At 32.3% G+C, this 112,399-nt stretch carries 103 protein-coding genes (1 of these 103 running past the window's edge); 48 read left to right on the top strand and 55 right to left on the bottom strand.

All coding sequences use genetic code 11. The features are described 5' to 3' along the window. Positions 1 to 1,412: T9SS type A sorting domain-containing protein (locus ACJJV4_RS07510; RefSeq protein WP_405293026.1), on the top strand; the 1,412-nt coding region annotated here is incomplete at its 5' end. 96 nt (positions 1,413 to 1,508) lie between these two features. Here ACJJV4_RS07510 and ACJJV4_RS07505 read toward each other — a convergent pair. Continuing rightward, positions 1,509 to 3,941 (bottom strand): zinc-dependent metalloprotease, encoded by a 2,433-nt coding sequence (locus ACJJV4_RS07505; RefSeq protein ID WP_405293024.1) that lies wholly within the window; start codon positions 3,939 to 3,941, stop codon positions 1,509 to 1,511. A gap of 641 nt (positions 3,942 to 4,582) precedes the next feature. Here ACJJV4_RS07505 and ACJJV4_RS07500 point away from each other — a divergent pair. Together ACJJV4_RS07500 and ACJJV4_RS07495 are read left to right on the top strand one after the other, a co-directional pair. Further along, positions 4,583 to 5,236: a hypothetical protein gene (locus tag ACJJV4_RS07500; RefSeq protein ID WP_405293022.1), complete on the top strand. Its 654-nt coding sequence runs from the start codon at positions 4,583 to 4,585 to the stop codon at positions 5,234 to 5,236. Beyond that, positions 5,229 to 6,284 carry an alpha/beta fold hydrolase gene (locus tag ACJJV4_RS07495; protein ID WP_405293020.1) on the top strand — a complete coding sequence of 352 codons (1,056 nt, stop codon included), beginning with the start codon at positions 5,229 to 5,231 and terminating at the stop codon, positions 6,282 to 6,284. The genes ACJJV4_RS07500 and ACJJV4_RS07495 overlap by 8 nt, the downstream gene beginning before the upstream one ends. A gap of 76 nt (positions 6,285 to 6,360) precedes the next feature. On the opposite strand, the gene leuB is transcribed toward ACJJV4_RS07495, so the two are convergent. From leuB to ACJJV4_RS07465, 6 genes are all read right to left on the bottom strand, one after another. Next, entirely contained in the window at positions 6,361 to 7,419 is a 1,059-nt protein-coding gene (gene leuB / locus ACJJV4_RS07490) for a 3-isopropylmalate dehydrogenase (RefSeq protein WP_405293018.1), read from the bottom strand. 180 nt (positions 7,420 to 7,599) lie between these two features. Next, positions 7,600 to 9,117 carry an alpha-isopropylmalate synthase regulatory domain-containing protein gene (locus tag ACJJV4_RS07485; RefSeq protein WP_405293016.1) on the bottom strand — a complete coding sequence of 506 codons (1,518 nt, stop codon included), beginning with the start codon at positions 9,115 to 9,117 and terminating at the stop codon, positions 7,600 to 7,602. Positions 9,118 to 9,121: 4 nt separating this feature from the next. Next, positions 9,122 to 9,718 (bottom strand): 3-isopropylmalate dehydratase small subunit, encoded by a 597-nt coding sequence (gene leuD, locus ACJJV4_RS07480; protein ID WP_405293014.1) that lies wholly within the window; start codon positions 9,716 to 9,718, stop codon positions 9,122 to 9,124. Between the two features lie 118 nt (positions 9,719 to 9,836). Beyond that, positions 9,837 to 11,231, bottom strand: coding sequence for a 3-isopropylmalate dehydratase large subunit (gene leuC, locus ACJJV4_RS07475; protein WP_405293012.1), 1,395 nt, complete (start codon positions 11,229 to 11,231; stop codon positions 9,837 to 9,839). 201 nt (positions 11,232 to 11,432) lie between these two features. Continuing rightward, on the bottom strand, positions 11,433 to 11,816 hold the full coding sequence (locus ACJJV4_RS07470; RefSeq protein WP_405293010.1) for an acyl-CoA thioesterase: 384 nt from the start codon (positions 11,814 to 11,816) through the stop codon (positions 11,433 to 11,435). Positions 11,817 to 11,925: 109 nt separating this feature from the next. Continuing rightward, positions 11,926 to 12,813 (bottom strand): DUF72 domain-containing protein, encoded by an 888-nt coding sequence (locus ACJJV4_RS07465; protein ID WP_405293008.1) that lies wholly within the window; start codon positions 12,811 to 12,813, stop codon positions 11,926 to 11,928. A gap of 152 nt (positions 12,814 to 12,965) precedes the next feature. Here ACJJV4_RS07465 and ACJJV4_RS07460 point away from each other — a divergent pair, with 152 nt between their 5' ends. Beyond that, positions 12,966 to 13,382, top strand: coding sequence for a glyoxalase (locus ACJJV4_RS07460; RefSeq protein WP_405293006.1), 417 nt, complete (start codon positions 12,966 to 12,968; stop codon positions 13,380 to 13,382). A 115-nt stretch (positions 13,383 to 13,497) separates the two neighbouring features. Here ACJJV4_RS07460 and ACJJV4_RS07455 read toward each other — a convergent pair whose 3' ends face one another. From ACJJV4_RS07455 to ACJJV4_RS07390, 14 genes are all read right to left on the bottom strand, one after another. Beyond that, positions 13,498 to 14,181 carry a DUF2461 domain-containing protein gene (locus ACJJV4_RS07455; RefSeq protein WP_405293004.1) on the bottom strand — a complete coding sequence of 228 codons (684 nt, stop codon included), beginning with the start codon at positions 14,179 to 14,181 and terminating at the stop codon, positions 13,498 to 13,500. A gap of 89 nt (positions 14,182 to 14,270) precedes the next feature. Further along, on the bottom strand, positions 14,271 to 14,825 hold the full coding sequence (locus ACJJV4_RS07450; protein ID WP_405293002.1) for a hypothetical protein: 555 nt from the start codon (positions 14,823 to 14,825) through the stop codon (positions 14,271 to 14,273). A gap of 55 nt (positions 14,826 to 14,880) precedes the next feature. After that, the gene (locus ACJJV4_RS07445; RefSeq protein WP_405293000.1) at positions 14,881 to 15,789 is read right to left on the bottom strand and encodes a mechanosensitive ion channel family protein; all 909 of its coding nucleotides are present in this window, start codon (positions 15,787 to 15,789) and stop codon (positions 14,881 to 14,883) included. A gap of 55 nt (positions 15,790 to 15,844) precedes the next feature. After that, complete coding sequence (locus tag ACJJV4_RS07440) at positions 15,845 to 16,342, bottom strand: Dps family protein (protein ID WP_405292998.1); 498 nt, start codon at positions 16,340 to 16,342, stop codon at positions 15,845 to 15,847. Positions 16,343 to 16,493: 151 nt separating this feature from the next. After that, positions 16,494 to 17,273: a tRNA pseudouridine synthase A gene (locus ACJJV4_RS07435; protein ID WP_405292996.1), complete on the bottom strand. Its 780-nt coding sequence runs from the start codon at positions 17,271 to 17,273 to the stop codon at positions 16,494 to 16,496. 12 nt (positions 17,274 to 17,285) lie between these two features. Further along, on the bottom strand, positions 17,286 to 17,882 hold the full coding sequence (gene hisIE, locus ACJJV4_RS07430; protein WP_405293032.1) for a bifunctional phosphoribosyl-AMP cyclohydrolase/phosphoribosyl-ATP diphosphatase HisIE: 597 nt from the start codon (positions 17,880 to 17,882) through the stop codon (positions 17,286 to 17,288). 38 nt (positions 17,883 to 17,920) lie between these two features. After that, on the bottom strand, positions 17,921 to 18,676 hold the full coding sequence (hisF, locus tag ACJJV4_RS07425) for an imidazole glycerol phosphate synthase subunit HisF (protein WP_405292994.1): 756 nt from the start codon (positions 18,674 to 18,676) through the stop codon (positions 17,921 to 17,923). 10 nt (positions 18,677 to 18,686) lie between these two features. Then, positions 18,687 to 19,415 carry a 1-(5-phosphoribosyl)-5-[(5-phosphoribosylamino)methylideneamino]imidazole-4-carboxamide isomerase gene (hisA, locus tag ACJJV4_RS07420; RefSeq protein ID WP_405292992.1) on the bottom strand — a complete coding sequence of 243 codons (729 nt, stop codon included), beginning with the start codon at positions 19,413 to 19,415 and terminating at the stop codon, positions 18,687 to 18,689. Positions 19,416 to 19,454: 39 nt separating this feature from the next. After that, positions 19,455 to 20,036 carry an imidazole glycerol phosphate synthase subunit HisH gene (gene hisH, locus ACJJV4_RS07415; protein ID WP_405292990.1) on the bottom strand — a complete coding sequence of 194 codons (582 nt, stop codon included), beginning with the start codon at positions 20,034 to 20,036 and terminating at the stop codon, positions 19,455 to 19,457. A 70-nt stretch (positions 20,037 to 20,106) separates the two neighbouring features. Further along, positions 20,107 to 21,243 carry a bifunctional histidinol-phosphatase/imidazoleglycerol-phosphate dehydratase HisB gene (gene hisB / locus ACJJV4_RS07410; protein WP_405292988.1) on the bottom strand — a complete coding sequence of 379 codons (1,137 nt, stop codon included), beginning with the start codon at positions 21,241 to 21,243 and terminating at the stop codon, positions 20,107 to 20,109. Beyond that, positions 21,243 to 22,268, bottom strand: coding sequence for a histidinol-phosphate transaminase (hisC, locus tag ACJJV4_RS07405; RefSeq protein WP_405292986.1), 1,026 nt, complete (start codon positions 22,266 to 22,268; stop codon positions 21,243 to 21,245). The genes hisB and hisC overlap by 1 nt, the downstream gene beginning before the upstream one ends. Further along, positions 22,261 to 23,550, bottom strand: coding sequence for a histidinol dehydrogenase (gene hisD / locus ACJJV4_RS07400; protein ID WP_405292984.1), 1,290 nt, complete (start codon positions 23,548 to 23,550; stop codon positions 22,261 to 22,263). Before hisD ends, hisC begins: the two co-directional genes overlap by 8 nt. Positions 23,551 to 23,601: 51 nt before the next feature. Next, positions 23,602 to 24,459: an ATP phosphoribosyltransferase gene (hisG, locus tag ACJJV4_RS07395; RefSeq protein WP_405292982.1), complete on the bottom strand. Its 858-nt coding sequence runs from the start codon at positions 24,457 to 24,459 to the stop codon at positions 23,602 to 23,604. 337 nt (positions 24,460 to 24,796) lie between these two features. Continuing rightward, the gene (locus ACJJV4_RS07390) at positions 24,797 to 25,609 is read right to left on the bottom strand and encodes a prohibitin family protein (protein ID WP_405292980.1); all 813 of its coding nucleotides are present in this window, start codon (positions 25,607 to 25,609) and stop codon (positions 24,797 to 24,799) included. A 159-nt stretch (positions 25,610 to 25,768) separates the two neighbouring features. Here ACJJV4_RS07390 and ACJJV4_RS07385 point away from each other — a divergent pair, with 159 nt between their 5' ends. Further along, entirely contained in the window at positions 25,769 to 26,569 is an 801-nt protein-coding gene (locus tag ACJJV4_RS07385; protein WP_405292978.1) for a universal stress protein, read from the top strand. 69 nt (positions 26,570 to 26,638) lie between these two features. Here ACJJV4_RS07385 and ACJJV4_RS07380 read toward each other — a convergent pair whose 3' ends face one another. The 10 genes from ACJJV4_RS07380 to ACJJV4_RS07335 all read right to left on the bottom strand — a co-directional run bounded on the left by ACJJV4_RS07380 (position 26,639) and on the right by ACJJV4_RS07335 (position 39,821). Further along, positions 26,639 to 28,672 (bottom strand): VWA domain-containing protein, encoded by a 2,034-nt coding sequence (locus ACJJV4_RS07380; RefSeq protein ID WP_405292976.1) that lies wholly within the window; start codon positions 28,670 to 28,672, stop codon positions 26,639 to 26,641. 64 nt (positions 28,673 to 28,736) lie between these two features. Next, on the bottom strand, positions 28,737 to 29,483 hold the full coding sequence (gene fabG, locus ACJJV4_RS07375) for a 3-oxoacyl-[acyl-carrier-protein] reductase (protein WP_405292974.1): 747 nt from the start codon (positions 29,481 to 29,483) through the stop codon (positions 28,737 to 28,739). 174 nt (positions 29,484 to 29,657) lie between these two features. Beyond that, the gene (locus ACJJV4_RS07370; protein ID WP_405292972.1) at positions 29,658 to 32,627 is read right to left on the bottom strand and encodes a M16 family metallopeptidase; all 2,970 of its coding nucleotides are present in this window, start codon (positions 32,625 to 32,627) and stop codon (positions 29,658 to 29,660) included. Positions 32,628 to 32,727: 100 nt separating this feature from the next. Next, a complete protein-coding gene (gene sucD, locus ACJJV4_RS07365; protein ID WP_405292970.1) occupies positions 32,728 to 33,606 on the bottom strand; it encodes a succinate--CoA ligase subunit alpha in 879 nt (292 codons plus the stop codon). 87 nt (positions 33,607 to 33,693) lie between these two features. Then, positions 33,694 to 34,626: a UDP-3-O-(3-hydroxymyristoyl)glucosamine N-acyltransferase gene (locus ACJJV4_RS07360; RefSeq protein WP_405292968.1), complete on the bottom strand. Its 933-nt coding sequence runs from the start codon at positions 34,624 to 34,626 to the stop codon at positions 33,694 to 33,696. Positions 34,627 to 34,658: 32 nt separating this feature from the next. Beyond that, positions 34,659 to 35,225: an elongation factor P gene (efp, locus tag ACJJV4_RS07355; protein WP_405292966.1), complete on the bottom strand. Its 567-nt coding sequence runs from the start codon at positions 35,223 to 35,225 to the stop codon at positions 34,659 to 34,661. A gap of 60 nt (positions 35,226 to 35,285) precedes the next feature. Continuing rightward, on the bottom strand, positions 35,286 to 36,071 hold the full coding sequence (lpxA, locus tag ACJJV4_RS07350) for an acyl-ACP--UDP-N-acetylglucosamine O-acyltransferase (protein ID WP_405292964.1): 786 nt from the start codon (positions 36,069 to 36,071) through the stop codon (positions 35,286 to 35,288). 59 nt (positions 36,072 to 36,130) lie between these two features. Then, positions 36,131 to 37,537: a bifunctional UDP-3-O-[3-hydroxymyristoyl] N-acetylglucosamine deacetylase/3-hydroxyacyl-ACP dehydratase gene (locus ACJJV4_RS07345; protein ID WP_405292962.1), complete on the bottom strand. Its 1,407-nt coding sequence runs from the start codon at positions 37,535 to 37,537 to the stop codon at positions 36,131 to 36,133. Continuing rightward, a complete protein-coding gene (gene lpxD, locus ACJJV4_RS07340) occupies positions 37,524 to 38,549 on the bottom strand; it encodes a UDP-3-O-(3-hydroxymyristoyl)glucosamine N-acyltransferase (RefSeq protein WP_405292960.1) in 1,026 nt (341 codons plus the stop codon). Before lpxD ends, ACJJV4_RS07345 begins: the two co-directional genes overlap by 14 nt. 51 nt (positions 38,550 to 38,600) lie before the next feature. Further along, entirely contained in the window at positions 38,601 to 39,821 is a 1,221-nt protein-coding gene (locus tag ACJJV4_RS07335) for an HD domain-containing protein (RefSeq protein WP_405292958.1), read from the bottom strand. A 131-nt stretch (positions 39,822 to 39,952) separates the two neighbouring features. On the opposite strand from ACJJV4_RS07335, the gene ACJJV4_RS07330 reads away from it, so the two are divergent. From ACJJV4_RS07330 to ACJJV4_RS07310, 5 genes are all read left to right on the top strand, one after another. Next, a complete protein-coding gene (locus ACJJV4_RS07330; protein WP_405292956.1) occupies positions 39,953 to 41,506 on the top strand; it encodes a PglZ domain-containing protein in 1,554 nt (517 codons plus the stop codon). Positions 41,507 to 41,914: 408 nt separating this feature from the next. Then, positions 41,915 to 42,058 carry a hypothetical protein gene (locus ACJJV4_RS07325; RefSeq protein WP_405292954.1) on the top strand — a complete coding sequence of 48 codons (144 nt, stop codon included), beginning with the start codon at positions 41,915 to 41,917 and terminating at the stop codon, positions 42,056 to 42,058. A 338-nt stretch (positions 42,059 to 42,396) separates the two neighbouring features. Further along, positions 42,397 to 42,801: a tRNA (adenosine(37)-N6)-threonylcarbamoyltransferase complex ATPase subunit type 1 TsaE gene (gene tsaE / locus ACJJV4_RS07320; protein ID WP_405292952.1), complete on the top strand. Its 405-nt coding sequence runs from the start codon at positions 42,397 to 42,399 to the stop codon at positions 42,799 to 42,801. A gap of 193 nt (positions 42,802 to 42,994) precedes the next feature. Beyond that, positions 42,995 to 43,138, top strand: a complete 144-nt coding sequence (locus ACJJV4_RS07315) for a hypothetical protein (protein ID WP_405292950.1) — start codon at positions 42,995 to 42,997, stop codon at positions 43,136 to 43,138. Continuing rightward, entirely contained in the window at positions 43,110 to 43,622 is a 513-nt protein-coding gene (locus tag ACJJV4_RS07310; RefSeq protein ID WP_405292948.1) for a hypothetical protein, read from the top strand. The genes ACJJV4_RS07315 and ACJJV4_RS07310 overlap by 29 nt, the downstream gene beginning before the upstream one ends. Before the next feature lie 356 nt (positions 43,623 to 43,978). On the opposite strand, the gene ACJJV4_RS07305 is transcribed toward ACJJV4_RS07310, so the two are convergent. After that, positions 43,979 to 46,399 (bottom strand): outer membrane beta-barrel protein, encoded by a 2,421-nt coding sequence (locus ACJJV4_RS07305; RefSeq protein WP_405292946.1) that lies wholly within the window; start codon positions 46,397 to 46,399, stop codon positions 43,979 to 43,981. Positions 46,400 to 46,579: 180 nt separating this feature from the next. Here ACJJV4_RS07305 and ACJJV4_RS07300 point away from each other — a divergent pair, with 180 nt between their 5' ends. The 4 genes from ACJJV4_RS07300 (at position 46,580) to ACJJV4_RS07285 (ending at position 49,944) form a co-directional block, all read left to right on the top strand. Beyond that, a complete protein-coding gene (locus ACJJV4_RS07300; RefSeq protein ID WP_405292944.1) occupies positions 46,580 to 47,779 on the top strand; it encodes an alanine dehydrogenase in 1,200 nt (399 codons plus the stop codon). Positions 47,780 to 47,814: 35 nt separating this feature from the next. Then, positions 47,815 to 48,192, top strand: coding sequence for a hypothetical protein (locus ACJJV4_RS07295; RefSeq protein ID WP_405292942.1), 378 nt, complete (start codon positions 47,815 to 47,817; stop codon positions 48,190 to 48,192). Continuing rightward, on the top strand, positions 48,192 to 48,785 hold the full coding sequence (locus tag ACJJV4_RS07290) for a sugar transferase (protein ID WP_405292940.1): 594 nt from the start codon (positions 48,192 to 48,194) through the stop codon (positions 48,783 to 48,785). Before ACJJV4_RS07295 ends, ACJJV4_RS07290 begins: the two co-directional genes overlap by 1 nt. Before the next feature lie 85 nt (positions 48,786 to 48,870). Further along, a complete protein-coding gene (locus ACJJV4_RS07285; protein WP_405292938.1) occupies positions 48,871 to 49,944 on the top strand; it encodes a polysaccharide biosynthesis protein in 1,074 nt (357 codons plus the stop codon). On the opposite strand, the gene ACJJV4_RS07280 is transcribed toward ACJJV4_RS07285, so the two are convergent. Beyond that, positions 49,941 to 51,116, bottom strand: a complete 1,176-nt coding sequence (locus tag ACJJV4_RS07280; protein ID WP_405292936.1) for a proline dehydrogenase family protein — start codon at positions 51,114 to 51,116, stop codon at positions 49,941 to 49,943. The two genes, ACJJV4_RS07285 and ACJJV4_RS07280, sit on opposite strands and share 4 nt — an antisense overlap. A 92-nt stretch (positions 51,117 to 51,208) precedes the next feature. On the opposite strand from ACJJV4_RS07280, the gene aroB reads away from it, so the two are divergent. Further along, positions 51,209 to 52,276, top strand: a complete 1,068-nt coding sequence (aroB, locus tag ACJJV4_RS07275) for a 3-dehydroquinate synthase (RefSeq protein ID WP_405292934.1) — start codon at positions 51,209 to 51,211, stop codon at positions 52,274 to 52,276. A gap of 96 nt (positions 52,277 to 52,372) precedes the next feature. Here the strand turns inward: aroB and ACJJV4_RS07270 are convergent, their stop codons facing one another. From ACJJV4_RS07270 to ACJJV4_RS07255, 4 genes are all read right to left on the bottom strand, one after another. After that, positions 52,373 to 54,736, bottom strand: a complete 2,364-nt coding sequence (locus ACJJV4_RS07270) for a GumC family protein (protein WP_405292932.1) — start codon at positions 54,734 to 54,736, stop codon at positions 52,373 to 52,375. 15 nt (positions 54,737 to 54,751) lie between these two features. Continuing rightward, positions 54,752 to 55,492, bottom strand: a complete 741-nt coding sequence (locus tag ACJJV4_RS07265; protein WP_405292930.1) for a polysaccharide biosynthesis/export family protein — start codon at positions 55,490 to 55,492, stop codon at positions 54,752 to 54,754. Positions 55,493 to 55,571: 79 nt separating this feature from the next. After that, entirely contained in the window at positions 55,572 to 57,524 is a 1,953-nt protein-coding gene (locus ACJJV4_RS07260) for an SDR family NAD(P)-dependent oxidoreductase (RefSeq protein ID WP_405292928.1), read from the bottom strand. Beyond that, positions 57,521 to 58,651: an aminotransferase class I/II-fold pyridoxal phosphate-dependent enzyme gene (locus ACJJV4_RS07255; protein ID WP_405292926.1), complete on the bottom strand. Its 1,131-nt coding sequence runs from the start codon at positions 58,649 to 58,651 to the stop codon at positions 57,521 to 57,523. The genes ACJJV4_RS07260 and ACJJV4_RS07255 overlap by 4 nt, the downstream gene beginning before the upstream one ends. A gap of 647 nt (positions 58,652 to 59,298) precedes the next feature. Here ACJJV4_RS07255 and ACJJV4_RS07250 point away from each other — a divergent pair. The 12 genes from ACJJV4_RS07250 (at position 59,299) to ACJJV4_RS07195 (ending at position 72,910) form a co-directional block, all read left to right on the top strand. Then, the gene (locus tag ACJJV4_RS07250; protein ID WP_405292924.1) at positions 59,299 to 60,294 is read left to right on the top strand and encodes an SDR family oxidoreductase; all 996 of its coding nucleotides are present in this window, start codon (positions 59,299 to 59,301) and stop codon (positions 60,292 to 60,294) included. A gap of 4 nt (positions 60,295 to 60,298) precedes the next feature. Continuing rightward, positions 60,299 to 61,678: a nucleotide sugar dehydrogenase gene (locus ACJJV4_RS07245; protein ID WP_405292922.1), complete on the top strand. Its 1,380-nt coding sequence runs from the start codon at positions 60,299 to 60,301 to the stop codon at positions 61,676 to 61,678. A 6-nt stretch (positions 61,679 to 61,684) separates the two neighbouring features. Further along, positions 61,685 to 62,959 (top strand): nucleotide sugar dehydrogenase, encoded by a 1,275-nt coding sequence (locus ACJJV4_RS07240; RefSeq protein WP_405292920.1) that lies wholly within the window; start codon positions 61,685 to 61,687, stop codon positions 62,957 to 62,959. Beyond that, positions 62,959 to 64,479: a lipopolysaccharide biosynthesis protein gene (locus ACJJV4_RS07235; protein ID WP_405292918.1), complete on the top strand. Its 1,521-nt coding sequence runs from the start codon at positions 62,959 to 62,961 to the stop codon at positions 64,477 to 64,479. Before ACJJV4_RS07240 ends, ACJJV4_RS07235 begins: the two co-directional genes overlap by 1 nt. A gap of 12 nt (positions 64,480 to 64,491) precedes the next feature. Further along, a complete protein-coding gene (locus tag ACJJV4_RS07230; RefSeq protein WP_405292916.1) occupies positions 64,492 to 65,610 on the top strand; it encodes a glycosyltransferase in 1,119 nt (372 codons plus the stop codon). Positions 65,611 to 65,723: 113 nt separating this feature from the next. After that, complete coding sequence (locus ACJJV4_RS07225; RefSeq protein WP_405292914.1) at positions 65,724 to 66,800, top strand: glycoside hydrolase family 88 protein; 1,077 nt, start codon at positions 65,724 to 65,726, stop codon at positions 66,798 to 66,800. Then, positions 66,797 to 68,023, top strand: a complete 1,227-nt coding sequence (locus ACJJV4_RS07220) for a polysaccharide pyruvyl transferase family protein (protein WP_405292912.1) — start codon at positions 66,797 to 66,799, stop codon at positions 68,021 to 68,023. The genes ACJJV4_RS07225 and ACJJV4_RS07220 overlap by 4 nt, the downstream gene beginning before the upstream one ends. Next, entirely contained in the window at positions 68,024 to 69,004 is a 981-nt protein-coding gene (locus tag ACJJV4_RS07215) for a glycosyltransferase family 2 protein (RefSeq protein WP_405292910.1), read from the top strand. After that, on the top strand, positions 68,997 to 70,106 hold the full coding sequence (locus ACJJV4_RS07210; protein WP_405292908.1) for an EpsG family protein: 1,110 nt from the start codon (positions 68,997 to 68,999) through the stop codon (positions 70,104 to 70,106). The genes ACJJV4_RS07215 and ACJJV4_RS07210 overlap by 8 nt, the downstream gene beginning before the upstream one ends. After that, positions 70,106 to 71,140, top strand: coding sequence for a glycosyltransferase (locus ACJJV4_RS07205; protein WP_405292906.1), 1,035 nt, complete (start codon positions 70,106 to 70,108; stop codon positions 71,138 to 71,140). The genes ACJJV4_RS07210 and ACJJV4_RS07205 overlap by 1 nt, the downstream gene beginning before the upstream one ends. Further along, positions 71,137 to 71,997: a beta-1,6-N-acetylglucosaminyltransferase gene (locus ACJJV4_RS07200; protein WP_405292904.1), complete on the top strand. Its 861-nt coding sequence runs from the start codon at positions 71,137 to 71,139 to the stop codon at positions 71,995 to 71,997. The genes ACJJV4_RS07205 and ACJJV4_RS07200 overlap by 4 nt, the downstream gene beginning before the upstream one ends. Then, positions 71,990 to 72,910, top strand: a complete 921-nt coding sequence (locus ACJJV4_RS07195; protein ID WP_405292902.1) for a polysaccharide pyruvyl transferase family protein — start codon at positions 71,990 to 71,992, stop codon at positions 72,908 to 72,910. Before ACJJV4_RS07200 ends, ACJJV4_RS07195 begins: the two co-directional genes overlap by 8 nt. Before the next feature lie 167 nt (positions 72,911 to 73,077). Here ACJJV4_RS07195 and ACJJV4_RS07190 read toward each other — a convergent pair whose 3' ends face one another. Beyond that, positions 73,078 to 74,943 (bottom strand): NosD domain-containing protein, encoded by a 1,866-nt coding sequence (locus tag ACJJV4_RS07190; RefSeq protein ID WP_405292900.1) that lies wholly within the window; start codon positions 74,941 to 74,943, stop codon positions 73,078 to 73,080. 550 nt (positions 74,944 to 75,493) lie between these two features. On the opposite strand from ACJJV4_RS07190, the gene ACJJV4_RS07185 reads away from it, so the two are divergent. The 6 genes from ACJJV4_RS07185 (at position 75,494) to ACJJV4_RS07160 (ending at position 81,176) form a co-directional block, all read left to right on the top strand. Further along, a complete protein-coding gene (locus tag ACJJV4_RS07185) occupies positions 75,494 to 76,561 on the top strand; it encodes a glycosyltransferase family 4 protein (protein WP_405292898.1) in 1,068 nt (355 codons plus the stop codon). 5 nt (positions 76,562 to 76,566) lie between these two features. Next, complete coding sequence (locus ACJJV4_RS07180; RefSeq protein ID WP_405292896.1) at positions 76,567 to 77,610, top strand: sugar-transfer associated ATP-grasp domain-containing protein; 1,044 nt, start codon at positions 76,567 to 76,569, stop codon at positions 77,608 to 77,610. Next, the gene (locus tag ACJJV4_RS07175; RefSeq protein ID WP_405292894.1) at positions 77,607 to 78,923 is read left to right on the top strand and encodes a CoF synthetase; all 1,317 of its coding nucleotides are present in this window, start codon (positions 77,607 to 77,609) and stop codon (positions 78,921 to 78,923) included. The genes ACJJV4_RS07180 and ACJJV4_RS07175 overlap by 4 nt, the downstream gene beginning before the upstream one ends. A 44-nt stretch (positions 78,924 to 78,967) precedes the next feature. Next, positions 78,968 to 79,588 carry a sugar transferase gene (locus tag ACJJV4_RS07170; protein ID WP_405292892.1) on the top strand — a complete coding sequence of 207 codons (621 nt, stop codon included), beginning with the start codon at positions 78,968 to 78,970 and terminating at the stop codon, positions 79,586 to 79,588. Positions 79,589 to 79,734: 146 nt separating this feature from the next. Further along, on the top strand, positions 79,735 to 80,343 hold the full coding sequence (locus tag ACJJV4_RS07165) for a sugar transferase (protein WP_405292890.1): 609 nt from the start codon (positions 79,735 to 79,737) through the stop codon (positions 80,341 to 80,343). Positions 80,344 to 80,468: 125 nt separating this feature from the next. Beyond that, positions 80,469 to 81,176 (top strand): acetyltransferase, encoded by a 708-nt coding sequence (locus ACJJV4_RS07160; protein WP_405292888.1) that lies wholly within the window; start codon positions 80,469 to 80,471, stop codon positions 81,174 to 81,176. Positions 81,177 to 81,215: 39 nt separating this feature from the next. Here the strand turns inward: ACJJV4_RS07160 and ACJJV4_RS07155 are convergent, their stop codons facing one another. The 7 genes from ACJJV4_RS07155 to ACJJV4_RS07125 all read right to left on the bottom strand — a co-directional run bounded on the left by ACJJV4_RS07155 (position 81,216) and on the right by ACJJV4_RS07125 (position 88,568). Continuing rightward, positions 81,216 to 82,292 (bottom strand): GNAT family N-acetyltransferase, encoded by a 1,077-nt coding sequence (locus tag ACJJV4_RS07155; RefSeq protein WP_405292886.1) that lies wholly within the window; start codon positions 82,290 to 82,292, stop codon positions 81,216 to 81,218. Continuing rightward, positions 82,276 to 82,980: an HAD family hydrolase gene (locus ACJJV4_RS07150; protein ID WP_405292884.1), complete on the bottom strand. Its 705-nt coding sequence runs from the start codon at positions 82,978 to 82,980 to the stop codon at positions 82,276 to 82,278. Before ACJJV4_RS07150 ends, ACJJV4_RS07155 begins: the two co-directional genes overlap by 17 nt. Then, positions 82,964 to 83,935 carry an ATP-grasp domain-containing protein gene (locus ACJJV4_RS07145; protein ID WP_405292882.1) on the bottom strand — a complete coding sequence of 324 codons (972 nt, stop codon included), beginning with the start codon at positions 83,933 to 83,935 and terminating at the stop codon, positions 82,964 to 82,966. The genes ACJJV4_RS07150 and ACJJV4_RS07145 overlap by 17 nt, the downstream gene beginning before the upstream one ends. A 321-nt stretch (positions 83,936 to 84,256) precedes the next feature. Then, entirely contained in the window at positions 84,257 to 85,222 is a 966-nt protein-coding gene (locus ACJJV4_RS07140; protein ID WP_405292880.1) for a hypothetical protein, read from the bottom strand. Positions 85,223 to 85,227: 5 nt separating this feature from the next. Further along, positions 85,228 to 86,676: an MBOAT family O-acyltransferase gene (locus ACJJV4_RS07135; protein ID WP_405292878.1), complete on the bottom strand. Its 1,449-nt coding sequence runs from the start codon at positions 86,674 to 86,676 to the stop codon at positions 85,228 to 85,230. Between the two features lie 184 nt (positions 86,677 to 86,860). Then, positions 86,861 to 87,340, bottom strand: coding sequence for an Lrp/AsnC family transcriptional regulator (locus ACJJV4_RS07130; RefSeq protein ID WP_042494949.1), 480 nt, complete (start codon positions 87,338 to 87,340; stop codon positions 86,861 to 86,863). A gap of 70 nt (positions 87,341 to 87,410) precedes the next feature. Then, positions 87,411 to 88,568, bottom strand: coding sequence for a M14 family zinc carboxypeptidase (locus tag ACJJV4_RS07125; RefSeq protein WP_405292876.1), 1,158 nt, complete (start codon positions 88,566 to 88,568; stop codon positions 87,411 to 87,413). Between the two features lie 282 nt (positions 88,569 to 88,850). On the opposite strand from ACJJV4_RS07125, the gene ACJJV4_RS07120 reads away from it, so the two are divergent. Continuing rightward, on the top strand, positions 88,851 to 89,255 hold the full coding sequence (locus ACJJV4_RS07120; RefSeq protein WP_405292874.1) for a helix-turn-helix domain-containing protein: 405 nt from the start codon (positions 88,851 to 88,853) through the stop codon (positions 89,253 to 89,255). Between the two features lie 27 nt (positions 89,256 to 89,282). Next, on the top strand, positions 89,283 to 89,651 hold the full coding sequence (locus tag ACJJV4_RS07115; RefSeq protein WP_405292872.1) for a DNA topoisomerase IV: 369 nt from the start codon (positions 89,283 to 89,285) through the stop codon (positions 89,649 to 89,651). 1 nt (position 89,652) lies between these two features. On the opposite strand, the gene ACJJV4_RS07110 is transcribed toward ACJJV4_RS07115, so the two are convergent. Both ACJJV4_RS07110 and ACJJV4_RS07105 read right to left on the bottom strand, forming a co-directional pair. Next, positions 89,653 to 90,153 carry a hydrolase gene (locus ACJJV4_RS07110; protein WP_405292870.1) on the bottom strand — a complete coding sequence of 167 codons (501 nt, stop codon included), beginning with the start codon at positions 90,151 to 90,153 and terminating at the stop codon, positions 89,653 to 89,655. A gap of 9 nt (positions 90,154 to 90,162) precedes the next feature. Further along, the gene (locus ACJJV4_RS07105; RefSeq protein WP_405292868.1) at positions 90,163 to 90,924 is read right to left on the bottom strand and encodes an MBL fold metallo-hydrolase; all 762 of its coding nucleotides are present in this window, start codon (positions 90,922 to 90,924) and stop codon (positions 90,163 to 90,165) included. Positions 90,925 to 91,016: 92 nt separating this feature from the next. Between ACJJV4_RS07105 and ACJJV4_RS07100 the strand changes: the two genes are divergently transcribed. Next, positions 91,017 to 92,480: a TonB-dependent receptor gene (locus tag ACJJV4_RS07100; RefSeq protein WP_405292866.1), complete on the top strand. Its 1,464-nt coding sequence runs from the start codon at positions 91,017 to 91,019 to the stop codon at positions 92,478 to 92,480. A 72-nt stretch (positions 92,481 to 92,552) separates the two neighbouring features. On the opposite strand, the gene bcp is transcribed toward ACJJV4_RS07100, so the two are convergent. After that, a complete protein-coding gene (gene bcp / locus ACJJV4_RS07095; protein WP_405292864.1) occupies positions 92,553 to 93,005 on the bottom strand; it encodes a thioredoxin-dependent thiol peroxidase in 453 nt (150 codons plus the stop codon). Positions 93,006 to 93,042: 37 nt separating this feature from the next. Here bcp and nth point away from each other — a divergent pair, with 37 nt between their 5' ends. From nth to ACJJV4_RS07075, 4 genes are all read left to right on the top strand, one after another. Beyond that, positions 93,043 to 93,702, top strand: a complete 660-nt coding sequence (gene nth / locus ACJJV4_RS07090; protein ID WP_405292862.1) for an endonuclease III domain-containing protein — start codon at positions 93,043 to 93,045, stop codon at positions 93,700 to 93,702. 183 nt (positions 93,703 to 93,885) lie between these two features. Then, positions 93,886 to 94,704: a 3-methyl-2-oxobutanoate hydroxymethyltransferase gene (panB, locus tag ACJJV4_RS07085; protein WP_405292860.1), complete on the top strand. Its 819-nt coding sequence runs from the start codon at positions 93,886 to 93,888 to the stop codon at positions 94,702 to 94,704. Between the two features lie 59 nt (positions 94,705 to 94,763). Then, a complete protein-coding gene (locus ACJJV4_RS07080; RefSeq protein WP_405292858.1) occupies positions 94,764 to 95,465 on the top strand; it encodes an RluA family pseudouridine synthase in 702 nt (233 codons plus the stop codon). Between the two features lie 69 nt (positions 95,466 to 95,534). Continuing rightward, entirely contained in the window at positions 95,535 to 96,905 is a 1,371-nt protein-coding gene (locus tag ACJJV4_RS07075) for an aldehyde dehydrogenase (RefSeq protein ID WP_405293030.1), read from the top strand. A gap of 27 nt (positions 96,906 to 96,932) precedes the next feature. Here ACJJV4_RS07075 and ACJJV4_RS07070 read toward each other — a convergent pair whose 3' ends face one another. The 4 genes from ACJJV4_RS07070 to ACJJV4_RS07055 form a co-directional block, all read right to left on the bottom strand. Then, positions 96,933 to 97,733: a sensor histidine kinase gene (locus ACJJV4_RS07070; protein WP_405292856.1), complete on the bottom strand. Its 801-nt coding sequence runs from the start codon at positions 97,731 to 97,733 to the stop codon at positions 96,933 to 96,935. Continuing rightward, a complete protein-coding gene (locus tag ACJJV4_RS07065) occupies positions 97,709 to 98,413 on the bottom strand; it encodes a hypothetical protein (protein ID WP_405292854.1) in 705 nt (234 codons plus the stop codon). The genes ACJJV4_RS07070 and ACJJV4_RS07065 overlap by 25 nt, the downstream gene beginning before the upstream one ends. Positions 98,414 to 98,420: 7 nt before the next feature. Next, complete coding sequence (locus tag ACJJV4_RS07060) at positions 98,421 to 98,939, bottom strand: hypothetical protein (RefSeq protein WP_405292852.1); 519 nt, start codon at positions 98,937 to 98,939, stop codon at positions 98,421 to 98,423. Positions 98,940 to 99,082: 143 nt separating this feature from the next. Further along, positions 99,083 to 99,541: an Lrp/AsnC family transcriptional regulator gene (locus ACJJV4_RS07055; protein WP_405292850.1), complete on the bottom strand. Its 459-nt coding sequence runs from the start codon at positions 99,539 to 99,541 to the stop codon at positions 99,083 to 99,085. 159 nt (positions 99,542 to 99,700) lie between these two features. On the opposite strand from ACJJV4_RS07055, the gene ACJJV4_RS07050 reads away from it, so the two are divergent. After that, positions 99,701 to 100,900, top strand: coding sequence for an aminotransferase class I/II-fold pyridoxal phosphate-dependent enzyme (locus ACJJV4_RS07050; protein WP_405292848.1), 1,200 nt, complete (start codon positions 99,701 to 99,703; stop codon positions 100,898 to 100,900). Positions 100,901 to 101,002: 102 nt separating this feature from the next. On the opposite strand, the gene ACJJV4_RS07045 is transcribed toward ACJJV4_RS07050, so the two are convergent. After that, positions 101,003 to 101,644 carry a protein-L-isoaspartate(D-aspartate) O-methyltransferase gene (locus tag ACJJV4_RS07045; RefSeq protein WP_405292846.1) on the bottom strand — a complete coding sequence of 214 codons (642 nt, stop codon included), beginning with the start codon at positions 101,642 to 101,644 and terminating at the stop codon, positions 101,003 to 101,005. A gap of 158 nt (positions 101,645 to 101,802) precedes the next feature. On the opposite strand from ACJJV4_RS07045, the gene ACJJV4_RS07040 reads away from it, so the two are divergent. The 7 genes from ACJJV4_RS07040 (at position 101,803) to miaA (ending at position 109,881) form a co-directional block, all read left to right on the top strand. Continuing rightward, complete coding sequence (locus tag ACJJV4_RS07040) at positions 101,803 to 102,762, top strand: Gfo/Idh/MocA family protein (RefSeq protein ID WP_304404741.1); 960 nt, start codon at positions 101,803 to 101,805, stop codon at positions 102,760 to 102,762. 78 nt (positions 102,763 to 102,840) lie between these two features. After that, positions 102,841 to 103,728, top strand: coding sequence for a 3-hydroxyacyl-CoA dehydrogenase family protein (locus ACJJV4_RS07035; protein WP_405292843.1), 888 nt, complete (start codon positions 102,841 to 102,843; stop codon positions 103,726 to 103,728). A 42-nt stretch (positions 103,729 to 103,770) separates the two neighbouring features. Continuing rightward, on the top strand, positions 103,771 to 104,436 hold the full coding sequence (locus tag ACJJV4_RS07030; RefSeq protein ID WP_405292841.1) for a YggS family pyridoxal phosphate-dependent enzyme: 666 nt from the start codon (positions 103,771 to 103,773) through the stop codon (positions 104,434 to 104,436). A gap of 84 nt (positions 104,437 to 104,520) precedes the next feature. Then, positions 104,521 to 105,885 carry an exonuclease domain-containing protein gene (locus tag ACJJV4_RS07025; protein ID WP_405292839.1) on the top strand — a complete coding sequence of 455 codons (1,365 nt, stop codon included), beginning with the start codon at positions 104,521 to 104,523 and terminating at the stop codon, positions 105,883 to 105,885. Between the two features lie 3 nt (positions 105,886 to 105,888). Next, on the top strand, positions 105,889 to 107,856 hold the full coding sequence (locus ACJJV4_RS07020) for a DUF3857 domain-containing protein (protein ID WP_405292837.1): 1,968 nt from the start codon (positions 105,889 to 105,891) through the stop codon (positions 107,854 to 107,856). Positions 107,857 to 107,883: 27 nt separating this feature from the next. After that, the gene (locus ACJJV4_RS07015) at positions 107,884 to 108,732 is read left to right on the top strand and encodes an ion transporter (RefSeq protein ID WP_405292835.1); all 849 of its coding nucleotides are present in this window, start codon (positions 107,884 to 107,886) and stop codon (positions 108,730 to 108,732) included. 192 nt (positions 108,733 to 108,924) lie between these two features. Beyond that, the gene (gene miaA, locus ACJJV4_RS07010) at positions 108,925 to 109,881 is read left to right on the top strand and encodes a tRNA (adenosine(37)-N6)-dimethylallyltransferase MiaA (protein ID WP_405292833.1); all 957 of its coding nucleotides are present in this window, start codon (positions 108,925 to 108,927) and stop codon (positions 109,879 to 109,881) included. A 23-nt stretch (positions 109,882 to 109,904) separates the two neighbouring features. Here miaA and ACJJV4_RS07005 read toward each other — a convergent pair whose 3' ends face one another. Beyond that, positions 109,905 to 110,270 carry a DUF2200 domain-containing protein gene (locus tag ACJJV4_RS07005; RefSeq protein WP_405292831.1) on the bottom strand — a complete coding sequence of 122 codons (366 nt, stop codon included), beginning with the start codon at positions 110,268 to 110,270 and terminating at the stop codon, positions 109,905 to 109,907. Positions 110,271 to 110,341: 71 nt separating this feature from the next. After that, a protein-coding gene (locus tag ACJJV4_RS07000) for a DNA gyrase/topoisomerase IV subunit A (RefSeq protein WP_405292829.1) crosses the window boundary here: on the bottom strand, positions 110,342 to 112,399 show its 3' portion. Its footprint extends 573 nt past the window's final position; only the last 2,058 of its 2,631 coding nucleotides appear in the window; the start codon falls outside the window, past its right edge — the gene reads right to left on this strand; its stop codon occupies positions 110,342 to 110,344.

Genomic DNA, 112,399 nt, shown 5'->3' with positions numbered 1-112,399 from the left:
CTGCAGCTTATTGTGTGGATAGCACAGACCCTACGCCTACAATCACTGGTTTAGCTGGTGGAACATTTTCATCTACAGCAGGTCTTTCAGTTAATGCTTCTACAGGAACTATTGATAATTCAGCATCGACTGCAGGTAGTTATATCGTTACTTATACAACTTTTGGACCTTGTCCAAATAGTTGGGATGTTTTAATTACTATAAATACTTTACCAACAGTAACCTTTACAGCCCCTGAAGACTTATGTTTGGATGCTGGCGTTCAAGCTGGTTTAGGCGGTGGAACGGCTACCGGAGGTGTGTATTCTGGAACTGGTGTTACTGACGATGGTAATGGAATGACGTACTCTTTTGACCCAGCTGCCGCTGGTGTTGGAATTCATACTATAACATATACATTAACCAATGCTAATGGATGCACAAACGCGGTTAGCGATGATGTTGAAGTTACTAATACTGATGCCCCCAATGTTGATATTATTACTGTTGGTTTAACAGGGGATTGTGCTCTATTTAGTACAGGCTTTACTAAAATAGACAATCTAAATGGTAAAAACGTCTATTTATCTAATTTAGACGAATTTCCTCTTGGAGTTGGTTTTGACGGCACAAAATGGGTTTTATTCGCTATGGACATTGAAAATACAGGGTTTGAAAACACAAGTGTTCCTTCGGGGTTAACTCCGCCGCTAACAGGATGGGTTCCAACTCAATGTTTTAACGGTACAATGGATATCCATATAGGAGCATATGTTTGCTACGGAGGTACTATTGCAAACTTATCATCGCTTTTCTCTGAAGATAATATAAAAGTTTATGCTGATGATACTACAGAAACAGCTCTAGCAGAAACAGACTTAGTAATAGATGGGAATACGTATTACATTTCGAGCACTGAAAATAGTTGTGAAAGCGCACGTTCTATGATTGAAGTTAGCGTTGGCTCACAAATTGTTGATACTGTTACAGAAAATGCAGGTGTAATAACAGCAACTCAAACAGGTGCATCGTACCAATGGTATGCATGCGGTGATGATGGCGGATTAATTGAAAATGAAACAAGTCAAAGTTTTACGCCATCTACAACAGGAAGTTACAAGGTAATAATTAGTGTTATGGGTTGTTCGGTAGAATCTACTTGTGTTACTGTTGCTACTTTAGGCACAACAGATTTAGTAGATAATAAATCTAAAGAATTCTCAATGTATCCAAACCCAAGTTCTAGCCATGTTAAAATAAAATCTAGTTTAGGCGGACGTTTTTCAATTATGAACCAATTAGGGCAAAAGGTAAAAACCTTTAATGCAGAAGCAGCTATTGAAACTACTGTTTATGTCGGAAACTTAAGCGAAGGCATGTATTTTGTACAAGGAACCGATGGCATTTCTAAAAAATTAATGATAAAAAAATAGTATCCCTAGGTTAAAAATAAGCATAAAAAAAGAGCGTGAATTCTAAATTAGAGTTCACGCTCTTTTATTTTATCATATAGTTCTAAAGCATTGCTCCTACTTAGGATCTAAAATAGTATTAATCCGTTCTAAACAATCTTTATAGTGATACTTTGTAGTTGTGTATGTAGAACGATAAGACGCACTAATAACAATCTTTTTTAATACAGACAATTCACCTCTGGCCAAAGCTCTAACATCTGACGATTCAGTCATTAAAAAAGCCATACGCTCAATATACGCACGTTGTAAATTACGACGGTATATATCCACATTTTTAGTGGCATTAGCTTCTGCCCAAAGCCCTTTACGTACATCTTGTATTAACTCTAATGCAGAATAATTGTTTACATCTATAGTTTCATGATCAATTAAGCGCTCTAATATCTCATGGCTTAATAATTTATTTAAAAAACTACTTTGGTATTTACCTAAACGCGCTGTGTAACCTTCAAAATTTGTTTGACTTAGAAGTTGTTTTTCAACTAACCAACTCGGTGTTGTAAATGCATTTTCGTGCAACCATTGCACCGATGCCTTCTGGGTTGCCTTAGGCACAGCTTTAAACGGAATTCCGGACTGGTTCGGGTTAATTAAATGCTCATGTACACCACCAACATTGGTTAATACATGGCTAATATAACGTCGCCAAGCTCCAAACAATTCACTATACAACTCCTCTAAATCATCGTAATTATTTGTGATATCACTGGTCCATTCTGGTAAATGAATAGAAACATACTTTAAGTTTTTAAGCGCATACGTACTGGCTTTTATGGCATCGTTTCCAATATCTTCTGTTTGTGATGTAGGATCAAAACGACTTCCTTGCTTTCCAAAGATATATTTTGGATCACCAGCCTTTTCAAGAATCCAAGCATCTAAAGTTTTTAATTCTGCTTCAGGAGTGCGCGCTTCTGGTATTACACGATATCCCCAATTAATGGCATAATCATCATAAGGCCCTAATTGCCTTACAAACCTAATGTTTTGGTCTCCAGGTTGTGCAATATAATTATAACGTGCATAATCCATAATAGTAGAAGCAATACCATTCTTTTGTGTAAACTCGCCATTTCTATAGCTTTCAACATCATAGGCCTTACTCGCACTCATATTATGTGGTAACCCTAACGTGTGCCCTACTTCGTGAGCTATTACCATTTTCATCATTTCGCCAATGTCCTCTTTTGGTGTATTTAATGTTCTAGCCGCGGGATTAGCAGCACCCGTTTCAATGAGATATCGATTTCTATAAGAACGTAAGTGGTTATGGTACCAAATTATGTCACTTTCAATAATTTCTCCGGTTCTTGGGTCTGATACACTTGGTCCCATCGCATTTCTAGTCGTACTCGCCACATAACGAATTACAGAATAACGAATATCTTCAGGGCTAAAATCAGGATCTTCTTCTTTAGTAGGCGGATCTTTTGCAATTATAGCATTCTTAAAGCCGGCTTTCTCAAATGGACCTTGCCATAACTCTACTCCTTCCTTAATATATTTACGCAAGTTTTCTGGCGTAGCAGGATCTAAATAATATACAATTGGTTTTATAGGTTCTACCAATTCTCCACGAGCATAAGCTTCAGGATCTTTAGGCTCCATACGCCATTTTCGAATATAGGTTTTGGTATCAGATTTTAATGCTTCACTTCCGTAATCAATATAATCTAAAGTAAACCAACCAACACGCTCATCGGAAAAACGAGGTTGCATAGGCTGTTCTGGTAACAAAATCATAGATTGATTCATTTGTAAACTTATAGATTCAGCACTTCTAAAAGCAGGCGGTGCAGATGCATTATAAGTCATATCTTGCACAACCTCAATATTTTTAGGGAAACTCTTAATGCTATGTATAAAACTTCTAGAATCGTCTAAGTTTTTCACCTTATATTCATTACGCATTCTGGCCGGCAAACCGCTAATAGCTTTTACATCACTAGAGTAAAATTTAGTAACATCAATAACCACAGCTGTTGAGTCTTTACTAAAGGCATTGATATCAAAAGCATAGAGCGTAGGTTCGTAATGATTTGATTTAACGGATATACTGATTGGTAGTTCTTCATTCGCAACCGCGTTGTATGATTTCTCTTTAATCAATATTTTATCCTGAAAACGTTCCCAAGTTACTAAACGTGAATTGGTTTTAGTTCCGGCATTAACATAACCATCTCCCAAATTTTCTGGTAGTTTAGATATTCTACTTACCAAAAGCATATCTTTCCCTAAATACTGTATAGGTATTTCAAAAAAATAAGAAGCTCCAACGTGGTGTGTTTTAAATAAACCATCATTAGAAACAGCCTTTTTAGTTATTACCTCATTATACGGTTTAATTTTACCTTCTTTTTTCTTTTCAACAGTTTTAGATATCTCACTATTATCTTTTTTATTCTTTTTCCGTTTAGATTGAGCCTGGCTAGTTACAGAAGCCAATAAAAAAAATAGGGATGTTGTTAGAAGTATGACCTTTTTCATAAAAATTAAGTATATAATCTTTAAAAGTATAAAATTAATAGCGTTAGCTCCTTTTATTTCACAAAACTTTAATTTAAAGAAATTATGCTATTATGAATTTAAAGATTTTTGATCCTTTTAATTCTAATTTACTATTTAGTAAAGGTGAAAATAGCAAGAATAGCAATTCACAAAATAAGCATATCTTGATTATCATTTTAAATAGAACAGAATTTAAAATTGGTTAGAGAGTAATGCTTTTAGTAAAATCGTTTAACCTTATTCGCGGAATATGTTTTTATAGAAAAATTCAAAAAGCAAAAATAAGATACCTAAACAAGCACACTTAGCCTTCTATTGCATAAAAATCTAGGGGTTTATCAGTAATTTATATTCTAAAACCGATGCAGGTGTAATTACATATATATGTATAACAAGAAAACCTGTTAAGCCTAACACTTAACAGGTTTTATTATATACATTAAATTTTAGTAGTCTAGATATTATAAAAACGCAAACTTCCTTATTAATCTATAATTACAAATCTTCACTGCTGCTTAATTTTAAAACTAAAATTAGTATATATTTATGTTTTAATTGGCTCATTATTAACAGCATTCATTAAAAACATAGAATAGATTTGTTTTCAAAACACAATATCTATGAAAATAAAATTACACTTATTAATTCTTGTATCAGTATTTTTTTTAAAAGTTGGATTAGCTCAAGAATTGCAGAAAATTAAAAAACCAACCGATTTATCCTCCTCTTCCTTTTTAAATAGAATAGAATTTAAAGTGGGCTACCATGGTAGTATATTTTGGAATAATGGATTAAGTTTTGGAGCAGAATATCTTTGGAAAGAAAACACTAAAACGAAAAATAGAAAACGCGGACTGAGAACAAACACGCATCAGTTTCTTTTAAATGCTAATTTAGGGTTCGAAACTAATTTTTCATCAACGACCAATACAGGTGCTTTTCTTTATTCTGGTATTACTTGGCGACGCACAAATAAAAAAGGTAAACAATTTAGTATTGAAGTGAATCCGTTAGGCTATTACCGTTCTTTTTTACCCGAAACATACAAAGTTACCGGCGATAAAGTAGATAAAGTATTTCTACCCGGAAGAAGCTATTATGCACCATCTATTTCTGTTGGGATTGGAAAACAAAGACCAGGCAAAAAAATTGCAGGACGCTATTTCAATATAAATTTCATGCTAAGAACACCATACAATGCAGGAGCATTACCTGCTTTTAACTTTGAATATGGTTATCGGTTTAATTTTAAAAAGAAAATGAGAGATGAATAAAACATTACATAATTACTCAAAAATCGGACTGCTAGTTGTTGCATTATGTGCCGTTTTTTCATGTACTAGCGATGATAATTTAGCCCAATTAGATGCCACCATTTTTGTACGCCATAAAGATGCAGACATGCCTGCTTATATTCATGGTAACGCTACAGATAAAACATTTTTAATTATTTTACATGGTGGCCCAGGCGGTAATGGATTAAGTTATCGTGATAATGCTATAAAAACTGAAATAGAAAAAAACTGTGCTGTAGTATATTTTGATCAACGCGGATCTGGAATGTCTCAAGGTGGTTATAACGCAGAAGACTTAACTATTGATATAATGGTAGACGACGTTTTAGCATTGGTAAAAGTCATAAAACATAAATACGGTAGCGATTCTAAATTGTTCCTTATGGGACATAGTTGGGGCGGAACATTAGGCTCAGCAACATTAATAAAGGATGAAAGTGATTTCTCAGGATGGATTGAAGTTGATGGAGCCCATAATCCAAAAGGGCTTTACTTCGAATATATATCTAATTTTAAAAATATAGCTTTAGAACAAATGGAAGCTGGTAATAGTCTGAGTTTTTGGGAAGATGCACTAGATTTAGTTGCTAATGTAAATCCTGATTTTTATAATGAAACCGATTTTTTTAAATTGAATATAAAGGCACATAAAGCTGATGACACCTTTAGAAACGATAATATAATCAACAAACCACCAGAGACTATTAGCAATAATTTAGCTTTTAAATATAACATTTTAACCATGCTTTGGACAGGTGATAAAACACAATCTATATTAAGAGACAAAGGCTTGTGGGAAACTGTAGATTACACCAGCAACCTTTCAGAAATAACCATTCCTTCACTCGTTTTATGGGGTAAACATGATGCCGTTGTACCACCATATTTTGCTCAAGAAGCTTTCGACAATTTAGGCTCTAGCAAAAAAGAATTAGTGCTATTTGAAAAATCTGGGCATTCTCCTATGTTTAACGAACCTGACTTATTTGCAGAAAAAGTAATTCAGTTTATTAATGAAAACAAATAGTATTTAACATATTATAAAAACAAAAAACCTGTTAAGCATAACACTTAACAGGTTTTTTAATATATATATTAGTAGCCTAGATATTAGCTGCTAAATAATCTCCTACAGCATTTGTACCATAAGCTTTTCCGCCATCGGCTAAATCTTCAGTAACAATACCTTCAGCTAAAGCTTTATTTACAGCATCTCTAATTACTTTTCCTTCTTCAGGTAAATTAAAAGCAATTTCAAACATCATAGCTGCAGATAATACCATAGCCATTGGGTTAGCAATATCTAAACCTGTTGCTTGTGGGTAAGACCCGTGAATTGGCTCGAATAAAGCAATATCAGATCCCATAGATGCCGATGGCATTAATCCCATAGACCCAGAAATAACCGAAGCTTCATCGGTTAAAATATCACCAAATAAGTTTTCAGTAATTAAAACATCATAACTATTAGGCCATTGTACCAAACGCATAGCAACGGCATCAACAAGCTCGTAGCTTACCTCCACCTCAGGGTAATCCTTCTCCATAGCTTGTACAGTTTCTCTCCATAAGCGCGATGTTTCCATAACGTTAGCCTTATCAACACAACACAATCTTTTAGAACGCGTCATCGCTAATTCAAAACCTTTTTTAGCTAAACGTTGCACTTCCATACGTGTATATACACAATTATCGTAAGCCGTTTCGCCATCGTCTCTTCTACCCTTTTCACCAAAGTAAATACCACCAGTAAGTTCGCGTAAAAACACTAAATCTGTACCTTCAATACGTTCCTGCTTTAAAGGCGATTTATCTAATAACGACGGAAACGTAAATGTTGGACGCAAATTAGCAAATAAACCAAGTTGCTTACGCATTTGAAGTAAACCATTTTCTGGACGAACTTTTGCTGACGGATCGTTATCAAAACGAGGTAAACCAATAGCTCCAAATAAAACAGCATCCGAAGCTAAACAAACTTGGTGCGTACTATCTGGGTAAGGTTCTCCAACAGCATCAATGGCAGCTGCACCAGTTAAGGCCGGTTTCCAAGTTATCTCATGTCCAAATTTTTTCGCAACCGCTTCACTAACTTTTTGTGCTTGCTCCATTACTTCAGGTCCAATCCCGTCACCTGCTAAAACTGCAATATTAAATTTCATCTTTATTTATTTTAAACTTTAAATTCTATTTATTTTTTGGGCGTTCCCCGAGGGTCGGGCTTTCACTACTCGCTTCCTCCTAAAGTCGGCGAGCTCAAACATGCCGTTCAATCCCTAACGCGGGCAAGTTTGCTATCTTATAACATACAGCTAGATAATCTCAGTTTACAATAAACTAATTCAGCTAACCACAATATTAAGCATCTTTTCAGTTGCTTTTATAGCAGAAACCGTTTGATCGGAATCTAAACCACGTGTTTTAAATTCCCTTTCAGTACTTTTCCATGTAATAATGGTTTCACAAAGCGCATCAGAGTTACTTCCCGGCGGAATTCGTACTGCATAATCCACTAATTTAGGTAACTTTAATTGTTTCTGTTTAAAAACACTTTTAATAGCATTCATGAATGCATCAAACTGGCCATCTCCATGAGCGCTTTCTTCAAAAACTTCTTCATTTATAGTAAGCGAAACTGTAGTAGTTGGTTTTAAACCCATAGCATGCGTAAGCACATATGCGTTTACTTTTACCTTTTCCTCATAACTTCTGTCTAAAACATCCGAAATAATATACGGCAAATCCTCCTTGGTAACAACCTGCTTTTTATCGCCCAACTCAATAATACGCTGGGTTACTTTTTTAAGATCTTCATCATCAAGCTGAAGTCCTAATTCTTGTAAATTCTTCTGAATATTAGCCTTTCCAGACGATTTACCCAAAGCATACTTTCGAGTTCTTCCAAAACGCTCAGGCATTAAATCACTGAAATACAAATTGTTTTTATTATCGCCATCGGCATGTATTCCCGCAGTTTGCGTAAACACATTGGCACCAACAACGGGCTTATTAGCAGGTATCATAAAACCAGAAAAGGTTTCTATAAGTTTACTAATCGTGTATAAAAACGTTTCGTTTACACCAATTTCAATCTCAGGCATAAAATCATTAATAACGGCAATTGTACTAGCCATTGGTGCATTTCCTGCACGTTCGCCCATACCATTTACTGTTAAATGCAAACCATCGGCACCGGCCTTTAAACCAGCCATTACATTGGCAACACCTAAATCATAATCATTATGTGCATGAAAATCGAAATGTAAACTTGGATATTTATCTTTTATTTCTTTTACAAAAGCAAAAGATTCCTCTGGTGTTAATACACCTAAAGTATCAGGAAGCATAATACGCTTTACGGGTTGCGTTGCTAAAAATTCTAGAAAGTCAAAAACATAAGTTTTAGAATTTCGCATACCATTACTCCAATCTTCTAAATAAATATTAGTTTCTATACCGTTCTCTACGGCCAAACTTATATTTTCTTTAATTTCTGTAAAGTGCTGATCTGGAGTTTTCTTAAGCTGATGTGTTAAATGATTCAGTGAACCTTTTGTTAACAGGTTTTGTACCTTTGCTCCTGCTTCTAGCATCCAATTTATAGAGATCCCTTTATCAACAAAAGTTAAAACTTCAACAGCATTTAAATAGTTGCTTTCTTTTGCCCAAGCTGTAACATCTTTAACCGCTTGAAGTTCTCCTTCCGACACACGTGCTGAAGCAATTTCAATACGATCTACTTTTAATTCTTCTAATAAAAGTTTAGCTATAGTGAGTTTTTCAGAAGCAGAAAACGACACGCTCGAGGTTTGTTCACCATCGCGCAATGTCGTATCCATTATTTCTATGTGTTTTGCCATTTTTTTAGAAAGGACGAGATTCTGTAAATGTTTCTATCTCGCTTTTCATACTTTGTAAATAATCGATATCATCAAAACCATTTAACATATTGTCTTTCTTATAACCATTAATATCAAAACTTTCTTTTGTTCCAGAAGAAAGTAACGTAATAGTTTGTGCTTTTAAATCAACTTCTACCTCTGTTTTTGGATCTGCATAAACAGCCTCAAAAATTTCGTTAGAAAATTCTGGGCTAATTTGTACTGGTAAAACACCAATATTTAAGCAGTTATTCTTAAAGATATCTGCAAAAAAGCTAGAAACTACACAACGAAAGCCATAATCGTAAACCGCCCAAGCAGCGTGCTCACGAGAAGATCCAGAACCAAAATTCTTTCCTCCTAATAAAATTTTCCCTGTGTAAATTGGGTTATTTAATATAAAATCTTCTTTTGGTGTATTGTCACCATTGTATCTCCAATCGCGGAATAAATTATCTCCAAAACCATCACGAGTTGTCGCTTTTAAAAAACGAGCTGGTATAATTTGATCTGTATCTACATTCTCTATTGGTAACGGTACTACGCTACTCTTTAATGTTGTAAATTTATCGTATGCCATAATTTTTAGTATTCAGTTGCCAGTGTTCAGTTGGCAGTCAAAAATTTATTTTAATATTTTATGCAGCACTCTTTTTCATTCTATAAAACTGAAAACGACTTACTGCACGCTACAAAACTTATAAAAGCTCTCTCGGGTCTGTTACAACACCTGTAACCGCTGCAGCTGCTGCAACTAACGGGCTAGCTAATAACGTTCTAGACCCTGGTCCTTGGCGACCTTCAAAGTTTCTATTAGATGTACTTACAGCATATTTACCTGCAGGTACTTTATCATCATTCATTGCTAAACAAGCTGAACATCCTGGCTCTCTTAGAACAAACCCGGCTGTTTCAAAAATATCTAATAAACCTTCTTCTTTAATTTTAGCTTCAACAATATGAGAACCTGGTACTAACCAAGCCGTAACATTATCTGCTTTTTTACGACCTTTTACAATCGACGCAAAAGCTCTAAAATCTTCAATACGCCCGTTGGTACAACTTCCAATAAAAACGTAATCGATTTTCTTACCAATCATGGATTCATTCTCAGCATACCCCATATAAGCCAAAGACTTATCATAAGTCGCTTTACCACCTTCTACAGATTCTGCAGACGGAATATTTTTAGAGATACCCATACCCATACCCGGATTTGTTCCGTAAGTAATCATTGGTTCTATATCTGCCGCGTTAAAGACTAAATCTTTATCAAAAGTAGCATCGTCATCGGTTTTTAAAGTTTCCCAATACGTCATCGCCTTGTCCCAATCTGCTCCTTTTGGAGTCATCGCTCTTCCTTTGATATACTCAAATGTTTTTTCATCAGGAGCAATCATTCCTCCACGTGCACCCATCTCTATAGATAAGTTACAAACCGTCATACGGCCTTCCATTGTCATATTTTCAAAAACATCACCTGCATACTCAACAAAATATCCAGTTGCACCAGAAGTTGTTAATTGAGAAATAATGTATAAACCAACATCTTTAGGTGTAACACCTTTACTTAAAGGCCCATTAATGCTAATACGCATTTTTTTAGGTTTTGGTTGCATAATACATTGTGTAGTAAGCACCATTTCAACCTCTGAAGTACCAATACCAAAGGCAATAGCTCCAAAAGCACCATGAGTAGATGTATGTGAATCTCCACAAACAATAGTTGCTCCCGGAAGTGTAATACCGTTTTCTGGTCCTACAACGTGAACAATACCATTATTTTGGTGACCTAATCCCCAGTGACTAATACCATATTGATTAGCATTATCTTCTAAAGTTTTTAACTGATTAGCAGATAAAGGATCTTCAACAGGTAAATGTTGATTAATAGTTGGTGTATTATGATCGGCAACAGCAAATGTACGGTCTGGGTACAAAACGCTTAAGCCTCTACTTTTTAAACCTACAAAAGCTACAGGGCTTGTAACTTCGTGAATTAAGTGACGGTCTATATAAAACACATCTGGTCCATCTGCAATGTTTCGCACAACATGCGAATCCCACACTTTGTCAAATAATGTACTACTCATAAAAAATTTAAATTTTTGTATTAAAATAGCTTTAAAGCTATAAGAGTAACAAATTTAGAGTTTATTACAGTATTTCAAAACTTTATAGTCCTTAGTTACTTTATTTTTATAAAATTACCAACGGAACTGATATTATTTGAATTTAATGCAATAAAACATTAGAATTGATTACAATTTTTAAAAGGTTTTACAGGCTTATTTTTATAACCTATCAGCCACGTATTCAATTTCGGTTTTACCATGTGGTAAGGGCTTGCCATTCGGTCCAATATTAACCATAACAATGTTTGAAATTGTGATAATAGTTTCTCTTGTCATTTTGTTTCGGACCTCTGAACTCAATATAAGCGAAGCTTTTCCGAATTTAACAACTTCAATACCAATTTCTACAATATCACCTTGCCGAGCAGACGATTTAAAATCAATTTCACTGATGTATTTAGTAACCACTCTTTGGTTTTCTAATTGAATAATAGCATAAATAGCAGCTTCTTCATCAATCCACTCTAATAGCTTTCCACCAAACAATGTTCCATTGGCATTTAAATCTTCTGGTTTAACCCATTTTCTAGTATGAAATCTCATATTTATATTTTTTTGTTTCTTAATTAAGATAAAGGTAAAGCATATACTTGTGTTAAAACTGTTATGTTAATTACTCTTACTTATTCGAGTATGTGTTTTTATTATTAACTTAAAATAAAGATTGCTGTTTATCCTCATTCGGAATAATTAAATCATATCCTAACCTTTCATTAACCTGTTTTATAAAATATGCTGAGAGCAATGGCGATTCTACTTCTATATTTTGATGGATGAAGAAATCTATTTCCTTAACACCTTGTTCTTTCCAAACTATTAAACGCTCAATCCAATCATCTAATCGCGTATAATCTGAAGGATGGTTGGCTCCAACATAGCGAACAAAGGCTGTAGAATTAGTTAATCGCATATGCATTAAATCGCGGCGCCCAGCAGTATCAACAATAACGTTGGAGATATTCTTTTCTTCTAAAAGTTGATATAAATCTTCAGAAATCACTTTATCATTATACCAATCGGTATGCCTAAATTCTATAGCCAAAGGAACGGTATTAGGCCATTTTTCCACAAAAGTGACAACTCTTTCAAAATCTTTAGGCGTAAAATTACTATGCATTTGTAAAAACATAGTGCCGAGTTTTTCTTTTAGATGCGATGCATTGTATAAATAATGATCTACTATGTTTTCAATGTCTTTTAAACGCTTAAAATGACTAATTTCTTGATTCAACTTTAGGAAAAACTTAAAACCTTTAGGAGTTTTATCGTGCCAAGTTTCAAACTGTCTGGCAGGAAAAACACTATAAAATGTCGCGTTTAATTCTATTGAATTGAATTGGGAAGCATAATATTTAAGTTCATCTTTTGTGCCACGAGGGTAAAAACCCTTCAAGTCTGCCCTATTCCATTTTGCACAACCTACATAAATATCTGGTACATTATCATCCTTTACTGCTTTTAATACACGCTTAGTATCTTTATGGTCTTGAGGTAAGGTAAAATCAATAGTTTCAGGGTTTGTAACACTGCCAAATTTCATGTAAAACGTTGTTTTAATGCGGTTTAAAAAGATATAATAGAATAAGATTATAAAGATAAAAAAATATAAATGTTAATAACCTCGTGAATAATTAAAAATCAGAAATACTAATAGAGCCTTATTAATTTCTACCTTGAGTAAAAATCAAAACTATGAATTCAAGAGACTTTAATTTGAAGAGTATTCGTCCAGAGATTTTAACAGCAACTATCAATGATGCTATGAGCAGTGAGGAACGTTTCCAAAACCTCGTGCTCCGTCCATGTATTAAAATGCAAAACGATTTACTTATTGCTGCTTTTAGAAATTACATTGTAAAGCATAAATCTGTTTTTCATAATTTAACGCTCGATAAACGCATGGATTATATCGAAAATGCTATTCAGAAAAACATGAAATTTCGAAATTCTTTAAAAGGAATGATAATTGGTGTTTTCACGGTTGAAGAATATTTAATCTATACTGAAAATTCTTCTGCATTAAACAAACGCATGATGAATATTGTAAAAGATAGACTACTTAGCCATATTCAACTTTTTGATAAGCCGGAATTGCGCGAAGCCGTGTAATTTAAAGTAACCCAATGAGTAAAGAGATTTTAAGATAAAACGGCTTAATTTACGAGTTAACCACAAGCTTAAAATCTCTTTTTTTTTGTTGGTTTTTTTATAATAGAATTAAAGATTAATCCTCAATCATTGAAACTCCATTTAAATCAGTAGTTAACACATCGCTCATATAATTAAAAAAAGGACGAATTACCTTAAAAGCAGAACTGACTTCATTTATAAAATTGGGATGTAAAACTTCGGCATCAGTATATTTCTTTATAAAAATGTACTGTTTCTTTTTAATTAAATCGATTGCCTTATCTTCTTTATTAAACCCGCGTGGTGCTGTTTTTACTTCATCTCCAACAAAACCGCCCCAAGTATTTTTAAATTCCTTTTCATTAATAATATCACGAATTTCCGAGTCGTCCATTTCAAACTCTTTGCGAATACGCATTAAATCGGCTGGAGCAGGATCCCAAAATCCAGTAGCAATAAAACTTTCGTTATTAGGCTTTATTTGTACATGATATCCACCACGTAATCTCGGCTTTACTCTATGAAAAGAACCACTAAAATGAGTTTTATATGGTAATTTATTTTTAGAAAATCTCACATCCCTGTAAATTCGAAAAATTTTAAGTTTATCGATTTCATCGTGAGTATTTAACGTCTCTAAAAGCGCATTGTAAAATACTTTTATATCCTTTTGAATAGATTGAAACTCAGCTTTGTTATCGTTAAACCATTCACGATCATTATTTTTTTCTAATTTTTTTAAATATATAAAAGCCGCTTTGGGCACAGAAAAACTCATATTATTATTATCCTTTTATTGAACATCTAAAATACAAAAAGTCCCGAACGAAACGGGACTTTTATTAATAACTTAACACGCTATCTGTATTAGAGCTTTTTAGGTTTATAGGAAACCTTCTCTATCTTTTTAGCATCTTTATTGTAATATTCTACGATAAACTCGCCGTTCTCATTTAAATACCCAATACCATTATAAGTTTTACCTTCTACAATGTAACTACCTGGATTTTTTGTACTCCATGCCTTTCCAACAACAACAAACTCTTTATCATTGTTATCGAAAACAATATTAAACCCACCATCAATAGGCGAAAATTTAAAACTTTTATTATCGCTAACAAAATGAGTTTCTTTGGATAATAAATCGAAATCAGGATCTAAATCGTCATCGACCATCACCATAGTTTCTACTTTTTTAGTTGTAGCAACACGGTCTTGATTTACTTTTTCTTTATCATCTGAGGCTAGTTCCACATTAGATGTTTCTCGTGATATAACTCTAAGTTTACTTTCTATTATTCCTTCACCATTATTATATTTAACGGTTTTCTCAAAGGTTTCTTGTTTAATTTCTTTTGGCTTTTCTTGCGCCATCGCCGTACCACAAATTAGCAGTACAAACATATATATATAATTTTTCATTGTATTTTTTTTTTTAAAATTTGATTAATAATTTATCTACAGAGATAATTAATGTCTAATTGTTAGAGAATTCGTTCTGGGGAGCTACTTTGCCTCCATCAACAGATAATTTATTGTTGAATTCTAAAGTTCTAATTGGGAAAGGAATATTAATTCCAGCTTTATCATATGCCTTTTTAATTTCAATAATAGCATCAGTTTTAGCTTTAAATTTTTCAAGCATACTATCGGCGTCTATCCAAAACCTACATAAGTAATTAATAGAACTATCTCCAAACTCTGTATAATAAAACTCTACATCTTCTGCGCTTTTAACCTGATCAAAAGTATTAGCAATTGTTTTTTGAGTAAGCGCTTTAACGTCTTCTAAATTCGACTCATACCCAACACCACATTCTAATGCTACACGCATTTTAGTAGTTAAAGAGTAATTTTTTAAAGGGTTTTCCAAAATCATTTTGTTTGGAAGAATTACAATATTGTTGTCAGCTTCCTTAATTACAAATTCTTTTAAATTAATATCCATAACTTCTCCAGAGTGGCCATTGGTTTCTACCCAATTTCCTATTTGTATTTTTTCTCTGAAAGAAAGTGATATACCAGCAACCGTATTACTTAGCGTATTTTGAAGTGCTAAACCAATTGCTAACCCAGCAACACCTGCTGTGGCTAGTAAAGAAGTAAGCGTTTTACTTAAATTCAATATCCCTAAAGAGATATACAAACCTAAAAGCACAACGACTACTGCAGCAATTCTAGACATCATTTTTGATACGGAGTCTTGCTTAACTCGTTTTGAAATAATTTTATAAGTGAAATTATTCACGTACTTAGCTATAAAATAAGCCGCTACTGAAACTAAAATTGCTAATGCTAAATTGGGTAAATATTCTATTATGGTTGAAAACCATCCTTCTAATTTTGTTACAAGACCATTAAAGGCCTCACTAAATGCTGTATCCATTTTTTAAGTTTTTTTTTAATTTATTAATTGTTTTTAACGAAAAAATTAACAAAACTTAAATAACTTCTGGATGTGCAACCTCAGAAGGCTTTTTTGTCCAAGCTTCAAGCATCCAACTTGTTTTCTCAAGTTCTCTAATATAGGCACCTATTAAATCGGCTGTTCCTTCATCGTTCGCCGTACTAACTTTGTCCATTACTTTTCCCATTTGCTCTAAAAGTAATTTATGATCATTTAAGGTTTCTAAAACCATAGCACGATCTGATTTAAGTGATGCTTTTTCTTTAATAGTTGAAGACTTAAGATAATCTTCCATTTGGCTCATAGGGTGATAACGCAACGTTAAGATTCGCTCTGCGATTTCGTCAATTTTAACACGAGCATCGTTGTACATAGATTCAAATTTCTCATGTAAATCGAAAAAATTTCTTCCAACAATATTCCAATGGTTGCTTCGTAATTTTTGATAATAAACGTGGTAGTCAGCTAATAAAATATTCATTTCTACCACCACGGGTAATAATTCTTCATCATTCATTTTTAAATAGCTCATAATTTATTGTTTGTGTTCCCACTCAATATAAGGGCTATATCAAAATTGTCAAGCCCTTTAACAGGCTTTAACGGTATTAAGATTTATTTAACTTAAATTATGTTAAATAAAATATAAAAAGTTAAAATAATTAAGAATAAAAGACTATTGATTAATCGATGAAATCGATGTTTTTCAATATTAAACCCGATGCTGGAGCGATATAATTCATTTTAATATTGCTATCAGGTTTTAAAGTATCATGAATATCTTGAAGTGTTAACTTGCCTTTTCCTAAATCTATAAGCGTCCCCATCATCAAACGAATTTGGTTTCGCATAAAACCTTGACCTTGTACGCGTAAAATATAGGTTTTTTTAGGGAAATAATTAGCAGTATATATGGTGTTCTCTACTAATTCACACAACATAATTTCTCTTGTGTAAATGCCATTATCAGTAGGTTTGTAGCAATAGGATTTTAAATAGTTTTCACCTTCGAAGAGTTTAGCACCTTGCTTCATAAGGTCTATATCTAAATCATCAAGAATGGTTGTCATTATTGGCGCACAAAACGGGTGGCATTTTTCACCAAAAGCGAATAGATATAAATATTCTTTAATTTTTGAATTCTGAATAATATTAAATTTGGCATCAACTTCCTTTATGTCTAATGCACGAATATCTTGAGGTAAATTACGATTAAAAAGATCTAAAAAATCAGATAAATTTTCAATGGGTTCAAATAAAAACAACTCTATAGCTGCGCATTCAGCAGAAACCATAGCATCTGTTCTTCCTGAACTTAAACTTTTAAAGCGTTTACCTTCTAATATAAAATTGAAGGTTCTATCTACCATTAAATGCAAGGTTTTTACGTCTGGCTGTTTTTGCCAACCATGAAAACGATAACCTAAATATTGAATAGTTATGAGATAAAAATATTTTTTCAAAAAAACACTGTTTTACTTATGTCTACCTATTAATTCTTTTTCAATATCTTTTAACGTGAAGCCTTTAGCTTGAAGTAACATCAGGTAGTGGAACATTAAATCTGCCGATTCATATAAAAATAACTCATCGTTATTATCCATAGCTTCAATAACCGTTTCCACAGCTTCCTCACCTACTTTTTGAGCTACTTTATTTATGCCTTTGGCAAATAAACTCGCTACATAAGATTTTTTTGTATCCTTGTTTGCCACACGCTCCGTAATTACATCTTCCAAAGTTGAAAAGAAACCGTAATTCGATTTATTTTCTTCTGCCCAACAGGTATCTGTACCTTTATGGCAAGTAGGCCCAACAGGATTTACTTGGATTAATAAAGAATCGTTATCACAATCATTTTTAATATCAACAAGGTTTAAAAAGTTACCACTTTCCTCACCCTTTGTCCATAAACGTTGCTTAGATCTGCTAAAAAATGTTACTTTTTTAGTTTCTAATGTTTTCTCATAAGATTCAGCATTCATGTAACCCAACATCAAAACATTTTTTGTTGTGGCATCTTGAATAATTGCAGGTACTAATCCGTTACTGTCGTATTTAATAGTCATGATATTTATTTTATGTTGCTGAATAAATTCAGCCTGCCGACTTAAAGTCGAACTTCTATATGATTTGCTTTTAATTCTTTCTTTAATTCAGGAATTGGAATTTCACCAAAATGAAAAACACTTGCAGCTAGAGCGGCATCCGATTTTCCAATTTCAAAGGTATCAATAAAATGTTGAACATTACCCGCACCTCCCGATGCTATTATTGGAATATTCAAGCTTTCTGATAATTTAGCTAAAGCTTCATTAGCAAAGCCATTTTTTGTACCATCGTGATTCATTGATGTGAATAAAATTTCACCTGCACCACGTGTTTCAACCTCTTTCGCCCATTCGAATAAATCAATATCTGTTGGGATACTTCCACCAGCTAAATGCACTTTCCATTGTCCATCAACTTGTTTCGCATCGATAGCCACAACTACACATTGACTTCCAAACTTGTTAGATAATTCATTTACTAATTCTGGGCGTTTAACAGCCGAAGAATTAATAGAAACTTTATCTGCTCCACAATGCAATAGCTCGTCAACATGTTCCACAGAGGAAATCCCTCCGCCAACTGTAAATGGGATGTTTACTTGTTCTGCAACGCGCAACACCATATCTAACGTGGTGCCCCGACCTTCTATAGTTGCCGATATATCTAGAAAAACAAGCTCGTCTGCTCCTACTTCTGCATATTGCTTCGCAAGTTCTACAGGATCACCAGCATCACGTAAATCAACAAAATTAACACCTTTTACTGTGCGTCCATTTTTGATATCTAAACACGGAATTATTCTTTTTGTAAGCATTTTAAACGTTTTATTGTTTATTCAATATAAAATTCTCCAATTGTTTTAAGCTGATTTTATTCTCATAAATAGCTTTTCCAATAATAGTACCTTCGCAACCTAATTCGGCTAATTTTGGTAACTCATCAAAGGTTGAAATACCACCACTCGCAATTAATTTTATATTTGGAAGTTGCGCTAACATTTTTTCATATAAATCGAAAGACGGCCCTTGTAACATACCATCTTTAGCGATATCGGTACAAATAACATATTGCACACCTTCTTTTTGATAGTTCTTTACGAAAGGAATTAAATCCTCATCCGATTCTTCTAACCAACCACTAATTGCTATTTTCTCGTTATTAGCATCGGCACCTAAAATAATTTTTTCTGCTCCAAATTTTGCTAACCAACTTTTAAAAACATCAGGTTGTTTTACAGCTATACTACCGCCAGTAATTTGCCCTGCACCAGATTCGAAGGCAATACGTAAATCTTCATCTGTCTTTAATCCACCACCAAAATCAATTTTTAAATTTGTTTTGGTCGCGATCTCCTCTAAAACTTTATGATTTACAATATGGCTTGCTTTAGCACCATCTAAATCTACTAAATGTAAAAACTCAATACCGTGGGCTTCATATTGCTTGGCGATTTCTAAAGGATGCTCGTTGTATATTTTTTTTGTGTTATAATCGCCTTTAGATAAGCGAACACATTTTCCATCTATAACGTCTATTGCTGGTATTATTCTCATTACTTTTTGGTTACTCGTTAACGGTTATTCGTTTTAATCTTAAAGGTTTAGGAAATTTTGCAAAATTTTTGCTCCTTCAGTGCCACTTTTTTCTGGGTGGAATTGTACCCCGTAGAAATTATTATGCTTTAAAGCCGATGCGTAATTTAAACCGTAATCGGTTTTTGCTATGGTTTCATTACAGTGTTCGGCATAATAACTATGTACTAAATACATGTATTCGTTTTCTTTTAAACCTTTAAATAAATCGGATTTTAAGTCTTTAATAACATTCCAACCCATGTGTGGTACTTTTACTGAATGATCAAAACGTTTAACATCGGTTTGAAATATACCAAGACCTTTGGTGTTGCCTTCTTCGGTAGTTTTACACATCAATTGCATGCCTAAACAAATTCCTAAAACGGGTTGTTTAAGCTTCGGAATTAAATCTGATAAACCACTCGCTTTTAGCATTTTCATAGCAGAACTTGCCTCGCCAACTCCAGGAAAAATAATTTTATCTGCTGCCAAAATTTCTTCTGGATTATTAGATAAAACAGCATCTACACCCAAGCGCTTAAAAGCAAATTGTATACTTTTAATATTTCCTGCTCCGTAATTTATTATAACTAATTTCATTCTTTTTTCCTGATAATTTATTGGTTTTTAGTTGTTTTAATAACCATTCACTGAAAACCAATAATCATTTTTATAACATCCCTTTTGTACTCGGCAAAAACATTTTATTAGAATCACGTTTAACCGCCATTTTCATTGCTTTAGCAAAGGCTTTAAAAATGCCTTCAATTTTATGGTGTTCGTTTACACCTTCAGCCTTAACATTTAAATTACATTTTGCTCCATCCGTAAAGGATTTAAATAAGTGAAAAAACATTTCTGTTGGCATATCACCAATTTTTTCGCGCTTAAATTCGGCATCCCATTCTAACCAGTTTCTACCACCAAAATCTACCGCCACTTGCGCTAAACAATCATCCATGGGTAAACAGAACCCGTAACGCTCAATGCCTAGTTTGTTACCTAAAGCTTTATTGAATAATTCACCTAAGGCAATCATAGTATCTTCAATAGTATGGTGTTCATCTACATTTAAATCGCCATCTACTTTCACTATTAAATCCATAGCGCCATGGCGCCCAATTTGATCTAACATGTGATCGAAAAATGACAATCCTGTATGTATATCGTTTTTACCAGAGCCATCTAAATTTAATTTGATATAAATTTTAGTTTCATTGGTGTTTCTTGTAATTTCTTCGGTACGATCTTCTAATTTTAAAAACTCATAAATAGCTTCCCAATCTGTACTTGTTAAGGCAATACAATCTAATATTTCTTGTTTTGAGGTTTCAATTTCATCTGCACCTAATTCAGGATCTTCAGATAAGAAAATACCTTTTGCGCCTAAATTTTTAGCCAATTCCATATCGGTAATTCTATCACCTAACACAAATGAGTTTTCTAAATCGTAATCTTCAGAAAAATACTTTGTTAATAAACCAGTTCTCGGTTTACGTGTTTCCGCATTCTCATGCGGAAATGTTTTATCTATATGCACATCGGCAAAAACAACACCTTCTTTAGCAAAAGCATCAATAACTTTATTTTGCGGTCCCCAAAACGTGTCTTCAGGAAAAGAATCTGTTCCTAAACCATCTTGATTTGTTACCATAACCAATTCGTAATCCAATTCACTAGCTATTTTAGCCATGTATTGAAAGACCTTAGGATAATATTCTAGTTTCTCTAAACTATCTAATTGATAATCTATTGGTGGCTCTAAAACCAAAGTTCCGTCTCTGTCAATAAAAAGTACTTTCTTCATTATAAAGAATTTAAAGTATCTATTAATATTTTGTTTTCTGCAGGTGTACCAACCGTAATACGAATACAGTTATCTACTTGCGTATTTCTATTTCTAACAATCACTTTTTTATCAATTAAATATTGATAAACCATATCGGCATTATCAACTTCAATCAATAAAAAATTCGCATCCGTAGGATATATTTTTTTCACTAAAGGCAGCTTAATTAAAGCAGCTTTTAATTTTGTACGCTCTAATAGAATAGCATCAATATTACGTTTTACTTCATCTAAATTATTTAATCTATCTAAAACGGCATCCTGATTTAATGTGCTTACATTATAAGGTGGTTTTACACGATTGTATAAATTAATAATAGCTTCGTTTGCATAAGCCACACCTACTCTCACACCAGCCAATCCCCATGCTTTACTAAAGGTTTGACTAACAATTAAATTGTTGTATTTATTAATGTTTTTAATGAAAGAATCTTGGGAACTAAAATCAATGTACGCCTCATCGACAATTACAATACCATTGAAATTTTCTAAAATATATTCAAGGTCTTTTGTATTTAATATGTTTCCTGTTGGGTTATTTGGCGAACAGATAAAGATGATTTTTACATCTTCAAAATCTAAATACGGCTGTAATTGATTTAGGTTAATCTGAAAATCATTAATTAAAGGTTGTTTTATAATTTCAACATTATTGATATTCGCAGAAACATCGTACATACCATAGGTTGGCGAAAAGGTTAAAACCTTATCTTTTCCTGGTTCACAGAAAATACGAAATGCTAATTCTATAACTTCATCACTTCCATTACCTATAAAAATTTGATTTGTTTCTACCTTTTTAAGAACAGATAATTTTTCTTTTATCGCCTTTTGGTGTGGATCTGGATATCGATTTAATATTCCATACGGATTCTCATTCGCATCTAAAAAAACATCTGCCGTCCCTTTAAATTCGTCTCTTGCAGAAGAATATGCTTTTAAATTCCAGATGTTATCTCTAACAATATCTTTTAAATTAATCATTTTTCAAATCATTTAAACGGATAGACACTGCGTTTTTGTGCGCTTGTAAACCTTCGGCCTCTGCCATTAACTCAATAGTTTCTCCAATATTCAGTAAACCTTCTTTCGTGATTTTTTGAAATGTCATTTGCTTTAAAAAGCTATCTAAATTAACACCAGAATAAGCTTTGCTAAATCCGTTGGTAGGCAATGTGTGGTTAGTTCCAGATGCATAATCTCCAGCACTTTCCGGCGTATAATCGCCAATAAAAACAGAACCAGCATTGCGGATACCATCTACATAAAAATCATTGTTTTCTGTACAAATAATAAAGTGTTCTGGGCCGTACTCATTAATCATTTCTAAAGCTAATTCATTATTTTCAACATAAATTAACTTAGAATTTGCAATCGCTTTTTCTGCAATCGCTTTACGCGGAAGTACGTTTAATTGTTTTTCTATTTCAGATGAAACACCTTCGATAATATCTTGAGATGTTGATACCAAAATAACTTGACTATCTGTACCGTGTTCAGCCTGACTCAATAAATCTGAAGCGATATAAGATGCATTCGCACTTTTATCGGCCACAACTAACAATTCGCTTGGTCCTGCTGGCATATCAATCGCAACACCATGCTTGGTTGCTAATTGTTTTGCAACCGTTACAAACTGATTTCCTGGTCCAAAGATTTTATAAACCTGCGGAATAGTTTCAGTACCAAATGTTAATCCGGCTACAGCCTGAATACCACCAACTTTAATAATTTTAGTAACACCACATAAATTAGCAGCGAATAAAATTTCTGGAGCTAATTCTCCTTTTTTGTTTGGAGGTGAACATAAAACAATTTCTTTACAACCTGCAATTTTTGCAGGAACAGCCAACATTAAAACCGTAGAAAATAACGGTGCCGTTCCACCAGGAATGTATAAACCTACTTTTTCAATAGGTCGTTTTTCTTGCCAGCACGACACACCATTTGCAGTCTCGACTTCTACTTTAGATGTTTGTTGTGCTTTATGAAAAAGCTCTATGTTTTGCTTGGCTTTTTTTATAGCATTTTTAAGCTTTTCAGGGACGATATTAATAGCCGCTTGAATTTCTTGAGTAGATACTATATTCGTATCTAACTCCACACCATCAAAACGAACTGTGTATGCTTTTATGGCAACATCACCGTTATCAACAACATCTTTAAAAACATTGGTTACAGTGCCTTCTATATCATTTACAGTTTGCGTAGGGCGCTTTAAAATAGCCTTCCACTCTGTCTTATTTGGATTGTTTATTATTTGCATGAGTTCTTTACTTTGAGATTTCCTTATTATAGGAAATAGAAAACAAATTAATTAAAGTACCATTTTTTCAATTGGACAAACCAAAATACCTTGGGCTCCATTTGCTTTCAAACCTTCGATAATATTCCAAAAATCATTCTTAGGGATTACCGAGTGCACAGAACTCCATCCTTCTTGCGCTAATGGTAATACAGTAGGGCTTTTCATTCCTGGTAATAAACCAATAATAGCTTCTAACTTATCATTTGGTGCATTTAACAAAACATACTTTGAATTTCTTCCTTTTAAAACCGATTGAATTCTAAACTGAATAGTATCTAAAATAGCTTGTTTATCTTCACTTAAAATTGGTGAAACTGCTAAAACTGCTTCCGATTTTAAAATCGTTTCAACTTCTTTTAAGTTATTTTTAAATAGTGTACTTCCACTAGAAACAATATCACAAATGGCATCGGCCAAACCTATATTTGGAGCTATCTCTACAGAACCATTAATAATGTGAAGGTTTGCTGTTATGCCATTTTCTTTTAAATATTGTTCTACCGTATTTGGGTAAGATGTAGCAATGCGCATACCATCTAAATCTTTAATAGATTTATATTCTGCATCTTTTGGCACAGCAATACACACACGACAGCTAGAAAAACCAAGTTTCTCAGCAATATTAATGCCTTCACCTTTTTCGATTAAAACATTTTCTCCAATGATAGCTGCATCTACAACACCATCTTTTAGATATTGAGGAATATCACCATTTCTTAAATAAAACACTTCTACAGGAAAATCTTTAGCCGAAGCTTTTAATTGATCTTTACCATTATCGATAGAAATACCGATAGCTTTTAAAAGAGACATAGAGTCTTCGTTTAAACGTCCTGATTTTTGTACTGCAATTCTTAATTTACTCATTTTATTGTTTTTATGAGTTTGAAACAATCTCACTGGTTTTAAAAAAATAAACCCGCTTGATTGGCTCAAACGGGTTTAAAAAATATGTCGATTTTATTCAATACATTTTCAGTTCGCTTGAGAGCAAATATGAAAATGATGATGTAATTGAATAAAAGTCATTTGTTTTGTTTTTATAACGATACAAATATGCAAAATATATGTTTAAAATGCCAAATTATTACGAATTAAATTTTCAATATTTATACTTTCCTTAGTTTTATTAAAAAAAGACTAATTAATCTTTAATATAAGGCTAAAAATACTGCTACTTTAATCCGCAATAGACAAAACTTTATTATTGGTTTCCTAAGATAATAGGCAAACCACTATCTCCAGAGCCAATAACAATAACTTTGCTATTTGAAGATTCCGACAGTTTAACTGTAGCCTCAATACCCTTATCTTGAAGAATTTTATCTGTTAAAGAAGCACTTAAAATTCGGTTTGATTCTGCTTTACCTTCTGCCTCAATAATTACTTTTTCAGCTTCTTTTCTTGCGCTTTCTAACCTGAACTCATATTCTAATGATTCTTGTTCTTGCTTTAATTTTCGCTCAATAGCGTCCTTAATTGTTGTAGGAAGCTTTACGTTTTCTACAAGTACACGTTTTACATTTACAAACTGCCCGTCTAACTCATTTCTAACTTCCTCTAAAATTTCCAATTCAATAATATCTCTTTTACTTGAGTACAATTGTTCTGGAGTATAGCGACCAACCACACTTTTTGCAGCAGCATTAATAGCAGGATTTAATAACTCACGAATATAATCAACTCCCTTTGTTTGAATCAATTTACCCAAGTTTTTAAACTCCGGCTCAAACCAAATTGTTCCGCTTACTGTAATATCCAAACCATTTACAGAGAGTACATTCATATTTTCTGAAATAGATTGCTGACGCACTTTCTGAACAATCATATTATTCCAAGGTGCTACAATATGAAATCCTTCTCCATAAGTTCGTTCTGTATTAATACCATTACCCAAAGGCTCAAATAACACACCACCTTCACCAGGACCAATGGTTACTAGAGATTTAGATACTACAATAATTAATACAACTATTCCAATAATAAAAGGGAATGCAATTTTTGGTAATTTTTCCATATTTAATTTTTATTTAGTTACCAAAGATACGGTATTTAAACAGTTTTCACCAATTTAAAACCGATTATAGCCATCACAAAACAAGTGTTAAATTTGTAGCTATTTACTGCATAAATGCATACATTTAATATAGATTTTCAACCATAAAAATTTATTAAAATGAAAACAATAATTGTATCATCCGACTTTTCTGAGGAAGCCAAAAACGCAACCCTATATGCCATACAAATTGCAAAAAAAGCAGGTTCTAAATTGGTTCTTTTTCATTTACACATCTTGTCAATTCATGCTGTACAAGCAAGATTACCATATAAAAATATATTACAATCTATAGATTACGCCAAAACAAAAACGGAGAACCGAGTTAAAAAACTATCAGAAACTTATGATGTAGAAATTATTGTCGATTTTGCAATGGGCGATTATTTTAAACAGTTGGAGCGCGTTATCCAAGAACACCACGCAGATCTCATTGTTATGGGTATGCATACCAAAACAATAGAAGGCGACTTATTAGGTAGTACAACTTCTGAAGCCATTAATAAAATAGAAATCCCTATTTTGGCTGTTCCGTTAAAAACGCAATATAAGAGTATTGATAGAATTCTTTTTGCTTGCGATTTAGAGAAAGGAATAGCACAGAATATTTTAAAAGAAATAAAGAAAACTACTAAGAAATTTAATGCTGAATTAAGAGTTTTTCATGTTGAGAATAAAATATCTGAATTAAAAAGTAACATTGAAATTTTAAAACCATTGGAAGAAGTATCTTATTACTATAAAAATGTGCAATCCGAAGCTGTAATAGACGAAATAAGAAATGAAATGTTAGAATATAAACCAGATGTATTAATCATGGTGCCTTATGAGCATGGTTTTTGGTCTTCATTAATTCATAAGAGTAAAACAAGAATTATGTCTTCAGGATTAGATATTCCCCTTTTATCAATTCACGGTTAGAATAAACATTAAAAGAAAGCATAACCTTTTTTAATTAGGTTATGTTTTTTTTTATAAAGTTTAGCGATATTATATCAATCCCTTATATTTTCTTAAAAACCACTCTATAGATAGCGCTAAAGCTATTATTGCAAGCAGATACTTCCAATCAATCAACGGACGGCTTGTATTGTGCCTTTTTTGAACAGATTGATATCTAGTATCGTTTATTAAATCGCTTACTAAGGCATCACAATTATCTATAAAATAACTAGAACCATCGCTACTTACTGCTAATTGATTTAATTTTTTAGAATCAGCATTTAAAAATTGCTGCTCCACATTATATTCCAAAATTTGAAAACTTCCCGATTTCGATAAATTGGTTTTTGTAGTTCTAACAGTAAAACCATATTCTGAAGGAGGCAAACTACTCAAATCTACCTGGTAGTTGTTATTTTTAAGAATAAGTGGTAGTGTTTTTTCTTCTTTTGAAACCTTATCTATGAGTTTTATTTGCAGACTTTCTCTTGAATCGAAAACAAAATTCTTGTCAAAAAACTCTGCCTTAATCACTATGTTTCCACTTCCGTTATAAAAAGATTCGTAATCGATGTTCAAGCGGTTTCGTTTTTTATTAGAAGCTAAATATTGTATTGTTTTTCCTAAAAAATCATCAAACGCATTAAAACCTTTGGTATTTAAAAAACTCTGTGAACGCCATTTCCAAATGTTCTCACCAAATAATACAGCTTCCCTTCTCCCTTCCGTTTCCAAAGTGACAAATAAGGGCTCTTTAGTTGAAATACCATTAACATTCTTGTACAAAATAGTTTCAAAAGGAACCGCAAACACTACCGATCCGTAATTTGACTTTAACGGTGGAAACGATTCAAAATTAATATCATCTAATAAAAAAGGAGAATAATTTAAATTTAACTCTGCCTGATAAGCCTCTGTTTGATCTGTTATTTCGTGATCGTAAGTTTTATTGTTTTCATTTAGAAAATCGAGATCCGTTTTACTACCTTCTATAATAAATCTATTCTTGTTTTCAGCGTTTAACCTAGTAATCAAGTTTTTAAACTTACTGTTTGGCTGATATAGTATAACTAATTGAAAATCATTTATTTTTGAAACAAATTCATTCGGCTCAAAAAATAAAACCTTACTGCGTTCATTACTCTCAATACTTTTCTTTAAGCTTCCTAAATCTGGATGTGAAAAGGTAGAAACTACAGCTATATTTGTTTTTTGATCTATAACTTCAACAGCAAAATTTTTGTAATTATTAACCGTGTTTTTTTCGTTTTCAATAGGAATTAAAAAAGCCTTATAACTACTAACGCCAACTCGTGAAGCGGGCAAAGTAAAATTGAGAAGTTTAGAATTATTGTTTTTCGAAAATGTAACATTTTCCGAAAATACTGTTGCATTACCTTGTTTAACAATAAACCTAGAGGTGACATTAGTGTTACCACTATAGACTACAATAGCCTCTACCGGAAACTTATTTTTTAAATAAGCATATTTATTGACGTTTAATTGCTGAATTTTTAAATCGACATAAGTAATAGTATCTCCCAAAATTATTGGGTAAATGGCCTGCTTGTAAGTATTGCTAGCAAACTCATAATCGTTACCCAGTGTTTGGTTTCCATCGGAAATTAAAACTGTTGGCGCATTACTTGTTTTATAAATTTGTGATAATTGAGTAAATGCTTCGTTAATATTAGATTGTTTTTCTAAGAAACTCAATGAATCTGAAGCTTTAAAAGTTTCTCCAAAGGTGTAAAAGACAAGATTAAACTTGTTGTTTAATTCTGAATTTTCCGAAATCGTTTTTACTAAAGTTTTAACTTTTTCGGTTTGATTGAGGTGTTTTATAGAATTCGAATTATCTACGGCAATAACCAAGTTTGGTTTTTCTGTTGTAAATGTAGTTTGATTAAATTTAGGGTTTATCAGTAAAATAAAAAGTGAAAATATGCTACTAAATCGTAAAAAAGTAAAAAGCATGTTCAATTTAGACATGCTTTTCCTTTTATTTATATACTGAAATAGAGCTAATGAAAGCGCTAATATTCCAGCGAGTATAATGTAAATTATTGTTTCTGTTTGCATTTAAGCTTTTAAGTCTATTTTAATGAGAACTCCGTTTTCACGGTATAAAAAAACAAAACTGAAACTATGTAAGCATTCCGCCGTCAACATTTAACGTTTGCCCTGTTACATATGCCGACATATCACTAGCTAAAAACACGCATACATTTGCAATATCTTCTGGAGTACCGCCACGTTTTAATGGAATTCCTGCACGCCACCCCTTTACAACCTCTTCATCTAATTTCGCTGTCATTTCAGTTTCAATAAAACCTGGAGCAACTACGTTACTTCTAATATTTCTTGAACCTAACTCTAAAGCCACCGATTTAGAAAAACCAATAATTCCAGCTTTTGATGCTGCATAATTGGTTTGTCCTGCGTTACCTTTTACCCCAACAACAGAACTCATGTTAATTATAGAACCTTTACGTTGTTTTAGCATAGTACGTTGTACTGCTTTAGTCATGTTAAAAACCGATTTTAAGTTCACCTCAATTACGGTGTCAAAATCTTCTTCACTAATACGCATTAGCAAATTATCTTTAGTAATCCCTGCGTTATTAACAAGAATATCGATACTTCCAAATTCGGCAACCACATCGGCCGCTAGTTTTTGAGCTTCTTCAAAACTTGCTGCATTACTCTGGTAACCTTTAGCTTTAACACCAAGCGCATTTAATTCTTTCTCTAATGCATTAGCTGCATCTACAGACGAACTGTATGTAAACGCGACATTTGCACCATGTTGTGCAAAAACTTCAGCTATACCTTTACCTATACCTCTACTTGCACCAGTAACTATAGCCGTTTTTCCTTCTAATAATTTCATCTATTTACTTATTATTTTTTATTCCTCATTTATAAATTACAGAATAAAATTTTAGTTTATTTATAACTTTGTTAACGATTATTGCTAATCTTTAACCAAAATCAAATATAAGAATTCCTATTATAACTGCACATAAAAAAAGCCGATAGGTAGAAAAACTTATCGGCTTTTTGTTTACATTTTTAATTTTTCGTTTTTTTCATAATTAAATAGATAATCTACATCCATTTCTTGAACTTTACCAAGCGCTTTTAAAGCTTTAAAATCAATATCTTTTTTATTTCCTATAACCATTACATTATACTTTTCTCCTTTTATATTGCTATTAAAAAAGTCACGTAAATCCTCAATAGTCATACCTTTTATAGTATTATACATTTCCTCTCGGTTATCATTCTCAATACCAAGTTTTTTCAAGCTTTCATAATTCCAGAAAATATTAGATTTAGTAATACGCTGTGCTGCTATTTTCTTAAGAGTAGCTTCTTTAGCGGCATTAAACTGTTTCTCAGCTTCAGGCATATCGGTCATTAAGTCCATCATAGCACTTACAGCCTGTGGCATTTTGTTAGCCTGTGTACCCATATATGCCATAACGTAATTCGCATTTTCTTTTTGATCAGCCATTTGGTAACTCGAAAAAGCAGAGTATGCTAAAGATTTAGATTCGCGTATTTCTTGAAACACTATGGACGATAATCCGCTACCAAAATAAGTATTGAATAACGTGGAAGCAGCAATATTTTCAGCTTTAAATGGCTCACCTTTTGCTAAGAATAACATTTCCGACTGTACCATATCAAAATCTACAAAGTAAACATTTCCACCTGTTTCTTGTTCTTCATAAACTAAAGCTTCAGGATATTTTTTCAAATCTTTCGGAATAGTATGACTTGTATTTAGAGCCGCTACAGCAGCAGCAATATCTTTTCCGTAATAGAAAACACGTTGTTTGTAGTTTTTCATATCCTTAACAATATCAACCAATTCTTTAGGATCGATAGCATTTAACTCATCGGTTTTGTAAATATTTCTTAAACGAGATTTTTCGCCATATTTACCATAACTCATTAAACCGTTCCAAAGAATACTTCCTTTTTGTCCTTTACTATCTTGACGTCCTTTAATAATAGATTCTATGTATTTTTTATATGCATCTTGATCTGGAACCGCGTTATTCCATAAGTGTTCTAAAAGCTCTAACCCTTTCGGTAAATTTTCTTTTAAACCGTTGAGTCCAACATAAGTTTTATCGTCTCCAGCAAAAACATAATAACTTACGCCAAGCTTGTAAAACTCCTTTTTTAGATCCTCGTTGCTATACTTAGCAGTTCCCAAGTAATCCATGTAATTAGCCGCTAGCTTTAATTTTTTATCGTTATCGCCACCCATATCGAAAATAATGTTTAAATCGAATAAATCATTTAATTCATTTTCAATATAAGATACCTCGATACCATTATTGGTTTCTGTAGTTTTAATAGCCGTTTTGTAATCAATAAACTTTGGTTTTAAATCTTCAGACTTCATATTATTGAAAGCCGTTAAAAACTCAGAACTTTTATCTCTATTTAAATGAACCGGAGTAATACCCGGGTTTTGCACCTTAACAATATTAGAATCTTCACCTTGACGTTTGTAGGTAACCACATAATTGTTTTGGTAAAATTTGTTAGCAAAATCTACCAATTCTTGTTTAGTTACTTTTTTTAAATCGTTTAAAAACTTCACTTTACTAGCCCAATCTTCATGATGAATAAAGGCATTATAATATGCCGAAGCTAAAGCCGTACTGTTTTCGTATTGTTCGGTTTGACTCAGTTTTAAGTCGTTTACCACAGCATCAATCATCCAATCATCAAACTCGCCTTTCTTTAATTTTTCAATTTGTTCTAATAAAAGAGCTTTAACATCATCTAAAGACTGCCCCTCCTTTGGCGTCCCTGTAAATTGGTGGTAACCATAATCATTTAAAAATGTTGGAGAACAGCTGGCATTTTGTACAACCTGCTTCTGGTTTAAATTTAAATCTATTAAACCTGCGTTTCCATTAGCTAAAATCATATCTGCCAAGGTTACAAATTTTTGATCTTCGCTACCAATGCCATTAGCTCTAAATGCTATAGATACATTTTCGGCTGTTGGGCCAAAAACTTCTTTAGTTATTGGGGATACAATGGGTTCTTCTTTAGGTAAAACTGGGTGAGTAACTTCTTTATTTTCAAATGCACCAAAAGCTTTATTAACTTTTGCTATGGTAGCATCAAAATCTAAATCTCCAACTAAAACCATTGCCATGTTATTAGGTACATAATACGTATTAAAGTAATTATGAATATCTACTAACGAAGGATTTTTTAAATGCTCTGCATTACCAATGGTGGTTTGTTGACCATAAGGGTGATTAGGAAATAAGCCTTTCAACATAGCATAATATCCTTTTCTGAAATCACTATCTTGAGTTCTATTAAATTCTTCAAAAACAGCTTCTAATTCTGTATGAAACAAACGTAAAACCAACATACTAAAACGCTCACTTTCTACAGTTAACCATTTATCCAATTCATTAGCAGGAATTTTATTTTTATAAACCGTTTCTTCAAACCAAGTATGTGCATTAGTTCCTGTCGCTCCCAAAGAACTAATCATTTTATCATATTCATTAGCAACACTATAGTTAGATGCTTCTAGAGAAACTTCATCTATCTTTCTGTATAACTCTTCCTTTTTATCAAGATCATTTTCTGCGCGATGCGCTTCATATAAATTTGAAATAGAATCTAAATATACTTTTTCCTTCTCCCAATCTAGGGTACCTATTTTGTCTGTGCCTTTAAAGACCATGTGTTCTAAATAATGAGCTAAACCAGTAGATTGTTTGGGATCGTAATTAGAGCCAGCACGAACAGCAATATAAGTCTGGATTTTAGGTTCATCGGTGTTTTTACTTAGATAAACTTTTAATCCATTTTCTAAGGTGTAAAGTCTTAAACCGGTTGGGTCGTTTTCGGTAATTTCATAAGAAAACCCATTAACATCGGTATGAGCTGTTGTAGCAGCAACAACTTCCGAGTTTTTATCTGTTTTACAATTAAAGCAAATAACTAAAATTGCTAACATAAGGCCTGTTTTAATTTGTTTCATAGATTAAAGTTTTAGATACATTTGCTTAAAATTAAGCATAAAAAAAACGCTAACTACATTTAGTTAACGTTTTTTAAAATGAATTCTATTAAAGTTTTCTCTATTTTTTAGCTAAAACCTCGGCAATTTTCTTTCCTATTTCAGCAGGAGAATCTACAACGTGAATTCCACATGCTCTCATGATTTTCTTTTTTGCTTGTGCAGTATCATCACTACCACCAACAATAGCTCCAGCATGTCCCATAGTACGACCTGCAGGTGCAGTTTCACCAGCGATAAAACCTACCACAGGTTTTTTACTACCACTCGCTTTGTACCAGTTAGCAGCATCTGCTTCTAATTGACCTCCAATTTCACCTATCATTACAACAGCTTCAGTTTCTGGATCATTGATTAATAATTCAACAGCTTCTTTAGTAGATGTTCCAATAATTGGATCTCCACCAATACCAATGGCCGTAGTAATACCTAAACCTTGTTTTACAACTTGGTCAGCAGCTTCGTAAGTTAAAGTTCCTGATTTAGAAACAATACCAACAGTCCCTTTTTTGAAAACGAAACCTGGCATAATACCAACTTTAGCTTCACCCGGAGTAATAACACCTGGACAGTTAGGGCCTATTAAACGACAATCTTTACCTTTTATGTAGCTAGATGCTGTAATCATATCAGCAACAGGAATACCTTCTGTAATTGTAATAATAACCTTTATTCCAGCATCGGCAGCTTCCATAATAGCATCGGCAGCAAAAGCTGGCGGTACGAAAATAATAGTAGTATCTGCTCCTACTTGTTCTACTGCCTCTAATACAGTATTGAAAACAGGTTTATCTAAATGTGTTTGACCACCTTTTCCTGGTGTAACACCACCAACAACGTTGGTTCCGTATTCAATCATTTGGCTGGCATGAAAAGTACCTTCACTACCTGTAAAACCTTGAACTATTATTTTTGAATCTTTGTTTACTAAAACGCTCATAGAAGATTTTTTATCGTTATTTTATTTACTTAACAAAAGTAATTTTTTGAATTCTATTTTTAAAGTAAAATCCCAATTACTTTTTCGTTATTTTTTTATTGAATTTAATATTTCTGGAATCTTTCTAATATAGGCTAATTCCTTAAATTTTGCTCTGGCTTCACCTGCTGGCGAACCAAAATATGCTTTATTTTCGTCTGTTGAATGCCCTAAGCCCGATTGCGCAAAGAGCTCCGTGCCTTTAGCGATAGTAATGCCACTTTTTACACCAGCTTGTCCCCAAATGACAACTTCATCTTCAACAACAACACAGCCAGCAATACCTGCTTGCGATGCAATAAGGCATTTTTTACCTAAAACAGTATCATGACCGATTTGAATTTGATTATCTAATTTAGATCCGTAACCAATACGTGTATCGGCTGTTACACCTCTATCTATGGTACATGCCGCTCCAATATCAACATGGTCTTCAATAACCACACGCCCACCAGATTTTAATCTATCAAACCCATCAGGACGTTTTTTATAATAGAATGCATTTGCACCCAGAACCGTTCCTGAATGAATAGTAACATGATTGCCAATTACTGTATCATCATAAATACTAACATTAGCATGAATAATGCAGTTTTCGCCTATTTCAACATTATGACCAATAAAGCAATTAGGTTGAATTACCGTATTTTGTCCTATTTTAGCTGATGCTGAAATAGCACTATTAGCCGATTGAAAGGGCTTAAAGTGATTGGTTAAAGTATTGAAATCTCTAAACGGATCGTCACTAACCAATAATGCTTTTCCTTCTGGACATTCAACCTTTTTATTAATTAAAATAATAGTTGCCGCAGAATTTAAAGCTTTATCGTAATATTTTGGATGATCTACAAAAACAATATCACCTGCTTCTACCACATGAATTTCATTCATGCCAAGAACAGGGAAGTTTATATCCCCAACAAACTCACAACCAATTAGGTCTGCAATTTGTTTTAATGTATGTTGCTTTGGAAATTTCATAGGTTTAGAAAACTATATTGCAAAGAATTGTTTTACTCTTTTACACGCTCTTTGTAAGTTCCTTTTGCTGTTTCAACTTTAATTTTATCACCTTCATTAATAAATAAAGGCACATTTACAGTTGCACCAGTTTCTACGGTTGCAGGTTTAGTCGCATTTGTTGCTGTATTGCCTTTAACACCTGGCTCGGTTGCTGTAATTTCTAAAACAACACTTGCTGGTAAATCTACAGAAAGAGGAGAGTTATCTTCAGTATTAATTAATACCGTTACTACTTCGCCTTCTTTCATTAAACCAGGGTTATCTAAAGCCGCTTCTAATAAACGGATTTGAGTATAATCTGCTTCGTTCATAAAATGGTAAAATTCACCATCGTTGTATAAATACTGAAATTTATGTGTTTCAACACGAACATCTTCTAATTTATGACCAGCAGAAAACGTATTATCTAAAACCTTTCCTGTTGTAACACTTTTCATTTTAGTTCTTACAAATGCTGGACCCTTTCCTGGTTTTACATGTAAAAATTCTACAATTTTATATATATCATTATTGTATCTAATACATAAACCATTTCTAATATCACTTGTAGTTACCATAATTTAATTTTGAAATTTAATATTTGTTTTAACCCTTTTTTGAAAGATTAACTAATTGTTTTAATTTGCTTTGAAGTATCCCTTCATAATCCCTCTATGAGAATTTTTGATAAACTGAAGAATCTCATCACGCTCTGGAGTGGCTTCCATTTCTGCCTCAATAATTTCAGCCGCTTGTGTGTTATTATAATTCTTCTGATATAAAATTCTATAGATATCTTGAATTTCTCTAATTTTCTCTGTCATATACCCTCTTCTTCTTAATCCTACAGAATTAATTCCTACATAAGAAAGTGGCTCTCTTGCTGCTTTTACAAAAGGAGGTACATCTTTTCTAACTAACGATCCGCCAGTTACAAAGGCATGATTACCAATAGATACAAATTGATGTACAGCCGTCATACCTGCTAAAACCACGTAATCACCAATAGTGATATGGCCGGCAAGCGTACTATTATTAGAAAAAATACAGTTGTTACCAACAATACAATCGTGAGCAACGTGGCAATATGCCATAATTAAACAGTTATTACCTATAACTGTTTTCATTCTATCTGTGGTTCCTCTGTTTATGGTAACACACTCACGAATAGTGACATTATCTCCAATTTCAACAGTGGTATCCTCATCGTTATATTTTAAATCTTGCGGAACTGCAGAAATTACAGAACCCGGGAAAATATTACAATTCTTGCCGATACGGGCACCTTCCATAATGGTTACATTACTACCTATCCATGTGCCTTCGCCAATTATAACGTTGTTATGTATGGTTGTAAAAGGCTCTATGACCACGTTTTTTGCAATTTTTGCACCTGGATGCACATATGCCAATGGTTGATTCATTTGTAAGTTTTTAGTTTAGTCTTAATAAGTTAAAGCAAGGTTTACCTGCTTAGACCTACTTATTTTACTTTTGATATTTGAGCCATTAATTCTGCTTCTGCACAAAGTTTACCGTTTGAGTAAGCGTAACCTTGCATATGGCAAATACCACGACGTATTGGTGTAATTAACGAACATTTAAATATTAACGTATCGCCAGGAACTACTTTTTGCTTAAACTTAACTTTATCCATTTTCATGAAAAATGTTAAATAATTTTCTGGATCTGGAACTGTATTCAAAACTAAAATACCGCCAGTTTGTGCCATAGCTTCAACAATTAAAACACCTGGCATAACTGGTGCGCCTGGAAAATGCCCTTTAAAGAACTCTTCGTTCATAGTTACATTCTTCTGAGCTATTACATGACTGTCAGACAATTCAAAAACCTTATCGATTAATAAAAACGGCTGACGGTGAGGTAACATATCCATAATTTGATTCACATCCATTAAAGGTGTTTGATTCAAATCTATTTTAGGCACGTTATTTCTACGTTCTATTTTAATAAGTTTTGATAATTTTTTAGCAAACTGCGTATTTATGTAATGCCCCGGTTTGTTAGCGATTACTTTTCCACGAATGCGTGTACCAACCAATGCTAAATCACCTAAAACATCTAAAAGTTTATGGCGAGCCGCTTCATTTGGGTGATGCAGTGTTAAATTATCTAAAATACCGTTTGGTTTAACGGCTATATTATCTTTTTTAAAGGCTACTCTTAACTTCTCCATAGTTTCTGGAGATAAGGCTTTATCTACATAAACAATAGCATTGTTTAAATCACCACCTTTTATTAACCCATGCTCTAAAAGCATTTCTATTTCATGAAGAAAACTAAATGTTCTAGAGTTTGAAATATCTTCTTTAAAATCTGAAATTTGATTTAAAGTAGCATTTTGAGTTCCTAAAACCTTAGTACCAAAATCTACCATAGTAGTAATTTGATATTCTTTGGCAGGCATTACTAAAATCTCACTACCAGACTCTTCGTCTATGTACGAAATAATATCGGTTACCTCATACTCTTCTCTAAAAGCGTCTAGCTCAACAATTTCAGCTTTCTCGATAGCTTCAACAAAGAACTTAGACGATCCGTCCATAATAGGCGGTTCCGCGGCATTTAATTCTATTAAAGCATTATCGACATCTAAACCAACAAAAGCGGCTAAAACATGTTCTGATGTTTGAATGGTTACTCCATTTTTCTCTAAACATGTACCACGTTGCGTGCTTGTTACGTAATTAGCATCGGCTTCAATTACAGGTGCACCTTCTAAATCTACACGTTTAAAACATAAGCCAGAGTTAGCAGCTGCAGGTTTAAAAGTTAAAGTTACATTTTTACCTGTGTGTAAACCAACTCCTGTTAAAGTAACTTCTTTTAGAATGGTTTTTTGTTTGATCTCAGTATTAACTATTCCCATTTATTTTTTCTAAATCATTTATATTTTTAACAATCTTAGGAAGATTTTTAAAGTGAACATACGACTTATTATAATCGCTAATAGCCAAAGCTGGTGAGCCTTGGAGAATTTCATTATCTTTTACATGTCTAGCAATACCAGACTGCGCTTGTATTTTTACATTATTACCAATAGTAATATGGCCTGCAATACCAACCTGACCTCCAATTTGACAATTTTCGCCTATATGTGTAGATCCTGCAATGCCTGTTTGCGCTGCAATTACTGTATTTTTACCAATTTCAACGTTATGCGCTATTTGAATTTGATTATCCAATTTAACACCTTCGCGCACAATAGTAGAACCTAATGTTGCTCTATCAATAGTTGTACCGGCGCCTACATCAACAAAATCCTCTAGAATTACATTTCCTATTTGAGGTATTTTGTTATAACCACCGTTTTCGTTTGGAGCAAATCCAAATCCGTCAGCACCAATAATAGCTCCAGAATTAACTACACAGTTTTTACCTATTTGTGTATCTGAATAAATTTTAGCTCCAGAAAATATAATGGTATTATCACCTAAAGTAACATTATCTCCAATATAACTATTCGGAAAAATTTTAACATTATTCCCTACAACTACATTATCCGCAATATAACTAAAAGCTCCTAAATACAAGTTTTCTCCATATTTCGCAGACTCTGATATAAAAGCTGGTTGCTCTATACCAACTTTGTTAAGCTTAACCGAATTGTAATACTCTAATATTTTAGAGAACGCCATATAGGCATCATCGACCTTAATAAGTGTTGTTTTTAAATCGGTATCTGGTTTAAACGTTTTATTAACAATAGTAATAGACGCTTGTGTTTTATAAATATGTGCGGTGTATTTAGGATTGGCTAAAAAGGTTAAAGAACCTTCGAAGCCCTCTTCTATTTTTGATAGCTTAGAGACTTCAGCTTCAGGATTCCCGACAACTTCTCCTTCTAAAATACCCGCTATTTGTTGTGCAGTAAACTTCACACTAAAGATTTATTGTTTTGTTTAATTTTTGGCAAAAATAGGAAAAATGTGTTAAACTTTAACCTTAGGGTAACATATATAATATTTGGTAACCGGTTTTGATAGTGCTTTTAAATTAAGTTGATCGGATGCTTTTACAATATCTTCAATTTTACCAGACTTATGCAGTATATTAATTCCTTGCTTTTTTAATTGATATGCTTGATTAGAAATACTTCCGGTAAACACAAAATACTCAGCCTCTTCCCTAGTGATATTATGTTTAGCAACAAAGGTTTTAATTTCTTTCTCTAAGGTTTGCTTTTTAATAGGCTTATTCTTGAGTTTTATTTTTAATAAATTACGGTTTATTATCATTTCGCAAATATGTCTCAGAACAAAATCGTCGTGAAATTGCCATGCCTTCATAGCCGAAATTATATCATAATCGTCTAATTGAGAAAACACATTTAATATGTCGTCATTAAAATCATTAATAGAAATTTCATTTTTAAGAAAATACTGTAATGGTTTACTAGCCTCAAGTTCTACACCTTTTAACGTTAATTCTTTAGCGCGTTTTAAAACACGTATTAAAAGTTGCTCGGCAACAATACCTGTTTTATGTAAGTACACTTGCCAATACATTAAACGGCGGGCAATTATAAACTTCTCTACGCTATAAATTCCTTTTTCTTCAACTACTAATTTATCGTCTACAGCATTTAACATGGTAATTAAACGCTCGCTATTAATGTTTCCCTCGGCGACACCTGTATAAAAGCTATCACGTTTTAAGTAATCGGCGCGATCCATATCAAACTGACCAGAAATAAGCTGATACATGAACTCGCGGTGGTAATTACCTTTAAATATTTCAATGGCCAGCGTTAAACTTCCGTTAAATTCTTCATTTAAACGCTCCATAAAAAGCATCGAAATTTCTTCATGAGATACATTATTTACAATACTATGCTCCATGGCATGCGAGAAAGGTCCGTGCCCAATATCATGCAATAAAATAGCTATGTAAAGTGCGTTTTCTTCATCGTCAGAAATGCTAACCCCTTTAAAACGCAGCACATTAACAGCTTGTTGCATTAAATGCACGCAACCAATGGCATGATGAAATCTGGTGTGGTGTGCGCCAGGATATACCATATATGATAAACCCATTTGCGTAATTCTACGTAAGCGTTGAAAGTATTTATGTTGAATTAAATCGAATATTAGCGAATTTGGAATAGTAATAAATCCGTAAATTGGGTCGTTTAATATCTTTAGTTTGTTCAAACTTTAAGTTTTTACAATTATTATTTACAAATATAGGTATATGATATGAGCCTAACTAAAATTTTAGTGCTCGTGAATATCAATGATATCTTAATATTTTACACTTTATAAACCTTTACAAAAACATACAAATGAATACAATAAAAATACTTTGGGTAGATGATGAAATTGATTTATTGAAACCACATATATTATTTCTAGAGAAGAAAGGCTACCAAGTTACAAAAAGCAATAGCGGCTCTGAAGCTATTGATATTTTGGATGATGAAAATTTCGATATTGTGTTTTTAGATGAAAACATGCCAGGACTTAGTGGCTTAGAAACTTTACATGAAATTAAAGAGAAACGAGACAACCTACCGGTCGTGATGATTACCAAAAGTGAGGAGGAATATATTATGGAGGAAGCTATTGGAAATAAAATAGCCGATTACCTTATAAAACCAGTGAACCCTAACCAAATTCTATTAAGTTTAAAGAAGAATCTGGATCACTCGAGATTAGTTTCAGAAAAAACAACATCTAACTATCAACAAGAATTTAGAAAAATAGCTATGGATTTATCTATGGTGAATAGTTTTGAGGAATGGGTTAGCCTTTATCAAAAACTAATTTATTGGGAAATTCAGCTAGAAGATATTGAAGATGTAGGTATGTTTGAAATTTTAGAATCTCAAAAGAACGAAGCCAATTCGCACTTTGGTAAATTTATAGATAAGAATTACGCCGATTGGTTTGAACCTAATACCGATGCGCCTATAATGTCGCATACGCTTTTTAAAGAAAAAATTGCACCAGAAATAAGTAAAGAGCAACCGACACTATTAGTTGTTATAGATAATTTGCGTTATGATCAGTGGAAGGTTTTTGAACCTATTATTAACAATTATTATAAAAAAGAAAAAGAAGAAGCCTTTTTTAGCATTCTACCAACAGCAACACAATATGCAAGAAATGCTATTTTTTCGGGCTTAATGCCAAGCGACATGGAGAAGCTTTTTCCTCAATATTGGAAAAATGATACAGATGAAGGTGGTAAAAATTTATTTGAAGCCGAGTTTTTAGAAACTCAATTAAAACGTTTAGGACTTAGCAATCTAGAGCATGAATATTACAAAATAACAAACTTAAAATCTGGAAAAAAATTAGTTGACAACTTCAATAGCTTAAAAAAGAACGATTTAACCGTTGTAGTTTATAATTTTGTAGATATGCTTTCTCATTCAAAAACCGAAATGGAAGTTGTAAAAGAATTAGCCTCTAACGATAAAGCATACCGCTCTCTAACACAAAGCTGGTTTAAAAATTCACCGTTGTTAGAAATGATACAACAAGCACAGCAACTTGGCTTTAAACTTATTTTAACCACCGACCACGGTACTATAAATGTAAAAAACCCATCGAAGGTTATTGGAGACCGCGATACAAGTTTGAATCTACGTTATAAAACGGGGCGAAGTTTAACCTATGAGAGTAAGGAAGTATTTGTTGCTAAAGACCCAAAAGAAATTCATTTACCCTCTATAAATATGAGCAGCTCGTTTATTTTTGCTAAAAACGATTTCTTTTTCGCTTATCCAAACAACTATAATCATTATGTTAGTTATTTCAGAAACACTTATCAACATGGAGGTGTATCATTAGAAGAAATGATTATTCCTTTCGTAGTATTTAATCCAAAATAAAACATCTCAAAAAAAATCCGGCATTTCATTTAGTTGAATAGCGAAAATTTTACTTCAATAAGTCTATACTAGTTTTAAATCATAAAACTACTATAGACTTATTTTTTTGCAATACCTCTGCTTAACCAAGCCAAATATGCCAATTCATCAATAAATAAAGTTTTAAAAGAAGTTAATTTAATGATAGAAATATTAATCTAAAAAAAACACTTGAGTCCCAAACCCCTTATAGAATCGCTAGCGCCAACTTATTTCGATATCAACATTATTAAAAACCACTGTTTTACGGGAAACCCGCACTCACTTTCAATAAAAAACAATGGTTTTAACATAATATTAACATTTTAACACACTTTACAACGACCTCTTTATTTAGATTTGGAATATAATTATTTAAATCCCTATAGAATGAAAACAAAAAATTACTTAATCGCAATGGCGATTTTCGGAGGAATGTTATTTACAGCTTATGCAGCTAACTCTATTGAACAAGATGAGCAGCAAACCGCTAAAATTCAAAGAAGTGCAATTAGAGTACCAACGCACGGTTAAAAATTTATAATTATAGTATTACTATAATTATTTAATTAATATTCTTTAAAAAGTGTTCTAGATGGTCAAACATCTGGAACACTTTTTTTATTTCTAAGATTAAATTAACAACTGGATATTATTTATGTTTTTATTTAAATTTAAAGAACAAATAAACCTGTAAGACATTTCATAAATTCATATCTATACACTACAGCAACACTGATTAAAATAAAAAACGCTCAAGTTTCTTAAATATCAGAAATTACGTCAACCATTATAAACACTAATCACAATGATCTTTTTTTTTGGGGTTTTTAAATTATATTCCTTAATATTGTTATGTTAAAATTTTCGAATTGAATATAAATTATACAATAGACGAGGTCGAACAAGTTGCGAAACAGCTTATTAATTCCACCACAACAAGAACCCTGTTATTTTACGGCGATATGGGTGTTGGTAAAACAACATTAATTAAAGCTATTGTGAAAGCATTAGGTAGTACTGACGATGTTAGCAGCCCGACGTTTTCCATTGTAAATGAATATGAACTGAATGAAGAAAAAATTTTTCATTTTGATTTATATAGAATTAACGATTTAGAAGAAGCCTATAATTTTGGTATTGAAGATTATTTGGATTCTGATAATTGGATAATAATTGAATGGCCCGATATTATAGAACCAATTTTATCAGGTAATGAAAATATTATAAAGTTATCTATTCAATCAGAAAATCAACGACAATTAATAGCCAAATAATTAAATTAACCCTAACAACAATAGCGAGTAGCAAGCTATAACAACCAAAAAGTTCCTAAAAAATAGTGTTTTACGGGAAACCCTCAATGAGAATTTTCAAAAACAATGTTTTTAACATAATTTTAACATTTTAGCAGGTTTTACAGCTCAGTCTTTAATTAGATTTGAATTATAATTAAAAACCCCCTATAGAATGAAAGCAAAAAATTACTTAATCGCAGTTGCGATTTTCGGAGGAATGTTGTTTACAGCTTATGCAGCTAACACAATTAATCAAAATGAACAACAAACTGCAAAAATTCAAAGAAGTGCAATCAGAGTTCCAACGCACGGATAAGCAAAGTTTGATAATAGGAAGTATAGTAGCAACTTTAATTGCGGCTACACCCTATTTATTTTACCTTTACGAAAGTGTCCCAAATACACCAACTTGGGATACTTTTTTGTTTAGATATGATAGTAAATATTACGGAAGTATGCTTACTGTTGCTTGGACCTTAATGGGAAAAGCAATGCCCCTATTTTTACTATTTATTTGGTTTTTTACTTGTCGCCATTGGTGGTACCACACGTTGCTAGTGCCAATTTCAATGTACATATACCAAATATTTACAACAATAAATGATGATTTAATGTATGTGGATTCAAATCAACTTGTGTATTTGATTCCAATTATGATTATAATTATTCCCTCCATTTACCTAATAAGAGCACAAATATTTAATAAGGTAAATAACGCAAACAAGTCCTTACAAGATTTAGAGGACGAATTTAAAGTTTCGCCAAAAAGTTTTTGGCATAAAATAAAAGAATATTTTTAATAGCAAGCAACTACTCTATTAGCAATAATATTTTTCTTATTTAAACTTTACGAGAGATTTCCTAGGTAAAACTTAAACGGTAGTATTTAAAACCGCTTTTAATAATTTTCTGGAAATAGTATTAAAAAATACGAGATAACCGCATAAAAAAATCCGCAAGCCAATTTAGCTTTGCGGATTTCTTCCTTTAAAACGTTTTGAATAGGTTTAAAACTTATTGAGTTAAATAACAATTAAAATCTAGTATCAAGGACTAGAATATAACCTTAACCGTTATCTACAGGCTTAATATAAAAAACAACTCTTCTCTATATTAATTTAAAAAGTTAAGCTTTAAAAAAGAGAACATAATAGAGTTATTGTTGCAATCTTTCTCGTTCTGTAGATTCTATATCTTTCTTATTAGTTTGTAATCTAAAATTACCAAACTTATAATTAAAACCAAGCGTAAACAATCTATTCTCCATTCTGGAATTCAATAAAATATCTTGATTTAAATATTTTGTGGTTTGCATAAAGTTTTGGCCATTAAAAATATCGGTAACTCCTATTGTTAAAGACGCTCTATTATCCCAAAATGTTTTCCGGATATTAATGTCTAGGCCTGCTCTAGTACTTGTTTCACTAGGCCCATCTACCAAAGGAGATATATAAGTTAACATAACATCTGCTGTTAATGTTTTATCCTTTAGAAAAGAAAAATAATTTACCATTTGTAAATACACCGACCACTTATCAGTAGTATACAATTGGTCGTTACTTTCTAAGGCTTCAAACCTATTTTCATAATAAAACAAAGAGGAATACACATAAAGATCCCAATTAGATATCACTGGTGTAAATGTTGTAAAATCTAATCCGTAAGATATACTCCTATCTATATTGGTATCAACATTCTTCAACAGTTTAGAATCATTATCTTGAAACACTATTTGTATAGAAGGGTTGCTCTCATTTCTATAATAAAGCTCAAAAGTATATTTTGCGTTAAGGGTGTAACCTAAAATAAAATTATCATCTATTTGGGGCTTTAAATTAGGGTCCCCGGTATTATATGAGTTATCACTCAAGAAGAACTTAAACGGATTTAATTGGCTATATCTAGGTCTATAAATACGCTTATTGTAATTGAAATAGATTTCGTTGTTTTCATTTAAAACGTTCATCACATGAAGCGTTGGAAAAAACTTCAAATAATCAGATTTATTAATTTCATTGTCAGACAGTGAATTTCCTTCAATATTTGTGTATTCCGCTCTTAGCCCTGTTTTTAAACTCCACTGATCCCAATCTTTACTATAACTACCATATACAGCAAGGTTAGTTTCATTGTATAAAAAGGTATCAGAATTATCTAAATCCTCTACTCTAGTTCCATTATCAACAAAAAAACGATCTAATACGTTCTCTGAATCTATAAATGAAGCTTTAACTCCTGCTTCTAAGAAATCAGTTTCATTTACTGGAAGCTCATAATCTAATTGCCCCGTGTAAAGCTTAATATCTTGATTAGAAATTGATTCAAATCTATTATTTCTAATTAAACTTTGATCGGGAAATAAATATTCTGTATTTACATCTTGGTCGCTATTAAAACTAAAATTTGTGTGATGTGCACTAAATGATAATTGCTCACCATTTTCACTTAATTGATGAAAATAATCTAAGGTAAAAGCAGCATTGGTTGTTTTATCTACAGCACTGTTCATGGTATTAAACGTAGAATCTAATACACCTGCTGCACCATAAACTTCAGTTAACGAATTAATATCTGTTTCTGTTCCCGATTTTGGTAGAAACATTAAATTAGCAGAAAAACTCAATGTATTCCTATCATCAATGGTATAATCGATATTACTATTTATATTCTGATTTGATGATTTTCGAGTTCTTTTGTAATCAGTTTCCCAACTAGAACGAACGCCATCGTTATTGATAAAATTAATAAACTCGTCATTATCTCTATAATCTTTTCTTGGACTTATATTATAGTTAATGTAGGCATCTATCTTTTCTCCTTTAAAAAAATGACTTGTTCCAACTGAGTATTTCGGAAATTTAAAACCTTGCTTAAAATTACCAAAAACGCTCCCGTTATAACCCGAAATTAAATTTTTACTGGTAATAAAATTTAGCACAGCACCTCCTTCTGCTTCATACTTAGCCGGTGGTGACGTTATTACTTCAATAGCCTTTATATTATTGGCAGGCATACTTTCCAAGAGCTGTAAAACTTCATTTGTAGATAAATGAACCTTTCTATCGTTAATATAAATTGTAGGATTTGAATGTTTTATAGAAATACCATCATTATTAACTAAAACACCCGGTGTATGCTTTAAAACATCTAACATATTATTATTAGATAATGTGGAGTTTTCAACATTAAAAACTAAGCGATCCACCATGCGTTTTACAGTTGGTTTTTTAGCTACCAAAAACACACCATCAAGTTCTTGCTGCTCATCTTTTAAGGTAATCACCCCAAGTAAAACACTCTTATCTAACTTAAGTTCAATAACTTCTGTTTTATATCCTAGAAAACTAATCTTTAATGTATAATCCTTAGCTTTTAAATTAGTAATCTCAAAATCACCAGTTTCATTAGATGTCGCTCCTTTAAAACCAGAACTACTTGTACCATCTAAAATTATTATGTTAGCAAAAGCTACAGGGTTATTTTCAATATCAACAACTTTACCCTTTATTTCCAAGCTTTGAGAGAGCCCTGTAATTGAAAATAAATATAAAAATATGGTAACAATTTTTCTTATCATACATACAAACTTAATGCAAACTTAAAATAAAAAAACGAATACATTTTGCGGTATGCCCGCACTAAAAACAATCAAAATTCTTACATTTCTACGAAGGTTTATATTTCATCGTTTTAATTCTATATTTTGATGAATTGAATTACAAAATTTATTTGTAATTTGTTTTTTTTTAATAAAAATATGAATAAAACACTTTCACCTTTTACGAAGCAACAACTTTTACCTCAAGAGGAAACTTTAGAAATATTTAAGAAAAAAGGAGAATTATTTATTGGTATCCCAAAAGAGACGGCTTACAAAGAAAAACGAGTTTGTTTAACACCAGACGCCGTTTATGCGTTAGTATGCAATGGTCACCGTGTTTTATTAGAATCTGGTGCGGGAGAAGGCGCCAATTTTAGTGATAAAGATTATAGCGAAGCTGGAGCTGAAATTACAAAAGACACCGAAAAAGTTTTTGCGTGTCCGATGATATTAAAAGTAGAACCGCCGAGTTTAGAACAAATTAAACTTATAAATCCACAAACTATAATTATTTCAGCGTTACAGCTAAAAACACAACATAAAAAGTATTTTGAAACCTTAGCTGCTAAACGTATTACAGCTTTAGCTTTCGAGTTTATTCGAGATTCTGATAACGCCTACCCTGCTGTAAAATCGCTAAGTGAAATTGCAGGAACGGCCTCGGTACTTATTGCCGCAGAGTTACTCTCCAATGCCAATACTGGCAACGGACTCATGTTTGGCAATATTAGTGGTGTACCGCCTTTAGAAGTTGTTATTCTAGGAGCAGGAACGGTGGGCGAATTTGCAAGCAGAAGCGCCATTGGTTTAGGAGCTAACGTTAAAGTTTTTGATAACTCGCTAACAAAATTACGTCGTATTCAAACACATTTGGGGCGTCCCATTTATACATCAACTATTCAACCAAAAAATTTAACCAAAGCTTTAAAACGTTGTGATGTTGTTATTGGTGCAGTACGAGGAACTAACAGAGCTCCCATTGTTGTTACAGAAAACATGGTGCAACACATGAAAAAAGGAGCAATAATTATTGATGTAAGTATTGATATGGGTGGTTGTTTTGAAACTAGCGAGGTTACATCACATAAGCATCCTACTTTTGTAAAGCATAATGTTGTTCATTATTGCGTGCCTAATATTCCCGCGAGATATTCTAGAACGGCATCGGTTTCCATTAGTAATATTTTTACGCCATATTTATTAAAAATTGCTGAAGATGGTGGCTTAGAAAATTCATTGCGTTTTGATCGCGGTTTAAAAAATGGGTTGTACTTTTACCACGGGATTTTAACAAGTAAATCTGTGGGAGAATGGTTTGGATTAGAATACAGTGATATTAACTTGCTTATATTTTAAACAACTTACCCTAAATTATTATCAAAATATTTTAAATGAAACTTATTCAGCGTATTGGCTATTATCTTGGCGGATTTTCTATTGGTTTAGTTATTTTAGCTTTCTTTTTAAACGGAAAAAAAACATCTTGCAGTTACGGACCAGACGCTAGAGTTTTAAAAAACATCAATTCTAAACAAATCGTTTTCAGTGCGTCAATATCTAGTTATATTTCTGAAAACGTTATCGATTCTACTGAAATTAGACATGTTTTGAAAAAAGGAGATATTAACTTTTCCGATAGTAATCCTAGAAAAGCCCCTTGTGGTATTTACATGGTGGAAGGTGAATTTAACGAGAAAGAAATTATTCTAACTGTTGAAAACTGTGACAGCATTGCAACTATTACCGATTTAAAATTCGAAAAGCCTTAATGATAAAACGTGTTTTTGATGTTGTTTTTGCTTTATTCGGTTTAATAGTTCTATTGCCAATTCTTCTTATTCTCGCAATTATAATTAAAATAGATTCTAAAGGCCCTATTTTTTTTATTCAGGGTCGTGTGGGTAAAAACAATTGTGATTTTAATATTTTCAAGTTTAGAACCATGAAAATACAATCGCAACAAAAAGGCCTACTTACTTTGGGAAACCATGATTTACGAGTTACTAAAGTTGGGTATTTTTTACGACGTTACAAAATAGACGAATTTCCCCAACTCATTAATATTTTAAAAGGCGATATGAGTTTTGTAGGCCCAAGGCCAGAACTGCGCTACTATGTTAATTTTTATTCTGAAGATGACATGCAAATTTTTCAAGTGCGACCGGGAATTACAGGTTTGGCTTCTTTAAAATATAGAAATGAAGTTGAATTACTAAAAGCCGCAGAAAACCCAGAAGAGTTGTTTATAAAAACGATAATTCCCGATAAATTAAAATTTAATAAAGAATACATTCGAAAACGTCATTTCTTTTTTGATTTAAAACTTATTGCTCTTACTGTTATAAAAGTAATAACAAAGTAACACTTACATCTCTATCACGCGCTAAACATTTCATTTTGTGCATAGAAATTATTATCAGTAATTTGCGATACGTAGATAAAAGTAAATGGATACAGCAACAGAAAACCAAATCGATAAATTACTAAAGGCATCAGGTTTATTTCCCGACATAGAAAAACCTGCCCAAAACATTTCGAATTTCGATTTTTCAAATGAAACTATTCTAATTACTGGAGCGGCGGGATCTATAGGTAGTGAGCTTTCTAAACAACTCACTCGGTGCAAGTTTAAAACACTTGTTTTAATTGATATTGCCGAATCACCTTTACACGATTTAATGAATGAATCTGAATTTGAAAACATACCAAACGTTAATTTCTTAATTTTAAATATTACTCAAAAAGACGCTTTAGAGCATTTATTTCAAACATTTAAACCAACTATTATTTTCCATACAGCAGCATATAAACATGTTCCTTTAATGGAATTAAATCCATTGGAATCTATAAAAGTTAATATTTTTGGAACCCAAATATTAGCAGATTTAGCTATTAAGCATAAAATTAAAAAATTTATTTTTATATCTACGGACAAGGCTGTGAACCCAATTAGCGTTATGGGTTTGTCTAAGCGTATATCAGAAGATTACTTATTTTCGCTTGATAAATCGAATTCAACATTATTTTTAACCACACGCTTTGGCAATATATTTGGTTCTAACGGCTCCGTAGTTCCTTTGTTTAAAAAACGTATTGAAACAGAACAATCTATAACTATTACGCATGAAGCTATTTCAAGATATTTTATTAATAAAGCAAAAGCTTGTCAACTTATATTACAAATTGCTAAAAACGATTCTGACGAAAATAAGCTGTTTACGTTTAATATGGGAAATTCTATAAAAATAACAGACTTGGTAGAACGACTAATTACCTTTTGTAACAAAAAACAAGTAGAAATAAAATTCTCAACTTTACGAGCAGGAGAAAAACTTCATGAAGATTTAGTTTCAGAAAATGAAATTTTATTACCTACAGCCAATAAAGATATTTTTATAGTGAAGAAAAGGAAGAATGACGTCTTCCCAAAAACCTATTTGAAAAACCTTTCTGAAATAACAGCGTCCATGCCTAATAAAGACGTAAAATCTATATTAAACAGCTATTTAGAACATATTTAAAGTAGTTTTCTACGTTTTTTTTCTTTAGATAATAAAGCCAGTTCGCGCCCTGTTTGCCCTGCAACAGACGTGTTTTCTTCAGCTCTACGTATAAGATAAGGCATCACATCTTTAACAGGTCCAAATGGCATGTATTTAGCCACGTTATACCCTTCATTTGCTAAATTAAAACTAATATGATCACTCATACCATATAGTTGGCCAAACCATACACGAGCATCATTATTTGCAATACCATTCTTTTCCATGAGCTCCATTAACAAATAGGAACTATCCTCGTTATGTGTGCCCGCAAAAACGGACATATCATCTAGATTTTCTAACATATAATTTAGAGCGGTATTGAAGTTCTGATCCGTTGCCGCTTTACTAACACAAATTGGAGATATGTAACCTTTATCCTCTGCTCTATCATTCTCTTTTTCCATGTAAGCACCACGAACTAATTTAAATCCTAGATAATAATTACCTGCCTTTGCTTTAGCATGCTCTGCCTCTAAAAATAACATTCTATCATGGCGATACATTTGTAGTGTATTGTAAACTATTGGCTTTTCTGTATTGTATCGCACCATCAATTGGGTTACTAAATTGTCTGCAGCATCTTGCATCCAACTTTCTTCAGCGTCAATTAAAACAGCAACATCATAAGCCTTAGCCTTAGCGCAAACAGTATCGAACCGAGTTACAACTCTAAGCCACTCTTCTTGCTCTTTTTCCGATAAAGCATCACCTTTTGATAATTTTTCATATAAATAAAAACGACCAAAAGCAGAAGGTTTAAAAACTGCAATAGGAATAGCATTTAAGTTTTTAGCAAATTCGATGATTTTTAAAAGCTTCTTCATCGCTGCATCAAATTCAATTTCACTCTCTTTACCTTCAACAGAATAATCTAAAACAGAACTAACGCCTTTTTCATACATATTATTGATAACCGTTAAGCAGTCATCTTCATTTACACCTCCACAAAAATGATCGAATACCGTAGAGCGTATCAAGCCCTCCACAGGTAAGTGCGCCTTTAAAGCAAAATTAGTAGCCACCGTTCCAATACGAACCAAAGGCTCGATTGAAATCATCTTAAACAAAAAATAAGCTCTTTCAAGTTGAGAGTCACTTTTCAAGGAAAAAGCGATTTCGGTGTTATTAAATATCAAATTCGTATTCATTTGCCATTTTTTTTGCAAATATAATTATTGCTAAGTTATCATTTTATATAAAATCTCCTTAATTTCACGTTTTTAAAAAGTTTAAATATTTTATGGATTCTATAAGCACAAAAAACTGTACAATACATTTTAACAACACTTGTTATTCTTCACTAAATAAACATCTTAAAGAAAATAATTTTTCAAAAATCTTCATACTTGTTGATGAAAATACGCACCAGCATTGCCTACCTCTTTTCTTAGAAAAAATGGAAACAACGGCTGTAATTGAAATTATGGAAATAGAATCTGGCGAGATAAACAAAACCGTGGAAACTTGTGTTGGTGTATGGAATACCTTATCAGAACTAGATGCCGACCGTAAAAGTTTACTAATAAATATTGGCGGGGGTGTTATTACCGATTTAGGTGGCTTTGTAGCTTGTACATTCAAACGTGGTATTGCTTACATAAATGTGCCAACGACTCTACTTTCTATGGTAGACGCTTCTGTTGGAGGCAAAACTGGGGTAGATTTAGGGCATTTAAAAAACCAAGTGGGTGTTATTAGTAATCCCAATTTAGTTTTGATAGACACTAATTATTTAAATACTTTGGAAGTAAACCAAATGCGTTCTGGATTAGCCGAAATGCTAAAACACGGATTAATTACTGGCGATACTTATTGGAGTAAATTTGAAGACTTATCTAAACTATCCCTCGATGATTTAGATGGATTAATTTATGAGTCGGTTATTATTAAAAAGAACGTTGTTGAAGAAGATCCTTTCGAAAATGGATTAAGAAAAACACTAAACTTTGGCCATACAATTGGTCACGCGATAGAGTCTTATTTTTTAAGTAACCCAAATAAAACAACTTTATTACACGGTGAAGCTATAATTGTTGGAATGATATTAGCTTGTTATATTTCTACAGAATTAACAAACTTCCCTAAAGAGAAAACTTTAAAAATTAAAGACTTATTCTTAAGCTATTATGGTAAAATTACTATTGAACAAAATGAGCTTCCTGCGATCATAGAACTACTTAAATATGATAAGAAAAACCACCATGGGAATATTAATTTTGTTTTACTTGAAGATATTGGTGTGACAAAAATTGACTGTTTAGTTGACGATAGTATCATATTAAATGCCTTTGAATTTTACGCAAGCTAAGTATTCAATTAAAAAACTATTAAATAAAAAAACGCGTTAAAGTATTTACTTTAACGCGTTTTTTTATTTAAACCAATGGATTAGTTCATTAGATATTTAAGCTTTTTTTCTACTAAACCAGCTTTTCTTCTCTGGCGCACCATAATAACCATATCTAGCACCATAACCAAAGTTAGACTGATCGACATCGTTTACAACAAGCATCATTCCGTTTAATTTATTATCGGCATGAATCTCTTTGGTAAAGTTTAAAATCTCTTTTTCAGTATAACCAGCTCTTGTTACATAAAAAGTATGTCCAGCATATTTACTAATTAACAACGTATCGGTTACAAGCATCGATGGTGCTGTATCTACCATAACATAATCGTAATCTGCAGAAACAGTATCAAACAACTCTTTAAAACGATCACTCATTAATAACTCTGCAGGATTTGGAGGGATTTTTCCTGAGAATAAAATATCAACTTTTATATCGTTAACAACATGCTCATTAATAACACTTTTTAAACTAATAGATTTATCGGCAACAAAATCAGTTAATCCTGCTTTTACTGATACCTTATCTTCAACAGTTCTAATGGCTGAGAAAATTTGTGGATTTCTAATATCTGCACCAATTAACAATACTTTTTTGTTTGTACTTGCTAAGGTTAAAGCCATATTCATACTAAAAAACGACTTTCCTTCTCCGTTAATAGTAGACGTTACAAAGATAACGTTGTTGTATTTTTCGATATTTCTTCCTCGACTAACAAAATCAAAGTTTGTTCTAATAATTCTGAAAGACTCTGATAGAATCGAGCGGTCATTTCGTTCCACTAAATGCTTATCGCTTTTAGATATTCTTGGCACTTCTCCAAGTATAGAAATATCATCAATTTCTTTATGTAAGTCTTCTCTATTATGGATTTTTGTATCTAATAAATCTTTAGCATAAATTACCCCAAAAGGAATTAAAAACCCTAAAAATAAAGCTCCCATATATAAAATAGATCCTTTAGGAGAAACTTGTCCATAAGAATATGCTGGATCAATCACTTTTACATTAGACGATGTAACCGTTTGAGATATAATCGCCTCTTCCTTTTTCTGTAACAGATATAAGTAAATGGACTCTTTAATCCCTTGACTACGTTCAATAGATTTTAACTTATTCTCTTGCCCAGGAACAGAACTAATTTTAGAATTTACTTTCTGATATTGATTTTGTAAACTATTTAACTGAATATTTAAAGTTCGCGTTGTCGCATTAATATTTTGAGTTAAATTATTTTTTACATTAGAAATAGATTGATCTAACTGTTGCACAATGGAGTTTTTCGCTCCTGCACTTTTAAGCTTGTTTGTTCTCTGGCTTAATAATTCGTTATACTGCCCAGATAAAGCACTTATTGTACCATCACCAAGATTTGAAGGTACAGATTGAAAAGAACCAGAACTACTCGATAATCGTTCTTTAGTATAATTTAAAAGCTTTATTTGTGTCCTAATATTTTCAATTTGCTGTTCATTTTCAAAACTCTGAGACATGTATTGCCCAGCTTGAGACCCTACATCAGTTACTTTATTTCCTATTTTAAATCGAGCAATACTAGCATCTACATTTTCTAAATCTGAAAATACACGAGAAATACGTTCGTCAATAAGTTTTGAAGTCCCTTCGGATTTTCTGTTTTTTATTTCAGATGTATGTGTGTCATATTCTTCAATTAATGTATTTAGAATATCCTTTGCCTTTTGTTCTATGGGGTCTACTAACGACAACGTTAAAATACGCGACCCTTCTTGTCCTCCTGAAACATAAATACGACTTCTTAAATCCTCAACAACATCTGTAACCAAGCTTATTTGTAAGCGAATATCGCGATTCAAATAAGTATCAGTACCATTTACACCGGGTAAAATAATAACGCTCCCAAAATAAGTTTCTATTGGAGATCCAAACTTTTCAGATGTAGCCTCTTCATCTTCACTCGTTCGATATTCAAAAGAAATTTCAGAAGTTATTTTCACAAAACAATTAAAATAAACATCCGTATTCAATGAATCTGAAAACACCAAATTAGCTTCAAAAGGAATTTCGTTATAACTTTCATTTTCCAAAACAACACCTTGCGTAAAATATTGCACATTTAAATCTAAGTCTTCAACAACATTTCTAAGTACTTTTCTAGATTTAAATACTAAAATTTCATCTTCCATAGAAGCATCTTCGGCTCCAGAAGACAAAGATAATTCGTTGAAAATTTCGCTAGTACTATCATCACTATCGTCAATAATCATGACTTCAGTAGAGGCTTGATATTCAGGAACCGTATATCTTAAAAATACATAAGTTAAAGAAACCAAAATTATTATACACAATACAAACCAGAACCAATGCTTGGTATAAAGTCCTATTGTTTTTTTTAAATTAAATTTTTGATCAGTTTTTGACGAAGAAAAGACATTATCCATATATCTGTAATAAAATTATCGGGTTATGAGAATTGCCGCGGTTGCAAGCACGGTAACCACAGAAGATATCAGTCCTATTCTTGAATCTCCTGAGGCACTACTTATGGCTGCCTTATTAGGTTGAACATAAACAATGTCATTCTGTGTCAAATAAAATACAGGAGAATTAAACACCTCTTTACTTGTTAAATCTATTTGCGTGTATGTTTTTGTGCCATTAAAATCACGAATCACTAAAACATCCGTACGTTTACCGTTAATATTTAAATCACCAGCCATGGCTATGGCTTCTAAAATAGATATGCGCTCACTTGAAATCGGATATACACCAGGTCTAGACACCCCTCCTAAAATAGAGATTCTGTAATTCTTAATTCTAATCATCACTACAGGATTTACTAACAAGTCGCCTTCCTCAAATTTTTTCTTAAGTAAGTTTTTAGCGTCCTCAATAGTTAATCCTACCAATTTAACTTTACCTAAAACAGGATAATCAATATTCCCATCAGAATCCACTAAATAATCGATAAGCTTTCCTGCTCGATCATCACTAGAAGCTTCAACTAAGTTATAAGGTTTTGTAACATCTAAATCAATTGTAGAAATATTAATACTTAATATATCGCCAATTTTTATTTTGGCCTTAAAAGTGTCTGTCTCAACAATAGTTTCAAAGTTTTTGGCATCTTGAAAATAAACAATATCTTTTTTTGTATAGCAAGACGACACTAAAAAACATAAAAATATGACTGCCAACCGCGTGACATTTGGTTTAAAAGAAAAATAATTCATTATTAGTTCTATAATTATTTGGGGGAGGTTATCGAAATTTAAATTAGATATTTACGTAGTTTTTATCAGTGTTAACAGTCACTATACCTTTATTCTTCTTATAAGTTTGAACACGTTTATCAAATCTTTCGTAATCAGAATTATTAGATTTATACTCAGGAATTAAACGTTTCATCTTAAGAACGATATTGTTATTCTGGAAACGATTCGTGATACATAACTCTTCTATTGAAGATTTGATTTTTTCATAATCTAGCTCACGGGTTTTACTAATTAAAATCTTCTTATGGTACGTAGATAATGTGTTTTCACCATTAGCTAGTAACTCTTCATATAATTTTTCACCTGGTCTTAAACCTGTGATTTTTATATCAATATCTTCTGGGTATCTTAACCCAGATAATTTAATCATGTTTTTAGCTAAATCAAATATCTTAACAGATTCGCCCATGTCAAATATAAAAATCTCACCACCCTTACCCATCGTTCCTGCTTCTAAAACAAGTTGAGAAGCTTCTGGAATAGTCATAAAATATCTGGTGATCTCAATATCGGTAACTGTCAAAGGACCACCTTGATCAATTTGTTTCTTAAAAAGAGGAATAACAGATCCATTAGAGCCTAATACGTTTCCAAATCTAGTTGTAATAAACTTGGTTTTACTTTCTTTTTGTAAACAACTGATATACATTTCAGCCATACGCTTGGTTGCTCCCATTACACTTGTTGGGTTAACCGCTTTATCCGTTGAAACAAAAACAAACTTCTTTACATTATATCTAGAAGACGTATCTGCTAGTAACTTAGTACCATTTACATTAATTTTAATGGCTTCATACGGTGTTTTCTCCATTAATGGCACATGCTTGTAAGCTGCCGCGTGAAAAACCATCGTTGGCTTATATTCTTGAAAAATACTATCAATTCTTAAACCATCACGAATATCAGCAACAATAGCTGTATAGCTTCTTTTTCCTGCACGTTTTAAATCTTGCTCAACATCGTATAACGGAGATTCAGCTTGATCTACTAAAATTAAATGCTTCACATTAAATTCAGCCAACTGTCTAACCAGCTCACTACCTATAGATCCAGCAGCACCAGTAACTAAAACCGTTTCACCGGTGAACTCATTTTCTAAACTAGGATTATTTATTTCAATTGGTGCACGACCTAATAAATCTTCAATTTGCACTTGCTTAATTTGAGTTGAACTTAACTCACCATTAATCCAATTCTCAATTGGTGGCACTTTTGTTATTTTAACATCAACATCAGATAAATTATCGACTAAAGCAATTAGCTTCGCTGGTCCAACCCCTGCAGAAGCAACAACTATCTCATCAATATTATTTGCTGCTGCAAACTCAGATTTTATACGGTCGAAAGCCATAATCGGCACACCATCAATATTTTTACCTTTCTTTTTAACATTATCATCAATAAAACCAACTACAACATAACTAGAAGATGTATTGTTCAACAAGGCGTTGTATGTTATAATTCCCTGATCTCCAGCTCCATATATCAAAATGCGTTTTGTTGATAATAACTTGCTCTTTAAGTGTTTAAAGGCCATTTTAAAAACCAATCGACTCGCACTTAAAAATAAGAAACTAATAATAGCGTGAAACACTATAATCGCTCTTGGTATCGTAAAACCAGAAACTAATTGCACCTTATTATTAAAAAGGACAAATACACCTGTAATAGCAGCAATTAATACTACCGACTTAAATAAGTTAACAACATCTGTAAAACCAGTATGGCGTATTACACTTTTAAATGAGCCTACTATAAAAAAGCTTATTAATGCAACCGTGAAAATAAATGGTAATTGTAATGTAAACTGTTCTACATTAAAATTTAATGAAAAATTAAATCTTATAAAATAGGCCATACAAAATGTTATCATAACTATCGTTAAATCGATAGCTAAAACAAGCCATTTTGAGGCGTATTTTTGAGAGTATAAGGCAAAATAATTTTTAATCATAAGTCTGGGGTGTTATTGATTATTTCTAAAATTCTATTTAAATCGTCGTTAGTTAAGTTAGATCCGCTTGGCAAGCAAAGTCCTTTTTCAAAAAGGTCTTCCGATGTACCATCAGTAAAATGCAAACAATCTTTAAAAATAGGTTGTGTATGCATTGGTTTCCATAATGGTCTCGACTCAATGTCGTCTTCTAAAAGTGTTAGTCTTATTTTTTCACGAGTTTCGAAAGAGTCTGTTTTTATACAAGTAATCCATCTATTAGAATAACTTCCTACAGGTTCATCTACAAATTCAATGGTATCAAAATGTGATAAATGCTTTTTATAAAACTCATAATTAGCACGTCTAGCTAGAACTCTATCATTCAATACTTCAATTTGTCCACGTCCTATTCCAGCTAAAACATTACTCATTCTATAATTGTAACCTACATGAGAGTGCTGATAATGTGGAGCATCATCTCTAGCTTGAGTTGATAAAAACACTGCTTTATCTTTTAATGCTTTCGTTTTAGTAATTAAAGCACCTCCACCTGAAGTTGTAATTATTTTATTTCCGTTAAAGGATAAGATTCCAAAATCTGAAAGTGTACCGCAAGCTTTATCGTGATACGTACTACCAAGAGCCTCTGCACTATCTTCCACAACAGGAATATCATATTTTTCAGCAATGGCATTAATCTCAGTAGCTTTGTATGGCATACCGTATAAATGAACCGCCACAATCGCTTTTGGTTTTTTATTTTTTTCTATTCTATCCTTTATAGCGATTTCAAGTAATTCAGGAGACATATTCCAAGTATCCGTTTCACTATCAATAAAAATAGGAGTTGCTCCTAAATACATAATAGGATTTGCCGAAGCAGAAAACGTAAAACTTTGACATAATACTTCATCTCCTTTCGATACGCCTATTAATTCTAAAGCTAGATGTATAGATGCCGTTCCAGAACTAAGAACCGCTACTTCGTTTTTAAAACCTAAATAAGATTTAATATCATCTTCAAAACCATTTACATTTGGTCCTAAAGGTGCTATCCAATTTGTCTCAAAAGCATCGTTTACGTACTTCTGCTCATTACCACCCATGTGAGGTGACGACAAATAAATTTTAGTTTTTGTTAGCATTTACATTTCATTTAATAACATTAATCATGCCAGCTACTATTACTCTAGTAGTATCTAAAAAAATATTTTGTTTAGGTTTTCCCTCTTATTATTAATATTAAACAAAACACGTAATCAAATATCGGCTTAATTCTTTTTAAAGACATTTTATAAAAACCACCTTACAATTCTAAAAATCAAAGTTTTAAAATCAAATAATCTTTGAGAGCACTAGGCTATTTTATAAAACATATTAAATCAACTTGCTATTAATCAATTTAAATTATGCACTTTCTGATGGTGTAAATTTACTAATTGTTTTCAACTAGAAATGCTACTTTAGTTTTAATTCGCTAAAACTATTATAAAAATCGGTTAAATACAGTTAGCTGTTTAGTTCATAGTGAATCTTTTGTAACTCGTCGATGTCGAAAAAAGCTACAGGGCTAATTTTTATCTTTAAAACCTAAGTAAATACATGTATATAAGCATGAGGTATTCAAAAGTGCTATTTATTTTAAATTCACTTTTTAAGGTATAGTTAATCGGCTTTTTTCACACATTCATGACTTTCATCGGAAAAAAGACAACCTTAGTATAGTTTACTAAAAGAGTTAAATATATTTTTCACATATTTGTTTCCGAATTAATTAAAATCCCATTTTTATATGAATGCTGGTTTAACAAAAACTTTAAAAGGACAACACGTATTAGTTACAGGTGGAGCTGGCTTTGTTGGCTCCAATTTAATTGAAGTTTTATTAGACCATAATATAAAGGTAACGTGTTTGGATGATTTTTCTACCGGAAAAAGAAAAAACATCGCTCCTTTTTTAACAAACTCAAATTTTAATCTCGTAGAAGGTGATATTAGAAATTTAGACGATTGCCATAAAGCCTGCAACAATGTAGATTTCGTTTTACACGAAGCGGCATTAGGCTCGGTTCCAAGATCTATTAACGACCCTATTACAACAAACGATGTTAATGTATCTGGTTTTTTAAATATGTTGGTTGCTGCCAGAGATGCTGGTGTATCTCGTTTTGTATATGCCGCAAGTTCATCTACTTATGGTGATCATGAAACTTTACCTAAGGTTGAGGAGACTATTGGTAAACCTTTATCGCCTTACGCTATTACTAAATATGTAAATGAGTTGTATGCAGATATTTTTCATACCACTTATAATTTAGATGTGGTAGGCCTCCGTTATTTTAATGTATTCGGAAAAAGGCAAGATCCTAACGGTGCTTATGCCGCTGTAATACCTAAATTTGTACAGCAGTTTGTTAGCCACGAATCTCCTATGATAAATGGTGATGGTAGCTACTCAAGAGATTTTACTTATATCGATAATGTGGTTCAAATGAATTTGCGTGCTTTAACAACAACTAATAGAGCTGCATTAAATACAGTTTACAATGTAGCTAATGGAGAACGTACAACATTAAAAGAATTGACGACGCTATTAAAAACATATTTATCTGAATTTGACGATAAAATAAAAAATGTAGAAATTAAATATAGAGATAATAGAGCTGGCGATATCCCCCACTCCTTAGCCTCTATCAATAAAGCAAAAACATTATTAGGCTACGCGCCTGGATTCGATATTAATGCTGGTTTAAAAGAAGCAGTATCTTGGTATTGGAAAAACTTATAACTTTATGAAAGTAGAAAGTATATGCTGCATAGGTGCAGGTTATGTTGGAGGGCCTACGATGGCCGTAATTGCAAAAAAAAATCCACATTTAAAAATTACTATCGTAGATATCAATCAACCCCGTATTGATGCTTGGAACGATACTGATCTATCCAACCTACCTATTTACGAGCCAGGTTTAGCCGATATTGTTAAAGAAACGCGTGGCAAAAATCTATTTTTCTCTACAAATATTGATCAAGCTATTGACGAGGCTGAAATGATTTTTATTTCTGTAAACACACCAACTAAAACCTATGGAAAAGGAAAAGGTATGGCTGCCGATTTAAAATACATTGAATTATGTGCTCGTAATATTGCGGATGTAGCTAAAACTGATAAAATAGTTGTAGAAAAATCGACTTTGCCAGTGCGAACAGCAGAGGCTATTAAAAGTATTTTACACAACACAGGTAATGCTATTAATTTTCATATTCTGTCTAACCCTGAGTTTTTAGCAGAAGGTACAGCTATTGAAGATTTATTAAATCCAGATCGTGTGTTAATTGGAGGCGAATCAGAGGAAGCCATTGAAGCCTTAGCCCATATTTATAGCAGTTGGATTTCAGACGAAAGAATATTACGCACCAATTTATGGTCGTCGGAGTTATCCAAACTTACTGCAAACGCTTTTTTAGCACAGCGCATATCGTCTATTAATTCTATTTCAGAATTGTGTGAGCTTACAGGTGCTAATGTTAACGAAGTAGCCAAAGCCATTGGTATGGATTCTAGAATTGGATCAAAATTCCTTAAAGCTTCTGTTGGTTTTGGTGGCTCATGCTTTCAAAAAGATATTTTAAATCTCGTTTATATCGCTCGAAGTTATGGTTTAACTGAAGTTGCCGATTATTGGGAGCAAGTAATTATCATGAACGATCACCAAAAAAGACGTTTTTCGGATCATTTAATAAAAACACTTTACAATACTGTTTCCGGAAAAAAAATAGCGCTCTTAGGTTGGGCCTTTAAAAAGGATACTAATGATACTCGCGAATCCGCGGCTATCTATGTGGCAGATCATTTATTAAATGAACAAGCCAATATTACGGTTTTCGATCCTAAAGTACCACATACTAAAGTCCAAACCGATTTAAATTATTTAAACACCCGTACTGACATAGAAAATGAAGCAGGTGTGGTTAGTGTCAATACGGCTTATGAAGCTACGCAAGATGCTCACGCTATTGCTATTATGACAGAATGGGATGAGTTTAAAACCTACGATTGGAAAACAATCTACACAAACATGAAAAAACCAGCTTTCATTTTTGATGGTAGAAATATTTTAGATAAAGCTGAAATGGAACATATAGGATTCGAGTATTATTCAATAGGTCAATAATTTGTTATGGAAAAAGACAAAATAGCCGTAATAGGCTTAGGATATGTAGGCTTACCTTTAGCAAGATTGTTTGCTACAAAATTCAATGTGGTTGGTTTCGATATTAATGAATCTAGAATAAACGAGCTATCTAAAGGTATAGATTCTACCTTAGAAGTTGAAGATGAGGTTTTAAAATCCGTTTTAAAAACATCTCAACACGATGAGAATGGCTTAATTTGTTCTTCTAATCTAGATGATATAAAAGACTGTAATTATTACATTGTTACAGTTCCTACACCCATCGATAAAAACAACAGACCCAATTTAACACCCTTGTATAAATCGAGTAAAACCGTTGCCAAGGTGCTCAAAAAAGGAGATGTCGTTATTTATGAATCTACGGTATACCCTGGAGCGACTGAAGATGAATGTGTACCTATTTTAAAAAAAGTAAGTGGTTTAAAATTTAACCAAGACTTTTTTGTAGGTTATTCCCCAGAACGTATTAATCCAGGCGATAAATTACACACCGTAGACAAGATTTTAAAAGTTACCTCAGGTTCTACACCTGAAATTGCTAAAAAAGTAGATGCCTTATACGCAAGTATCATTACAGCAGGTACACACCTCGCTCCTACCATCAAAGTAGCCGAGGCAGCTAAAGTTATCGAAAACTCGCAACGTGATATCAATATTGCTTTCGTAAACGAGTTATTAAAGATTTTTGATTTAATGTGCATTGATATCTATGACGTCCTAAAGGCGGCAGGAACTAAATGGAACTTTTTAGATTTTAAACCCGGTTTAGTTGGCGGGCATTGCATAGGAGTTGACCCTTATTATTTAGCTCAAAAAGCACAAGAAGTGGGTTACCATCCAGAAATTATACTTGCGGGGCGTAGAGTAAATGATAGTATGCCTAAATACTTCGCTTCTGAAATAATAAAAGTCATGATTCAAAATGACTTCCGAGTAAAAAACACTAAAATATTGATATTAGGAATTACATTTAAAGAAAACTGCCCTGATGTAAGAAACACGAAAGCGGTAGAAGTAATCAAAGAATTAGAATCTTATGGCTCTAAAGTAACGGTTTACGACCCTTGGGCAAACCCGAAAGAAGTTCTTAATTTATATAATTTAGTAACACAGAAAAACTTACCCATAAATAATATATTTGATGTCATTATATTAATGGTTAAACATAAAGAATTTATGAACCATAACTTCAATTCTATGTTGAATTCCGGAGGTTTTATATATGATTTAAAAGGTTTTTTTAAAAATAAAGAAGTTTAATGAAAATTAACCAACTCAAAGGAGGTGCCTTTTTATCATATATTAGCATTTTTTTAACCAATGTTATTGGACTCCTTTTAACACCGTTTATTATTAGATCTTTAGGTAGTGCTGAATATGGCTTGTACACAATGATTGGTGCATATATAGGCTACATGAGTGTTTTAGATTTTGGATTAAACAATACTATAATTAGGTTTGTTGCCAAATATAATGCAGAGAAAGATAAAGAAGGAGAAGAAAACTTCCTTGCTCATAGCTTCATCATGTATGTATGCATTTCAATATTAGTTACTATAGTAGGGCTAATATTTTACTACAACTTAAATACGATTTACGCTGACACATTAACATCAAGCCAACTAGAAAAAGCAGAGATAATGGTCCTTATATTAGTATTAAACTTGGCTATATCACTCCCTGGGGGAGCCTTTGCAGGTATTTGCTATGGTTATGAAATTTTTGTTTTACCAAAAATAATAAATATTATTAAGTATATTTTAAGAAGCATTCTTGTAGTTGCTATTCTTGTGTATGGCGGAGACTCTGTAGGCTTAGTCGTAATGGATACAGTTTTAAATTTAGCAATAATTATTATAAATAGTTTTATTGTTTTTAAAATTATAAAAGTTCGCATCACATTACATAAATATGATAAAAACATGTTTTTAAATATAATGAGTTTTTCAATATGGCTTTTTGTATTTGCTTTAGTTCACCAATTGAGATGGCAATTTGGTCAATTAATTATTGGTTTTTATTATTCAACCACCATAGTTGCAGTTTATGCTGTTGGAAGTACCTTAGGTAATTATTATGGAGCTTTTTCATCGGCAATTTCATCTGTTTTTCTACCTAAAGCAATGCAGGTAACAGTAAACAATATGCAGCAAAAAGAATTAACCGACCTTTTCATAAAAATATCAAGAATCATATTGTTTTTATTACTCTTTATTCTCGGGGGATTTATTATTGTTGGAAAAGATTTTGTTTTCTTTTGGGTAGGAAAAGAGTATGAAATGGCATACTACTACGCTCTAGCAATTATGTTTGGACTAACTCCTGTATTGAGCCAAGGATTTGCTAATAATATTCTTGAAGCAAAAAACCTTTTGGTCTTTAGAGGGAAACTTCTATTAACTGTTACCATTTTAGGGGTAATATGTGGTTTTTTTATTGTGAAGAAATTTGGCATAATGGAGATGATTTTAACAACAGTTTTTTTTATGATAGTAGAAAGAATTTTAATTATACCTTTTTACCAGAAAAAAGCGAATTTAGATATGAAAAGGTATTACAAAGAAATTAGCCCTCTTTTTATAAGTTTGTTCATAGCATTATTATTTTATTTAATTAACTTTTATTTCTTACCAAACAAGAACATTTATGTAGTTATATCAAATATAATTTTATTCAGCATTTCATATCTTATTTTTGGTGTATCTATTATGAGTCAATATGAAAAAAGCTTAATAAAGTTAGCTCTAAAAAAAATACCAATAATAAAAAGTTATTTTTAATAATCTTTGACAATGAAAAAAATTCTATTCTTACATCCTGATTTAAGAGGAGGTGGCGCTGAAAAGGTTCTAATCAACATGATAAATAAATTAGACTCTGCAAAATACAATATTACTTTGTATACAATTTTCGAAGAAGGAGTAAATAAAAAATTACTAACTCCTAATGTTGAGCACAAGTTCATTTTTAGAAAAGTGTTTAGAGCGTGGTCAATTATTCAAAAAATTTTTACACCTTCTTTTTTATTTAAACATATTGTAGGTCAAAATTATGATTTAGTTGTTGCATATTTAGAAGGTGTTCCTACGCGAATAGTTGGTGGTTGTAATAATAACTCGACCAGAATTATATCATGGATTCATGTTGATTTAGGCGGATTTTCTATTGAAAACACCTTTAGGTCCAAAAATGAGATGAAGAATATTTACTTAAAATATGATGCAATAGTAGGTGTTTCCAACACTGCTTTGGAATCACTAAAATTTAAAATACCTTCTTTACCTTCAAAGAAATTACATGTTTTGCATAATGTTCTAGATACAGACCTTATAATGACCAAAGGAAATGAATTAGTTAAAGATATAAATTTTTCTTCTAATACTATCAATTTATGTTCTGTTGGTAGACTGACCCATCAAAAAGGCTATATTAGATTATTAAAAATATTAGCTAAACTAGCAGCCGAAAAATATAATTTTCATCTATATTTAGTTGGAGATGGAGAGGATAGAGATCAATTAATTAAAATAATTCAAACTCAAAATTTGCAAAACCATATAACACTCTTAGGGTTTAAGGACAACCCCCATAAGTATGTTAAAAATTGTGATTTATTTATTTGCTCTTCCTATCAAGAAGGATTTAGCACTGCGGTAACTGAGTGTGTTTTACTTGGCACACCTGTGATTACAACAAATTGTGCTGGTATGGAAGAGATTTTAGTGAATGGTAAATATGGCAAAATAGTTAATAATACTGATGAAGATTTATATATTGGTTTAAAAGAATTTTTAAAAAATAAGGAATACTTAAGTAAATATAAAAATTTAACAATGCAAAGATCAAAAGAATTACAAAACAAGAATAACATATCAGAAATAGAGAAACTTTTTGATAAAATTTTAAATTAATTTTTATGCTTTTACTTTCCGTACTACTTACAACTTGCTTTCTTTTCATTATAATTTTTTATCTCATTGAAATAAAACCTTATGTAAATGAAAAGTTAAGGAGAAAATTCTATATGTTAAATAATAAAATCTCAATTATAGAATATAAGGATACAATTCTAGATTACGCTTTGAAAACTTCAAAGAATGAAATGCCAAAAATGTCCTTAGCCGACAATACTTATTTCCCAATAGTTTTGGTTAGAGAACTGTCTTTAATGTTTAAAAAAAATAATAGATTAAAAAACAGCTTTCCAAGAGGTTATTTACTTAACGGAATATTTGACTACGCCAAGGCTACCAATAATATAAAAACTCTGAACTATTTGGAGAAAACTATTGATAAATTTGTTAGTGAATTGAATAACAACCCTAAAACTTTACAATATATCGATCAAGTTACTATGGGCGTTGTTATTGCCAAATTATTCCAAGAAAACAAAAACCCAAGGTATCAAGAAGCTTGTGAAGTAATTATTAATTGGTTAAATACGAATATCGATAAAAAATATGGGATTATACTTTATCGTCCTAATTTAGATTTTCAATATGTAGATACTTTAGGTATGATATGTCCATTTTTAGTTATTTGTGCTGAAGTTTTTGATAAAAATGAATTAATTAAATTATCAAATACTCAACTAAAATTTTACATTGAACATGGTTTAAACAAAACCAATAAATTACCTTACCATGCAATAGAGTTACAAAACGGAAGTCCAATGGGTTCTAGCAATTGGGGACGTGGATTAGGTTGGTACCTTTTAGCATTATCAGCAACATTAAAATACACAAATAATAAAAACAATGACTTCTATGATTTCTTTAATAAAGAAATTGAAGTATTAAAGCCTCATTTGAATAATTTTAAACAGAAACATTATTGGGGACAATTTTTAAGTTCTTCAAAAAAGTGGCATATTGATACTTCGGTTTCTACTATGATTTTTTACTCTCTGTCCTTAATTGATAAAAGTGAAAATTTTAATGACTTCTACAACTTTTTAAAACCTTTAACCACTAAAAAAGGAGAAGTTGACCATACTTCAGGGGATACTGAAGATATTAATATATATTCGCGAGAATATGGCAAATCTGAATTAACCCAAGGCTTACTATTATCGATTTTTAAAAATGAAATAACTTTATGAAAAAAATATTAATAAAAAACTTTAAGAACTTAAATAATTACGGATCTGGTATGATGGGTCTAATTACATTAAGTGAAATATATAATCGTTTAGATGGCAATGTAAAGTTCTACTCCGACTTTGACGAATATGCTGATATGACGGAGATTTTAAAAGAATTAAACATAAAAAATGTAGATTTAAATATTTATACTCCTAAAAAAAATGTTTCCAGAAATAAAATTGCTTTCTTAAAATATTTTTACACTTTGAAAGCGATATTTTCAAATGAAGGAGCAAATGAGTTTGATTTAGTAGTTGTCTTAGGTGGAGATGATTTATCAGAATATTATGGGAAACATATATGGCCCGTCTTCTTAAACCTTAATTCATGGGCTTCAAAAACCAAAGTTGTGTTATTTGGTCAAAGTATAGGTCCTTTCAAACACTGGTATAACCGTTTTACTTTTAAAATACTAGCAGCTAAAACAAAAATTTTCACTAGAGACGAATACTGTTTTAATTACCTTAGCAAAAATCTTGGTATCAAAAAGAATATTACATTAAGTGGTGATATTGCATTCTTAAAACTGCCTTTAGAAGACGACAAAAAATATGAAGATGAAATTTTGGAACATTATAAGTTAGAAAAAGACAAATACGTATCAATAGTTATTTCCGGTTTATTTGGTAAATATTACACAAAAAACATTGATGATTATTTCAACACTTACGAACAGTTAATTTCAAGACTCAAGAATAACCCTAAATTAAAAGGATATAAAATATGTCTGTTAGCACATACATTCCCTCCTCATGGTAATGAAGCGGATTTACTTATACGATTCGAAGATTATCTAAAAAATAAAAAAGATGTTATTTTTATCAAAGACAAGGTACATCAAGCTGCTGCTCGTTTTATTTTAGGCAATGGTGCACTAACTATTACAGGAAGAATGCATGCTTCAGTTTCAACATTTGAAATGGGGAAGCCTTCTATATCCTTAGCATATAGTGTAAAATACTATGGAGTTATTGGAGATAACCTGGGCCGCAATGACTTAATCATAGATGCTAATGATTCTAATCTTTGGAAAAGCAATGTTATGGTAAATATGATTGATGATAAAGTAAACTATATTTTGGATGATTATGATAATATACTTGAAGATATATCAGAAAAAGTTGACGTACAAAAAAACTTGGTAAATAATGCTTTTCATTCATTGCTTAACGATTTATAAATGAAATTCTCCATAATCATTCCTGTTTATAATTTAGAGCTTTACATTAACAAATGTTTACACTCATTGTTAAACCAAAATTTTGAAAAGGATGATTATGAAGTAATCATTATTAACGATGGCTCGACAGATAAATCCGAAACGTTAATAAGTAAGGTCATAAAGAACGAAAATAATTTCACTTTATTTTCTATAAAAAATCAAGGAGTTAGTAACGCTCGAAACTTTGGATTAACTAAAGCATCGGGGGAATATGTTCAGTTTGTCGACGGAGATGATTGGTTAAACAATAATACTCTAAACATAGTTTATGATAAAATAGTAAAGACGCCCAATCTGGAGGTGCTTAAATTTGGATATACAAAACGTTTATCTAATGGTTCCGATGTTGAAATATCGATTGTAGAGGAAACAAATGTAATATCAGGACTAGATTTTATTTTAGAAACTAGTTCTGATAGCTTTTACCCATGGCAATATTTTATTTCTAGAAATTTATTAATTGAGCAGCGTATTACTTTTAATAAAAATTTATCATTTAGTGAGGATAAAGAATTTTTAATTCGTTTACTATCTGTCACTAAACGTTTCAGAAATTATAAAAATATCATCTATAATTATAATTTACAAAGAACTGACGCCGTAACTTCTAATATATCTGATAAAAGTATAAAAAGTTTAATTGACGCCAATTATTGTATATATAAGTATGTTGAGCAAAGCGCTTTTGATAAAAAATATAAAAACATTATCATTAATAACGTTTTGCAATCATTAAACCTATCCTACTATACTTTAACACAAGATAGCATTTGGTCTCGATTTTGGATATGGAAAAAAAATATATATCCTATATTAAATTCTCTAAAATCGAATAAAAAAAATCACTTAAACTTATTAAGACTTAGTCCGCTCTTATTTTATTTAAAAAATTATTTACCTAGAGCTATCGCCCATCAAATAAAAAAAAAATATGTTTGATTTTATTCCAATAGAAGATTATAGCTTGTATCATTATATATTCCTTCTTTTAGTATGCGTTATCACCTTGTTCCATACAATAGTTTTAAAAGGTGATGAACAAATTATTATGAAATATAATAAGTTTTTTGGAATTACCGTCTTGATGGTTCTTGTTCTTTATATAGGTCTTAGACCGATTCATGGAGAATTTGTTGATATGATGACCTATAATAAAGCTTTCTTACAATTTCAAACAGGAGTTAGAACAACTGCTCCTGAAGGAGATTTAGGTTTTGGGTATTTTTTAGTTTTATGTTCCAAAATAATGAGCGTTGAACTATTCTTTTTTATTTGTGCAATTATTTACATATTACCCCTGTATATCGCAAGTAAGAATTGGTTTCCGGAATATTATTTTTTTATTTTTTTATTACTAGTAGCTTCAATGTCATTTTGGACATACGGGGTTAATGGTATAAGAAATGGTATGGCCACATCTTTATTTATACTTGCCATCTCTTATGTTTATAAAAATAAAAAATTAGCTATACTGTTTTTCATTATCTCATTGAGTTTTCATAAAAGTATGTATTTGTTAATGATTTCATACATAATAACTTTTTATATAAAAGAACCTAAATTTTATTACTTTTTCTGGTTTTTAGCTATTGTACTTTCTATTTCAATGGGAGGTGTTTGGGAAATGGTTTTTGCTAATTTAGGGTTTGGAGATGACAAACTTACAAGTTATTTAACAACCGAAGTGGATTCTAAAAAATTTAGATCAACAGGCTTTCGTTATGACTTTTTAATATATAGTGCCGCACCTTTGATAATTTCTTATTTTTATGTATTTAAAAAAAAATTCCATGATTTGCAGTATAACAGAGTATTGCACACCTATATGATAGCTAATGGTTTTTGGATTATGATTATTAGAGCTAATTTTTCAAATAGGTTTGCTTACCTATCTTGGTTCTTAATGGCTATAGTTATAGGTTATCCATTATTTAAACAAGCATTTTTAACAAATCAATTCAGAAAAGTAGGCATCATAACTTCATTGTACTTTGCCTTTACTTTTTTTATGTACTTTTACTTTAATACACCTACAAAATAATGAATAAGGAAATAGATGAAAACGAACAAATAGATCAGTCTAACTTATTATTGAGTATAATAGTACCTGTATATAATGTCAAAGACTATTTAAATATTTGTTTACAAAGCCTAATAAATCAAGACTTAAGCCCCGATTTATATGAAATCATAACTATTAATGATGGTTCAACAGACAACAGCTTAAAAGTACTAGAGGATATTCAAAATAAAACAAATAGAATAAAAATAGTATCACAAGAAAATCAAGGGCTAAGTGGAGCTAGAAACACAGGTATTGATATAGCTCAAGGTAAATATATTCTATTTGTGGATTCGGATGACACATTGCTATCCCATTCCTTAAAGAACCTCATTAAAATAATGTCTTTAAATAATTTAGATATATTAGAATTCGGAGCTTCAGGTATTACAGAGACGGGGAAAATCACCTACACAGCATCTATTAATTCCAATAACAAAGTTTTGACTGGTGAAAATTATCTAGCAACTATTACTTATATGAATTCTGCATGTAACAAAGTTTATCGACGAGATTTCATTAATGCAAACTCGCTAAGATTTTTACCTAAGGTATACATTGAAGATATTGAATTTAATACTCGTGCCGTTTTTTTATGTAAAAAAATAATGGCTATTGATATCGTGTATGCCCACTTTTTGCAGCGGGAAGGTTCTATTACTCGAACAAAAAACTTTAATAAATCAAAAAAAATGATTTATGATATTTTAACAGTCCTAAACTCTATTAATGACATTGCTGAAAAGAGAGTAACTAAAAAATCCAAAGCATACAAACCATTGAAAGAGCGAGTGTCCTCTCTTGTTGCTACTATGCTGCTTCGCGTATTAAAAGAAACTAGAGACTATGATATTAAAAAAAATATAATATATAAATTAAAAGAGGCTGATTTGTATCCCACAAAATATAAAGCACAAACAGGTTCTAAAAGATTATTTTTAAAGTTTGCAAATAATTCTACGATGTTTTCTTTAGCATGCAAACTGATGACCTATATAAATAAAATTAAATGAAAAAAAAAATTGCTGTATTGATTTTAGCACACAGTAATAGCGAAGCTCTTACAAGAACGATTACCCTTCTTTCACAGAACTTCGATATATTTGTTCAAATAGATAAAAAATCAAAATTAAATATTGATGATTTACCTAAAATAACTAATTGCTTTTATTTCAAAGAAATAACCGTATTTTGGGGTGGTTATAGTCAAATTGAAAATATGTGTTTTATTCTGAGAGAAGCATTCAATCCTAAATATTCACACTATGTCTTTATCAGTGGTGAAGACATTCCTATTAAATCAAATAGTTATATCAGTTCGTTCTTTAATGAAAATATTAAAAATTCTTATATGTCAGCAAGAAAGTTCCCTGTTAGCTCATTAGGTTTTAATGGTGGGCTCGACCGTGTTCAGCGCTATTGGTTTATGAAAATTAATAATAGGTTAATTGCAAAAATAGTGGCTAGATTAACTTTGTTCGTTCAAAAGCTATTTCATATTAAGGTTAAGACATTCAAAATAGATTTCTATGGAGGATCGAATTGGATTAATATATCACATGAAGCATTACAGTACGTTTTCAATTTTTTAAATGAAAATCCTTCATATATGAAAAAATTAAAATATTCTAGGGCAACCGATGAAGTTTGGATTCAAAGCATCTTAATGAATTCTCCTTTAAGAGATAATATTATTTTAGATGATTTAAGATACACTGATTGGGAAAGCGGCCCTGAGTATCCGAAAACATTAACAATACAAGATTACCAAAAAATAATAGAAAGTAACGCTTTGTTCGCTCGAAAAGTGAAAAAAGAAAATGACAATGTACTTATAGAAAAAATATTTAAAAAAATAAAAAATGAGTAAAATAAATATGTTTTGGTATAAAGTGCCATATGGTAAGAAAAATTTTGGTGATGTATTGGGGCCTTATATTGTAAAAAAGCTTTCTGGAAAAAAAATCGCTTACATACCTATATTACATAGAGGACTAAAAAGAAGAACGTTTATAGCTTATCCCGCAGCAATATACACTAGGAAATTAAGTTTTAATGATATTATTGATAATATCAAATATCTTTTCGGAAAAGATAATGTATTGATAAGTATAGGAAGTATTATAGGCTGGCATAGTTCCCCTAAAGTTAATATTTGGGGAACAGGTATAATGTCTAGAGGTCAGCATATCGATAATGCAAATTTTTTTGCTGTTAGAGGTAAATATACACAAAAACGATTATTGGAATTAGGTTATCAATCTCCAAGCACGCTAGGTGACCCAGCTTTGCTTATGCCGTTACTATACAAATCAAATTCTCCTTTAAAATTCAAAATAGGTATTGTTCCCCATCATTTTCATTATGAAAATACCATTTCAAAAACTCAATCCAAGAACATCAAAGTAATAAATTTACTTGAAAATATTAATCAAGTTATCGATGAAGTGTGCTCATGTGAAATCCTTATATCTTCTTCTCTTCATGGAATAATAATCGCTCACGCATACAAAAAACCATGCTTATGGTATAATTTATCCAACCGTACCATTGGTGGTGATAACATTAAATTTGCTGATTATTTTTCTTCTATTGACATTGAAGAATATAAGGCTATAGATTTAAAGATTGACAAATTCGATGATGCTAGCATTAAACTTATTGAAGACTTAATTATAAACAGAAAAGATATAGCTGTTGCTGATGAAGATAAAATTAGAGAATTGCAAAAAGGATTAATAAAGTCAGCTCCTTTTCATATAAGAGATGAATTTCTATGTTAAAAAATAATAGAGCCATAATCAAATATCTTCTAATCCAGTAATCTATATTTCTAGATTTTAAATAAAAAGATAATGTATTATACAAGAAAAACGTCTAAATAAAATTATTTAGACGTTTTTTTTGTATAAATAGGCAACTGCTTATACTAATATTAGTTGATTCTTGGCTATAATAAATTTAAGTTGTTATCCAAAACAATGTTCAAAGAGCCAGAGGTAGTAATTTTATTATACCTTAAAAAATTATTCTTAATTGTAATATTTTGTGCGTTATAAAAATATAACTCTTTTGAGGAATCAAACTTACACCCTTCAAAGACAATGCTACCTTCTCCATTTTTATTAAAAGTAAAAAAGTTAACTGGCCTATGATTTACTTTTATATACTCATTAGATACAATAACATTATCGGCTATGCCACCAAATGATTGGTACCCATAACTAATTTTTCTATCAGTTTGAAAATCATTAAAACTAAGCTTACTATTTACTAAATTTCTTAAATAAACGCCTTGATCAAAATCCTTTACAGTATTCTTATATACTTCTATATTCTCACCTCCTGGCGAAATTCCAGTATCATACCCACTAATAGAGTTTCCACTAATATTAATATTTCTAACTTGATGCTCATTATTTCTAATAATAGCATTAAACCCAATCGCAACAGATGTCTTAACTCCTCCTTCGTTCTGTTTGAACGTATTATTTCTAATAGTCGTATTCCAAAACAACGTACCACCTACTGTATTATCAAAAAAATTATCTTCAATCAACACGTCATTGGCAGTATAAACTACTAAATCTCCTGCATAATTCCCTGTAAAGGTATTTCCTTTAATTGTAATGTGTTGTATTTTTTGATAATCAACATAAACACCATTTTCCAACTCTCTGTGAGCCTCTAAATCCATTCCAAATTGGGGAGCTACACCTGCTGAAGTATATTTAGAAATCTTACCACTACTATCTAAAATATTGTCTCCTCCACCAGCATTTGTAATATCGCAATTTTCAATAGTTACATATTCAGCATCTCCTAAAGTAACATTATTTCTTCTTGCATTATTTACAACGCAATTTCTCATTATTATATTTTCACAATATATCGCAGGATTATATAATCTATTCGTTCCTGAAGCAAAAACGATACCATCACCAGTTGAATTTTGCATGTTAACATTTTCAATTAAAACATTATTTCCTCCTGCAATAGTAAGCAGCATAGGCCATTCATGGCTATCTCTAGAAATCCCAAATTCATCATCAATTGGTGAATAATCGTGTTCATACCTGTCTCCAATTAAATTACCACCAGAAATAACAACATTCTCTGAAGCATATAGATTTAACAAACTTCCACGAGGCCATTTATTTGGCTGCACTCGTAAAAAAGTATCAGAGGACATACTCAAACTAAAATTTGAAGGTAATTGTATACCATATTTTAAAACATCTGTACCTAGACTATAATTACAACCTACAGCTACATAACAATCTAAACTTCCAATGTTCATAGAATTAATTCCATAAGAATCACAAAGCTCAATAACATTATTAATTATTTCTTTATTCTTCAAAGCCACTTCATCTGAAACAACACCTTCAACAATACCCCATCTTGAAGGATCGAAAGTAAAAGAAACATCTCTTAATGCTGGCTTAGTACCACCAACGGTAAGTGTACTACCTAATAAGTCACCATCTATAGAAGAACCTTCAGAGAAATTAAGTGTACCGTTTATAATATCACCGCCTTCATCTAATAAAGTGACGTTTTCCGGTAAATCTAATGCTTCTCCTTGTAAATCTAGAATACAATTAATAACTACCGTAGAATTAGGATCAAGATTTTCTAAACTAAAATCACATGGACTATTAACATCAGTAACGGCAACATCGGCATCTTCATTACTTCCATCCTCTACTACAGCAACAGGTTCTTCATACAACTCTTCGTTGTTGCACGACCATGTGCTTAGTACACTCATTCCGATTAATGTAATTAACATTAAGTTCTTTAATTTCTTCATAATTTAATTTTCAAAATATTCAACAGGACAATATTACTCGAATAATCGTTTAAAAACATATTTTTTCGACGAAATGCAGTTTTATGTCGGTAAATACTCGATAAAACGCAAATTACTACGATAAAATACAATCTTGTTGCTTTCTTTCAGTTATACTTTTAATTAATTACGAGGCTAAGAGAGATTTGGACTTTCTAAATTTACAAGTTGCGAAAATAACCATGTTATACTTAAAAATTATGAATTGTTAATAACTTTTCACAACTAAATTTGCTTACTTGTAGGAAATTAATTACCTAAAAATCAATAAGTTAGCATTTTTACGTACAACTTGAGCATTTTACTATCCACAGACTTGTTCACAATAATTAATTCCATAAAAAAAGTCCTTATTATTATAAAAACCAATACCGTAATATTAAGCCAACATTAAGTTTTATATATTTGTCGATATTTAAAACGCCCTATCGATAAAATGAAAAAGAAAATAATTAGAATTTCCACGGTCCCAATGTCTCTTAGCGGCCTTCTTACCGGGCAATTAAATTACATGTCAAACTACTTCGAAGTCGTTGGTGTTTCATCTAAAGACGGAGATAAATTAGAAAATGTTACCAAACAAGAAAAAATAAAAACCATTCCAGTAGAAATAAAGAGGCAAATTTCCCCTATCAATGATTTAATTACTGTTTGGCAGTTATACAAAGTCCTAAAAAAGGAAAAGCCTTTTATCGTACACTCAATAACACCTAAAGCAGGATTACTTGGCATGATTGCTTCTAAACTAGCTGGAGTCCCTCATAGATTGCACACATTCACAGGATTAATTTTCCCAACTAAGACGGGTTTTGTTAAACAATTATTAATAAATACAGACAAAATCCTATGCTATTGTGCAACAAAAATTTACCCAGAAGGTCAAGGCATTAAAAACGATTTAATTAACTACAAAATCACCTCTAAGCCTTTAAAGGTCATTGGTAACGGTAATGTTAACGGAATAAATATCGACCACTTCAATCCTAATAATTATGGGACTGAATTTAGTTCTAACTTAAAAAAAGAATTTGAAATTTCTGAAAATGATTACGTTTTTGTTTTTATTGGTAGACTAGTAAAAGATAAAGGAATAAACGAATTAATAAGTGCTTTTAATGAATTAAATTCAAAATTAGAAAATGCTAAACTTCTTTTAGTTGGTGATTATGAGCATCATTTAGATCCGTTAAAGGAAGACACTTTAGAAGTAATTAAAAACAACAAGAATATCATTTCTACGGGATGGGTTGATGATGTAAGACCATATTTTACAATATCTGATGTTTTAGTCTTTCCAAGTTACAGAGAAGGATTCCCAAACGTAGTTATGCAAGCTGGAGCTATGGGATTAGCAAGTATTGTAACTGATATAAATGGAGCTAACGAAATAATCATACCTAATAAAAATGGAGTTATAATACCTCCTATGAATAAAGATAAGCTAAAAGAAATGATGCTCAAATTTTATAATGATGAAATAATTATAGACTCTAAAACATGCAGAGATTTAATTGTTAATAGATATGAGCAAAGCATATTATGGAACGCTCAATTAAATGAATATCAGTCCTTAAAATAACACCTATGCTTTCGAGACTGAAACACCTTAAAGTATATATAAAGGATGCTAATAAAAAACCTTTGCCACAAGTAATTAAAGAATCTATTTTATACGGCATAGAAAAACAAATGCTTCCCACAGATTACTTTAGGAAATATCTTTACCGAAAAGGCATTGTAAATTATAAAAACTATTTAAGCTTAAAGGAATTTTACCAGATTGTTGGGTCTCAAAAAATGGTGTTTCCAGAAATTACAGCAATTTTAGCAAACAAATTAAGCTTTTATAACCATTGTATTAATTTAAACATTCCAACACCTAAGCTATTAAGTTATAATTTTAATAGTCGATGGTTCTACAATAATAAATATCAAATAATAAATAGTGAAAAATCTGTTCTACATTTTTTTGATTCTGTTTTTAAAGATTCGAATAATGACTATCTGTTTTTAAAACCGACATTGGGACAAGGTGGGCAAGGTTGTTTTTTACTTAAAAAAGAAAATTTAGAATCGCAAATTGATAACATATACCCTGATTTAATTTCTAATAGCTACGTACACCAAGATTATATTAAACAGCACGAAAGTATTAACAGTATATTCAGCAATTCAGTAAATACTATTAGAATAGACACCTATATAGATGCCAATAATGAAGCACACGTGCTCTCTGCGCTTATGCGCTTTGGTATAGGGAACACTTTTACAGATAATACACATACCGGAGGATTTTACATATCTTTAAATTTAGAAACCGGAAAATTACAAGGCGTTGGCCGACAAGATGTTGTAGAAGGAGGAAAAGAAGTTACACATCATCCCGATAGCCAAGTGGCTTTAGATGGTTTTCAAATTCCATTTTACAAAGAAGCCTTTGAACTGGCACTACAGGCCGTAAATGCTATGCCAAACCGTATTGTGGGTTGGGATGTAGCCATTACAAACCAAGGCCCATTACTGATTGAAGGTAATGAAGTACCGTCTTTACATGTTACCGATGTAGCTTGTGGCGGTTACTTAAACAACAAACACATAAAAGAAGCACTTATAGAGCTTAAAAAATGACTTTACAAAAACAGCCTATATTAGATACCCTGCGCAGTAAAAGCTTTTGGTGGCTAGACACTTTAAAAGGTAGCCCCATTAAAAAACACCTGCTTGATATAAGCGATAGTTTCCACAATTTTGAATCCACAAAAAATAAGCGTGAACAAAACCTAATAAAGCTTTTAAAACACAGTATAGAGACGACGCCTTTTTATAGAAACCTTAATCTTACCGAAACGGACTTTGAACATTTTCCTGTGATAAACAAAAACAAAATCACAGAAAATCAAGATCTATTTAAGTCAAGTATCTTTATTGATAAGAAAAACGTAACACGTTCTACTAGTGGCTCTACAGGCACACCATTTAAAGTGATTCATAATAAAAATAAAATCTATAGAAATAGCGCTGATACCATTTATTTCTCAGAATTAGCAGGTTTTAAAATTGGCTATCAATTATGGTATTTGAGGTATTGGGGATTGAATTTTAAAAATTCGAATTTTAAAAACTGGGCACAGAACTTAAAACCAATTGAAGTTATAGACCTCAATGCAGAACGTATTGAAAGCCTTATTTCACAGATTAAGAATACAACGAATCCAAAAGGCTGGCTAGGCTTCCCTTCTGCTTTCGAACAGGTTTGTAAGTTTCTTGATCGTGAAAACCGAGACCCAGTTCATGCTAATTTTCAATCTATTATTGGTATGGCGGAAGGTATTAACGACTACACCAAACAGCGCATGCAATATTATTTTAATTGCCCTATGGTGTCGCGCTATTCCAATATGGAAAATGGCATTTTAGCGCAACAAGCTCCAAACCAAAATGTATTTAATATAAATTGGGCCTCTTATCACATCGAAATATTAAATATGCATAACGATAACCAAGCACCAAAAGGAGATCTCGGTCGCATAGTGATAACCGATTTATTTAGTTATGCCATGCCGCTGATTCGTTATGATACTGGCGATATAGGCGCCATGGATTACACCGTAAATCCTCCAACTTTAAAAAAGATTGAAGGCCGAAAAACTGACACTATTTATAATACCAAAGGCGTTATTGTATCGTCTTTTATCATGATTAACAGTGTACGTTTTACCGGTATTAAACAAATTCAACTCATTCAAGAACATAAAACAGTATACACTATTAAACTAAATTGCTCCAAAGTTTTTAAGTTTGAAAATGAACTTATAGAAAAATTTAGAAGTTTCCTCGGTGATGATGCTTTGATAAATATTATAATGGTTGATGAAATACCTCTGTTGTCTTCAGGAAAGCGAAAAATGACATTGAACAAGATGAATACTCAAAGAAAATAACGATATTTGGGGCTAATTTTCATTATCAACAACATTTTAAAATCATGTTAAAATACTCTCTTTTAAAATCTTTTTTTGATTTTTTCATTGCATTAATAATGGTTACAATGTTATTTCCCATTATTTTAATCATCACGATATTCTTGTTTATTGTTAATCAAGGAAAACCCTTCTTCACTCAAGTAAGACCGGGTAAAAATGAAGCGTTATTTAAAATAATAAAATTCAAAACCATGAACGACAAGAAAGATGGTAATGGCAACCTCTTACCAGATCACGAACGATTAACATCAGTAGGGAATTTTATTAGAAAGACATCAATGGATGAGATACCTCAATTATTCAATGTTATTAAAGGAGATATGTCCTTTGTTGGTCCAAGACCTCTTTTACCTAGATATCTGCCTTATTATTCAACGGAAGAAAAAAGAAGGCATAACGTTAAACCCGGCATAACAGGCTACGCACAGGTAAATGGGAGAAGCTTATTAGACTGGGATACTAAATTAAAATATGATGTATTTTACGTAAATAACATTTCATTCAAATTAGACTTAAAAATACTAGTAAAAACAGCTTACAAAGTAGTAGCTTCTAAAGATATTTCTTTGGATCCAACAATTGTACAAGCTCCTTTAGATGAAATACGATCAAAGGATATTTAATTTTATTAAAACAAATAATAAACTTAGTAACAAGAAACTAAAACATAAACTTGTATTTATATGTATCCTTAAGAAAATACAATACTTCTTAATCCAATTGGAGTTTTTTAAAAAAAATTCAACTCTGTTAACTTTAACTTGATTTCATGTACTTTCTTTTTAAAAGATTATTAGATTTTATAATTGCTTTTACAGCCTTACTACTACTCTTTCCTGTTTTTTTAGTGGTATTTATGTGTTTACTTATCGCCAATGAAGGAAAAGCTTTTTTCTACCAACAGCGCCCAGGTAAAAATGAAAAGGTTTTTAAAATTATCAAGTTCAAAACCATGAATGATAAAAAGAACGCAAATGGCGAGTTTTTACCTTTTGATAAACGTGTGACTAAAATAGGATCGTTTATCAGGAAATATTCTTTAGATGAAATTCCTCAGCTCATTAATGTGCTTAAAGGTGATATGAGTTTAGTTGGTCCACGTCCGCTTTTAACAGATTATTTACCGTTATACAACGCGGAACAAAAAAAACGACACAATGTAAAACCAGGCATTACAGGTTGGGCTCAAGTAAAAGGTCGTAACTCCATTTCTTGGAATCAAAAGTTTAAATACGATGTTTGGTATGTTGAAAATATGTCGTTATTATTAGACATACAAATATTACTTTTAACTGCTAAACGTCTAGTTGTACCTCAAGGAATAAATAGTAGCGATGGTTTAAACATGACCACCTTTACAGGCGGTGCCGATGAATAATTGAGTATGTAAACCGTTTTAAGCATGAGGTTAAAATTATCCTTTATTTTATACCACCAAGTATATTATTTCGTGTATTTTAGTCTGATAGAATTTTGAAGCTCCAAACCTAAGCCTACTAGTAAATGCAATTAAAACCTACAGAAAAACCCAATATAGTTATTATAGGTGCCTCTGGGCATGCTAGCGTTATTATTGATATCATTGAAAGACAAAACGAATACACAATTTTTGGCTTAATAGACTCCTTTAAACCTATTGGATCTCAACTATTTAATTACAAAGTTTTAGGTACTGAAGCCTGTTTACCCGATTTAATAAAAACAAACCAAATTATAGGCGGTATTATTGCTATTGGTGATAATTTTGATCGCTATCAAATGCATTCAAAAATACAAGCATTGCAACTTAATTTTAAATACATTTCAGCAATACACCCTAATGCCATTATTGGGAAAAGTGTGATTATTGGTGAAGGCGCTTCTATAATGCCCGGCGCTATAGCCAATGCCAATGCCACCATTAATGCGTTTTGTATTATAAACACCTCGGCTTCTTTAGGTCATGATTGTATTATGGAATCTTTTTCGAGTTTAGCTCCTGGTGTTAATGTGGCTGGACATGTAACCATACAAACTTGTAGCTCTATTGGTATTGGGTCGTGTGTAATTGGAGGTGTAAATATTGGTGCACACACACACATTGGCGCAGGATCTACCGTTATTAAAGATATTAGCAGTTTGAAAATTGCTTATGGAAACCCCGCTATAGAAATAAGAGATAGACAGAAAAACGAAAGTTATTTAAATAAAAAAGAAGACCTCTCTTCTTAAAACTATCAATTTATTAATCTGATTTTGAAATTTCGCCTTTTAGGCTTGTCTATAAATAGGGAAATAGGTGTTACTAGATATTTTTGATTTTGGTGTCCCCTTTTCTTTTGGACCATTCACTATGGTATCTAACGCTTTATAAATTTTAGTATTCACAACCTTCCTACCAGTATAAAACAAGACATCACTATCATTAGGAAAAAATGTTTTTTTGTATTGATACAGGTTATCATCATCTTTTCTTCCACCTCCTAAAACATAGTACTCATGCCCTATTTTACGCGCCCAATTGATAACTTCTATCTTCAAAAAATCATTTGGTCTACAATTAAAATACTCTGCCAATGTTCCTCCTAGATAAGAATATAATGTAGTTCTCAATATAAGAATAAGTTCTACAGAAATAACCACATCATCCTTATACACAAAGGCTAATGCGAAATTATCTTTATTTCGTTTTACAATATTTTGAAAATAAGCTAAAGAATAAAAATACTCTTCTGCGGCACCAATACGCTTCATAGTCTCAATATAAACACTATAAAAACGTTTAACAGCATCTGTATTTTTACTGTCCTGAATAATTTCGAAACGCAAATTATTAGAGACTGCTTTTCTATAATTATTTCTAACTTTAGGTTTAAAAGCTGCCCATTGTGCTTTTTCGTCAGGCATAATATAGCCTTTAACATTAGTTAATGTTGGTACTAATTTACCTGAATAAAATTGATAATTATTATTTAGACTGAAACGAACAAATTCGCAAACCACGTTATGTTCCTGATACCAAAGATCTACTTGATTCCAAAAATCTAACAAATAAGCACGCGAGGTGTCTCTATTATATAAAGGCCCACTATACCCATAAGGTGAAATAACATCGAAATAAGTTTCTCCTTCAACTTTATAATCAATTTCACGGAATATAAAAGGCATTAAAATTAAAATGTTTCCATTTTCTTCAAGCGTAAAATAGCCAAGATGACTTTCTTTTAGATCGTGTATGTTTCCTGTTATAATTTTATAAAAAGGATATATTTCTTTAAATAAATTAACCTTCGTTAAATATTCGCTTAAGTCTTCCTCACTTTGTATTTTGCTATAAACTAAGTTCATTAAAATTATTCAATTTTTTTAAAATTTCTGGAATTTGTCTTAAGCTATTAATAACAAATAAGGGTTTTAATTTTTCTTCTAAATCGAATGTTTGTTTATGTATGTTCTCGCCATTATCTGTTAAACAGACACTTACCCATTTTAAGGCGTTGGGGGCAATAAAATCTTTTTTAGTATTATCGCCAATATAAATGTAGGTATAATTTTTGCCGTATTTATCTAAATAAAAGTTAAAATTTTTAACATTTGGCTTCTCCGATCCAAACTCCTCAGAAATTATTATTTCGTCAAAATATTCGGTTAAACCTAACGCTTTTAATTTATTTCTTTGTTGTACGCTTCTACCATCTGTAATTAAACCAATTTTATAAACATTTGCTTTTAAATAAGCCAAAACATCTTGGTTAGATTCAGATAAAGTAATATTAGGCTCGTGATTTCTATAGATATTTAACAGTGTAGAAATAGTAATATCTTGAGATTGTACAAAATCTAGAACACTTTGAAAAGGATTATCACCACTATAATAGGATGTAATCATTTTTTCGTAAACTATATCTTCTGCAAAACCACTATTTTGAGAGATATAACTTGATATTTCCTGATAAGCCGATTTTAAAAAATCGATTTCTTTGTAAAGTGTATCGTCTAAATCAAATACAAATACAATATTATTCTTTGTAGTCATGTACCAAAACCTCTTTATCGTAGCGCAGCATTAATAAATTTTCTTCCCAATCGGCTAAATAATCTATAGCTATATCTTCTTCTTGTAAATATTCTTGTATTAACCATTTCGGGTAATTGGCTCCAACAAAGTACGATAATGGATAGCCACCACCAAAGCGCGCGTTTATCTCTATACCAAAAATTTCATCGGTTTCTTTATGCTTAAAAAACTGAGCTGTTAAACATCCTATAGCACCATCGATAAAACTTAATCGTTCTTTTATATAATCTACCAATGCGCCTTTTTCAGCAACACACTTATTAACTTCACCGTCTCTTACTTCAATACGTTTTCTTGGAACAATACACTTTAAGCTATGGTTTTTGTCGTAGTACAAATCGCAAGTATATTCTTCGAATTCATTGTGATCTAAATACTTCAAAAACATTAAATCATCATTTTTAAAATGATATTTTGTTAACTGTTCATGTTTGGTAATAGTATATGTATCTATACTTCTACTTCCATTTTTAGGTTTAATAAAAATAGGCAACTTATAATCGTACTTCGAGTATTCGGTTGCGATTTGCACATTATGATTTTCAAAAAACACATGAATTTCGCGCTTATCTCGACACATTTGTACAAAATCCTCCGACGCCACAATCACTTTAATACCGTGAGATAAAAATTGACTTTTCTTTTTAGCTAATAAGAGTAATTCGGTATCAATAGTAGGAATTACCATCTTAATATCATTATCTAAGCATACCTTAAGCAAGCGATCAAAATACCCAGAATCACTAACTAGTGGTAATTGAAAAGATTGATCTGACACTTGACATGCAGCAGATAATTTAATATTAAAATCGGTGGTCATCACCTTGCCCTTTGGAAATAAAGTGGTTAATTCCTTTTTAAAGGCCTCCACTAAAGAAACTCGCCTTCCTGCTGATGTAATTAATATATTCATAATAAAAATATACCTGTGTATAGTATGTTTGTAATAAATTAAATTTTGCTCATTGAAAAACTAAAATAAGCTTTGCGCCTGCACAATGCACCCTAAGTATATACGAGGAAAAACAAAGTTTAGGTTTTATCATTTAACTATTTTTTAAATTTATCACCCACAATTTACAATGGTTTTAAGTACAGATATAGACCTTAATATTACCATTTTGTTATTTAATCTGTGGTAAATATAGGGCAATAATAAAACCCGCATCAAAATTATTCTTTAAAATACTTTTAACACGGTTAAGACGTTTAAAATGAAATTTTATACTACAATTTAATGGACATTAAAACTTTTAAAGGCCTTAACAACACAGTCGGCAATGAGATTTCGCCCATGATTATTCCAATGCTGATCAAAAATTAACGTTGGTGGTGTTTTTGAATTGTTTAACGATTCACCAAAATCGATATATTTAAAATTATGTGTTTCTAAATAAGTTAAGAAAACCTGAGGCGTTTCACTTGTATCTAAAAGCAAAACGTACTTCGATTTATCGTAACCATATGTTTCAACTAAAGATTCAAAGTTTTTAATATACTTTGCTTGCTTTGCCTCAATTTCCGGAATAGTTTCCTTTTTAACTTCCTTAGCTTCTTTTTTAGTGTTCATAAAAAATGATATCAGCTTTCCAGGAAACTTTTTAGCAGAATCTAAAATACCGATACCTTGCGCATAAACCAAAAGCTTTATTTTTCTAGCATTTTTGTACATCGCAGATTCTAAGCGCATACGGTCGTAAATAACCTCGTATTCCCCACGAAATAAATCGTCCCGAAAGCGAATACCTAAAACCACATAATCTATTTTACTAAACTCTTCTTTATATTGTTGCGTTAAATGAAGTTGATCAGCAAAATCGTAACCAGCATAACCGTATTCATAAACTTCAACATCATTCAACTGGTTTTCAATTTTTTTCCCTATTGAATTGTAATAATCCTGATGAAACCCTTGAATAAAAGAGTCGCCCACTAAAGCAATCTCAGTTTTATCCAAAGTAGGATTAAATTCTCGATAAGAATTATAACCTGAATTATTAATATGGTATTCTGCAAAATTCATTCTTCTATTTCCTGTTACCGAATACCCCTCTTGATTTGGCTCCCATTTTTCAACATTATACTCATCTATATAACGCGCAGGACTATCTTTCCCTAAATGTAATACACGAACAATTAATTCTAATGCAATTAAAATAAGTATGAAATAGAGTCCGGATTTAAATATTAGTTTTGTCATAAGTATTAAAATTGAAAATAAATAAATGAACGATCTATACCACTATCATAAAATAGCATCATCACAAAAACCATGATTGTATATACTAAAAAGCGTACATATTTGTTTTTAAAATTGAAAGGTGCACGCTCATCTTTTCTTATTATAAATTCATAACATAAAAATAGCACAACCAAAATATAGTAATCCATCATTCTATAACCATTTGGATGAAAATATGGTGCTATAGAAAAATCTGTTAATCCTCCAAGAAAACTAAACGCATCGGTTATTGACTCCGATCTAAAAAATATCCAAGAAATCGTTACAATAAAAAACACTCCAAAAATATTCAAAACTTCTTTTAGCGATGGTAAAACAGAGTGCTGAGCGACTATGGTATTTTTGTATTTGGTATTATTTCCTAAAAGTAAAACAGGAATAAAAATTAACGCATGTATTAATCCCCATAAAACAAAGGTCCAATTCGCACCATGCCAAATACCACTGACTAGAAAAATAATAAATACATTTCTTATGGTTTTCACCTTTCCTACTCTCGAACCACCTAAGGGCACATAAATATAAGCTTGAAACCACGAGGATAGAGAAATATGCCAACGTCGCCAAAACTCCGCTATATTTCTTGAGAAATAAGGGAATTTAAAATTAGACATCAGCTCAATACCAAATAATTTAGCTGTACCGATAGCAATATCGGAATACCCACTAAAATCGCCATAAATTTGAAAACCAAAAAATATAGCCCCAATTAATAAGGTAGAACTAGAATAAGATCCGTAATTAGAAAAAATATCGTCTACAATAGGCCCTAAGGCATCTGCAATAACAACTTTTTTAACCAAGCCCCAGAGAATTAACTTTAATCCAGACACCGATTGCGCATAACTAAAGTGTCGTTTATTTGAAATTTGCGATAATAAATTTGAGGCTCTTTCTATTGGGCCAGCTACCAACTGCAGAAAAAAGCTAACGAATGCCGCAAAAGACAAAAAGCTTTTTGTTGGTTTTAATTTTCTGTAGTAAATATCGAAAGAATAAGACATGGTTTGGAAGGTGTAAAACGAAATACCTACCGGAAGTATCACCTTTAATGTCCATGTACTTTTTATAGTGTAGCCGAGCGTAGACGCTAAGTCTACCCAAGAATCAATAAAAAAGTTGTAATATTTAAAGAAACCTAATAAACCAATATTAAAAACAACACTACCCCACAGCCATCTTTTCCTAACAAAATCTTCATCTGAAGCCTCAATTTTTTGCCCAATAATATAATCTACTATGGTGCTTAATAAAATTAATGATAAAAAACGCCAATCCCAGATACCATAGAAAAAATAACTCGCAACAAGCAAAAGTATGTTTTGAGCTTTTAAACTTTTCTTTAAAACAAACCAGTAAAGAAAATAGACAACAATTAGGAATACAAAAAATTCAAATGAATTAAATAACATGGGTTGGGTTTGGTTAGGTCACTCTTATTAATAATAGCTATGATAAATATCTTACATAAAATTTAAATACAAAAAATACTTCTATAAATAACCTATTAACAGCTACAAAGAACATTCAACACACAAAAAAACCCTTCCTATTTTAAAATAGAAAGGGTTAACATTTACATTTATAATGTGTTACCTACATATCACTGAAAATAGAATGCATTAGTCGCTTTTTATCATTAATACTTTCTTCTAATGATATCATTGTTTCAGTTCTATAAACTCCTTCAATATCATCTAGCATAAAAATAACCTCTTTGGCGTGCTCTGTACTTCTTGCTCTAATTTTACAGAAAATATTAAATTTCCCCGTAGTAATATGAGCTACAGTAACATAAGCAATCTCGTTTATACGCTCTAACACAAATTTAGTTTGTGAGGTGTTGTTTAAATAAACGCCAACATAAGCAATAAAAGAATATCCTAATTTTTTATAATCTAATGTTAATGATGAACCACGAATAATTCCTGCTTCCTCCATTTTCTTAACACGTACGTGAACAGTACCTGCAGATATTAATAATTTTTTTGCAATGTCTGTAAACGGAATTCTTGTGTTATCAATTAACATATCAAGAATTTGATGATCTATCTCGTCTAACTTTATTTTCCCCATAATTAACTATTCTTAAATAAAAAGCGAAAATAATACATTTTTGTTAATAATTACACACATTAACTGCGCTTTATTTCATTAATAATGATTTTTTTTGGTTATTAATTATTACGAAAACGTTTTCGCTACCTACTTGCAACTCAATTCCATCTTCATCGAGCACTTGTAAACCATTAGCATCAAATTCTTTATGACCAAAAAAGCCTTTTAAATTTTCAATTTTATCCACTTTTGGTAAAAATTCAATTCGATTATCAACTAATTTCTCTTGATATAAGATACCAATATCTGTATTTTTTTCTTCGGAAGCGTCTTTAGCTTTTACATTTCTTATAATAATATCATAAAAGCACTTGCCGTTCTCCGGAATATTAAAATAAGCCTCGTGCTTATCGCCAGTAACATCGTTTTTAGCGATATAATCTAAGGAAGCTATGTAAGAAGTGTAAATCAGCTCACGAGTCACTTCACGACCATAATCACCGTTATAATGCCCAGCTTCAAACAAAATAGTTGGTACGTTTTCACATTGAAACGTATCACCAACGCAGTTTAAGTTAAAAGCATCATCGTACACGCCTACTCCATTTGGTATTATAGCTTGTAAAGCCTTATCCATTACAGCAATAACCTCCATAGCACGTTTTCTATTAAGTGTTACCGTGCAAGCCTGATCTTGTGCAGGCGCTAAAAACGATACACTTGCCAGTTTATTAGTGTTTCCGGCACTAAAAATAGTACGCTGCCCGTGCAAATTATAGCAAAAATGTGGTTTAAACTTAGTAAACACATCTCGCAATACTTTACTTTCTGGTTGTGTAAGATTTTGTGCATCTCTATTTAAATCGACTTGATTGGCATTTATACGTGTATAGGCGTTAGCACCGTCGGGATTTAAAATCGGTATTATATATAAGGTACAGTGTTCTAAAATGTGGTTTAAGTTAGAATCCTTATCCAATAAACTATTTAATAAATCGAAAATAGCCTTGGTGGTTGTCGATTCGTTTCCGTGCATTTGCGACCACATTAAGATGCGTTTTTCACCATTACCAATTTTTAGTCCATAAATCGATTCATCCAAAACAGAGGTTCCAATCACTTCAATAGCGATCTCTTTTTCTAGGTTTTCTAAAAGTGGTTTAATATGATTGTTGGTGATATAGCGATGTGATAAACGCGATTCTTTGTGTTTTAAAAACAAGGATTTTATAACTTCTAATTTCATGTGTTTTATTTATGATACAAATGTAAACAATTACTAATTTACAATTGTAAACACCAAAAATCAATATGTTTGTTTACATAAGTATACAATTCCTCATCTAGATTATTGACAAAAAACAACCTACTCGTTAAAACAAACACAAAACACTATTTTTCAGTTAATTAAATACATCTTATTAAAGTTAAACTTATACATAATATATAGTTTTAACACATTTAATGTTACCAATTAACATATAATTATTACATTTGTAACACCAAGTATAAGAAACCCGAATTTACAATGATAAACAGCGAAGCTTTCATTAAAAGACTCCAAAAAGTGATGGAATATTACGGAGAATCCGCCTCTTCTTTCGCTGAAAAAATTAGTGTGCAACGCTCTAGTATTTCACATATATTATCTGGCAGAAATAAGCCAAGTTTAGAATTTGTTCTAAAAACCCTTACCGCTTTCCCGGAGGTAGAATTGTATTGGTTAATGAATGGCAAAGGTGAATTTCCTGCTCAACAAAAAACAACACAAGAAATCAGCTCACCAACTCCACCTCAAAATATCACCACTCCAAATCCTCCAAAAACCGAAAGCATTCAAAATAGTTTAAATCTTGAAGTCAATAATAACAAATCAATTGAGCGTATTGTTATTTTTTATTCTGACGGAAGCTTTAAAAACTATCAGAATTAAAGTAATTTTGCATTTTAAGATATACCTATGAGATTTCTATACCTTTTACCTGTGCTTTTTCTTTTTAATTGCTATGAATCTGCTCGCGAATGCAAAGATTTTAAAACGGGTGCATTTTACAGCGAAGTCACTATTAATGATGTAATGTATAAATCGAGGTTTAAACGCAGCGAAACACTACAAGTGGAAGTCTACGATAGAAAAACAGATTCGTCGCAATTACGATGGATTAACGACTGCGAAGTGATCTTTAAAACCATAAACCCAAAGAATATGGCTGAACAAAAAGATATTCACTTAAAGATACTTACAACCACCGATTCATCTTACACTTATGAATACTCGTACGTTGGAGAAACTAAAAAACAAAAAGGAATTGCCTACAGAGAAGAATAATCTACGGCAGTGGATATAAAAAAGACTCCACTAAATTAAATTTAAGCTCTTTTTCGTCAGTAACGCGATACGTTATAAAAAGCTCACCCCAAAATTCACCATCAGAGAAATCGGCAATAATCCATTTATGGTTTAGCATTTTCACTTTATTAATCAGCATGCGTCGCCCTTCGCTAGACGCATAAGGAATTAATGGATGCTCACCTTTCACTTCATTTAAAGCATAAAGCTCATCTTTTATAAACGGAATTAATTCTTCAACATCAAATCCATCACGCTCAAAATAACTTAAAGCGTCTTCATTGCGTTCTAAATTGAAATAAGACAAATTTGAAATTTCAGTATTCAATACCAAAACGGAATCTTTATACTTTTCAACTTGCACTTTTTGCTTGCCAAGTTTATTATTCATATCCTCAAAAACACGCTTTGCGTTAACGTATTGAAACAACACAAGCAACATAGCAAACACAAACAAATACATGAAAATCTTTTTCGTCATGGGGTAATTTTATAAATTTAATTCTAATTCATCATAAGCCAGAAACACATTTTCAGGAAGCGTTTTTTCAACGTCTTCATGAAAACCTAATAAATGACTAATATGTGTTAAATATGCTTTTTCAGGATTTACTTTTTTTATAAAAGCCAACGCTTCCTCTAAGTTAAAATGCGAGTGATGTGGCTCGATACGTAGCGTATTCACCACTAAAATCTTTACATTTTTAATTTTTTCAATTTCCACATCTTCAACACGCTTCATATCGGTGAGATAAGCAAAATCTTTAAACCTAAAACCAAAAACCTGCAAACCGCCATGCGTTCCATTTACCGGCATAACCTCCAAACCACCAAGATTAAAAGGTTTGTTTTCAATTTCGTTTACCGTAACAGCAGCTGCGCCTGGATATCTATCTTCTGTTTTAAACACATAATCGAAACGCTGTTTTAAAGAATCTAAAACGCGCTTGTGAGCATAAATAGGAATATCGCCTTGCCTAAAATAAAAAGGTCGAATATCATCAAACCCCATAACATGATCAGAATGCTCGTGCGTAAAAACAATAGCATCAATTTTTTCACAACCCGATCGCAGCATTTGATATCTAAAATCCGGTCCACAATCTACAACACAAGTAAACCCATCCCATTCTACTAAAACCGAAACACGTAAACGCTTGTCTTTTTTATTACTACTTAAACAAACCGGGTGCTTACTCCCTATTATTGGAATACCTTGCGATGTGCCTGTGCCGAGAAAAGTGATTTTCAAAAGTGTGAATTTTGAAACAAAAATAAACTTATTTTTTTGTTTAGCATACTTATTTAATACCTTTGTCTGTACGGACCTAACCTATAAAATATATGGATATTACCATTAAAGGCGATAAAGAGTTTAATGATATTCCCTCGTTAAAATCTAAAGCTCTTCGGATTAACTTAAACGAAAACATCTACGGAACATTTGCCGAAATTGGCGCCGGACAAGAAACTTGCCGTCATTTTTTTAGAGCTGGTGGTGCCTCAGGTACTATTGCTAAAGCAATGTCTGCTTACGATAAGGATTTTAGTGATGCCATTTATGGCGTTGAAGATGACGGGCGTTATGTTACTGAAGCGCGTTTACGCAAAATGCTTACCCACGAGATGGACCTCATGGAAAACCGTTTAACACGTGAAAAAAATCCGAATAAAATATTTTTCACCTATGCAAACACTGTAGCAACCATTGATTTTGCGAAGCAATTTAAAGGTCACGGTTGGGTTGGTATTAAATATCAAGTAGAATCGACTGGCGAATACAACGAAATAATTTTACACCTCCGCTTCAAAGAAACCGATGCACGTTTACAACAAGAAACACTTGGTGTTCTAGGAACCAATTTAATTTACGGTGCGTTTTATAAATACAACGAGCCTAAAAAATTGTTACGCTATTTATACGACCACCTTGATAAAGACCAAATAGAAATAGATACCATAAACTTTTCGGGACCTGTATTTAAAAATATAGACAACCGCTTAATGAGTTTACAACTTGTAAAGAACGGCATGACCGATGCGGTAATGTTTGGGCCAGATGGCACCAATGTACTTCCTGCTCGTGTATTCTACAAGAAAAACATTTTAGCGCTACGCGGAAGTTTTAGACCAGTAACTAAAGTGAACATGGCTATGTATGAGAAATCATACGAGATGTTCATTAAAGAAAACAAGGTAGATGAAGATAAAACAGTTGTAGTTTTCGAAATCACCTTATCTAATTTAAGAGCCGAAGGTGAAATTGACGAGCAAGATTTTATAGATCGTGCAGATCTGCTATGTTCTCTTGGACAATCGGTTATGATATCTAACTTTCAAGAATACTTTAAGGTTGTAGAATACTTCTCTAACTATACCAAAGCTAGAATGGGCCTTGCTATGGGCGTTAGTAATTTGGTTGATATTTTCGATGAGAAATATTATAGACATATTAGTGGTGGTATTTTAGAAGCCTTTGGGAAATTATTCTTTAAAGACTTAAAAGTTTACTTATACCCAATGAAAGACCCCGCAACCGGAGAACTTATTACAAGTGAAAACTTAAAAGTTTACCCAAGAATGAAGGAACTTTACAAATTCTTTAAATACAACGGAAAAGTTATTGATATTGAAGATTACGATGAATCCATAATGAATATTTTCTCTAGAGAAATCTTAAATAAAATAGCAAACGGAGAATCAGGATGGGAATCTATGGTTCCAGAAGGCACCGAAGATTTAATTAAAGAATACCGTTTATTTGGCTACACTAGACGCCCCTTAACGCTAAGCAGAAAAAGAAAGTAACACTTTATATAAAATGGAAAAACGGCTATATTTCAACAATATAGCCGTTTTTTTTATTATTAAAATTTTCGTTTACTCTAAAATCTGAGCTGCATGATCTTTAGTTTTTACCTTTTCAATTACGCGCTCTACAACACCATTTTCATCAATTAAAAAAGTCATTCTATGTATCCCGTCATAAACCTTTCCCATAAATTTTTTCGGCCCCCAAACTCCAAACGCGTTAATTACCGTTTTATCCTCATCAGCCAATAACGGAAATGGAAATTCATGTTTATTTTTAAAATTAGACTGACGCTTAACAGAATCTGCACTTACACCCAATAAAGCGTAACCTTTTTCTTTTAAAACCTCATAATTATCTCTCAAATTACAAGCTTCTACTGTACAACCTGGCGTACTTGCCTTTGGATAAAAGAACACAACTAACTTCTGCCCTTTGTAATCACTTAACGAAATGGTATTTCCTTGTTCATCTAATGCCGAAAAATTAGGAACGGCATCACCTTGTTTTAGTGTCTTCATAGTATTAACTTTGGTTTCTAAAACAAAAGTACAATTTATGACTAAACAAGAAAAGGTAAACTTTGTTATTAATACGCTTTATAAACTTTACCCAGAAATACCAATTCCTTTAGATCATAAAGATCCATACACACTACTTATTGCCGTATTAATGTCTGCACAAAGTACCGATGTACGTGTCAATAAAATTACACCTTTATTATTTGAGCAAGCCGACAACCCTTATGATATGGTTAAACTTACCGTAGAAGATATCCGCGAGATTATAAAACCCGTTGGCCTATCACCTATGAAAAGCAAAGGCATTCACGGTTTATCTCAAATATTAATCGACAAATACAATGGCGAAGTCCCAAAAACCTACGAAGCTTTAGAAGAACTACCAGCCGTAGGCCACAAAACAGCAGCTGTAGTGTTATCTCAAGCTTTTGGAATCCCCGCATTCCCTGTAGACACCCACATTCACAGATTAATGTATCGCTGGAATTTAACCAACGGAAAAAACGTAGTACAAACCGAAAAAGACGCCAAACGTCTATTTCCAGAAGAACTTTGGAACGACCTCCATTTACAAATTATTTGGTACGGACGCCAATATTCTCCAGCACGAGGTTGGGATTTAGAAAAAGATATTATCACCAAAACCATTGGCAGACAGTCGGTTCTTAACGAATATTATAGCAAAAAGAAAGTCTAATACTACCCATTTAAAGATCTTAACCAAACATTAAGTTTCATTAAACTTATTTAGTATTTTTACAAACCAACACTAAACTAAAGAGCGCCCAACTAAACAAAGTGGCGCGTCAATAATGTTTTGAGCAAAACTCTAAACACAATACAACAAAACCTAAATTAATAAAATAAAACACAAAATATAATGTCTACAGCAAAAAAAGAGTACAAACGAATAACGGTAAAATCATTAATTGACATGAAAGCCAACGGTGAAAAAATATCGATGCTAACCGCTTACGATTATACTATGGCCAAAATTGTTGATGGCGCTGGCGTAGACGTTATTTTAGTAGGCGATTCCGCAAGTAATGTTATGGCAGGTCACGAAACCACGTTACCAATTACTTTAGATCAAATGATTTACCATGCATCTTCTGTAATTCGTGCTGTTTACCGAGCGCTTGTTGTAGTCGACCTACCTTTTGGAAGCTACCAAAGTGATCCAAAAGAAGCGTTACGTTCTGCAATTAGAATCATGAAAGAAAGTGGCGCACATTCAGTAAAACTAGAAGGTGGCCGTGAAATTAAAGAATCTATTAAACGTATTTTAAATGCAGGAATCCCAGTAATGGGTCACCTAGGTTTAACACCGCAATCTATCTATAAATTCGGAACTTATACCGTTAGAGCCAAAGAAGAAAAAGAAGCCGAAGATTTAATTGAAGATGCTAAAATGCTCGAAAAAGTAGGTTGTTTTGCTATTGTATTGGAAAAAATACCAGCAGCGCTTGCAAAAAGAGTTGCCGAAAGCGTTAGCATCCCTATTATAGGTATTGGCGCTGGAAACGATGTAGATGGTCAAGTTTTAGTTTTACATGATATGATTGGTATGACACATGAGTTCCACCCAAGATTTTTACGACGCTATTTAAATCTATATGAAGACATGACGGGCGCATTATCTCAATACGTAGAAGATGTAAAATCTAGAGATTTCCCAAATGAAAGCGAACAATACTAATTGTTTTTTTTATTTAAATTTCATCTAAAACATTAAGCATAAACCCGTGCATTTTATAAATGTCTAGCAAAATACTATCAAATAAAGACAACCTTCAGGTCATTTTTGAAGATAATCACATTATTATCGTCAATAAACGCGCCGGAGATATTGTACAAGGCGATAAAACTGGCGACAAACCGCTAAGCGAAGTTGTCAAAGAATATATTGCTCAAAAATATAACAAACCAGGCAACGTCTATTTAGGCGTTGTCCATAGGTTAGATAGACCAACTACAGGAATTATTGTGTTTTCTAAAACCAGTAAAGCCCTACCGCGGTTAAACAAGCTTTTTGCCGACAAGGAAGCTAAAAAAACCTATTGGGCTGTAGTGAAAAATGCGCCACCAAAAAACGCAGACACGCTTACACATTGGCTAAAAAAGAACCCTAAAAACAACAAATCTTACGCGCATAATAAAGAAGTAAACGAGAGTAAAAAAGCCATTCTTCATTACAAAACACTAAAGAAACTAGACCGTTATATTCTATTAGAAATCAATTTAGAAACAGGCAGACATCATCAAATACGCTCGCAATTATCAACCATTGGCTGCCAAATAAAAGGCGACTTAAAATACGGTTTTGACAGAAGTAATAAAGACGCAAGCATCCATTTACATGCGCGACATTTAAGCTTTATTCACCCTGTAAAAAAAGAACCTATTCAAGTTACTGCACCTTTACCTAAAGATCCAGTTTGGGATGCGTGCACCACTTAAAATCAAAATGTTACCATTTTTAAAAACACCTTTTAACTTCAACTAAAAACCTCTCGCCATTTGAAAGCTATTCCTGAAATTATCGTCAAGCAAAAAGAGTATTTTAAATCTGGAAAAACAAAATCTGTTGCGTTTCGAATTTCAATATTAAAAGCTTTAAAAGAAGAATTAGAAGCTAACGAGCAAGCGGTTTTTAACGCCTTAAAATTAGACTTTAAAAAATCGGAATTTGAAACTTACCTAAGCGAATACAGCATGGTGATGTCTCAATTAAATTTGGTGATTAAAAATCTAAAAAAATGGGCAAAACCACAACGCGTATCTAGCAGTCTACTCCTATTTCCGGCAAGCAGCTTTATTTACAAAGAACCTTATGGTGGCGTTTTAATTATTTCACCCTGGAATTACCCGTTTATTTTAGCTTTAGAACCTCTAATTCTAGCCATTGCCGCAGGTAATACTGTAGTTTTAAAACCAAGCGAACTCACCGAAAACACTTCTAAACTCATCTCCAAAATAGTAAAAAATGTATTTCCTGAGGGACTAGTAACTAGCATAGAAGGCGGCGTAGATGTTGCCACGGCCTTACTAAACCAACGTTGGGATTATATTTTCTTTACAGGAAGTGTTTCCGTTGGAAAAATTATAGCTCAGGCTGCCGCAAAACACCTGACACCAGTTACTTTAGAATTAGGTGGAAAATCACCATGTATTATAGATGATACTGTAGATTTAAAACTAACCACCAAACGCGTAGTTTGGGGCAAATTTTTAAATGCTGGACAAACCTGCATTGCACCAGATTATATTTTAGTTAAAAAACAGATAAAAGCAGATTTTACAAAGGCTTTAATTGAAGAAATAAAACAAGCTTACGGTAACGACATTAAAGCTTCGGAAGATTTTCCTAGAATTATAAACCGGAAAAACACCCAGCGTCTGGCAAATATGCTAAACCAAGAAACCATTAGTTTTGGTGGAGAAATAGATGAAACCACGTGCTACATAGCACCTACACTACTAGATAATCCCGATTTGGATAGCCCTGTAATGAAAGAAGAAATTTTCGGACCTATTTTACCGATACTTACTTATGAAACCGAACAAGATATTGAATCTGTAATTTCTCAATATGAAAAACCATTAGCCTTTTATGTATTCTCGAACAATAAAGCCTTTTCCAAAGGATTAATTGAAAGGTTTAGTTTTGGTGGCGGCGTAATAAACGATACACTTATGCATTTCGGAAACGACAAACTCCCCTTTGGAGGCGTTGGTTTTAGCGGCATGGGAAATTACCATGGCAAGTTTGGTTTCGATACGTTTTCGCACCATAAAGCCATTGTAAATCGCAAAAACTGGATAGATCCTCCGGTGCGCTATGCGCCATACCAAGACAAACTTAAATGGCTGAAGTTATTTTTTAAATACTTCACATAAAATTAAAAGAAAATAAAACGAGGACTATTACAGCAAAGGGTAATCTAAAATTAAGCTTACACCATGCTCAGGTTGCGATTCTAAACTAAAAGCAGCGCCAATTAAGTTAGCACGGCTACGCATATTAATTAAGCCAGAACCCTTCTCTGCAGTATCCATATTAAAGCCTACACCATCATCTTTAGCTGTGATTTTTAAATTTTTATCGGTGTATTCTAAAATAACATTTAAGTTCTCGGCTTGAGAATATTTCACGGTATTAGATAAAAACTCCTGAAGAATTCTAAATATAATAATTTCGTGCTTTCTATCTTCAAACTCAATCTTGTCTCCAACAACTTTTAATTCCGCGGAAGCGAACTTTAGTTTATTAAGTCGGTTTAACTCATTAGAAATCGATTTCTCGAAACCAATATTTAAAACCACCTCATTATTTAGAGTTTTAGAAAGCGCTCGCACCTCTGATAAACTCTCACTTATTGCAGCAGTAGTATCTTTAAATTTATCACGCACATCGGCATCGACCTGCATTTTTAAAATACTTAATTGCATACTTGCAAAAGATAACAACTGCCCAACATTATCGTGCAGCTCCCAACCTATATTCTTTAAGGTTTGCTCTTGCGTTTCTGTTTGTGCACGTGCAATTTCCGACTCAAAAGCCTGTTGCTGCTTTATACGATCTTCGAGCAATTTGTTTTTTCGTTTTAAAAACACCACAAAAAACACCACCACCAAAGCCGTGATAATGACCAAAACGGCAACCATATAAATTAATAAATATCTCTCGGAAGCAGTACTTGCTAATCGTTCTCCGGTTTGCACCATATTAAAGCAAAGGTAAAAGTTAAATACATAGTAATGTTGGCAATTAAATAAATTTGCCATCTTAAAAATATAAAATTCCAGTCTAAACGGCTCATATACACATCGTAAAACACTAAAGGTGTAATAATTAGCCACCAAATAAAAATAGCAAAACTAATATAGAAATTTAGCGATTTGTAAAAGGTAAGTATTTTATCGCTCTTCAAAACTTCGATAAAATAGCAAACAGTGCATAAAAAAATAATAAAAGCCCCAAAAACACTAATAGAAGGAAAAAACATGATAAAATATTTGTCCCAGTTTAAAGCAACATAACTAATTGAAAATAAAAGAAAACTAAAACCACTTATTTTAAGTATCCGTTTAAAAATAGTAGTTTTTAAAATTTTATGATAATAAAAAACAAAAAACATAATTGCTCCAATTTTCCAATACAAAGTAGTCCACCAATAGTTTTTAGCAAACATAGTACCTTCCAAAAAGCTAAACAAGCCATCATCTTTAACATAACGAGCATAACTTGATAAGTAATCACAAATAGACAAATAAACTAAAAAGTATATAAAAAACTTAGCAGCTTCAAGTTTATACTTTTTAAAAAGCACTAAACCTGTAACAGCTGCTAAAATCTCTATACCAAATGAAATCGTATTTTTATATGTTAATAAAAATTCGTTCATAGTCTATTTACCTAGGATATCCCGTCTCACCACCTCCTGCTTCATTCAATGGGTCCACTGGGATATCATCATCTGCATCTCCAAAAAATGAAATATTTAAACTACTTGCTTTATCTGTTTTTTTGTGCCCAGTTGGTACAACAAACATGGTGTTTCTGTTTTTCTTACCAGGTTTTCCGTTTTTTCCGTAATTACCCAAGTATACGCGTAAACCCGTCATGGTATAGCCTACACTGTCCGATTCTTTTTCAGCGAAAGCGATATAATCTTCAATGTTTTTTAAGCTCCACATTACAGAACGCATGGGCTTTCTTTTAGAATTATCATCTAACTCTATTGTAGAGTCTATTTCTTTTGGATTGTTTTTCTCCCAATTCGCACTTAATTCTGTCGCTTCTAGAATTGTAATGGTTCCGGTTGGGTTATCAATTTCTGCCACAGCGCCTTCTAATGGCCTTGGACAAAAATAATAAGTTAATGCAGCTCCTATAACAAAGCCTAAAATAATGCACACTAAATTCTTCATAAATATTTGGTTAAAATGGTTAGGTTTCCGCTAATGTAGTAAAAAGATTTACGCCTCTTAAATTAGTTTAACACTATTAGAAAACAAAGCCCTCTCTTGTATGAAAAACCTTAAATAAACCGCCTAAACATGATGCTTTTCGGCTAAAAACTGATTGTTGTAGTATATTTCACTTCATTTATAACAAACATACTATGCGTACTTCCTATATGATTTATGGAAGTTAACTTCTCTACCATAAAAGCTCTAAAAGCCACCATATCTTTAACGACAACCTTAAGTAAATAATCGTATTCACCACTTAAATGGTAACACTCCAGCACTTCGTACAGCTTAGCCACTTCTTTTTCAAACTTTACCACGTAATCTTGACTGTGCTGCACAAGTTTTACGTGGCAAAACACAACAAAATCACGTTCAATTTTACTTTTATTCACCAAAGCAATATAACCTGATATAAAACCGGCTTTTTCAAGTTTTTTAATACGCTCGTAAACAGCTGTTACCGAAAGGTTTAATTTATTGGAAAGCGCCTTATTTGTTTGTTTACTGTCTATTTGTAGGTACTCTAGCAGTTTTTTATCGGTAGCATCAAAAATCATAATCGAAAATATTTCTTAAAAACAAGGTTTAAACAACAATGTAATGAAATATATTCCGAATAATTAAATTAAAATAGATTCATTTTCCTATAAAATAGAACCTACTTGTTTTACAATCTAATATAAGCCTACTTTGTGTAAAACATAAAACAACCACCTATGGCTTTTAAACCCGCAAACAACATACAAGATTTACAATATTTTGGAGAATTTGGAGGTGTTAACCCTTCCATTTCCGACTCGTCTACATACACCTTTCTATCAGCAAAAACCATGTTTGACACCTTTGAAGGCAATGCCGATGGTTGCTACCTCTATTCGCGCCACTCCTCGCCTTCTAATTTATATCTAGGTAAAGCTTTAGCTGCAATGGAAGGTACAGAAACCGCAAATGTTTCAGCTTCTGGCATGGGCGCTATTACTCCGGTTTTGCTGCAATTATGCGGTAGCGGCGACCATATAGTATCAAGTAGAACCATTTACGGCGGTACGTATGCGTTTCTTAAAAATTTCACACCACGTTTTAACATCGCTACTAATTTTGTAGATATCACTAAGCTAGACGCTGTAGAAGCTGCTATTACCGAAAAAACTAAAGTATTGTATTGCGAGTCTGTTAGCAACCCGCTGCTAGAAGTTGCCGATATTAAAGGTTTAGCGGCTCTTGCTAAAAAGCATAATTTAAAATTAGTGGTAGACAATACGTTTTCGCCACTATCTATATCACCTGCCGTTTTAGGTGCCGATATTGTAATACACAGTTTAACCAAGTTTATTAATGGATCTAGCGATACGGTTGGTGGTGTGGTCTGCGGTACACAAGAGTTTATTAACGATTTAAGAAACGTAAACAGCGGAGCTTCTATGCTTTTAGGCGCTACCATGGATAGTTTGCGTGCATCGTCGGTATTAAAAAACCTAAGAACACTACACATTAGAATGCAGCAGCACAGTAAAAACGCGCTGTATTTAGCTGAAAGATTTGAGCAATTGGGTTTAAAAACCGTTTATCCTGGTTTAACCTCACACCCATCACACACACTATTTAAAAGCATAATGAACACGGCTTATGGTTTTGGCGGTATGTTAACGCTTGATGTTGGTTCTACTGAAAAAGCAAATGCACTTATGGAACTTATGCAGAATAAAAACTTAGGATATTTAGCGGTAAGTCTTGGGTTTTATAAAACGCTTTTTAGCGCTCCAGGAAGCTCAACATCGTCCGAAATTCCAGAAGACGAACAAAAAGAAATGGGCCTATCGCAAGGTTTAATTCGTTTTTCTATAGGCTTAGATGATGATATTGAACGCAGTTTCCAAACCATGAAATCCTGCATGATTGCCTTAGATATTTTATAGTAATTTTCAACAAAAAAGAGTAAACCTTAGCGTTAAACTAGTGGTTTACTCTTTCGTATTAAAATAAAGTATATCAATATTTTAGAAGAAATAAAAATAGATTTAGTTTTTATCCTCTAATAAGGGTACAAATCTAAATTCACCAAACTCTTCTTGCTCAAATTCTTTAGGTCCTTTTCTAATAAAAAGTGTCATAATTTGAACATCATCACCCACAGGAATAATTAAGCGTCCACCAATTTTTAACTGACTCAATAATGGTCTTGGCACAAAAGGCGCACCAGCAGTTACAATAACACTATCGAAAGGCGCTTCGGTTTTTAAACCAATATAACCATCGCCAAAAATGAGTTTTTTAGGTCGGTAACCTAATTTAGGCAAAAACTTGCTCGTTTTTTTAAACAGCTCGTTTTGACGCTCTATACTATACACTTTAGCTCCTAATTCGCACAAAACTGCGGTTTGATATCCACTACCCGTGCCAATTTCCAAAACTTTATGTCCAGGTTTTATTTGCATTAACTCACTTTGAAACGCTACCGTATAAGGCTGAGATATGGTTTGGTCTGCAGCAATTGGGAAGGCTTTATCTTGATATGCGTGATCTAAAAAACTGGAATCCATAAACAAATGCCTTGGTATTTTAGCTACAGCAGCCAAAACCGCATTGTTGGTTATGCCTTTGTTTTTTAATACATTAACGAGTTGTTGTCTTAATCCTTGGTGTCTAAAAGTGTCTTTCAATGGTCGGGAGGTTTTACAGGGTTAAAATTAGTCAAAGATTTCTAAGGGTAAAACAATTTTATAAGAATTTATTTTTAACAAGAATCCGAAGAAAATTTTAAGCCCAATTAAGCAAAAGGACGTTTTAATTATGTTATTTTTGTTGAAAACCTATTATTATGCTAAACGCTGGAGTACTTGGTGCTGGTCATCTTGGAAAAATTCATTTAAGACTACTTAATCAATCTGAAAAATATAATCTTGTCGGGTTTTATGATGCCGATGAAGCCAACGGAAAATTGGTAGAAGCCGAGTTTGGATACAAATTTTTCAATTCAATAGACGCCTTAATCGACGCTGTAGATATGGTAGATATTGTAACCCCAACCCTATCGCATTACGATTGCGCAAAGCGAGCTATAGCAAAGGGTAAGCATGTTTTTATAGAAAAACCAATTACTAATACCGTTGAAGAAGCTGAACATATTAGACAGCTATTAGCCGAAAACAATTTACGCGGTCAAGTTGGTCATGTAGAGCGCTTTAACCCTGCTTATTTAGCCATAAAAGACGATATAAAATCACCGATGTTTATTGAAACGCATCGTTTAGCAGAATTTAATCCGCGTGGCACCGATGTACCTGTGGTTTTAGATTTAATGATACACGATATCGATATTATTTTAAGCGTTGTAAAATCTAAAGTAAAACATATTTCTGCCAGTGGTGTTTCTGTAATTAGCGACACACCAGATATTGCCAATGCACGTTTAGAGTTCGAAAACGGCTGTGTTGCCAACCTTACAGCAAGCAGAATTTCACTCAAAAAAATGCGTAAAGCACGTTTTTTCCAAAAGGACGCTTATATTTCTGTAGATTTTCTTGAAAAGAAATGCGAAGTCGTTAAAATGAAAGACGCGCCAGAAGTACCTGGAGATTTTGATATGGTGTTACAAAATGCTGAAGGCGTTAAAAAACAAATTTATTTTGACAACCCGAAGGTAGCCGATAATAACTCTATTTTAGATGAATTGGAAACTTTTGCACATGCCATTAACACCAACACCACACCAGTTGTAACCTTGCACGATGGCACAGAAGCTTTGCGCGTTGCCACACAAATTATTAATTGCTTTTAATACAACCGTAGCTTAAGCAATAGAAATTCTAAATAGTTTAATGTTTTCGCTTACGCGGAAATAAAAAAAATTACCAGAATGAAAAACATAGCAGTTATTGGCGCAGGCACCATGGGAAATGGCATTGCGCATACTTTTGCGCAAAGTGGTTTTAGCGTAAACCTTATCGATATTAGTGAAGCAGCACTTAAAAAAGGCATGGATACTATTGCGAAAAATTTAGATCGCATGGTGACTAAAGAAAAAATTACCGAAACCGATAAAAATAATACGCTTGCCAATATAACCACACATACAGCAATACCTGACGGTGTAAAAAACACCGATTTAATTTTAGAAGCAGCAACCGAAAACCTCGATTTAAAACTGAAAATTTTTAAACAACTGAGTGATGTTTGCGAGCCTAACTGCATTTTAGCAACCAATACCTCCTCTATTTCTATTACGCAAATTGCTGCCGTAACAAAGAAACCAGAAAACGTAATTGGTATGCATTTTATGAATCCGGTGCCCATTATGGCTTTAGTTGAAATTATTCGTGGTTACAACACCAGTGATGCGGTTACTAAGACCATCATGGAGCTTTCCGTTAAACTCGGTAAAACTCCTGTAGAAGTTAACGATTATCCTGGATTTGTAGCAAACCGTATTTTAATGCCTATGTTAAACGAATCCATAGAAACCTTATACAATGGCGTTGCTGGCGTAAATGAAATAGACACGGTAATGAAACTTGGTATGGCGCACCCTATGGGACCACTACAATTAGCCGATTTTATCGGCCTAGATGTTTGTCTTTCTATTTTAAACGTGATGTACAACGGTTTTAAAAACCCAAAATATGCACCTTGCCCACTATTAGTCAATATGGTTAATGCAGGAAAACTGGGTGTAAAATCGGGCGAAGGTTTTTACGATTACTCGGAAAACAGAAAAGCCGAAAAGGTTTCAAAACAATTTTTGTAGGCGTTATTTACAAAATAGACTACAAACAAAACATATAATTAAATGAGTGTTAGCGACAATCTCCTTCATATAAAATCAACTTTACCAGAACACGTAACGCTTGTTGCTGTTTCTAAAACCAAACCAGTATCTGGTATTATGGAAGCTTACAATGCGGGACAACGCATTTTTGGCGAAAATAAAATTCAGGATATGGCAGACAAATATGAAGCTATGCCAAAAGACATTCAATGGCACATGATTGGGCATGTACAGCGTAATAAAGTGAAATATATGGCGCCTTTTGTAGCTTTAATTCACGGTATAGATAATTTTAAACTATTAAAAGAAATAAATAAACAAGCTGAAAAACACGACAGGGTAATTAACTGTTTATTACAAATAAAAATCGCTTCGGAAGATTCTAAATTTGGTTTAGCCCCTCAAGATGCTATCGATATTATACAATCGGAAGCTTTTTTAGCTTTAAAAAACGTGAATATTATAGGTGTTATGGGCATGGCGACCTTTACAGATGATGAAACTCAAATTGAAAGCGAATTCAAACTACTGAAATCTACTTTTAATGATTTAAAAACAATAAACCCCAATAATAGCGCCTTTACAACCATTTCCATGGGAATGAGTGGTGATTATAAATTGGCAATTCAATGCGGAAGTACCATGGTTCGTGTTGGAAGTAGTATATTTGGTTTAAGAAATTACTAATACACATGATGGCCCGCAGTATACAGACGGCAATTTGAGCACCGCCAATTACACACGGACGATTACATACTAAAAGAAAAGCATTTGTACGCAATAGTAGATATTGAAACCACAGGTGGTAAATTTAACGAAGAAGGCATCACCGAAATTGCCATTTACAAGTTCGACGGTCACGAGGTTATCGATCAATTTATAAGCCTTGTAAACCCGGAACGTGAAATCCAGCCCTTTGTTGTTAATTTAACTGGTATAAACAGTAAAATGCTGCGCGATGCGCCTAAGTTTTATGAAGTTGCTAAACGTATTATCGAAATTACCGAAGATTGTATTTTGGTGGCACATAACGCGCAATTCGATTATCGTATTCTAGGCACAGAATTTAGACGTTTAGGTTACGATTATAAACGTAAAACACTCTGTACCGTAGAACTTTCTAAAGATTTGATACCAGACCAAGCTTCTTACAGTTTAGGTAAACTTGTGCGCTCTCTAGGTATTCCGGTAACCGATAGACACCGCGCCTCTGGTGATGCTCTAGCCACAGTTAAACTTTTTAAACTACTACTAGCTAAAGACACTAATAAAAACATTATACAGCAATCTATAAAGCTTCATAAAAAAAACAAGCTAGATTCTAAATTTTTAAATATTTTAGATCAGCTCCCATCCGTTACAGGAGTTTATTATATCCATAATACAAATGGTGATATTATCTACATCGGCAAAAGCAATAACATAAAAAAACGCCTCAACCAACACTTTACAGGCACAAACTCAAAGTCTAGAAAACTACAAAAGGCAGTAAGTGCTGTAACCTTTGAGTCTACAGGGAGTGAACTTGTAGCTCTTCTAAAAGAAAACGAAGAAATAAAGCAAAACAAACCATTATTTAATAGAGCATTACGCCGTTCTATTTTTACACATGCTTTATATAGTTTTGTAGACGAAAACGGCTATATAAATTTAAAAATTGATGTGGCCGATGGGCGTAAAAAAAACATAACCACGTTCACCAATAGGCAAAGCGCAAAGAGTTTTTTAACCCACGTTGTTGAAGAATACAAACTATGCCAAAAACTGGCCGGACTTTACAAAACGAAAACCAGTTGCTTTAGTTACGATATTAAGGAGTGTGCAGGTGCTTGTATTCAAAAAGAAGCTCCAGAAGCATACAACGAACGTGTAAATGCTTTAATTGAAAAGCATAGCTATGTTAAAAAAAATATGGTAATTATTGATAGAGGTCGCGACATCGATGAGCGCAGTGCTATTTTAATTGAAAATGGTGTTTTTAAAGGACTTGGATTTGTTAACTTAAACTATCAAATTAACAATATAGAGGTGCTAGAATCCATTATCACACCTATGGAAAATAACCGCGATGCCCAGCATATTATTAAAAATTATATCCGCAAAAACAAACGTTTAAAAATTATCAACTTTAACTAAACTATGAAGCACGTTACGCTATTACTCCTCTTATTGAACACGTATTTTATTTTTGCTCAAGAAGAAAACTATAACGCCGACACTTTTAAAGTAAGCCTACAAGACGCTGAAAACAAAACCTTTGTAAAAGACTCTTCTGCAAATGCTGTTGTAATTTACGAACAAGGCAGTAGTTATGTAGATAAAGAAGATTACGACCTACACACCAAAATAAAACACAAAATAAAATTATTAAACACAGAAGGTTTTGAGCATGCTAACATTGCTATTTATTTATACAAAAACAGTGACAGTAAAGAAGAAATAAAAAATATTGAAGCCATTACCTATAATGCCGTTAATGGCAGCCTAATTAAATCGCACTTATTAGAAAAAAACATTTATAATGAAGAATACAGTGAAAACTACACAGTGGTAAAATTTACTTTACCCAATATTAGTGTAGGCTCAGTAATCACTTATAGCTATGAAATTGTTTCGCCGTTTATGTTTAAATATCATGGTTGGAATTTTCAAAGTGATATACCAAAAATCTACAGCGAGTATAAAGCAAGTATCCCAGGAAATTGGCTATACCATACAAAATTAGTAGGAAAAGAAAAGCTTGACATCAGCGAGTCTGTTATAGAAAAGGAATGCTTAGTGATGCATAATGGAGCTACAGCCGATTGTGGCAACAGCACATATGCCATGAAAAACATACCTGCTTTTATAGAAGAAGATTACATGACCACCAAAAGCGACTACCTAGCTCGTATAGAATACGAACTAGAAACGTTTAGAGGCATGGACGGGTTAATTAAACACTACACCAAAACATGGAAAAGTGTAGATCGTGAGTTTAAATCGGAAAAAGAGATTGGTAAACAAATAAGAAAATCTGTTGATTTAAAAGACCTTTTAACTTCTGAAATTATAAATGAAACGGATGCATTGAAAAAAACACAAGCCGTTTACCAATACATGCAAAAAAACTATACTTGGAATGGTGATTATAAAATTTTTAAAGATGTTTCGGTAAAAGATCTTATAAATACCAATTCGGGTAACGTGTCTTCAATAAATATTTTATTACACAATATATTGAGAGAAGCCGACATAGACGTAAAACCTGTTCTACTTTCAACTAGAGATAATGGCTTCCCTACCACTATTTACCCAGTAATTTCAGATTTCAACTACCTTATAGTACAAGCTACTATTGATGGTAACACCTATTTTTTAGATGCTACCGACAAGTTTTTAACCTTTGGAGAACTTCCTTACAGGTGCTTAAACCTCATAGGCCGCACCTTAGATTTTAAGGAAGGTAGCGGATGGGTAGATATTGCACCAAAATATTTTACTACAACCATGTACAACTCAGAACTAACCATAAAAAATGATGCCACGGTTAGCGGAATTGTAAGAGGTAAAAAAACTGGCTACCATGCTTTAACAGCTAAAAAAGCCTATTTCCCGAACAACGATGAGTACATCAGTAATCTGGAAGACAAGTATCCTAACTTAGAAATTTCTAACCATGAGGTTTCAAGTGAAAGTCAAACTAGTAACGACTTTACTGAAACATACAATGTAGATTTCGAGTTTGATAACGCCGATGCTAATATGTTATATGTAAATCCTTTTATAATTAAGTTTTTTACAACTAACCCTTTCAAACTACAAGAACGCTCTTACCCTATTGATTTTGGATATGCCGATGCTTATTTTTATACATTAAAATTAAACTTCGATCCAGAAGTATACGAGGTTTCCGAAGATCCAGAAATCGTTAATTTAACCATTCCTAATAATAAAGGCATAGTAACCTTTTCATCATCTATTAAGGAAAACTATGTGCAACTCATGTTTAAAATTCGATTTAAAGATGCTATATATCCACCGGAATACTATCCTTATTTAAAGGAATTAATGAATAAGGTAGTGGATATTCAAACAAATTCATTAATCTTATTTAAGAAAAAATAGAAAATCATTCATTACTTTTGAATCACTATGAGTCAAGTATCAAAAAAACATTGGAAAATCCGTCTTCATGAAATTATCTATGAAGCCGATACCCCAAAAGGTAAGCTTTTCGATGTTATTTTACTTATTGCTATTATTGCGAGTATTATACTCGTAATGCTGGAAAGTATTAAAAGTTTCGATGCAAAATACCACGATTTACTAAACATTTCCGAGTGGTTTATCACCATACTGTTTAGCCTAGAATACATTGCGCGTATTGTTTCAGTAAAAAAACCATTAAAATACGTTACCAGTTTTTACGGCATTATCGATTTACTATCCACCATCCCAAAATACATATCACTCCTTTTTGGCGGCATTCATGCACTTGCAGCCTTAAGAGCATTGCGTTTACTTCGTGTTTTCCGAATATTAAAACTAGCCCGTTTTCTTGGAGCATCTCAAGTACTAGCCAATTCACTAAAAGCCAGTCGAGCGAAAATCTCTGTGTTTCTGTTTGCCGTACTTATATTATCTATTATTTTCGGCACACTTATGTACCTTATAGAAGGTGAAGTTAGTGGCTTCACTAGCATACCCGTAAGCGTATATTGGTGTATTGTAACCCTTACCACCGTTGGATTTGGCGACATTGCACCTATAACTCCTATTGGGCAATTAATAGCTGCAATAATCATGATTTTAGGTTACGGCATTATAGCTGTTCCAACAGGTATTGTTTCAGCCGAATATGTAAGTCAAAGTAAAGACAAAGACGGAACAAACCAAAAACAGAAAGTAAATTTAAACTCGCAATCGTGCCAAAACTGCCTTGCGAGCAACCATAAAGATGAGGCTGAATTTTGCTACAACTGCGGTAATAAACTGCACTAATTCTTTTGGCGTTACCCTATCGGGTCAGGCTTTCACTACTCGCTCCCTCCTAATGTCGGGGAGCTTAAACACACCGTTCAATCCTTAACGCTTATCCGCCAACTTTTTTTTCAAATTAAGGGCCTGTTCTTAGTAAAACCGCTTTAAATAAACTAGCATAATAATACTTTCTTATTTCATTAAAATAACTCCTTGCTTTTTTCTATTTTTGAAAACTCTAAAAAAAGAAATCTCATCAGCACAGCACCAAAATACCTCATTTCTATTGTTGGCCCAACAGCCATTGGAAAAACAGCACTCAGCATAAAACTAGCGCAGCATTTCAAAACTGAAATTATCTCGGCCGATTCTCGTCAGTTTTTTAAAGAAATGCAAATAGGTACTGCAGCACCATCTAATGAAGAACTTGCTAGTGCAAAACATCATTTTATACATCATAAATCGGTACAAGACAACTATAACGTAGGTACTTTCGAAAAAGATGCGATAAGCTGTTTAGATCAACTTTTTAAAACTAACAATGTTGCTATAATGGTTGGTGGTTCGGGCTTATATAACGATGCCGTAACCAAAGGCTTAGACTACTTTCCGGAAGTTAAACCATCTATTCGAGAAGAACTAAATAAAGAATTAGAAATTAATGGATTAGAACCATTAATAACACAACTAAAAGCGTTAGATTTAATAACCTATAATACCATTTCTTTAGACAATCCGCACCGTGTAATTCGTGCTCTAGAAGTTTGTGTTGGCAGCGGAAAACCTTATTCTTCATTCTTAAATAAAGAGAAAAATAAGCGTCCGTTTACAACAATTACAGTTGGATTAACGGCCGACCGCGAACTGATTTATAACCGTATAAATCAAAGGGTAGATATCATGATAAATAACGGTCTACTCGAGGAAGTAAAAACACTACTTCCACACGAAGATTTAAATGCATTAAACACCGTAGGCTACAAAGAATTATTTAGATACTTAAGTGGAGAATGGACTTTAGAGTTTGCTATTTCTGAAATTAAAAAGAATACACGCCGTTTTGCAAAACGACAACTTACTTGGTTTAAAAGAAATGAAAGCACACTTTGGTTTGATTATGAAAGTGATTTGGAAAATATAATAACTTCTATAAAAGAGCAAATATCTTAATTTTTTGAGTTCGACTCAAATTATTAAGCTTGTCGTAAAATTTTATCCATTTTTCGACCTTTGGCAAGTTCATCAACTAATTTATCTAAATACCGAACTTGCTTTGTAAGTATATTATCAATCTCCTCTATTCTGTAGCCACAAATGACACCCTTTATAAATTGCGCATTTGGATTTAGTTGTGCATTTTCGAAAAATACAGCAAAGGTAACCTTGTTGTCAATACAGAATTGAAGTTCTTTTTCGGCATAACCAGTAAGCCATTTAATAACTTCATGCAACTCTGCTAAAGTCCTTCCCTTTTTCTCCACTTTAGTTACATAATGCGGGTAAACTGAAGTAAAAGTCATTTTAGCTATACGCTCGTTATGCTTATCATTAGTTTTCATTCTTTGTTTTTTTAAACTCCTTTCTTAATTATCCTTCGAAAAGGAATTAAATAAAGCTATTAATTCAAAGACTAAAACAAGGTCGTTTGCCCTTCATCATCTAAATCCTCTTCAGAATTTAATTTTTCAGAAGAACCATCAACGGTTTCCTCTCCATTCACCTCAATATCATTAACATGAATTTCTTCAGGAGATTCAAATGGTATCGGATCTAATAGGTTCACTTGGTTCACCTTATCTTTAGTTAATTGATTACCTAAAGCGCTAATACCTTTTACCGCTATAAACTCCTCTAAATTAACCTCTAAATTCTCTTTTCGATCTTTGCCACGTTCTTTAGCGAAAACAATCTCGGCCATGGGTTTCCAATCTGTTGAAACAATTTCTAATAAAGAACTTGGGTGATCGGAAATAAAATGCTCTTCTTTCCCTTCTTGTTCTATTAAAAAGCGTTTAACATAATACATCTCCTTTTCACCATTGAAATACACTGCGGAAATAGGTTTATTTGGCACCCATTTCTCCATAACAATCATGTCGTCATCAAAATGCATCGTAACCTCAGGCGTTACGGTTTTAATTGTTCCTGACTGATTGATAATTAAGAGTTTATCCTCACCTCTAAATTCACCAATAAGTTCACCGCGACCATCAACATTTAAACGTTGCACAGTATCATCGAACCAAATTTTACGAGGTTTTAAAGTAGAAACGCCTTTTTCTTTTAATTCTACGCGTTTTATTGGGTATTTAGTCACTAAATTCCCTTTAGAAGCACGGCCTTTTATTAAGATATCACTAAAATCAATATCCCATTTCAATTTTTTTATACTTCCGGCTTGGCGCAATAAAATAGAAATCACTTCGGCTTCACCATTAGGGTTTGCAGAAAAATATAATGAAGACGATCCTTTGTTTCCATTAGTTAAATCGTATTCTCTATCTCGTGTTACTGCTGTTACCGCAAAACGCTTAATATAAGATGGTCCTGTTTTACCATCACGATAAATCATATTATAAATGGTGCGCTTATCTTTCTTTTTAAAGATAGCCACATGTATAATACCTTTACCTATAAAAGTTTTGGTATCTACTTTTGTTACCATCATGATACCTGCTTTGGTAAACACGATAATATCATCAATATCCGAGCAATCGCCAACGTATTCATCACGACGCAAAGATGTTCCTATAAAACCTTCTTCCCTATTCACATAGAGTTTTGTGTTTCTAATAACAACCTTTGTGGCATCAACATCATCAAACGTTCTAATTTCTGTTTTACGCTCACGGCCTTCACCATACTCCTTTTTCAAACGAGTAAAATACGCTATAGCATAATCTATTAAATGCTCTAAATGATGCTTAATTTCTGCAATTTGCTCTTCTAATGCATCAATTTTTTGTTGGGCTTTATCAATATCAAATTTTGAAATACGTTTAATTCGAATTTCAGTTAAACGCACAATATCCTCTTCGGTTACAGCACGCTTTAAATGTTTTATATGTGGTTTAAGACCTCTATCTATAGCGCTAATTACACCTGCCCAAGTTTCTTCTTCCTCAATATCACGGTAAATTCTATTTTCTATGAAAATACGCTCTAGAGAAGCAAAATGCCATTGCTCTTCAAATTCACCTAAACGAATTTCTAATTCTTGCTTTAAAAGATCTACCGTATTATCGGTACTTCTTTTAAGCATTTCTGTAACACCTACAAAAAGCGGTTTATTATCTTCAATAACACAACCTAAAGGAGAAATTGAAGACTCGCAACTTGTAAATGCATAAAGTGCATCAATAGTTTTATCTGGAGATAATCCAGAGGGTAAGTGCACCAAAATCTCAACTTCGGCTGCAGTATTATCTTCAATTTTTTTAACTTTAATTTTACCTTTATCGTTCGCTTTTAATATAGAATCTATTAACGAACTTGTAGTGGTACCAAAAGGCAACTCGGTAATAACCAAAGTGTTTTTATCAAGCTGTGATATTTTAGCGCGCACTCTAACCTTTCCGCCACGAAGCCCATCGTTATAGTTAGAAAAATCGGCTATACCGGCAGTTGGGAAATCGGGTAAAATAGTAAAACGTTTGCCTTGTAAATGCTTAACAGAAGCATCTATAAG

Source organism: Algibacter sp. Ld11, assembly GCF_045066735.1.
In the GTDB taxonomy this organism is placed as follows: domain Bacteria; phylum Bacteroidota; class Bacteroidia; order Flavobacteriales; family Flavobacteriaceae; genus Algibacter.
This window is presented reverse-complemented; position numbering and strand designations above follow the sequence as displayed.

Bases quoted from the DNA above. Each gene is read 5' to 3' on its own strand.
- ACJJV4_RS07505 (WP_405293024.1), bottom strand. From the start codon at position 3,941: ATGAAAAAGGTCATACTTCTAACAACATCCCTATTTTTTTTATTGGCT.
- ACJJV4_RS07500 (WP_405293022.1), top strand. From the start codon at position 4,583: ATGAAAATAAAATTACACTTATTAATTCTTGTATCAGTATTTTTTTTA.
- ACJJV4_RS07495 (WP_405293020.1), top strand. From the start codon at position 5,229: ATGAATAAAACATTACATAATTACTCAAAAATCGGACTGCTAGTTGTT.
- leuB (WP_405293018.1), bottom strand. From the start codon at position 7,419: ATGAAATTTAATATTGCAGTTTTAGCAGGTGACGGGATTGGACCTGAA.
- ACJJV4_RS07485 (WP_405293016.1), bottom strand. From the start codon at position 9,117: ATGGCAAAACACATAGAAATAATGGATACGACATTGCGCGATGGTGAA.
- leuD (WP_405293014.1), bottom strand. From the start codon at position 9,718: ATGGCATACGATAAATTTACAACATTAAAGAGTAGCGTAGTACCGTTA.
- leuC (WP_405293012.1), bottom strand. From the start codon at position 11,231: ATGAGTAGTACATTATTTGACAAAGTGTGGGATTCGCATGTTGTGCGA.
- ACJJV4_RS07470 (WP_405293010.1), bottom strand. From the start codon at position 11,816: ATGAGATTTCATACTAGAAAATGGGTTAAACCAGAAGATTTAAATGCC.
- ACJJV4_RS07465 (WP_405293008.1), bottom strand. From the start codon at position 12,813: ATGAAATTTGGCAGTGTTACAAACCCTGAAACTATTGATTTTACCTTA.
- ACJJV4_RS07460 (WP_405293006.1), top strand. From the start codon at position 12,966: ATGAATTCAAGAGACTTTAATTTGAAGAGTATTCGTCCAGAGATTTTA.
- ACJJV4_RS07455 (WP_405293004.1), bottom strand. From the start codon at position 14,181: ATGAGTTTTTCTGTGCCCAAAGCGGCTTTTATATATTTAAAAAAATTA.
- ACJJV4_RS07450 (WP_405293002.1), bottom strand. From the start codon at position 14,825: ATGAAAAATTATATATATATGTTTGTACTGCTAATTTGTGGTACGGCG.
- ACJJV4_RS07445 (WP_405293000.1), bottom strand. From the start codon at position 15,789: ATGGATACAGCATTTAGTGAGGCCTTTAATGGTCTTGTAACAAAATTA.
- ACJJV4_RS07440 (WP_405292998.1), bottom strand. From the start codon at position 16,342: ATGAGCTATTTAAAAATGAATGATGAAGAATTATTACCCGTGGTGGTA.
- hisF (WP_405292994.1), bottom strand. From the start codon at position 18,676: ATGCTTACAAAAAGAATAATTCCGTGTTTAGATATCAAAAATGGACGC.
- hisA (WP_405292992.1), bottom strand. From the start codon at position 19,415: ATGAGAATAATACCAGCAATAGACGTTATAGATGGAAAATGTGTTCGC.
- hisH (WP_405292990.1), bottom strand. From the start codon at position 20,036: ATGAAATTAGTTATAATAAATTACGGAGCAGGAAATATTAAAAGTATA.
- hisB (WP_405292988.1), bottom strand. From the start codon at position 21,243: ATGAAGAAAGTACTTTTTATTGACAGAGACGGAACTTTGGTTTTAGAG.
- hisC (WP_405292986.1), bottom strand. From the start codon at position 22,268: ATGATTAATTTAAAAGATATTGTTAGAGATAACATCTGGAATTTAAAA.
- hisD (WP_405292984.1), bottom strand. From the start codon at position 23,550: ATGCAAATAATAAACAATCCAAATAAGACAGAGTGGAAGGCTATTTTA.
- hisG (WP_405292982.1), bottom strand. From the start codon at position 24,459: ATGAGTAAATTAAGAATTGCAGTACAAAAATCAGGACGTTTAAACGAA.
- ACJJV4_RS07390 (WP_405292980.1), bottom strand. From the start codon at position 25,609: ATGGAAAAATTACCAAAAATTGCATTCCCTTTTATTATTGGAATAGTT.
- ACJJV4_RS07385 (WP_405292978.1), top strand. From the start codon at position 25,769: ATGAAAACAATAATTGTATCATCCGACTTTTCTGAGGAAGCCAAAAAC.
- ACJJV4_RS07380 (WP_405292976.1), bottom strand. From the start codon at position 28,672: ATGCAAACAGAAACAATAATTTACATTATACTCGCTGGAATATTAGCG.
- fabG (WP_405292974.1), bottom strand. From the start codon at position 29,483: ATGAAATTATTAGAAGGAAAAACGGCTATAGTTACTGGTGCAAGTAGA.
- ACJJV4_RS07370 (WP_405292972.1), bottom strand. From the start codon at position 32,627: ATGAAACAAATTAAAACAGGCCTTATGTTAGCAATTTTAGTTATTTGC.
- sucD (WP_405292970.1), bottom strand. From the start codon at position 33,606: ATGAGCGTTTTAGTAAACAAAGATTCAAAAATAATAGTTCAAGGTTTT.
- ACJJV4_RS07360 (WP_405292968.1), bottom strand. From the start codon at position 34,626: ATGAAATTTCCAAAGCAACATACATTAAAACAAATTGCAGACCTAATT.
- efp (WP_405292966.1), bottom strand. From the start codon at position 35,225: ATGGTAACTACAAGTGATATTAGAAATGGTTTATGTATTAGATACAAT.
- lpxA (WP_405292964.1), bottom strand. From the start codon at position 36,071: ATGAATCAACCATTGGCATATGTGCATCCAGGTGCAAAAATTGCAAAA.
- ACJJV4_RS07345 (WP_405292962.1), bottom strand. From the start codon at position 37,537: ATGGGAATAGTTAATACTGAGATCAAACAAAAAACCATTCTAAAAGAA.
- ACJJV4_RS07330 (WP_405292956.1), top strand. From the start codon at position 39,953: ATGAATACAATAAAAATACTTTGGGTAGATGATGAAATTGATTTATTG.
- ACJJV4_RS07325 (WP_405292954.1), top strand. From the start codon at position 41,915: ATGAAAACAAAAAATTACTTAATCGCAATGGCGATTTTCGGAGGAATG.
- ACJJV4_RS07315 (WP_405292950.1), top strand. From the start codon at position 42,995: ATGAAAGCAAAAAATTACTTAATCGCAGTTGCGATTTTCGGAGGAATG.
- ACJJV4_RS07305 (WP_405292946.1), bottom strand. From the start codon at position 46,399: ATGATAAGAAAAATTGTTACCATATTTTTATATTTATTTTCAATTACA.
- ACJJV4_RS07300 (WP_405292944.1), top strand. From the start codon at position 46,580: ATGAATAAAACACTTTCACCTTTTACGAAGCAACAACTTTTACCTCAA.
- ACJJV4_RS07295 (WP_405292942.1), top strand. From the start codon at position 47,815: ATGAAACTTATTCAGCGTATTGGCTATTATCTTGGCGGATTTTCTATT.
- ACJJV4_RS07290 (WP_405292940.1), top strand. From the start codon at position 48,192: ATGATAAAACGTGTTTTTGATGTTGTTTTTGCTTTATTCGGTTTAATA.
- ACJJV4_RS07285 (WP_405292938.1), top strand. From the start codon at position 48,871: ATGGATACAGCAACAGAAAACCAAATCGATAAATTACTAAAGGCATCA.
- ACJJV4_RS07280 (WP_405292936.1), bottom strand. From the start codon at position 51,116: ATGAATACGAATTTGATATTTAATAACACCGAAATCGCTTTTTCCTTG.
- aroB (WP_405292934.1), top strand. From the start codon at position 51,209: ATGGATTCTATAAGCACAAAAAACTGTACAATACATTTTAACAACACT.
- ACJJV4_RS07270 (WP_405292932.1), bottom strand. From the start codon at position 54,736: ATGGATAATGTCTTTTCTTCGTCAAAAACTGATCAAAAATTTAATTTA.
- ACJJV4_RS07260 (WP_405292928.1), bottom strand. From the start codon at position 57,524: ATGATTAAAAATTATTTTGCCTTATACTCTCAAAAATACGCCTCAAAA.
- ACJJV4_RS07255 (WP_405292926.1), bottom strand. From the start codon at position 58,651: ATGCTAACAAAAACTAAAATTTATTTGTCGTCACCTCACATGGGTGGT.
- ACJJV4_RS07250 (WP_405292924.1), top strand. From the start codon at position 59,299: ATGAATGCTGGTTTAACAAAAACTTTAAAAGGACAACACGTATTAGTT.
- ACJJV4_RS07245 (WP_405292922.1), top strand. From the start codon at position 60,299: ATGAAAGTAGAAAGTATATGCTGCATAGGTGCAGGTTATGTTGGAGGG.
- ACJJV4_RS07240 (WP_405292920.1), top strand. From the start codon at position 61,685: ATGGAAAAAGACAAAATAGCCGTAATAGGCTTAGGATATGTAGGCTTA.
- ACJJV4_RS07235 (WP_405292918.1), top strand. From the start codon at position 62,959: ATGAAAATTAACCAACTCAAAGGAGGTGCCTTTTTATCATATATTAGC.
- ACJJV4_RS07230 (WP_405292916.1), top strand. From the start codon at position 64,492: ATGAAAAAAATTCTATTCTTACATCCTGATTTAAGAGGAGGTGGCGCT.
- ACJJV4_RS07225 (WP_405292914.1), top strand. From the start codon at position 65,724: ATGTTAAATAATAAAATCTCAATTATAGAATATAAGGATACAATTCTA.
- ACJJV4_RS07220 (WP_405292912.1), top strand. From the start codon at position 66,797: ATGAAAAAAATATTAATAAAAAACTTTAAGAACTTAAATAATTACGGA.
- ACJJV4_RS07215 (WP_405292910.1), top strand. From the start codon at position 68,024: ATGAAATTCTCCATAATCATTCCTGTTTATAATTTAGAGCTTTACATT.
- ACJJV4_RS07210 (WP_405292908.1), top strand. From the start codon at position 68,997: ATGTTTGATTTTATTCCAATAGAAGATTATAGCTTGTATCATTATATA.
- ACJJV4_RS07205 (WP_405292906.1), top strand. From the start codon at position 70,106: ATGAATAAGGAAATAGATGAAAACGAACAAATAGATCAGTCTAACTTA.
- ACJJV4_RS07200 (WP_405292904.1), top strand. From the start codon at position 71,137: ATGAAAAAAAAAATTGCTGTATTGATTTTAGCACACAGTAATAGCGAA.
- ACJJV4_RS07195 (WP_405292902.1), top strand. From the start codon at position 71,990: ATGAGTAAAATAAATATGTTTTGGTATAAAGTGCCATATGGTAAGAAA.
- ACJJV4_RS07190 (WP_405292900.1), bottom strand. From the start codon at position 74,943: ATGAAGAAATTAAAGAACTTAATGTTAATTACATTAATCGGAATGAGT.
- ACJJV4_RS07185 (WP_405292898.1), top strand. From the start codon at position 75,494: ATGTCAAACTACTTCGAAGTCGTTGGTGTTTCATCTAAAGACGGAGAT.
- ACJJV4_RS07180 (WP_405292896.1), top strand. From the start codon at position 76,567: ATGCTTTCGAGACTGAAACACCTTAAAGTATATATAAAGGATGCTAAT.
- ACJJV4_RS07175 (WP_405292894.1), top strand. From the start codon at position 77,607: ATGACTTTACAAAAACAGCCTATATTAGATACCCTGCGCAGTAAAAGC.
- ACJJV4_RS07170 (WP_405292892.1), top strand. From the start codon at position 78,968: ATGTTAAAATACTCTCTTTTAAAATCTTTTTTTGATTTTTTCATTGCA.
- ACJJV4_RS07165 (WP_405292890.1), top strand. From the start codon at position 79,735: ATGTACTTTCTTTTTAAAAGATTATTAGATTTTATAATTGCTTTTACA.
- ACJJV4_RS07160 (WP_405292888.1), top strand. From the start codon at position 80,469: ATGCAATTAAAACCTACAGAAAAACCCAATATAGTTATTATAGGTGCC.
- ACJJV4_RS07155 (WP_405292886.1), bottom strand. From the start codon at position 82,292: ATGAACTTAGTTTATAGCAAAATACAAAGTGAGGAAGACTTAAGCGAA.
- ACJJV4_RS07150 (WP_405292884.1), bottom strand. From the start codon at position 82,980: ATGACTACAAAGAATAATATTGTATTTGTATTTGATTTAGACGATACA.
- ACJJV4_RS07145 (WP_405292882.1), bottom strand. From the start codon at position 83,935: ATGAATATATTAATTACATCAGCAGGAAGGCGAGTTTCTTTAGTGGAG.
- ACJJV4_RS07140 (WP_405292880.1), bottom strand. From the start codon at position 85,222: ATGACAAAACTAATATTTAAATCCGGACTCTATTTCATACTTATTTTA.
- ACJJV4_RS07135 (WP_405292878.1), bottom strand. From the start codon at position 86,676: ATGTTATTTAATTCATTTGAATTTTTTGTATTCCTAATTGTTGTCTAT.
- ACJJV4_RS07130 (WP_042494949.1), bottom strand. From the start codon at position 87,340: ATGGGGAAAATAAAGTTAGACGAGATAGATCATCAAATTCTTGATATG.
- ACJJV4_RS07125 (WP_405292876.1), bottom strand. From the start codon at position 88,568: ATGAAATTAGAAGTTATAAAATCCTTGTTTTTAAAACACAAAGAATCG.
- ACJJV4_RS07120 (WP_405292874.1), top strand. From the start codon at position 88,851: ATGATAAACAGCGAAGCTTTCATTAAAAGACTCCAAAAAGTGATGGAA.
- ACJJV4_RS07115 (WP_405292872.1), top strand. From the start codon at position 89,283: ATGAGATTTCTATACCTTTTACCTGTGCTTTTTCTTTTTAATTGCTAT.
- ACJJV4_RS07110 (WP_405292870.1), bottom strand. From the start codon at position 90,153: ATGACGAAAAAGATTTTCATGTATTTGTTTGTGTTTGCTATGTTGCTT.
- ACJJV4_RS07100 (WP_405292866.1), top strand. From the start codon at position 91,017: ATGGATATTACCATTAAAGGCGATAAAGAGTTTAATGATATTCCCTCG.
- bcp (WP_405292864.1), bottom strand. From the start codon at position 93,005: ATGAAGACACTAAAACAAGGTGATGCCGTTCCTAATTTTTCGGCATTA.
- nth (WP_405292862.1), top strand. From the start codon at position 93,043: ATGACTAAACAAGAAAAGGTAAACTTTGTTATTAATACGCTTTATAAA.
- panB (WP_405292860.1), top strand. From the start codon at position 93,886: ATGTCTACAGCAAAAAAAGAGTACAAACGAATAACGGTAAAATCATTA.
- ACJJV4_RS07080 (WP_405292858.1), top strand. From the start codon at position 94,764: ATGTCTAGCAAAATACTATCAAATAAAGACAACCTTCAGGTCATTTTT.
- ACJJV4_RS07070 (WP_405292856.1), bottom strand. From the start codon at position 97,733: ATGGTGCAAACCGGAGAACGATTAGCAAGTACTGCTTCCGAGAGATAT.
- ACJJV4_RS07065 (WP_405292854.1), bottom strand. From the start codon at position 98,413: ATGAACGAATTTTTATTAACATATAAAAATACGATTTCATTTGGTATA.
- ACJJV4_RS07060 (WP_405292852.1), bottom strand. From the start codon at position 98,939: ATGAAGAATTTAGTGTGCATTATTTTAGGCTTTGTTATAGGAGCTGCA.
- ACJJV4_RS07055 (WP_405292850.1), bottom strand. From the start codon at position 99,541: ATGATTTTTGATGCTACCGATAAAAAACTGCTAGAGTACCTACAAATA.
- ACJJV4_RS07050 (WP_405292848.1), top strand. From the start codon at position 99,701: ATGGCTTTTAAACCCGCAAACAACATACAAGATTTACAATATTTTGGA.
- ACJJV4_RS07040 (WP_304404741.1), top strand. From the start codon at position 101,803: ATGCTAAACGCTGGAGTACTTGGTGCTGGTCATCTTGGAAAAATTCAT.
- ACJJV4_RS07035 (WP_405292843.1), top strand. From the start codon at position 102,841: ATGAAAAACATAGCAGTTATTGGCGCAGGCACCATGGGAAATGGCATT.
- ACJJV4_RS07030 (WP_405292841.1), top strand. From the start codon at position 103,771: ATGAGTGTTAGCGACAATCTCCTTCATATAAAATCAACTTTACCAGAA.
- ACJJV4_RS07020 (WP_405292837.1), top strand. From the start codon at position 105,889: ATGAAGCACGTTACGCTATTACTCCTCTTATTGAACACGTATTTTATT.
- ACJJV4_RS07015 (WP_405292835.1), top strand. From the start codon at position 107,884: ATGAGTCAAGTATCAAAAAAACATTGGAAAATCCGTCTTCATGAAATT.
- ACJJV4_RS07005 (WP_405292831.1), bottom strand. From the start codon at position 110,270: ATGAAAACTAATGATAAGCATAACGAGCGTATAGCTAAAATGACTTTT.